This is a genomic window from Stenotrophomonas sp. TWI1151 (genome assembly GCF_039673135.1).
Taxonomy (GTDB): Bacteria; Pseudomonadota; Gammaproteobacteria; order Xanthomonadales; family Xanthomonadaceae; genus Stenotrophomonas.
This window is the reverse complement of the sequence record NZ_JBDJLA010000009.1, coordinates 1-113,417: the sequence shown is the minus strand read 5'-3', so window position 1 is coordinate 113,417 and position 113,417 is coordinate 1. Positions and strand designations below refer to the sequence as shown.

General features: G+C 66.2%; 102 protein-coding genes and 1 riboswitch (1 of these 103 running past the window's edge). Of the genes, 51 read left to right on the top strand and 51 right to left on the bottom strand.

The features are described 5' to 3' along the window. Positions 1-268: the end of a PilT/PilU family type 4a pilus ATPase gene (locus ABE422_RS12440; RefSeq protein WP_313212083.1), read on the top strand. The gene continues 866 nt to the left of window position 1, outside the view; the window shows 268 of its 1,134 coding nt (coding positions 867-1,134); its start codon lies off the left edge, out of view; its stop codon occupies positions 266-268. A 68-nt stretch (positions 269-336) separates the two neighbouring features. Here ABE422_RS12440 and maiA read toward each other — a convergent pair whose 3' ends face one another. Beyond that, complete coding sequence (gene maiA, locus ABE422_RS12435; RefSeq protein WP_346483080.1) at positions 337-990, bottom strand: maleylacetoacetate isomerase; 654 nt, start codon at positions 988-990, stop codon at positions 337-339. A gap of 20 nt (positions 991-1,010) precedes the next feature. After that, entirely contained in the window at positions 1,011-2,000 is a 990-nt protein-coding gene (locus ABE422_RS12430) for a fumarylacetoacetate hydrolase family protein (RefSeq protein WP_313212085.1), read from the bottom strand. A gap of 445 nt (positions 2,001-2,445) precedes the next feature. On the opposite strand from ABE422_RS12430, the gene ABE422_RS12425 reads away from it, so the two are divergent. Next, on the top strand, positions 2,446-3,846 hold the full coding sequence (locus ABE422_RS12425; protein ID WP_121042519.1) for a DEAD/DEAH box helicase: 1,401 nt from the start codon (positions 2,446-2,448) through the stop codon (positions 3,844-3,846). Between the two features lie 137 nt (positions 3,847-3,983). Here ABE422_RS12425 and ABE422_RS12420 read toward each other — a convergent pair whose 3' ends face one another. From ABE422_RS12420 to ABE422_RS12405, 4 genes are all read right to left on the bottom strand, one after another. Beyond that, complete coding sequence (locus ABE422_RS12420) at positions 3,984-6,287, bottom strand: TonB-dependent hemoglobin/transferrin/lactoferrin family receptor (RefSeq protein ID WP_346481395.1); 2,304 nt, start codon at positions 6,285-6,287, stop codon at positions 3,984-3,986. 178 nt (positions 6,288-6,465) lie between these two features. Then, a complete protein-coding gene (locus tag ABE422_RS12415; protein ID WP_346483079.1) occupies positions 6,466-7,317 on the bottom strand; it encodes an EF-hand domain-containing protein in 852 nt (283 codons plus the stop codon). Positions 7,318-7,580: 263 nt separating this feature from the next. After that, positions 7,581-10,145 carry a M14 family zinc carboxypeptidase gene (locus tag ABE422_RS12410; RefSeq protein ID WP_313212106.1) on the bottom strand — a complete coding sequence of 855 codons (2,565 nt, stop codon included), beginning with the start codon at positions 10,143-10,145 and terminating at the stop codon, positions 7,581-7,583. A 90-nt stretch (positions 10,146-10,235) separates the two neighbouring features. Beyond that, positions 10,236-12,881, bottom strand: coding sequence for a TonB-dependent receptor (locus tag ABE422_RS12405; RefSeq protein ID WP_346483094.1), 2,646 nt, complete (start codon positions 12,879-12,881; stop codon positions 10,236-10,238). A gap of 188 nt (positions 12,882-13,069) precedes the next feature. On the opposite strand from ABE422_RS12405, the gene queD reads away from it, so the two are divergent. Beyond that, on the top strand, positions 13,070-13,423 hold the full coding sequence (queD, locus tag ABE422_RS12400; RefSeq protein ID WP_019182605.1) for a 6-carboxytetrahydropterin synthase QueD: 354 nt from the start codon (positions 13,070-13,072) through the stop codon (positions 13,421-13,423). A gap of 188 nt (positions 13,424-13,611) precedes the next feature. Beyond that, positions 13,612-13,977: a phasin family protein gene (locus ABE422_RS12395; RefSeq protein WP_346483078.1), complete on the top strand. Its 366-nt coding sequence runs from the start codon at positions 13,612-13,614 to the stop codon at positions 13,975-13,977. 100 nt (positions 13,978-14,077) lie between these two features. Here ABE422_RS12395 and ABE422_RS12390 read toward each other — a convergent pair whose 3' ends face one another. Both ABE422_RS12390 and ABE422_RS12385 read right to left on the bottom strand, forming a co-directional pair. After that, the gene (locus ABE422_RS12390) at positions 14,078-15,919 is read right to left on the bottom strand and encodes an asparagine synthase-related protein (RefSeq protein WP_346483077.1); all 1,842 of its coding nucleotides are present in this window, start codon (positions 15,917-15,919) and stop codon (positions 14,078-14,080) included. Between the two features lie 150 nt (positions 15,920-16,069). Next, entirely contained in the window at positions 16,070-16,681 is a 612-nt protein-coding gene (locus tag ABE422_RS12385) for a porin family protein (RefSeq protein ID WP_313212090.1), read from the bottom strand. Positions 16,682-17,019: 338 nt separating this feature from the next. On the opposite strand from ABE422_RS12385, the gene ABE422_RS12380 reads away from it, so the two are divergent. Together ABE422_RS12380 and ABE422_RS12375 are read left to right on the top strand one after the other, a co-directional pair. Further along, the gene (locus ABE422_RS12380; RefSeq protein ID WP_313212091.1) at positions 17,020-17,709 is read left to right on the top strand and encodes a winged helix-turn-helix domain-containing protein; all 690 of its coding nucleotides are present in this window, start codon (positions 17,020-17,022) and stop codon (positions 17,707-17,709) included. Between the two features lie 77 nt (positions 17,710-17,786). Then, positions 17,787-19,046 carry an ATP-binding protein gene (locus ABE422_RS12375; RefSeq protein ID WP_313220048.1) on the top strand — a complete coding sequence of 420 codons (1,260 nt, stop codon included), beginning with the start codon at positions 17,787-17,789 and terminating at the stop codon, positions 19,044-19,046. Positions 19,047-19,062: 16 nt separating this feature from the next. Here ABE422_RS12375 and ABE422_RS12370 read toward each other — a convergent pair whose 3' ends face one another. Then, positions 19,063-20,529 (bottom strand): HAMP domain-containing sensor histidine kinase, encoded by a 1,467-nt coding sequence (locus ABE422_RS12370; protein WP_346483076.1) that lies wholly within the window; start codon positions 20,527-20,529, stop codon positions 19,063-19,065. Continuing rightward, positions 20,526-21,248: a response regulator transcription factor gene (locus ABE422_RS12365; protein ID WP_346481389.1), complete on the bottom strand. Its 723-nt coding sequence runs from the start codon at positions 21,246-21,248 to the stop codon at positions 20,526-20,528. Before ABE422_RS12365 ends, ABE422_RS12370 begins: the two co-directional genes overlap by 4 nt. A gap of 146 nt (positions 21,249-21,394) precedes the next feature. On the opposite strand from ABE422_RS12365, the gene msrB (ABE422_RS12360) reads away from it, so the two are divergent. The 4 genes from msrB (ABE422_RS12360) (at position 21,395) to ABE422_RS12345 (ending at position 26,037) form a co-directional block, all read left to right on the top strand. Beyond that, positions 21,395-21,901: a peptide-methionine (R)-S-oxide reductase MsrB gene (msrB, locus tag ABE422_RS12360; RefSeq protein WP_346483075.1), complete on the top strand. Its 507-nt coding sequence runs from the start codon at positions 21,395-21,397 to the stop codon at positions 21,899-21,901. Positions 21,902-21,937: 36 nt separating this feature from the next. Next, positions 21,938-23,695, top strand: a complete 1,758-nt coding sequence (locus ABE422_RS12355; protein ID WP_346483074.1) for a cytochrome c biogenesis protein DipZ — start codon at positions 21,938-21,940, stop codon at positions 23,693-23,695. 11 nt (positions 23,696-23,706) lie between these two features. Then, positions 23,707-24,450 carry a peptide-methionine (S)-S-oxide reductase MsrA gene (gene msrA / locus ABE422_RS12350; RefSeq protein ID WP_070471649.1) on the top strand — a complete coding sequence of 248 codons (744 nt, stop codon included), beginning with the start codon at positions 23,707-23,709 and terminating at the stop codon, positions 24,448-24,450. Between the two features lie 156 nt (positions 24,451-24,606). Beyond that, positions 24,607-26,037: a PLP-dependent aminotransferase family protein gene (locus ABE422_RS12345; RefSeq protein ID WP_313212097.1), complete on the top strand. Its 1,431-nt coding sequence runs from the start codon at positions 24,607-24,609 to the stop codon at positions 26,035-26,037. 3 nt (positions 26,038-26,040) lie between these two features. Here ABE422_RS12345 and bioD read toward each other — a convergent pair whose 3' ends face one another. Next, positions 26,041-26,724 (bottom strand): dethiobiotin synthase, encoded by a 684-nt coding sequence (gene bioD, locus ABE422_RS12340; protein WP_346483073.1) that lies wholly within the window; start codon positions 26,722-26,724, stop codon positions 26,041-26,043. Between the two features lie 119 nt (positions 26,725-26,843). Here bioD and ABE422_RS12335 point away from each other — a divergent pair, with 119 nt between their 5' ends. Beyond that, positions 26,844-27,326 (top strand): GAF domain-containing protein, encoded by a 483-nt coding sequence (locus ABE422_RS12335; RefSeq protein ID WP_088432024.1) that lies wholly within the window; start codon positions 26,844-26,846, stop codon positions 27,324-27,326. Beyond that, complete coding sequence (locus ABE422_RS12330; protein ID WP_313212100.1) at positions 27,323-27,694, top strand: TfoX/Sxy family protein; 372 nt, start codon at positions 27,323-27,325, stop codon at positions 27,692-27,694. Before ABE422_RS12335 ends, ABE422_RS12330 begins: the two co-directional genes overlap by 4 nt. 37 nt (positions 27,695-27,731) lie before the next feature. On the opposite strand, the gene ABE422_RS12325 is transcribed toward ABE422_RS12330, so the two are convergent. Beyond that, positions 27,732-28,310 (bottom strand): histidine phosphatase family protein, encoded by a 579-nt coding sequence (locus ABE422_RS12325; protein WP_313220055.1) that lies wholly within the window; start codon positions 28,308-28,310, stop codon positions 27,732-27,734. A 152-nt stretch (positions 28,311-28,462) separates the two neighbouring features. Beyond that, positions 28,463-28,694: riboswitch (cobalamin riboswitch) on the top strand. Positions 28,695-28,817: 123 nt separating this feature from the next. Between ABE422_RS12325 and btuB the strand changes: the two genes are divergently transcribed. Next, positions 28,818-30,659, top strand: a complete 1,842-nt coding sequence (gene btuB / locus ABE422_RS12320) for a TonB-dependent vitamin B12 receptor (RefSeq protein WP_346483072.1) — start codon at positions 28,818-28,820, stop codon at positions 30,657-30,659. Positions 30,660-30,812: 153 nt separating this feature from the next. On the opposite strand, the gene gph is transcribed toward btuB, so the two are convergent. Then, on the bottom strand, positions 30,813-31,463 hold the full coding sequence (gene gph, locus ABE422_RS12315) for a phosphoglycolate phosphatase (RefSeq protein WP_346483093.1): 651 nt from the start codon (positions 31,461-31,463) through the stop codon (positions 30,813-30,815). Between the two features lie 191 nt (positions 31,464-31,654). Next, a complete protein-coding gene (locus ABE422_RS12310; RefSeq protein WP_346483071.1) occupies positions 31,655-32,557 on the bottom strand; it encodes a LysR family transcriptional regulator in 903 nt (300 codons plus the stop codon). Positions 32,558-32,653: 96 nt separating this feature from the next. Here ABE422_RS12310 and ABE422_RS12305 point away from each other — a divergent pair, with 96 nt between their 5' ends. Together ABE422_RS12305 and ABE422_RS12300 are read left to right on the top strand one after the other, a co-directional pair. Continuing rightward, the gene (locus ABE422_RS12305; RefSeq protein WP_346483070.1) at positions 32,654-33,292 is read left to right on the top strand and encodes an NAD(P)H-binding protein; all 639 of its coding nucleotides are present in this window, start codon (positions 32,654-32,656) and stop codon (positions 33,290-33,292) included. 117 nt (positions 33,293-33,409) lie between these two features. After that, on the top strand, positions 33,410-34,324 hold the full coding sequence (locus ABE422_RS12300; RefSeq protein ID WP_346483069.1) for an MBL fold metallo-hydrolase: 915 nt from the start codon (positions 33,410-33,412) through the stop codon (positions 34,322-34,324). Positions 34,325-34,597: 273 nt separating this feature from the next. Here ABE422_RS12300 and dinB read toward each other — a convergent pair whose 3' ends face one another. Next, positions 34,598-35,680 carry a DNA polymerase IV gene (dinB, locus tag ABE422_RS12295; RefSeq protein WP_346481385.1) on the bottom strand — a complete coding sequence of 361 codons (1,083 nt, stop codon included), beginning with the start codon at positions 35,678-35,680 and terminating at the stop codon, positions 34,598-34,600. Positions 35,681-35,911: 231 nt separating this feature from the next. On the opposite strand from dinB, the gene fabA reads away from it, so the two are divergent. Together fabA and fabB are read left to right on the top strand one after the other, a co-directional pair. Beyond that, positions 35,912-36,427: a 3-hydroxyacyl-[acyl-carrier-protein] dehydratase FabA gene (gene fabA, locus ABE422_RS12290; protein ID WP_070471641.1), complete on the top strand. Its 516-nt coding sequence runs from the start codon at positions 35,912-35,914 to the stop codon at positions 36,425-36,427. Beyond that, positions 36,427-37,635, top strand: a complete 1,209-nt coding sequence (gene fabB, locus ABE422_RS12285; protein WP_282263386.1) for a beta-ketoacyl-ACP synthase I — start codon at positions 36,427-36,429, stop codon at positions 37,633-37,635. Before fabA ends, fabB begins: the two co-directional genes overlap by 1 nt. Positions 37,636-37,711: 76 nt before the next feature. Here the strand turns inward: fabB and ABE422_RS12280 are convergent, their stop codons facing one another. From ABE422_RS12280 to ABE422_RS12270, 3 genes are read right to left on the bottom strand one after another with little or no spacing between them, the layout of a single operon-like run. Beyond that, positions 37,712-38,404, bottom strand: coding sequence for an HAD family phosphatase (locus ABE422_RS12280; protein ID WP_346483068.1), 693 nt, complete (start codon positions 38,402-38,404; stop codon positions 37,712-37,714). Then, complete coding sequence (locus ABE422_RS12275) at positions 38,401-39,105, bottom strand: pseudouridine synthase (protein WP_123731283.1); 705 nt, start codon at positions 39,103-39,105, stop codon at positions 38,401-38,403. Before ABE422_RS12275 ends, ABE422_RS12280 begins: the two co-directional genes overlap by 4 nt. After that, a complete protein-coding gene (locus tag ABE422_RS12270) occupies positions 39,102-40,223 on the bottom strand; it encodes a class I SAM-dependent methyltransferase (RefSeq protein ID WP_152153033.1) in 1,122 nt (373 codons plus the stop codon). The genes ABE422_RS12275 and ABE422_RS12270 overlap by 4 nt, the downstream gene beginning before the upstream one ends. A 142-nt stretch (positions 40,224-40,365) precedes the next feature. On the opposite strand from ABE422_RS12270, the gene ABE422_RS12265 reads away from it, so the two are divergent. After that, the gene (locus tag ABE422_RS12265) at positions 40,366-40,629 is read left to right on the top strand and encodes a hypothetical protein (protein WP_313211772.1); all 264 of its coding nucleotides are present in this window, start codon (positions 40,366-40,368) and stop codon (positions 40,627-40,629) included. 30 nt (positions 40,630-40,659) lie between these two features. Here ABE422_RS12265 and ABE422_RS12260 read toward each other — a convergent pair whose 3' ends face one another. Then, positions 40,660-40,950: a DUF3247 family protein gene (locus tag ABE422_RS12260; protein WP_313211770.1), complete on the bottom strand. Its 291-nt coding sequence runs from the start codon at positions 40,948-40,950 to the stop codon at positions 40,660-40,662. A gap of 65 nt (positions 40,951-41,015) precedes the next feature. Further along, entirely contained in the window at positions 41,016-43,028 is a 2,013-nt protein-coding gene (locus ABE422_RS12255) for an ATP-binding protein (RefSeq protein WP_313220062.1), read from the bottom strand. A 208-nt stretch (positions 43,029-43,236) separates the two neighbouring features. Here ABE422_RS12255 and ABE422_RS12250 point away from each other — a divergent pair, with 208 nt between their 5' ends. Next, complete coding sequence (locus ABE422_RS12250; protein ID WP_313211768.1) at positions 43,237-43,803, top strand: DUF3016 domain-containing protein; 567 nt, start codon at positions 43,237-43,239, stop codon at positions 43,801-43,803. Positions 43,804-43,878: 75 nt separating this feature from the next. Here ABE422_RS12250 and alr read toward each other — a convergent pair whose 3' ends face one another. Together alr and ABE422_RS12240 are read right to left on the bottom strand one after the other, a co-directional pair. Beyond that, a complete protein-coding gene (gene alr, locus ABE422_RS12245; protein WP_346464024.1) occupies positions 43,879-44,952 on the bottom strand; it encodes an alanine racemase in 1,074 nt (357 codons plus the stop codon). Then, positions 44,931-46,241 (bottom strand): D-amino acid dehydrogenase, encoded by a 1,311-nt coding sequence (locus tag ABE422_RS12240; protein WP_313211766.1) that lies wholly within the window; start codon positions 46,239-46,241, stop codon positions 44,931-44,933. The genes alr and ABE422_RS12240 overlap by 22 nt, the downstream gene beginning before the upstream one ends. A gap of 149 nt (positions 46,242-46,390) precedes the next feature. On the opposite strand from ABE422_RS12240, the gene ABE422_RS12235 reads away from it, so the two are divergent. Continuing rightward, positions 46,391-46,870, top strand: coding sequence for an Lrp/AsnC ligand binding domain-containing protein (locus ABE422_RS12235; RefSeq protein ID WP_046272909.1), 480 nt, complete (start codon positions 46,391-46,393; stop codon positions 46,868-46,870). Positions 46,871-46,956: 86 nt separating this feature from the next. Here ABE422_RS12235 and ABE422_RS12230 read toward each other — a convergent pair whose 3' ends face one another. After that, complete coding sequence (locus tag ABE422_RS12230) at positions 46,957-47,127, bottom strand: lana protein (protein WP_121042445.1); 171 nt, start codon at positions 47,125-47,127, stop codon at positions 46,957-46,959. A 173-nt stretch (positions 47,128-47,300) separates the two neighbouring features. Then, a complete protein-coding gene (locus ABE422_RS12225) occupies positions 47,301-47,717 on the bottom strand; it encodes a classical arabinogalactan protein 4 (RefSeq protein WP_313211765.1) in 417 nt (138 codons plus the stop codon). Between the two features lie 127 nt (positions 47,718-47,844). Between ABE422_RS12225 and msrB (ABE422_RS12220) the strand changes: the two genes are divergently transcribed. The 5 genes from msrB (ABE422_RS12220) to ABE422_RS12200 all read left to right on the top strand — a co-directional run bounded on the left by msrB (ABE422_RS12220) (position 47,845) and on the right by ABE422_RS12200 (position 51,175). Next, positions 47,845-48,312 (top strand): peptide-methionine (R)-S-oxide reductase MsrB, encoded by a 468-nt coding sequence (msrB, locus tag ABE422_RS12220; RefSeq protein ID WP_346483067.1) that lies wholly within the window; start codon positions 47,845-47,847, stop codon positions 48,310-48,312. Positions 48,313-48,403: 91 nt separating this feature from the next. Then, positions 48,404-49,258 (top strand): flagellar motor stator protein MotA, encoded by an 855-nt coding sequence (gene motA, locus ABE422_RS12215; RefSeq protein WP_313211763.1) that lies wholly within the window; start codon positions 48,404-48,406, stop codon positions 49,256-49,258. Between the two features lie 9 nt (positions 49,259-49,267). Then, on the top strand, positions 49,268-50,215 hold the full coding sequence (gene motB / locus ABE422_RS12210) for a flagellar motor protein MotB (RefSeq protein WP_313211762.1): 948 nt from the start codon (positions 49,268-49,270) through the stop codon (positions 50,213-50,215). 148 nt (positions 50,216-50,363) lie between these two features. After that, on the top strand, positions 50,364-50,885 hold the full coding sequence (locus tag ABE422_RS12205) for a hypothetical protein (protein WP_313211761.1): 522 nt from the start codon (positions 50,364-50,366) through the stop codon (positions 50,883-50,885). Between the two features lie 14 nt (positions 50,886-50,899). Next, a complete protein-coding gene (locus ABE422_RS12200; RefSeq protein ID WP_346483066.1) occupies positions 50,900-51,175 on the top strand; it encodes a DUF4031 domain-containing protein in 276 nt (91 codons plus the stop codon). A 46-nt stretch (positions 51,176-51,221) separates the two neighbouring features. Here the strand turns inward: ABE422_RS12200 and ABE422_RS12195 are convergent, their stop codons facing one another. Next, complete coding sequence (locus tag ABE422_RS12195) at positions 51,222-51,764, bottom strand: hypothetical protein (RefSeq protein ID WP_313211759.1); 543 nt, start codon at positions 51,762-51,764, stop codon at positions 51,222-51,224. Positions 51,765-51,900: 136 nt separating this feature from the next. Between ABE422_RS12195 and ABE422_RS12190 the strand changes: the two genes are divergently transcribed. After that, positions 51,901-52,152, top strand: coding sequence for a DUF3297 family protein (locus ABE422_RS12190; protein WP_259261709.1), 252 nt, complete (start codon positions 51,901-51,903; stop codon positions 52,150-52,152). 167 nt (positions 52,153-52,319) lie between these two features. Here the strand turns inward: ABE422_RS12190 and ABE422_RS12185 are convergent, their stop codons facing one another. Further along, complete coding sequence (locus ABE422_RS12185; protein WP_121042433.1) at positions 52,320-53,963, bottom strand: Na+/H+ antiporter; 1,644 nt, start codon at positions 53,961-53,963, stop codon at positions 52,320-52,322. A 131-nt stretch (positions 53,964-54,094) separates the two neighbouring features. Continuing rightward, positions 54,095-54,904, bottom strand: coding sequence for a class III extradiol ring-cleavage dioxygenase (locus ABE422_RS12180; RefSeq protein WP_346483065.1), 810 nt, complete (start codon positions 54,902-54,904; stop codon positions 54,095-54,097). 99 nt (positions 54,905-55,003) lie between these two features. Here ABE422_RS12180 and ABE422_RS12175 point away from each other — a divergent pair, with 99 nt between their 5' ends. Next, positions 55,004-55,888: a LysR family transcriptional regulator gene (locus ABE422_RS12175; protein WP_313220066.1), complete on the top strand. Its 885-nt coding sequence runs from the start codon at positions 55,004-55,006 to the stop codon at positions 55,886-55,888. Between the two features lie 32 nt (positions 55,889-55,920). On the opposite strand, the gene ABE422_RS12170 is transcribed toward ABE422_RS12175, so the two are convergent. After that, positions 55,921-58,869 (bottom strand): EAL domain-containing protein, encoded by a 2,949-nt coding sequence (locus ABE422_RS12170; RefSeq protein WP_346483064.1) that lies wholly within the window; start codon positions 58,867-58,869, stop codon positions 55,921-55,923. 306 nt (positions 58,870-59,175) lie between these two features. Here ABE422_RS12170 and ABE422_RS12165 point away from each other — a divergent pair, with 306 nt between their 5' ends. Beyond that, a complete protein-coding gene (locus ABE422_RS12165) occupies positions 59,176-61,296 on the top strand; it encodes a M13 family metallopeptidase (protein ID WP_346483063.1) in 2,121 nt (706 codons plus the stop codon). A gap of 936 nt (positions 61,297-62,232) precedes the next feature. On the opposite strand, the gene ABE422_RS12160 is transcribed toward ABE422_RS12165, so the two are convergent. After that, positions 62,233-63,150, bottom strand: coding sequence for an oxygenase MpaB family protein (locus tag ABE422_RS12160; RefSeq protein ID WP_346483062.1), 918 nt, complete (start codon positions 63,148-63,150; stop codon positions 62,233-62,235). A gap of 318 nt (positions 63,151-63,468) precedes the next feature. On the opposite strand from ABE422_RS12160, the gene ABE422_RS12155 reads away from it, so the two are divergent. After that, positions 63,469-64,083 carry a hypothetical protein gene (locus ABE422_RS12155; RefSeq protein ID WP_026070179.1) on the top strand — a complete coding sequence of 205 codons (615 nt, stop codon included), beginning with the start codon at positions 63,469-63,471 and terminating at the stop codon, positions 64,081-64,083. Between the two features lie 39 nt (positions 64,084-64,122). Here the strand turns inward: ABE422_RS12155 and ABE422_RS12150 are convergent, their stop codons facing one another. The 7 genes from ABE422_RS12150 to ABE422_RS12120 all read right to left on the bottom strand — a co-directional run bounded on the left by ABE422_RS12150 (position 64,123) and on the right by ABE422_RS12120 (position 70,676). Continuing rightward, positions 64,123-64,467 carry a hypothetical protein gene (locus ABE422_RS12150; protein WP_346483061.1) on the bottom strand — a complete coding sequence of 115 codons (345 nt, stop codon included), beginning with the start codon at positions 64,465-64,467 and terminating at the stop codon, positions 64,123-64,125. Positions 64,468-64,496: 29 nt separating this feature from the next. Beyond that, on the bottom strand, positions 64,497-65,270 hold the full coding sequence (locus ABE422_RS12145; protein ID WP_313211749.1) for a LytTR family DNA-binding domain-containing protein: 774 nt from the start codon (positions 65,268-65,270) through the stop codon (positions 64,497-64,499). Further along, complete coding sequence (locus tag ABE422_RS12140) at positions 65,260-66,519, bottom strand: histidine kinase (RefSeq protein ID WP_313211748.1); 1,260 nt, start codon at positions 66,517-66,519, stop codon at positions 65,260-65,262. Before ABE422_RS12140 ends, ABE422_RS12145 begins: the two co-directional genes overlap by 11 nt. Before the next feature lie 244 nt (positions 66,520-66,763). After that, a complete protein-coding gene (locus ABE422_RS12135) occupies positions 66,764-68,413 on the bottom strand; it encodes a M28 family metallopeptidase (protein WP_346483060.1) in 1,650 nt (549 codons plus the stop codon). Between the two features lie 69 nt (positions 68,414-68,482). Next, positions 68,483-69,736 (bottom strand): sigma-70 family RNA polymerase sigma factor, encoded by a 1,254-nt coding sequence (locus tag ABE422_RS12130; RefSeq protein WP_346483059.1) that lies wholly within the window; start codon positions 69,734-69,736, stop codon positions 68,483-68,485. Between the two features lie 71 nt (positions 69,737-69,807). Next, positions 69,808-70,230: a VOC family protein gene (locus ABE422_RS12125; protein ID WP_346464035.1), complete on the bottom strand. Its 423-nt coding sequence runs from the start codon at positions 70,228-70,230 to the stop codon at positions 69,808-69,810. Positions 70,231-70,256: 26 nt separating this feature from the next. Further along, a complete protein-coding gene (locus ABE422_RS12120; protein ID WP_313211743.1) occupies positions 70,257-70,676 on the bottom strand; it encodes a YciI family protein in 420 nt (139 codons plus the stop codon). A gap of 189 nt (positions 70,677-70,865) precedes the next feature. Here ABE422_RS12120 and ABE422_RS12115 point away from each other — a divergent pair, with 189 nt between their 5' ends. After that, on the top strand, positions 70,866-71,240 hold the full coding sequence (locus tag ABE422_RS12115) for a YciI family protein (protein ID WP_346483058.1): 375 nt from the start codon (positions 70,866-70,868) through the stop codon (positions 71,238-71,240). Between the two features lie 6 nt (positions 71,241-71,246). Here ABE422_RS12115 and ABE422_RS12110 read toward each other — a convergent pair whose 3' ends face one another. Next, entirely contained in the window at positions 71,247-73,331 is a 2,085-nt protein-coding gene (locus tag ABE422_RS12110) for a gluconolaconase (protein WP_346483057.1), read from the bottom strand. 139 nt (positions 73,332-73,470) lie between these two features. On the opposite strand from ABE422_RS12110, the gene ABE422_RS12105 reads away from it, so the two are divergent. Further along, positions 73,471-74,997, top strand: coding sequence for a hypothetical protein (locus ABE422_RS12105; RefSeq protein ID WP_346483056.1), 1,527 nt, complete (start codon positions 73,471-73,473; stop codon positions 74,995-74,997). A 9-nt stretch (positions 74,998-75,006) separates the two neighbouring features. Here ABE422_RS12105 and ABE422_RS12100 read toward each other — a convergent pair whose 3' ends face one another. Then, positions 75,007-75,780 carry a lytic transglycosylase domain-containing protein gene (locus ABE422_RS12100; protein WP_313211738.1) on the bottom strand — a complete coding sequence of 258 codons (774 nt, stop codon included), beginning with the start codon at positions 75,778-75,780 and terminating at the stop codon, positions 75,007-75,009. A gap of 281 nt (positions 75,781-76,061) precedes the next feature. Here ABE422_RS12100 and ABE422_RS12095 point away from each other — a divergent pair, with 281 nt between their 5' ends. After that, positions 76,062-77,666 (top strand): EAL domain-containing protein, encoded by a 1,605-nt coding sequence (locus tag ABE422_RS12095; RefSeq protein WP_346483055.1) that lies wholly within the window; start codon positions 76,062-76,064, stop codon positions 77,664-77,666. A 9-nt stretch (positions 77,667-77,675) separates the two neighbouring features. Here ABE422_RS12095 and ABE422_RS12090 read toward each other — a convergent pair whose 3' ends face one another. Together ABE422_RS12090 and ABE422_RS12085 are read right to left on the bottom strand one after the other, a co-directional pair. Next, positions 77,676-78,623, bottom strand: coding sequence for a polysaccharide deacetylase family protein (locus ABE422_RS12090; RefSeq protein WP_346483092.1), 948 nt, complete (start codon positions 78,621-78,623; stop codon positions 77,676-77,678). 106 nt (positions 78,624-78,729) lie between these two features. Beyond that, positions 78,730-79,932 carry an MFS transporter gene (locus ABE422_RS12085; RefSeq protein WP_346483054.1) on the bottom strand — a complete coding sequence of 401 codons (1,203 nt, stop codon included), beginning with the start codon at positions 79,930-79,932 and terminating at the stop codon, positions 78,730-78,732. Between the two features lie 305 nt (positions 79,933-80,237). Here ABE422_RS12085 and ABE422_RS12080 point away from each other — a divergent pair, with 305 nt between their 5' ends. Together ABE422_RS12080 and ABE422_RS12075 are read left to right on the top strand one after the other, a co-directional pair. Then, positions 80,238-81,140, top strand: coding sequence for a LysR family transcriptional regulator (locus tag ABE422_RS12080; protein ID WP_265309750.1), 903 nt, complete (start codon positions 80,238-80,240; stop codon positions 81,138-81,140). A gap of 175 nt (positions 81,141-81,315) precedes the next feature. Next, a complete protein-coding gene (locus ABE422_RS12075) occupies positions 81,316-82,926 on the top strand; it encodes an ABC-F family ATP-binding cassette domain-containing protein (RefSeq protein WP_346483053.1) in 1,611 nt (536 codons plus the stop codon). A 9-nt stretch (positions 82,927-82,935) separates the two neighbouring features. Here the strand turns inward: ABE422_RS12075 and ABE422_RS12070 are convergent, their stop codons facing one another. Beyond that, a complete protein-coding gene (locus tag ABE422_RS12070) occupies positions 82,936-84,267 on the bottom strand; it encodes a GTP-binding protein (RefSeq protein ID WP_346483052.1) in 1,332 nt (443 codons plus the stop codon). Between the two features lie 70 nt (positions 84,268-84,337). On the opposite strand from ABE422_RS12070, the gene ABE422_RS12065 reads away from it, so the two are divergent. Next, on the top strand, positions 84,338-84,709 hold the full coding sequence (locus tag ABE422_RS12065; RefSeq protein WP_313220082.1) for a MerC domain-containing protein: 372 nt from the start codon (positions 84,338-84,340) through the stop codon (positions 84,707-84,709). A 14-nt stretch (positions 84,710-84,723) separates the two neighbouring features. Here the strand turns inward: ABE422_RS12065 and ABE422_RS12060 are convergent, their stop codons facing one another. Next, positions 84,724-85,056: a hypothetical protein gene (locus ABE422_RS12060; protein WP_346481370.1), complete on the bottom strand. Its 333-nt coding sequence runs from the start codon at positions 85,054-85,056 to the stop codon at positions 84,724-84,726. A 112-nt stretch (positions 85,057-85,168) separates the two neighbouring features. Between ABE422_RS12060 and ABE422_RS12055 the strand changes: the two genes are divergently transcribed. Further along, positions 85,169-85,588 carry a hypothetical protein gene (locus tag ABE422_RS12055; protein WP_346483051.1) on the top strand — a complete coding sequence of 140 codons (420 nt, stop codon included), beginning with the start codon at positions 85,169-85,171 and terminating at the stop codon, positions 85,586-85,588. Between the two features lie 146 nt (positions 85,589-85,734). Here the strand turns inward: ABE422_RS12055 and ABE422_RS12050 are convergent, their stop codons facing one another. Continuing rightward, positions 85,735-86,220 (bottom strand): transposase, encoded by a 486-nt coding sequence (locus tag ABE422_RS12050; RefSeq protein ID WP_346466490.1) that lies wholly within the window; start codon positions 86,218-86,220, stop codon positions 85,735-85,737. Positions 86,221-87,203: 983 nt separating this feature from the next. Here ABE422_RS12050 and ABE422_RS12045 point away from each other — a divergent pair. After that, positions 87,204-88,046 (top strand): MnmC family methyltransferase, encoded by an 843-nt coding sequence (locus ABE422_RS12045; RefSeq protein WP_346481368.1) that lies wholly within the window; start codon positions 87,204-87,206, stop codon positions 88,044-88,046. A 12-nt stretch (positions 88,047-88,058) separates the two neighbouring features. On the opposite strand, the gene ABE422_RS12040 is transcribed toward ABE422_RS12045, so the two are convergent. Then, entirely contained in the window at positions 88,059-88,235 is a 177-nt protein-coding gene (locus tag ABE422_RS12040) for a hypothetical protein (RefSeq protein WP_019185714.1), read from the bottom strand. A 114-nt stretch (positions 88,236-88,349) separates the two neighbouring features. After that, positions 88,350-89,162 (bottom strand): alpha/beta hydrolase, encoded by an 813-nt coding sequence (locus ABE422_RS12035; protein WP_346483050.1) that lies wholly within the window; start codon positions 89,160-89,162, stop codon positions 88,350-88,352. A 571-nt stretch (positions 89,163-89,733) separates the two neighbouring features. On the opposite strand from ABE422_RS12035, the gene ABE422_RS12030 reads away from it, so the two are divergent. The 4 genes from ABE422_RS12030 to ABE422_RS12015 all read left to right on the top strand — a co-directional run bounded on the left by ABE422_RS12030 (position 89,734) and on the right by ABE422_RS12015 (position 96,989). Next, positions 89,734-90,129: a BlaI/MecI/CopY family transcriptional regulator gene (locus tag ABE422_RS12030; RefSeq protein ID WP_259261678.1), complete on the top strand. Its 396-nt coding sequence runs from the start codon at positions 89,734-89,736 to the stop codon at positions 90,127-90,129. Next, complete coding sequence (locus ABE422_RS12025) at positions 90,126-91,682, top strand: M56 family metallopeptidase (RefSeq protein WP_346483049.1); 1,557 nt, start codon at positions 90,126-90,128, stop codon at positions 91,680-91,682. Before ABE422_RS12030 ends, ABE422_RS12025 begins: the two co-directional genes overlap by 4 nt. 158 nt (positions 91,683-91,840) lie before the next feature. Next, positions 91,841-93,412 carry a serine hydrolase domain-containing protein gene (locus ABE422_RS12020; RefSeq protein ID WP_346483048.1) on the top strand — a complete coding sequence of 524 codons (1,572 nt, stop codon included), beginning with the start codon at positions 91,841-91,843 and terminating at the stop codon, positions 93,410-93,412. A gap of 295 nt (positions 93,413-93,707) precedes the next feature. Then, positions 93,708-96,989: an SIR2 family protein gene (locus ABE422_RS12015; protein ID WP_346483047.1), complete on the top strand. Its 3,282-nt coding sequence runs from the start codon at positions 93,708-93,710 to the stop codon at positions 96,987-96,989. A gap of 174 nt (positions 96,990-97,163) precedes the next feature. Here the strand turns inward: ABE422_RS12015 and ABE422_RS12010 are convergent, their stop codons facing one another. Both ABE422_RS12010 and ABE422_RS12005 read right to left on the bottom strand, forming a co-directional pair. Beyond that, positions 97,164-98,303, bottom strand: a complete 1,140-nt coding sequence (locus ABE422_RS12010) for a YncE family protein (RefSeq protein ID WP_346483046.1) — start codon at positions 98,301-98,303, stop codon at positions 97,164-97,166. Between the two features lie 327 nt (positions 98,304-98,630). Then, positions 98,631-98,930 carry a SymE family type I addiction module toxin gene (locus ABE422_RS12005; RefSeq protein WP_346483045.1) on the bottom strand — a complete coding sequence of 100 codons (300 nt, stop codon included), beginning with the start codon at positions 98,928-98,930 and terminating at the stop codon, positions 98,631-98,633. 333 nt (positions 98,931-99,263) lie between these two features. Between ABE422_RS12005 and ABE422_RS12000 the strand changes: the two genes are divergently transcribed. Together ABE422_RS12000 and ABE422_RS11995 are read left to right on the top strand one after the other, a co-directional pair. Continuing rightward, on the top strand, positions 99,264-99,479 hold the full coding sequence (locus ABE422_RS12000) for a hypothetical protein (RefSeq protein WP_346483044.1): 216 nt from the start codon (positions 99,264-99,266) through the stop codon (positions 99,477-99,479). Between the two features lie 136 nt (positions 99,480-99,615). Continuing rightward, entirely contained in the window at positions 99,616-100,524 is a 909-nt protein-coding gene (locus ABE422_RS11995) for an HNH endonuclease signature motif containing protein (protein WP_346483043.1), read from the top strand. Between the two features lie 182 nt (positions 100,525-100,706). Here the strand turns inward: ABE422_RS11995 and ABE422_RS11990 are convergent, their stop codons facing one another. Then, on the bottom strand, positions 100,707-102,296 hold the full coding sequence (locus tag ABE422_RS11990) for an anti-phage dCTP deaminase (RefSeq protein ID WP_346483042.1): 1,590 nt from the start codon (positions 102,294-102,296) through the stop codon (positions 100,707-100,709). A 414-nt stretch (positions 102,297-102,710) separates the two neighbouring features. After that, positions 102,711-105,398, bottom strand: a complete 2,688-nt coding sequence (gene aceE, locus ABE422_RS11985) for a pyruvate dehydrogenase (acetyl-transferring), homodimeric type (RefSeq protein ID WP_346466475.1) — start codon at positions 105,396-105,398, stop codon at positions 102,711-102,713. Positions 105,399-105,867: 469 nt separating this feature from the next. Here aceE and ABE422_RS11980 point away from each other — a divergent pair, with 469 nt between their 5' ends. The 3 genes from ABE422_RS11980 (at position 105,868) to ABE422_RS11970 (ending at position 107,754) form a co-directional block, all read left to right on the top strand. Further along, positions 105,868-106,371: a PadR family transcriptional regulator gene (locus ABE422_RS11980; RefSeq protein WP_070471510.1), complete on the top strand. Its 504-nt coding sequence runs from the start codon at positions 105,868-105,870 to the stop codon at positions 106,369-106,371. Between the two features lie 90 nt (positions 106,372-106,461). Further along, the gene (locus tag ABE422_RS11975) at positions 106,462-107,259 is read left to right on the top strand and encodes a siderophore-interacting protein (RefSeq protein WP_346464068.1); all 798 of its coding nucleotides are present in this window, start codon (positions 106,462-106,464) and stop codon (positions 107,257-107,259) included. A 57-nt stretch (positions 107,260-107,316) separates the two neighbouring features. After that, on the top strand, positions 107,317-107,754 hold the full coding sequence (locus tag ABE422_RS11970; protein ID WP_346466474.1) for a hypothetical protein: 438 nt from the start codon (positions 107,317-107,319) through the stop codon (positions 107,752-107,754). A gap of 253 nt (positions 107,755-108,007) precedes the next feature. On the opposite strand, the gene ABE422_RS11965 is transcribed toward ABE422_RS11970, so the two are convergent. Together ABE422_RS11965 and ABE422_RS11960 are read right to left on the bottom strand one after the other, a co-directional pair. Further along, positions 108,008-108,709, bottom strand: coding sequence for a YceI family protein (locus ABE422_RS11965; protein WP_083298732.1), 702 nt, complete (start codon positions 108,707-108,709; stop codon positions 108,008-108,010). Between the two features lie 85 nt (positions 108,710-108,794). Beyond that, positions 108,795-109,385 carry a malonic semialdehyde reductase gene (locus ABE422_RS11960; protein ID WP_088434587.1) on the bottom strand — a complete coding sequence of 197 codons (591 nt, stop codon included), beginning with the start codon at positions 109,383-109,385 and terminating at the stop codon, positions 108,795-108,797. 129 nt (positions 109,386-109,514) lie between these two features. Here ABE422_RS11960 and ABE422_RS11955 point away from each other — a divergent pair, with 129 nt between their 5' ends. The 5 genes from ABE422_RS11955 (at position 109,515) to ABE422_RS11935 (ending at position 113,188) form a co-directional block, all read left to right on the top strand. After that, positions 109,515-110,486 (top strand): mitochondrial fission ELM1 family protein, encoded by a 972-nt coding sequence (locus ABE422_RS11955; protein WP_313211647.1) that lies wholly within the window; start codon positions 109,515-109,517, stop codon positions 110,484-110,486. Positions 110,487-110,543: 57 nt separating this feature from the next. After that, positions 110,544-111,407: a DUF2145 domain-containing protein gene (locus tag ABE422_RS11950; protein WP_313211648.1), complete on the top strand. Its 864-nt coding sequence runs from the start codon at positions 110,544-110,546 to the stop codon at positions 111,405-111,407. A gap of 67 nt (positions 111,408-111,474) precedes the next feature. Beyond that, on the top strand, positions 111,475-111,996 hold the full coding sequence (locus tag ABE422_RS11945; RefSeq protein WP_346483041.1) for a hypothetical protein: 522 nt from the start codon (positions 111,475-111,477) through the stop codon (positions 111,994-111,996). Positions 111,997-112,030: 34 nt separating this feature from the next. After that, positions 112,031-112,558 (top strand): hypothetical protein, encoded by a 528-nt coding sequence (locus ABE422_RS11940; protein WP_346483040.1) that lies wholly within the window; start codon positions 112,031-112,033, stop codon positions 112,556-112,558. 75 nt (positions 112,559-112,633) lie between these two features. Further along, entirely contained in the window at positions 112,634-113,188 is a 555-nt protein-coding gene (locus ABE422_RS11935) for a queuosine precursor transporter (RefSeq protein ID WP_259261656.1), read from the top strand. The last annotated feature ends 229 nt before the right edge of the window (positions 113,189-113,417 follow it).

Sequence of the window (113,417 nt, the reverse complement as noted above, 5' to 3'; positions counted from 1 at the left end):
CCGCGACCTGCTGCGCCGCGGCCAGGTGCACGAGATCAAGGCGGCGATGGAAGCCTCGCTGGAAGAAGGCATGGAGAGCTTCGACCAGTGCCTGTTCCGGATGGCCAAGAACGGCATCATCGAGCAGGAGGAAGCGCTGCGCGCGGCCGATTCGCGCGATGGCCTGGCGTTGAAGTTCCGGCTGTCCGAAGGCGGCAGTGGCGAGCACGATCCGTACGCGGATTTCTCGGCCAACAGCGCACCGGCGTCGATCACCCACGGGTTCTGACGGGAAAGCCCCCACCGTTGGCGGGGGCAATGGGCCAGGCGCATCGACCAACAGTCGATGCCTACCCGTCACCCTGCGTCGATCTGATGCTCGGGCCGCGCCGCGTCGAAGGCCGGCAGCGCCAGGCACGCCGCCTCGATCCGCTGCAGGGTCGGGTACGGCGCCAGCGCCAGGCCGAACCGGTGCGCGTTGTACAGCTGCGGCACCAGGCAGGCATCGGCCAGCCCGGGCTGGTCGCCATGGCAGAACGTACCCGTCGCCAGATGATCGGCCAGCAGCGTTTCCATCGCCGCCAAGCCCTCCGCCATCCAGTGCAGCGTCCACGCCGTGCGCGCCTCGGCGCTTGCCTGCAGCGTGCGCTCCAGATACTGCATCACCCGCAGGTTGTTGAGCGGGTGGAGGTCGCAGGCCACCAGTTGGGCCAGCGCACGCACGCGCGCCCTGCCCTCGGCGTCGCTGGGCAGCAACGGCGTGGCCGGGAACACCTCGTCGAGGTACTCCAGGATCGCCATCGACTGCTGCAGGACCCGGCCGCCATGGCGCAGGGTCGGCACCAGTTCCTGCGGGTTGAGCGCGGCATAGGCCACGCTGTGCTGCTCACCGCCCTCGCGGACCAGGTGCACCGGGGTGATCCGGTGCGGAAGGCCCTTGAGGTTCAGCCCGATACGCACGCGGTAGGCCGCGCTGGACCGCCAGTAACTGAAGAGTTCGATCGGTTCCATGACGGTCTCCGCCGCGGCGCTCAGGGCTTGGCCGCCTGCTCGATGCGCTGCTCGATCGCACCGAAGATGCTGTCGCCGGCCGCATCGAACATCTCGATCCGCACCACGTCGCCGAAGGACATGAAGGGCGTGCTCGGCTTGCCGTCGCGCAGGGTTTCCACGGTGCGCTGTTCGGCGAAGCAGGAGGCGCCCTTGCTGGTGTCTTCGTTGGCGATGGTGCCCGAGCCGACGATCGCACCGGCGCCCAGCGGGCGGGTCTTGGCCGCGTGCGCGACCAGCTGGGCGAAGTTGAACTGCATGTCCACACCCGCTTCCGGCGCGCCAAACCAGGTGCCATTGATGTGGGTGACCAGCGGCAGGTGGACCTTGCTGTCCTGCCACGCCTCGCCGAGTTCATCGGGGGTGACGAACACCGGCGACAACGCCGATCGCGGCTTGGACTGCAGGAAGCCGAAGCCCTTGGCCAGCTCGCCCGGGATCAGGTTGCGCAGCGAGACATCGTTGACCAGGCCGATCAGCTGGATATGGCCGGCGGCCTGCTCGGGCGTCACCGCCATCGGCACGTCGTCGGTGATCACCACCAGCTCGGCTTCCAGGTCGATCCCGTATTCCTCGCTGACCACCTTGACCGCATCGCGCGGGCCATAAAAGCCGGCACTGGTGGCCTGGTACATCAGTGGATCGGTGTAGAAGCTTTCCGGCACCTCGGCGCCACGGGCGCGGCGCACGCGGGCCACGTGCGGCAGGTAGGCGCTGCCGTCGACGAACTCGTAGGAACGCGGCAGCGGGGCGGCCAGCGCCTGCAGGTCGATATCGAACACGCCGTCGGCGTCGCCGTCGTTCAGCGATTCGTACAGGGCGTTCAGTCGCGGCGCCAGGTGGCTCCAGTCTTCCAGGGCCTGCTGCAGGGTCGCGGCGATGCCGGTGGCGCGCACGCCCTGGCGCAGATCGCGCGAGACCACGATCAGGGTGCCGTCGCGGCCGCCTTCCTTCAAAGAACCAAGCTTCATGGGTGGGTATCCGGGATCGCGAAAATAGGTTTCAAGTGTAATCAAATGGTTGACGGGCCTACCAGCTGCACCGCCGCATCGCCTTACCGTAATGCATTGCCTACGCGCAGGAGCAGCCACGCATGGCGTGGCTCTACCGTTCCGCCCCCCTCCTCCCAAGCTGAACAGGGGGGTTTGGTATGGGTCTCAAACATCCGTTAGACTATCCGGGTCTGCAGCGGCCGTCCGTTTCCCTTCGGGATCGCCGGCGATATGGATCAAACGATCCGTCGCCCGCCCCCACTCCGACGCCATTCGTCATGCATTCCAGTCTGCGCACCGCGTCGACTGCACCCAATTCTCGCAGCGCGGTTTACGGGAACGCTCCGAGTCAGCCGATCACATTGATCTGCCTCGCGTCCGGCCATTCGGCCTGGCGTTACTTTGTCTTTGGAGCTTCCACCCGATGTCTTTTGAATCCTTGGGCCTTGCCCCGTTCCTGCTGCGCGCGTTGGCCGAGCAGGGCTACGAAACCCCCACCCCGATCCAGGAGCAGGCCATCCCGCTCGCCCTGGAAGGCCGCGACCTGCTGGCCGGCGCACAGACCGGTACCGGCAAGACCGCCGCGTTCGGCCTGCCGCTGCTGCAGCACCTGGGCACCAACCCGCAGGCCGTCGATGGCCCGCGCCGCCCGCGTGCGCTGGTGCTGACCCCGACCCGCGAGCTGGCCACCCAGGTGCATGACAGCCTGCGCGGCTACAGCAAGTACCTGCGCATCCCGAGCGCCTGCATCTACGGCGGCGTCGGCATGGGCAACCAGTTCGACGTGCTGCGCCGTGGCGTGGACCTGCTGGTCGCCTGCCCGGGCCGCCTGATCGATCACATCGAGCGCCGCAGCGTCGACCTTTCCGGCATCGAAATCCTGGTGCTGGACGAAGCCGACCGCATGCTCGACATGGGCTTCCTGCCGTCGATCAAGAAGATCCTCGCCAAGCTGCCGCGCCAGAACCGCCAGACCCTGCTGTTCTCGGCGACCTTCGAAGAGAGCATCAAGCAGCTGGCGCTGGAGTTCATGCGCAACCCGGAGCAGATCCAGGTCACGCCGAAGAACACCGTTGCCGAGAACATCAGCCACCGCGTGCACCCGGTCGATGGCCCGCGCAAGCGCGAGCTGCTGCTGCACCTGCTGGCCCAGGACAGCCGTGAGCAGACCCTGGTGTTCGGCCGAACCAAGCACGGCTGCGACAAGCTGGCCATGTTCCTGGACAAGTCCGGCATCAAGACCGCGGCGATCCACGGCAACAAGAGCCAGGGCCAGCGCCTGCGTGCGCTGGGTGATTTCAAGGCCGGCCGCGTGACCGTGCTGGTGGCCACCGATATCGCCGCGCGCGGCATCGACATCAACGAGCTGCCGAAGGTCATCAACTATGACCTGCCGATGGTGGCCGAGGATTACGTGCACCGCATCGGCCGTACCGGTCGTAACGGCTCGACCGGCCAGGCGATCTCGCTGGTGGCGCAGGACGAAGCCAAGCTGCTGCGCCAGATCGTGCGCCTGCTCGACAAGGACATGGACATCCGCGACGTGCCGGGCTTCGAGCCGCAGACCCCGATCCGCTGGGGCAACAGCGCGCCGGGCAAGGCCGAACTGCCGGGTGGCGATCGCTCGCCGCGCAAGCATGCACGTCGCCCGCACGCCGAGGCCCCGCGCCACGCCCATGCCGGCCCGAAGAAGGCCGGTGGCGGTCAGCGTGATGGCGCCGGCCGCGGTGCACCGCGCGGTGGCCAGCCGCAGGGCCAGCGCCGTGGCGGTGGCAATGCCGGCGGTGGCCGCAGCCAGGGTGGCGGTGGCGGTCGCGCCAGCTGATTCCTTCGGGCATCGCTGAAACGTAGAAAGGGCGACGCATCTGCGTCGCCCTTTTTTTGTTTGTCTGGCGCCGGCCAGCGGCCGGCACTACCGGCCCGGCCGTTGGCGCCTGTACGGCTGTGGCTCGGCGCCCCGACTCAGAAGCTGTAGGCCACCGTGATCCGTGCATTGCGGCCCGGCTCGCTGTAGCGGCCGATGCCCTCATCGTTGACGTAGCCGTAGAGCGTGTTGCTGCCCTTGTTGACGTTGCGCACGCGCTGCCAGAGGTAGTACGTCTCGTTGGTCAGGTTGTAGAGGCCAGCGCTGAGCTTCCACTGCGGGGTGACGTTCCAGGTGCCATACAGATCCAGCACGGTGTAGCCATCGGCCTTGTCGACGAAGGCCGGCGTGGTGACCTTGCCGGTGGCGTCGGTGGTGTAGGCGTCCTTGGTCTTCTTGGCCACGGCATGGGTCACGCTGGCGGTGAGGTTCCACACCGGCGAGGGGGCATAGCGCACGCCGAGCACGGCGCTGGCCGGCACGATGCTCTCCAGCGGATCGCCATTGCGCTTCTCGCCTTTGGCGTAGGACGCGGCCAGTCGCGAGGACCACGCATCACTGATCTGCCAGCGGCCCTCGAGCTCCGCGCCCTTGACCGTCACTTCGCCCGCGTTGGTCGGCATCGTGTAGTTGCGCGAGTACAGCACCGGACCGGTCGCCGTCGTGCGGAAACCACCTGGTACCGACTGGACCAGGTTGGTGTACTCGATGAAGTTCTCGTAGCGGTCGCGGAACACCGACAGGCCCAGCTGCGCGCGGTCCGTGCTCCAGCGGTAGCCGAACTCGAGGTTCAGGCTCTTTTCCGCCTCCAGGTCCGGATTGGACACGGTGTCGTTGAGCAGCAGCGGCTGGCCGTTCTGCGCGTTGATCACCTGGGTGGCGCTGGTCGGCGAGTACATGTCCGCCACAGTGGGCGCACGGAAGCCACGACCCACCTGGGCCCACAGCGCGTGATCGGGCAGGAAGCGGTATTCCGCGCCCAGCTGCCAGCTCGGCGAGGCGAAGCTCACATCACGCACGGTGCCGGTGCGGTCCACGAAGGTGGCATCCACCTGCGGCGCGTAATCGTAACGGTCGTAGCGCGCTCCCGCGCTGAGGGTCAGGCGTTCGTCGAGCAGCTGCACGCTGTCGCGCAGGTACAGGTTCCAGGCGGTGACGTCGGTCTTGGGCACCTGGCGCGGATCGATCTCCACCGAGGCCACGGCACCAGCGGCATTCCAGCGCGTGTCGACGGCAGTGAAATCAATGTCGCGCTGCTGCCAGGCCAGGCCGTAGACCACGTCGTGGCGTGCGCCTGCGGTGGCAAACACCTTGCTGAAATCGGCCGCGGCACGGTCCAGGGTCTGCTTGGTGGAGCGGTTCTCGCTGCGCAGGCACGGCGTGGCGCCGCCCGGGCAGCCGCTGCCGGCCACGATGGTGGTGATGCCACGGCTGTCGGTGACCTGCCGGTCCACCTGCGCATCCAGGGTATCGAACAGCGCGTTGTCGGCCCGCCACTGGTAGTTCACCCCGTAGCGGTCACGGTCGTTGGTGTCATGGCCTTTGCGCGACAGGTAACCCGGTGCATAGACACGCGACAGGTTGTCCACGTCGTTGGTGGCGCGGCCACGCTCGTACAGGAAGCCCAGCGTATTGGCCTCGTCGAGCTGCAGGTCGAGCTTGCCGAGCAGGTTGTCGCGGGTGCTGTCGACCGGATCGGGGGTACGGCGACCGACCCCGATGCGATCGTTCGTGGTGTCGTACCACGACTCGGATTCATGGCCTTCGCGACGGGTGTAGACCAGCATCGATTCGACGAAGCCGGTGCGGTTGGCGACGGTCAGCGTGCCCATGGTTTCGTCGTTGGCGCCGGAGTACCCCGCCTTGAATCCAAGGTGGGTATCGTTGCCGCTCGCCTTGAGATAGTCGGCCGGGTCCTTGGTGGTGAACACCACCGCGCCGCCCAGTGCGCCGCTGCCGGCGCTGATCGAATCGGCGCCCTTGATCACGGCCAGGCTCTTGAGCGTATCGATGTCCACATCGCCGCGGCCACCGCGGAAGAACTCATAGGAACGCGCGGTTTCCACCGATTCGCCCAGGCTCAGGCCATCGACGGTGATCGCCACGCGGTCGCTTTCCAGACCACGGATGTTGAAGCCGTTATCGCCGAAACGGCCCATGTCCACGATGCTGACACCGGGGATGTAGCGGATCGCCTCTTCCATCGTATTGGCCATCTCGCTGTCGAGATCGGCCGAAGTGAGCACGGTGACGTTCTGGTTGGCCGAGCGCGTTTTCTTGGCGCGCTCAGCCTGCACACGCACGGTATCGAGCGTGCTGGCATCGTTGACGGTTTCAGCGTGCACGGTGACGGACAGGCCGGCGGCAACCGCCATGGCCAGCAGGGTGAGGGACGACTTCATGATCAAGCTCCGCAGGAGAGGTAGGGAATGGCGTGAACGCCGCGGTTGGCGGCGGGCCGTTCCTGGCTGCGGCGATCAGTGGATCGAGCGGGGCTGGGAGGCACAAGGACGCGCGGGGAATCGCGCGCCGGAATCATCGTTGGCTGATACGTGGGACGTGCACGGCACGTCCGGGCCGCTAGCGGTTGCCGTTGGCCGAGTGCGCGCCGGCGACCGGCTCCGGATCGCGCGCATCGACGACGCCATCACCGTTGCTGTCGGCACGGTCGAACATGCGCTTGCCCGAGAGCTGGTACTCGGCGAACGTCATGTGGCCATCGGCGTCCTTGTCCAGCGAGGCGAAGCGCACGCGGGCCTGGCGCTCGGCATCGGCACGGACACGCTGGCGCTGGTGGTCCAGGCGGCCGTCAAACTCGGCGGTGTACTCGGCTAGCGACAGCGTGCCGTCGCCGTCGGTATCGGTGGCGGCGAAGCTCGCTGCACGCACTGCATCGAACTCTGCGCGATCGACCGCGCCGTCCTTGTTGCGGTCGTACAGTTCCAGCATGCCGTTGGCGGTATGCGACGTCGGCATCTTCAACGGATCGCGCGAAGACGCCCCGGCCGTCTCCTGCGTGGCGTTCTGGGATGTTTCGTAGCTGGCCCAGGTACGTTCGCCGGCGGCATCGTTCTCGGCACGGCTGATCGCGCCGTTGTTGTCGCGGTCCAACGCTTTGAAGCGGGTGTCGGTCTGGCGCAGGTGGCCGGCGCGTGCGTCGGCCAGACGCACGTCGAAGCGCTGCAGGTACTCGTCGACGTATTCCTGTTCGTCGACATGACCGTCGTGGTTGCGGTCGGTCTGGGCGTAACGCTGTTTGCGGAAGGCCTCGAACTGGGCCCAGCTGACGCTGTCGGTGCCGTTGGTGGCGAACTGTGCGAGGAAGGCGGCGGCGGTCGGCGAGGCGGTGGCGGTCTTGCTGGCCGGCTGCGCGAGGACGGCCGGGGCCAGCACCAGGGCCATCAGGGCAGCGGTGAGCGGGACGATCTTCATGGTGGTTCCCTGGAGAAAGGACGGTGACGGTTCGAGGACGCGGATGCGCAACCCGGGAGGGGTTGGCGTGGATCGGCGCGACGGTACCGGTGACGCTCATGTCCAGCGTGAGCGGGCGCCATCCTATTCGTATTGCGAATGATTCGCAATACGGAATTTTCACAGGGGCTGTGATGGGGCGGAATGAACACAGCCGACGGGGAGTCGGCTGTGTGGGTGGGGGGTCGGGAGCCGGCCAGCGGCCGGCACTACCGGTGGGCGTGTCAGCCGCGCGGCTTGGTCGGGTTGAGCTGGTTGCCGAAGAAGATCGCGTTCAACAGCAGGCGCTCGGTGCCGTGCCAGTACTTGCGGTGCGCCGGATCATCGGCGAACAGCACCACATTGCCCTGCCCCTGCGGCGAGACCACCAGCCACGCGGCACCGGCGACGCGGCTGCGGTTTCGCTCGGAAAGGTACCCGTTGACCTTCGGCGCCTCGTCGATGCGCACCACGGTAGAGAACGGGTTGCGGCTGGGCTGGAAGCTCAGGCCGTTTTCCTTGTTCACCGCCAGCTGCCGACGCGGTACGCCGAAGCCCAGCGGATGGGTGTTGTCCACGTCCGCGCTGAGGATGTTGCCGCTCACCCGCTCGATCGCCGCGATGTCGCGCTGGTCACCGAACGCGCGCCGCGCTGCGTCCGGCGCCTTCTCCTCCGGCCCCAGCACTTCGTCGCTGAGCTTCTGCTCGATCGCCCAGCGCGCGGCCGTGCCGTAGGTGATCAGCGAGCCACCGGCATTGATCCAGCGCTTGAGCGCCGCCACGGCGGTGGCGTCCACGCCGGCATAGGTACCGCCGGCCAGGACAATGGTGGTGTAGCGGTCCAGGGTGATCTTGCCCAACTGGGCCGGGTCGATCTTGCTGGCCGGCAACTGCAGGTGCTGATCCAGCAGGAACCACGCCGAGCCGATCTCGGTGGCGCTGACGCCCTCGCCCATCACCAGCGCCACCGCCGGCTTGCGCAGTGCCTTGACGCTGTCACTGCCCAGATCGATGCCACCGCGGCTCTGCCCGCTGGACAGCGCCTGGATGTGCACGCCACTGCTGCGTGCGACCGCATCGACCGCGGCAAGCAGCTCGGCACCGGCCAGCGGCTGGCCCGCGACCGGCACCACCACGCTGCCATAGCCGAATGACTGCTCGCCCTGCACGGTGGCCGCGGTGAACGGCTGGAAGGCTGCGCGGGTCACCACGCCCTTGGCCTGCAGCGCATACAGCGCGCGGCTGGCGTTGTAATCGCGCCAATCGAATACGTAGGCGTAGCCCGCCTGGCCGCCAACCACGCCACCGTTGGCGGCCGGTACGCTGGCCACACGCTCGCCACCGGCAATCCGGCTGCGGCTTGCGGCGAAGGCGATACCGTAGGCCGGCGCGATCGCATAGGAGGTGCTGCCGTAGAACACATCGCCCTTGATCGGCGGGGTGTCGGCGAAGATCGAATGCACGAGGCGGAACTGCGGCTGCGCGGCCTGGACGACGTACGCGCTGCCCGGCTCGAAGCGCAGCCCATCCACGGTGATCGGGGCGCTCAACGCCTGCACCGTGATCTGGTGTTGCAGCAGCAGATCCAGCAGCCGCTGGGTCAGGCCCGGATCAGCCGCGTCGCCGAACACGAAGGACTTCACCGGCTGCTGGTTGGCCTGCTTCAGCGCGGACTGGAAGAAGTCCTTCTGCAGCTTCAGCAGCCCGTCGCGTTCGGTCACTGCGCCGCGCACCGTGCCCAGTCCGGTCGCCACCTGGTTGCGGATGGTGAAGCCGAAGGTCAGCAGGCCGTTGACCGATTCCTGCACGCGGCCGCGCGAGCTGGCCTGCTCCACGGTCACGCCGACCGCACCGTGGAAGTCCGGGTAGGTCGAGCCATACACCGGCGAGAAGTTGTCGAAGTTCTCCCCGGTGTAATACAGCGAGCCCAGTGCATCCAGCGATTGGGCGTGGTACTTGGCCAGGGTCTTGTTGAAGTCATACGACGCCGCCGGAATCAGCGGGCTGTGCATGCTCGCCGGTGACGGTTCGAAGTAATAGGTGCTGTCCTTGCCCATCTCGTGGAAATCGATCTGGACGTTGGGATACCACTGGTGGAAATAGGCGATCTTCGGCCGCGTGTCCTGCTGGGTCAGCGCCAGCCAGTCGCGGTTGAGATCGGTGAAGTAGTGATTGGTGCGGCCCTGCGGGAACGGTTCGACATGTTCCTTGTCGGCCGGATCGGCCGAGGCAGGCGAGGAGGCATAGGCGTTGTGCCAGCTTGCCGCGCGGTCGCGCCCATCCGGGTTCTGCGCCGGATCGAACAGCACCACCGCCTGCTGCAGCCACTGCGCCGTCTCCGCGCTGCGGTTGGCGACCAGGTAGTAGGCGGTCAGCATCGCCGCTTCACCGCTGGAGGTTTCATTGCCGTGCACGCTGTAACCCAGCCACACCACCACCGGGCTGTTGCCGGCGGCCGAGAGCGGCTGCGCCGGATCGGCCAAGGTGACGTGCTGGCGGCGCAGCGTATCCAGGTTCTGCAGGTTCTGCGCCGAGGTCACCGTGGCGATCAGCAGCGGGCGGCCCTCGTAGCTGCGGCCGATCTCTTCCACCTTGATCTTGTCCGAGTGCCTGGCCAGTTCGTTGAAGTAGGCCACCAGCTGATCGTGCCGCGTGTAACGGCTGCCGATCTCATAGCCGAGAAACTGCTGGGGCGTGGGCACGGCCGGATCAAAATCACCACTGCCCGGGAAGAAGTACGCGCTCTGCGCGGACGCAGGCGCAGCGAACACAGACAGCACCAGCGCCAACCAGGCGATGGGAGACAGCAGACGACGTTGCAAAGACACAGCGATTCCCCGAAAGACGGGCCGGTTCCTTCCGGCCCTGTGGATACGCACGCTCCGGTGCGCTGGATGAGGTCAGAAGCGGTAGTCGAAGCCGACCGTGAAGTAGCGACCGCGCAGGTCGTACTGACTGAAGTCGTACGGCGCGCGGATGCCCGGGAAAGAGGCGTCGTACGGCGGCTCCTCATCGGCCAGGTTCTGGATCTTCGCGTACAGGGTCAGCTTGTCGATACCGGTGTAGCCCAGGTACAGATCGAACTGGTTGTACCCATCCACCCGATCCTGCACGGCAGTGGCCGCGGCGCTGGCCTTCTGGTCGTAGCCACTGGTGTAGTACCAGGTCAGCGCGGTGCGGAAGTCGCCGTAGCTCCAATCGAAGGTGGTGGTGGCCTTGTTCTTGGGCAGGGTGGCGCCGAGGTTGCTGCCGGCGTAATCCACCAGCGGACCACCGACCACGGTCGGGCGGCTGTAGTCGCGCACGTGGGTGAAGGCGGTGCTCAGGCCGAAGTCGCCGGCACGCGCGGTCGGGAAGCGCTGACGCAGCTCGACATCGAAACCGGAGGTCTTCAGCTCGCTCAGGTTCTGGTAGCGGTTGAACACCGCCAGCAGCTTGCCGCGCTCATCGCGGCTGACCGCACCCGGCACGTTGTCGGTGACCAGGGTCTGGGTGTTGTTGGTGCCCACCAGGTTTTCCAGCTCGATGCGGTAGTAATCCACGCTCAGGCTGGTGTTGGACCACGGCGAGAGCACGATGCCGGCATTGAAGCTCTTGGTACGCTCCGGCTTGAGATCGTTGTTGCCGACGGTGAAGAAGGTCGGGTTCTGGCGCGAGCCCGGCACGTCCGGGTCGCGCGGATCGATCACGCTGCCGTAGGCGATGCTGGTGCTGTTGGAGTTCTCCGACAGCGACGGCGCGCGGAAGCCCTTGGAGGCGGCGGCGCGTACCAGCAGGATGTCCCACGGCTGCCAGCGCAGGCTCAGCTTGGGCGAGAACGCATCGCCGAAATCGCTGTAGTGATCGGCGCGCGCAGCCGCTTGCAGTTCCAGACGCTCGGCCAGCGGCACGTTCACTTCGGCATAGGCCGCGGTGACCTTGCGCTCACCATGCACCTCGGCAATCGCCGGGCGGATCTGCAGGCCCGCATCGATCTGCCACGGGTTGTTGGAGTCGAGCTTCTCGCGGCGCCATTCGGCACCGGCGGCGAACCCGATCTCACCGGCCCAGGTGTGGCCGATCGCCCCGGAGATCTTGGCATCCACGCCCTGCAGCACCGACTCGGCCGGGCGCAGCGTGCTGATGTTGATCGCGTTGAGCACGTCCTGCGAGGTCGCCGATGGATTGAGCAGGTTGTAGCTGCCGGAGGCCAGCGCATCGGCCAGTGCATACCGGTTGGCAAAGCCGCCGGAGACGGTCTCGCGCTCGCTGCTGCGTGCGCCGAACGCGCCCACTTCCCAATCCCAGTTCTGCAGGCTGCCGCGCAGCCCGACCAGGCCGCGGTAAGCCTGCGAGCGGTTGGTCTTGATGGTCGCGCCGAGGTTGAAGAACGTGTACTCGATCGGCACCGCGCGACCATACGGGTTGTACGGGCTGCTGGCGGGCAGATTGGACGACACCGGTTCGGCCAGGCCGGTATCGGCGTTGAGCGCGAAGCGGCCGCTTTCCAGGGTGAAGAACGGGCTGCTGCCGAACCAGGAGACACCCTTGATGTCGCTGTAGAGCACTTCGCCGAATGCTTCGACGTTGTCGTTCACCCGGAAGGTGCCGTTGACGTAGGCCTGGTAGCGCTTGGTCGAGGGGATCAGCGTGGTGTACGGCGCCTGGTTGAAGCCGCAGGTGTTGCCGGCCAGGCCGTCGATCGGTGCGCTGGCGACCAGCGTGGTGCCGTCCGGGCAGTTGCCGCTGGCATCGAGCATCGGCACCGAGGTGCCATTGACCAGATAGCGCGCGCCCTTGGCCGACCAGCCGTTCCAGCGGCCGCCGGGCTTGTCGGTGTAGATGCCGGACTTGGTCAGGTCGCGCTGGTCCTGGTCCAGGCGCTCGCGGTTGTAGCCTTCCAGGCTGACCAGGATGTTGTAGCCGTCCGTGTCCAGATCACCGATGCCGCCGATGAACTTCAGGTTCTGCTCGTCCAGCCCGCCCTGGTCGGCGGTGCCGAGGCTGCCACCGAGTTCGGCACCTTCGAAATTCTGCCGGGTGATGATGTTGACCACGCCAGCCACGGCATCCGAACCGTACACGGCCGAGGCGCCGTCCTTGAGCACTTCGATGCGTTCCACCGCAACCAGCGGCAGCGCGTTGAGATTGACGAAGGTGTCCGACAGGCCGCCGGCCGGGAAGCCATAGTTGGCCAGGCGCCGGCCGTTGAGCAGCACCAGCGTGTTCTTCTGCGACAGGCCGCGCAGGCCGATGCCCGCCGAACCGGAGGCCCAGCCGTTGTTGGTGGTTTCGTTGGCGGCGTTGCCGGTGTTGGCCGAGATCGAGCGCAGCAGGTCGGCGACGGTGGCCTTGCCGGTCTCCTCCAGCTGCTGGCGCTCGATCACCTGCACCGGGTTGGCCGACTCGGTATCGGTGCGCTTGATGTTGGACCCGGTGACCCGCACGGCGGCAAGGGTCTTGCTGTCGCCGGCGGCGGCGGCATCGGGGGCGGCGTCGGCAAACGCGGTCAAAGGCGTTGCCAGAGCGACGGACAGCGCCGCTACAAGAAGAGTGTGCTTGGGCATGAACTTCAGTGGGGTGGTGGACGACAAGTTCCGCAGTAGTCCATGCCTGGCTGAACCGCGGCCAATAACATCTCTTCATACGGATATAAGAGAAACTAACATCTCTTCATCCGGATGGAAATGTTTTCGTTAGCAACAATTAACGCCCGCCCCCTACTGGAGCCCCAGCCCACCGCTACAATGCGGCCATGGAAATCTTCAAAGTCTTTACCCTCGAGGCCGCTCACCACCTCCCCAACGTGCCGCCGGGCCACAAGTGCGCGCGCCTGCACGGCCACTCCTTCCGGGTGGAACTCAAAGTGGAAGGCGAGCCCGGCGAGCAGACCGGCTGGATCATGGATTTCGGCGACGTCAAAGCCGCTTTCCAGCCGATCTACGACCGTCTGGACCACCACTACCTCAACGACATCCCCGGCCTGGAGAACCCGACCAGCGAGCGCCTGGCGATGTGGATCTGGGACGAACTCAAGCCGGCCCTGCCCGAGCTGAGCGAAGTCACCGTGCACGAAACCTGCACCTCCGGCTGCCGCTACCGCGGCTGACCCGGCAGCGCGCGGTAGAGCCGACCGTTGGTCGGCTCCCACCCCATCATCATCGCCCGCAAGCCTTCGCAACCCATTGATTGGAAACCGGTTCAACTAAAACCGGGCCACCACTGGCGATGGAATGTTGCAATGCAATATTTTCGGCGTATGCTGCATTGCATCAACGTTCTCGAGCCGTCCTGACCATGGCGTCCGCGTTCACCGATTCCTTCAGCGACTACACCCGCCAGCTGGCCGCCACGGCCACGCGTGCCAACCGGCTCGCGCTGGAAAATGCCGAAAGCATGTTCGGGGTGCAGTTGAAGACGCTGGAGAAGAACATCACCGCCACCAGCGGGTTCTTCGGTGAAATCGTGCAGTCACAGGATGCCGGCACGCTGCAGTCGCTGCTGCCCAAAGGCGCGCAACTGGCACGTGACAACCTCGCCCGTTGGACCAGCGCCAGCCAGGAAGTGGCCGGCCTGGGGCTGAAGGCCTCCGAAGCCTTGGGCGAACTCGCCCGGCAGCCGTTCGCGGCCGCCACGCCCAGCGCAGGCAAGACGCGCGGCTGAGCCGGACAACATCGAATTTGCGTGGGTCCCTCCCCCCACGCAATCCCAGACCCGACAGAACCCTCCCTCTGTCGGGTCTTTTTTTGGGCGGCGATCAGGCCTAGGCAATGGCGCACCGATGGCGCTCCAGCCATGCCTGGAACATCAGGATCGGCCACAGGTGGGTGTGCCACTTGCGCCGGCCCTCACAGAACTCCGTCCATATCCGCCCGACCAGCGCTGCATCGAAGTAGCCCTCGCGGCACAGCCGTTGTTCGTCCAGCAGCGCATTGGCCCATGGGAAGAGCGGGCCGGCCAGCCAGGCGGCGACCGGCGGGCCGAACCCCATCTTGGGCCGGTACACCAGCCGTTCGGGCAGATGCCGCGACAGCAGCTGCTTGAGAATCCACTTGTGTTCGCCATCGGCGAACGTGAGGCCACCGGGCAACGACCAGGCAAAGCGCGCCACCGCCGGATCCAGTAGCGGCGATCGGGTTTCCAGCCCCTGGGCTGCCCCGGCCCGATCGATCTTGGTCAGGATGCCGTTGCCGAGATCCATCAGGAAGTCCAGATACTGCACCCGATCGGCCGGTTCGCCTGCGTCCAGCCAGCGCGCGCGATCGGTGAACACCGTCGCCGGCTCGGTTGTCTGCAGTACCACCCGCGCCGGATCGCGCCAACGCGATACCCGCAACAGGTAGTGCGCCTCCACGCTATCGGCGCTCAGTTCCGAACGCAGCGCGGGCCAGCCGCCCAATCGCGCCCGTTCGGGGTCGGCCGCAGGCCATCGCCGCAACAGGCACCGCAACGGCGCAGGCACACGTTCGTTCCACGCTGCATTGCGGATGGCACGTTGATAAGCGGTATGTCCATGGAACAACTCATCCCCGCCATCGCCTGTCATCACCACACGATGGCGGCCGGCGACCAGCATGCTGGCCAGCAGTGTCGGCACCTGCGATACATCGGCAAAGGGCTCGCACCAGATGTCCGGTAGCGCCGCCACGAGGGTTTCTGCCTCGCTACGCCGGAGGATGTGACGGGTGTGCCGGGTCCCGAGCCGGGCGGCGACCTGATCTGCCCAGTCGGCTTCGTCGTGGCGCGGATCGTCGAAGCCGACCGTGAAGGTGTCGACCGGCAGCATGGACTGCGACTGCAGGACGGCGGTGACCAACGAGGAATCGGTCCCCCCGGACAGGAATGCCGCCGCTGTGCCCTCCTGTGGCGACCGCCGCGATACCGCTTGGTGCAGCACCAGTTCCAGCCGCTCCACCGCATCGTCACGGGTGGACAACGGCAGGTGCGCACGCGCTTCAATCGCCGTGCGCATTTCCTCGCGGGCGTCCCAATAGCGGCGACCACCCGCGTGGTCCTTGTGTGCCAGCGCCCCCGCCTCGCGCACGGCCAAGGTAAGCCGGACCACGCACCCGGCGGCCACTTTGAAGATGCCCTGCTGGATGCTGTGCGGCGCGGGAATGTAGCCAAAACGCAGCAGCAGCGTCAGCGCATCGCGATTGATCGGCGCCTGAAAGCCGGGATAGCCGTGCAGCGAGGCCAGCCCCATGCCGAACAGCAGATCGCCGCGGCACCAGCCGTAGTACAGCGGCCGCGCACCGACCCGATCGCGTGCCAGCCACAGTACGTGCTCCTGGCGATCCCATACGGCCAGCGCGAAGTCCCCGTCGCACTCATTCAACGTGCGCTGCAGTCCACGGGCAGCAATCGAGAGCAGCAGCAGCGTCGCATCCTCCTCGGCGGCCCCTGCCGACGTCGCAAACTCGCGCTGCAGGGTCGTACGGGTATGCAGCGTACCGTCCAGACACAGCACATAGCGCCCACATGCGGACCGCTGCGGTGACCGTTGGGTCCCGCCCACGCTGTGCAATCGCGCCAGCGCCACGCCGTGGCGCTCGTCGTACCAGGTCGACGGAGCGCGGCCGCCGTGGCGCAACGTCGCACTCATGGCGTCCAAGCGTTGCGGCAAGCCAGCGGAACATTTTCCAGGGCGCACGACGACGCCACAGATACCACTCATGCAGAGGTTTCTCCTGTCAGGATCGCGGAAACGCCACCCCCGACCGCAGCGGCTCCGGGGTGGCGATGGCATTGCCGATCAGAAGGCGTAGGACATACCCACGTACCAATTATTGAGGCGCATCTTTTCCACGCCGGCCGCCTGTTGGACCTTCTTGTTGGCCGACATCGGGATCGTGTACTCGGCGCGCAACGCGAGCGCGTCGGTCAGATACACGTTGGCGCCGACGCTGGGCGTGGTGGCAAATTTGCGCTGCCGAGTCGTCTTGATCTCCGTGCCCTTGGGCGGCAGGAAACTCTGCTGGCGGCTGCCGACGGCCACCTTGCCGAACAGCTCCACGTGATCACCGATCGGTATCAGGGCCAAGCCCCCCAGGGTGAGCGAACGGCTGGAGAGATTCGCCGTGCCCGGATCCTTGCTGCGGCGGTTGCCGACAGTGTTGTCGAAGGAGCCTTCGGCCGCCAGGAACGGGTTGAACCGGTACCCGGCACCGACGCTGTAGCTCGTGCCGGAGCTGCGCTGCTTGCGCTTGGTACCCGGTGCGGCATCGGCAGCGGGGACCTTCCCGTTGGCGTGCGTCTTGCCGAGGCCACCGTACACGTAGAGACCTTCGCGATCCGCAGGAGAGGCGTGGGCCGTTGTGGTGACCAGGGCCAACGAGAGGGCAATCAGGGAACGTTTGATGTACATGGATGACTCCGTGGTTGGGAGTGCACACGGTGGGTTGTTGGCGGGGCCCTGTCAGTGCAGCGCACGTGTGACCCGCGCAACCGTTCTAGACCCTGTGTAACGGTTCGTGACAGCGGGTTGAACGCGACAATCACACACGTGTTTCGTGCCTTCGCGGGCACACTTTCAGACCGCCCGATGACGACATCGCCCGACGTGTTGCACCGCAGATTCGCCGCACCAGTCCCCACAAGTTGCCTCTGGATGAACAGTCTGACGGGCACGTTCAGCGCACACCTCGCTGCCCCGTCGTGCTGCCTTAGGATCGCGCCAGCTCAGGAAGACAAGGCAGGGTAGCGATGGTCGACATCGTGGTGGTGGAGGATGACGAGCGTCTCGGCGCTCTGGTCAGCGGCTATCTCTCGCGCCATGGCTACGACGTGGTGCACCAGCTCAGCGGCGAAAGCGCGGTGGAGCGCATTCCCGGGCTGGACCCGGCCGTGGTGCTGCTGGATGTCACCCTGCCCGGTATCGACGGCTTTGCTGTCTGTGCCGCGATCCGACCGCGCTTCAGCGGGGTGATCTGCATGTTGAGCGCGCGCACCGATGATATCGATCAGGTGCTCGGGCTGGAGCTGGGCGCGGATGATTACATCGGCAAGCCGATCGAGCCACGGGTCCTGCTGGCGCGCGTACGCGCGCACCTGCGTCGCGCCAGCAGCCAGCGACAGACACGCCCGACACTGTGCTTCGGGGGACTTCGCATCGAACGCGATACCCGCGAGGTGACGTTGCAGGGTGAGCGGATCGAATTGACCACGGCTGAGTTCGATCTGTTGCTGTGCCTGGCTGACAGCGCAGGCACGATCCTCAGCCGCGATGATCTGATGCGCGATCTGCGCGGGATCGGTTTCGATGGCCTGGACCGCTCGATCGATGCCCGTATCTCACGACTGCGTCGCAAGCTCGGTGACCTGGCGGAGGTACCCGGCCGGATCAAGACCATCCGCGGCAAGGGCTATCTGTTCAATCGAGCCGGATGGGGCTGAAGACGGTGCAGCCCCACCGCACGCCGGCACAGCACAGGGGTCACTTCCGCCTGTTCCTGCGCTATTGCCTGGGCTTCGTGCTGGCCTACCTGGTGCTGATCGCCTCGGGCCTGTATCTGTGGGCGTCACTCACCGAGCAGGGAGAAGAACAGCAGATCCGCACACAACTGCAAGGCACCCACCACCTTCTGCACGCACGCTATGCCGACACGCCGCAGACAGACTGGCCGCAGCTGACCCGGCACCTGCAAATGCAGTTCGCCTACCCGCTGAAGGTCATGTCGCTGGCCAAGGCGCCGCACGTACTGGATGTTCCGTCGCTGCAGCATCTGGACCAGGGTGGGCTGGTGCTGTCTCCAGACGGGCACTTCAGCTATCAGCGACTTCCTGGCTCGGCCGACGTGTTGGTACTGGGCGATTTCTCCGAACCCGAGCAGGCCGATCTTGCCTTGTACGACAGCGAGCACGTGGATGCCGCAGTGATGATCAGCATCTTCATCATCGCCATCGCGTTCCCGCTGTACTTCCTGGTGTATCGCCTGTGGCGCGATGTCTATGCGCTCGGGCACATGGCGCTGGCGATCCAGCAGGGTGAGCTGGCCGTCGCGGCCCCCGCCGTCAGCACCCATCTCGTGCGGCCGCTGCGTGAGGCGCTGTCCAGCATGGCCACGCAACTGCATGGCGCGATGGAAGGGCAACGGATTCTGTCCCAGGCGGTCGCCCACGAAACGCGTACGCCATTGGCGCGGATGCGCTTCGCGCTGGCCATGATGCAGATCGCCGATGACGACCCGGAAGGGGCAGCGCTGCTGAACGGCCTGAAGACCGATGTCGCGCGGCTGGAGCAGTTGGCCTCTGCCGGCGTGACTTACGCGCAGTTCGGTCGCAGCCGACATGTCACCACACACCGGCTGGATGTCTGGCGGCTTTTCGAGGCGCTCGAACAGCGCTTTCCTGCTGTCGGCGACAGCGCCGCGAGACTGAGCTTCCAGCCTTCTCATCGGTGCACGCTGATCGCCAACCGCGACGCATTGATGCTGGCGTTGGGCAACCTGATCGGCAACGCACGGCGTCACGCAGTCAGTCAGGTGGTCGTGAGCCTGCATGCCGCCGGATCGGGGGTGGTCATCGCCGTGGATGACGACGGACCTGGCGTGGCCCCAGCCGACCGTGAGCGTATCTTTCAGCCTTATGTGCAGCTGCAGCGACACCCCGACGGCTTCGGACTGGGACTGGCCTTGGTCCACATCATCGCCACCAAACATGGTGGAAGTGCAGATGTATGCGACTCGGTGCTCGGCGGCGCGCGCTTTCGGGTGCTCCTGCCACACGCCTGAGCCCCCGGCGCATTGCTCAGCGCGTGGCCGGCAGCGAGAACACGAACAGCGCCCCGTCGCGACTCTCCAGCAGGCGGATATCGCGCCCATGCAGCTGCAGGATGCGATGCACGATCAACAGGCCCAGCCCGCCGCTGTCCGGTCGTTGGCTGCCCAGTGCCGGCATCGCGGTGAACAGGGTGTCGCGCCGTTCGGGGGCGATGCCGGGGCCCGTGTCGGCCACGCTGATCTGCACCTCGCCCTCGGCCGCGCGCAGGGTCACGGTGATACGGCCACCTTCCGGCGTATGGCGGATGGCGTTGTCCAGCAGGTTGGTCAGCACCCGCTCGATCAACGCCAGATCCGCGACCACCGGCGGCACGCCGGGCGGGATGTCGGCCCCGAGCGTCTGCCGGCGTGACTCGGCTGCCAGCTCGAACTTCTGGAACACATCCTGGATCAGATCCGGCAGCGAGAAGGCCTGGCGGTCGAGCACCACCCCGCCGTGCTCCAGCCGGGCCAGCTCGAACAGCGCCTGGGCCAGGCGCCCGACCTTGTGACTCTGCGACAGGGCAATGGACAGGTAACGCTGGCGTTCGTCGGCACTGAGCGTGGCGTCTTTGAGTGCCAGCGTTTCCAGATACCCGTGCAGCGACGACAACGGTGTGCGCAGGTCGTGGGAGATGTTGGCGACCAGTTCGCGCCGCTGCAGATCCTGCTGGCGCAGCTGTTGCCACTGCTCGCCCAGGCGCTGGGCCATGTGGCCGAAGCTGTGCTGCAGGATGGCCAGCTCGTCGCGCTCGCCGGGGCGCAGCGGCGCCGGGGGCGGTGCGGCATCCGGGGTGGCACTATCCACATCGAAGGACTGGATGCGCCGGGTCAGCTGGCGCAGCGGGCGGGTCACCCAGCGGAACGCGACCAGGCCGGCCAGCAGGCCCACCACGGCGACGATCGCCAGCGACCACAACGTGGTACGCAGCGTACTGTTGGCCGCGATATTGGCGGCGAGCGCTTCGCGCTGCTCGCCGACCAGCACCACGTAGATGTAACCCGCCTGATGCCCCTGCACCCACAGCGGCGCCGCGTTGAAAACCTTGCGGCCGGTCGCACTGCGTGGGTCATCGCCGAGGATCGGCAACGGCTCGTCGCGCAGCAGCGCCTGCACAGGCGCCAGATCGACACGGCTGCGCTTGAGGTGACCGTCGGGCGCATCATGGCCAAGGATGCGGCCCTGGTCATCAAGCAGATACACCTCCACGCTCGGGTTGACCGCCATCAGCTTGCCGAACAGCGCGCGCACTTCCCCATTGCGCATGCCGCGGCCATCCATCAGCTCGCCGCTGCGCGCGATGTGCTCGGCCAGCCCGCGTGAGAGGCGCTGCACGGTTTCCTGCTCATGCACGGTGGTGCTGCGCATCTGGATCCAGACCAGTGCGCCACAGCACAGCAGCAACAGCGCGAAAAACACCGCGGACAGGCGCTGGGACAAGGTGAGGCGGATCACGTGTCTGTCCCCTCGTGGCCATCGACCAGTTTGTAGCCGCGCCCCCACACCGTCTGGATGCGTTGCGGGTTGGCCGCATCGCGCTCGATCTTGTTGCGCAGGCGGTTGATGTGGGTGTTGACGGTGTGCTCGTAGCCGTCGTGCTGGTAGCCCCACACCTGGTTGAGCAGGTCCATGCGCGAATACACCTGGCCGGGATGACGGGCGAAGAAGTACAGCAGGTCGAACTCGCGCGGAGTCAATTCCAGCGGTCGTCCCTCCACCAGCGCCGTGCGGGCGACCGGGTCGATGCGCAGCCCGGCCACCTCGATCTCACCGGCATCGATGCGTGCGTTCTGGGCCATCGCTTCCACCCGGCGCAGCAGCGCTTTCACGCGTGCCACCAGTTCCAGCATCGAGAAGGGCTTGGCCAGGTAATCGTCTGCGCCCAGTTCCAGGCCGAGAATGCGGTGCACTTCACTGGCGCGCGCACTGGTGATGATGATCGGCGTGTAGCGCGTCATCGCACGGGCGCGCTTGCAGATCTCCAGGCCGTCCACACCGGGCAGCATCAGGTCCAGCACCAGCGCGCTCCACGGCTGCGCCTCCAGCAGGGCCAGGCCCTCGTCGCCGGTGGCGGCATGGGTGACCTCATAGCCTTCATCGCGCAGGTGCATGCGCAGCAGGTTGGCGATGTGGACATCGTCTTCGACGATCAGGACGCGCTTGGCACTGCTCATCGGCTCAGGGGGCGGCAGGAGGGCATGGCGGCATTGTCGACGGATCGCGACCTGAATGTGTCACGGAAAATTTAACCCTGCGTGAGGATTCGTTGACCGGGCCGGGCGCAGCATGGCCGCATCGTCCCCGTGTCCGGAGATCGGCCATGCGTTACACACGTCGCAATGTGCTTGGAATGGGTGGCATGGCTGCCGCGGCCGGCCTGTTCGGACTGACCGCCTGCAGCGGGCCCGCCCCGGCAGCCCCCGCCGCGCCTGCGCGCCAGTTCGAGGTCATGCGCACCGATGCGCAGTGGCGCGAACAGCTCACGCCTGCCCAGTACAGCGTGTTGCGGCGGCAGAGCACCGAGCGGCCGTTCAGCAGCCCACTCAACAAGGAGCATCGGCGAGGCACCTTCAGCTGTGCCGGCTGCGCGCTGCCATTGTTCTCCTCCTCCACCAAGTTCGACAGCGGCACCGGCTGGCCCAGCTTCTGGGCGCCGCTGCACGATGCCGTCGGCGAAGACCGCGACACCACTCTGGGCATGGTCCGTGTCGAGGCGCATTGCCGGCGCTGCGGCGGTCATCTCGGCCACGTCTTCGATGACGGCCCGCGCCCCACCGGGCTGCGCTACTGCATGAACGGCGTGGCCATGACTTTCGTCGCGGCCTGAGCGCCGCACTCCCCTGCGTCATAGAAGGACCTCTCCATGCTTCTGCTCGTGCTGGCCTACCTCGGTGGCGTGCTCACCATCCTCAGCCCCTGCATCCTGCCGGTGCTGCCGTTCGTGTTCGCGCGTTCGGACCGCCCGTTCCTGCGCAGTGGCCTGCCGCTGCTGATCGGCATGGCGTTGATGTTCGCCGTGGTCGCCAGCCTGGCGGCGGTGAGCAGCCAATGGGTAGCGCAGGCCAACCAGATCGGGCGCTGGATCGCACTGGTGGTGATGGCGGTGTTCGCGCTGGCGCTGCTGTGGCCGGCGCTGGCCGACCGCCTGCTGTCGCCGTTCCAGCGGCTGGGGGCGCGGCTGAGCGCCTCGGCCGATGCGGCCAGTGACGCGGGCCGGGGGGGCGTGGGTACCTCGCTGCTGATCGGCATCGCCACCGGCCTGCTGTGGGCACCGTGCGCGGGGCCGATCCTCGGCCTGATCCTCACCGGCGCGGCGTTGCAGGGCGCCAGTGTCGGCACCAGCGGGCTGTTGCTCGCCTATGCACTGGGCGCGGCGACCTCGCTGGCGCTGGCGATCTGGATCGGCGGGCGCGTGTTCGCCGCGCTCAAGCGCCGTCTTGGCGTGGGGGAGTGGGTGCGCCGCGGGCTCGGCATCGCGGCGCTGCTGGCGGTGGTCGCCATCGCGATGGGGTGGGATACCGGCGTGCTGACCCGGCTGTCCACGGTCAGCACCGCCAAGCTGGAACAGGGCCTGCTCGATGTGCTGCCAGCACAGCAACCCGCCGCCGGTGCGGCGATGATGAGCACCGCCGGTGCCCCCGGGCAGCCGCTGCCGGTGGAAGGCACCCTGCCCTCGCTGGCCGGTGCGACCGGCTGGCTCAACAGCCCGCCGCTGGATGCGCAGGCGTTGCGCGGCAAGGTGGTACTGGTCGACTTCTGGACCTACTCCTGCATCAACTGCCTGCGCGCGATGCCCTACGTGCGTGAGTGGGCCGAGCGCTATCGCGATCACGGCCTGGTGGTGATCGGTGTGCATGCGCCGGAGTTCGCCTTCGAGCGCAATCTGGCCAATGTGCAGCGGGCGGTGAAGGACCTGAAGGTCACCTACCCGGTCGCGATCGACAACGACTTCGCCATCTGGCGCGGCTTCAACAACAAGTATTGGCCGGCGCACTACTTCATCGATGCGCAGGGCCGGATCCGCGCGCATCACTTCGGCGAGGGCAACTATGCGCAGTCCGAGCAGATCATCCGCCAGCTGCTGCGCGAGGCGGGCAACACCCTGCCCGGTGACGATGCTCCGGTAGCGATGACGCTGAACGGCGTGGCGCGCCAGGCCGACATGGACAACCTCAAATCGCCGGAGACCTACCTCGGCCATGCGCGTGCCGAGAACTTCGCCTCGCCCGGTGGCCAGCGCCAGGACCAGCCTGCCGACTACACGGTGCCTGCCACGCTTCAACACAACCAGTGGGCCTTGGCTGGACGCTGGACCGTGGGCAACGAAGACGCCCGGCTGGAGACGCGCGGCGGTCGTGTCGCGTTCCGCTTCCATGCACGTGACCTGCACCTGGTGCTGGCGCCGGGCGAGGACGGCAAGCCGGTCCGGTTCCGCGTGCGCATCGACGGTCAGGCGCCGGGCGCAGCAGCCGGTGGGGACATCTCCGCCGACGGCGACGGCCGCGTGGATGAAAACCGTCTGTATCAGCTGATCCGCCAGTCCGGCGCCGTGCAGGAGCGCACCTTCGAGATCGAGTTCCTCGATCCGGGCGTGCGCGCCTACGCCTTTACGTTTGGGTGAGGAGCCATCGCATGAAGATCGCAGTCGACAAACTCGTTGCAGGCGGCATCGCTGTCGCCATCGCGGCACTCACCGCCAGCGTGGTGCTGGGTCTGGATCGACCGGCGCTCGCCGCCGCAGCCACCACCGCCGTGGCGATGCCGCCACCCACCGGCAAGGCGGACCTGCGCCAACCCGGTGTGAAGCGGGCACAGGTGGTCTTCGCCGGTGGCTGCTTCTGGGGCGTGCAGGGCGTGTTCCAGCACATCAAGGGCGTGGACAATGCGCTCTCCGGCTACATCGGCGGCAGTGCGGCGAACGCCACCTACCCGCGCGTCGGCGGCGGTGGTACCGGCCATGCCGAGGCGGTACAGGTCACCTACGATCCGGCCCAGGTCAGCTATGGCCAGCTGATGCAGGTGTTCTTCTCGGTGGCGCATGATCCGACCCAGCTCAACCGGCAGGGCCCGGACCGCGGCACCCAGTACCGCTCGGCGGTCTATGCCGACGACGCCGCGCAGCGCGATGCCACCCGCGCCTACATCGCCCAGCTGCAGCAGGCCAGGACCTACGCCGCGCCGGTGGTGACCCAGGTCGAGGGTGGCAAGCCGTTCTTCGCCGCCGAGGGCTATCACCAGAACTACCTCACGCTGCATCCGGAATCGCTGTATATCCGGATCAACGACCTGCCCAAGGTGGCCGCGCTGAAGCAGCAGTATCCGGCGCTGTACCGCGAGCAGCCGCGCCTGGTGAGTACCTCCATTTCGGCGCGCTGATCACGCGGCGAACCAGAAGAAAAGACGCACGGCACACACCGCTCTGCCGTGCGCGAGGGAAGTCGTCACGCCCATGGTAGGCTGCGTCCCGAGGCGGATACAGATGCAGATGACTGGCATCCGCACGGTTACAGATACCCGTGGATGCAGATGCCGATGGCGACCAACCTCTACCAGTCCCTGGCCGATGAAATGGCCGACGCGATCCGCAGTGGGCGCTTGCCGGTCGGCACCCGGCTGCCGTCGCTGCGCGGCCTGGCGACACAGCGCAGCCTCAGCCTCAACACGGTGATCGCCGCGTATCGGCAGCTGGAGGATGCCGGGCTGGTGCTGCCGCGGCCCAAGGCCGGCTTCGTGGTCAGCCCGCGTCTGCCCGAACCGACGCAGTCGCTGCGGCAGGCGCCGTCTCCGCCCACCGCACCGGCACAGCAGGCGATGATGGCGCGCGTGCTGGCCGCACAGCAGCAACCGGGCATCGTCGACCTGGCCTTCGCCGGGCCGCGCGGCAAGCGCTTCTATCCCGGTGCGCAGCTGGCCCGCATCACCGCGCAGGTACTGCGCCGGGCTGCCACCACGGTGGAGACCTACGCACGTCCCAACGGTGCGGCACGGCTGTTGACGCAGATCGTGCAGCGAGGGCCACGGCTGGGGCTGCACACCACCACCGACCGGCTGGTGCTCACCCATGGCGCGATGGAAGCCCTGCAGCTGGCGCTGCGCGTGGTGACCCAACCCGGCGATGCGGTCGCGATCGAAGCGCCCTCGTATTTCAACATCTACCCGCTGCTGCGCAGCCTGGGCCTGCGCGCGATCGAGCTGCCCACCCATCCGAGGGACGGCCTCGATCTGGAGGCACTGGAAGCGCTGCTCGCCGCCGGCGGCATCGCCGCGATCATGGCCATGCCGACCGTGCACAATCCACTCGGCGGCAGCATGCCCGTGCCGAACAAGCAGCGCCTGGCCGAGCTGGTGAACCATTACCAGGTGCCGTTGATCGAAGACGCGGTCTACGCCGAACTGCAGTTCAAGGAGCCCCTGGAGCCGTTGGCCAAGAGCTTTGACCGCGATGGCTGGATCATGGTCTGCAGCGGCTTCTCCAAAACGCTCGCACCGGACTACCGCATCGGCTGGCTCGACGGTGGCCGCTTCGCTGCCGATATCCAGCTGCTGAAGTTTCATTCTTCCGGCGCCGAATCACGCCTGCTCGGGGACGCGGTTGCCGCGTTCCTGGAGGCCGGCAACTACGAGCATCATCTGCGGGGGTTGCGTCGGCTCTACAGCGACCAGGTCAGCCACGTGCGTGGCCTGATCGCGCAGCACTTCCCGCCCGGCACGTCGGCCACCCAGCCGACCGGTGGGTTCCTTCTGTGGGTGGAGCTGCCCCCCGCGATCGATGCCGGGGAGCTGTTCGAGCAGGCCTTGGCCGAGGGCGTGGTGTTCATGCCCGGCCAGGTGTACTCGCGCGGTGCCCGCTACCGGCATTGCCTGCGCCTGTCGTGCTGCCAGGAACTGGACGAGCGCTTCGCCGGCGCGATTGCCACGGTCGGCCGGCTCGCCAGCGCGCTGCAGGTGCGCGCAGGCAGCTGACGCTCAGAACACCAGCCGGTCCGCCAGGCGGGCCGGGTCCGCACCCGGCGCATACGGCAGGCGCCCCCAGCACGGCATCGGCAGCCGCGCGGTGAGCAGTGCGACGTTCTCGTCGCGGCGCGCCATGCCCGGGTCCACCTCATTGGCAATCCAGCCGATGCAGCGCGCGCCACGGGCGGCGATCGCCTCGGCGGTCAGCCGCGCATGGTTGAGGCAGCCCAGCCGCAGCCCGACCACCATCACCACCGGCAGCGCCAGCGCGTCCACCAGATCACTCTGGTCCAGCGTGGCCGACAGCGGCGCCAGCCAGCCACCGACGCCCTCGATCACCACCGTGTCCGCGCTGGCGCGCAGGCGCGCGAAGGCGGCCTCGATCGGCGCCAGCGACAGTTGCACGCCAGCCTCTGCCGCGGCGATCTCCGGGGCCAGTGGCTGCTCGAGCGCGAACGGGTTGAGGTCGTCATACGCGGGCATCGGCCTGCTGGCGGCCCGCAGGGCCGTGGCATCCTCGTTGCGCAGGCCCTCGGGCGTGCGCTCGCAGCCACTGGCGACCGGCTTCATGCCCACTGCGGTGCCGCCGTGGCGGCGCAGGGCATGCAGCAGTACACAGCTGCTGAAGGTCTTGCCGATGCCGGTGTCGGTACCGGTGACGAACAGGGCGGCAGGGCGCGGCGCAGGCAGGGACATGGAGACGACCGGGAGCGGAAACGCGCCATTATCCGCCGTCCCGGCAGCGCTGCGGCGCGGTCCGCTGCGTTCCGCCGGCCCCGGGGGCAACCAACCGCCGCGCTTGGTAGACTGCGGCCATGTTCGATACCTCCACGCTCACCGGCAGCAAGCCGGAACAGTACGGCCAGCTGCTGGCCCAGGCCCGCGCCCTGGTGCACGGCGAGCGCGACCGCATCGCCAATGCGGCCAACCTGTCGGCGCTGGTCTACCACGCCCTGCCGCACCTGAACTGGGTCGGCTTCTACTTCTTCGATGGCAAGGAGCTGGTCGTCGGCCCGTTCCAGGGCCTGCCCGCCTGCGTGCGCATTCCACTCGACAAGGGTGTATGTGGCGCCGCGGCTTCGCAGCGCGTGACCCAGCGCATCGAAGACGTCGATGCGTTCCCGGGTCACATCGCGTGCGACTCTGCCTCGCGCTCTGAACTGGTCGTGCCGCTGGTCCACAACGGTGACCTGGTCGGCGTGTTCGATCTGGACAGCCCGTCGCTGGCACGCTTCGATGCCGAGGACCAGGCCGGGCTGGAAGCCATCGCCGCGGTGTTCGTCGAGGCACTGGGATGAGTGCCGCCAAGCTGCGCAACATCGGCCCGAAGAGCGCAGCATGGCTGCGCCAGGTCGGTCTGCGTACGCCGGAAGACCTGGTGGCGGTCGGTGCGGTCGGTGCCTTCGTCAAGGTGCGCCGCGCCGGCTTCAAACCCAGCTTGAACCTGCTCTACTCACTGGAAGGTGCGCTGCAGGATTGCCACTGGCAGGAACTGCCGGAAGCGCGCCGCACCGTGCTGGTGGCCGAGTACGAAGCGATCATCGCCGACCAGCCGCTGAAGAAGGCGCCGCCTGCCTCCGGTCCGGTCTACGACCGCACCGTGGAGCATCGCGACGATGACGGCGACGAAGCGCCGCCGTTCGAGATCGACGACGACAACCGCTGATCCACGGCTACCCACGCACCGTCGGTAGCCGCGCGCCTCATACCTGCTGCAGCTCCAGCAGTTCGCCCCACAGCCGGTCGTCCTCGCGCTCCACGCGCAGGCGCAGTCGCGTGCCGTGATCGATGCGCAGCGCCCAGCACATCGCCATCGGCAGGCCGCACACCTGCGACAGCACCATCCGCAGCGGTCCGCCATGGCTGACGATCAGGGTCGGGACCGGCTCGGGCTCATCCAGCAACCGATGCAGGCCGCGCGCGATGCGGCGTTCGAAGTGGCCCCAGCTTTCGCCATGCGGCGGTGGATTGGCATGCGGGTCCAGATGGAAGGCGGACAGCGCATCCATCGGCAGCGCCTCCAGCGCGAGTCCGTCCCAGTCGCCGAAATCCAGTTCTTCCCATTCCTCATCGACCTCCACGTCCACCGCGTGGGGCAAGGCCAATGCCTCGGCGCTCAACAGCGCCCGCTGCCGCGGCGAGGACAGCACACGCTGCCAGGGCAGCCCGGCGTAACGCGCGCACAGGGCGTCGGTCGCGCCCTCGTGCAGCGCTGGATCAGTGCGGCCATCAAGATGATCGTCGCGGCCGGTACTGGCGTGGCGGATCAGATCGAGGATCATGCCCGGCCCCGTCTGCTGCCCGCTGCGGCCGGCCAGTGCGGGTCACGGGCGTCGGTGCCGGGGTGCTGCAACCACGTTGGGGTCATGGAGATCACATCGAAAAAGCGAGGCGCATTCTAACCGGTGCGCTCCATGGGCCCGGCCGATGGCTTAGACTGCGCCCACTTTCAGGTGACCCGGGGCTGCAATGCCGCCAGGTTGAAACGGGAAGCCGGTGACGCGTCAGGCCCTGTGCCACGCCGCCACTCCGGCGCTGCCCCCGCAACGGTAAGCGTGGAAACACCAGGCAACACGCCACTGTGCTCCGGCATGGGAAGGCGCCTGGCACGATGGCACCCCATCGGCCCGCGAGCCCGGAGACCGGCCTGGAAGACGACTGGTTGCGATGCGGCGGGCATGGCGGCGGCAAGCAGGCGCCTGCGCGCGCCCGCCCACCGTCGAACCTCCCTGCAGCGCGATCATCCCCACCCCTTGCCGCGCGGGCGTGCGCGGTGCATGGAGTCATCGATGAAGCTGCAAACCCGCGTTCTTTCCCTGGCCGTGCTGTCGACCCTGCCCCTGGTGGCCGCCGCACAGGACGAGGCCACCGCGCTGGACCAGGTGCTGGTCACCGCCACGCGTACCCCGATCGCCCTGCAGGACAGCATCTCCCCGGCGCAGGTGATCGACCGCGCCGAGATCGAGCGCAGCCAGGCGCCGTCGCTGCAGGACCTGCTGCGCGGCCGTGCCGGCATCAACCTCAACAACAGCGGCGGCCTGGGCAAGCAGAGCTCGCTGTTCCTGCGCGGCACCAACTCGGCCCACACCCTGATGCTGGTCGATGGCGTGCGCATCAACACCGGCGACCTCGGCCTGGCCATGATCCAGGACCTGCCGCTGGCGCAGATCGAGCGCATCGAAATCGTGCGTGGCCCGCAGTCCAGCCTGTACGGCGCCGATGCGATCGGTGGCGTGATCCAGATCTTCACCCGCCGCAACGCCGGCCAGTTCGCGCCGCACCTGCAGCTCGGCGGTGGCAGCAACGGCCTGCGCGAGGCCAGCGGTGGCTTCGGCGGCAGCGGTGAGCGTGGCTGGTTCGGCACCGACATCGCCTACCAGCACACCGATGGCATCAACGCCTGCCGTGGCTCGGTGTCGCCCTTCGCTGGCTGCGGCGCCGACGAGCCCGACCGCGATGGCTACCGCAACCTGTCCATGAGCCTGCGCGGCGGCTATGCGTTGACGGACACGTTGAGCCTGGAAGGCACCGCACTGCGCGCCGAAGGCGAGAACCATTACGACGGCTACTACAACTACTCCGAAACGCTGCAGCAGGTACTCGGCGGCAAGCTGCGCTACACGCCGGGCGAGCGCTTCAACCTGACGGTCAACGTCGGCCGCGCCGACAACGAATCGGACAACTTCAACGGGGATACCTGGCTGGGCAATGCACAGACCCACCGCGACAGTGCCTCGGTGCAGGCCGACATCGGCATCGCTGACGGCCAGCTGCTGAGCGCCGGTGTGGACTGGAGCCAGGACAACCTGGACGGCAGCAGCGCCGGCTACCTGGTCGACAGCCGCGACAACACCGGCGTGTTCGTGCAGTACCAGGGCCGTTTCGGCGCGCACCACCTGCAGGCCAGCGTGCGCAACGACGATAACGAACAGTTTGGCAACCACACCACCGGCAGCCTCGGCTGGGGCCTGGAGCTGGGCCGCGGGTTCCGCCTCAACGCCAGCTACGGCACCGCGTTCAAGGCCCCGACCTTCAGCGACCTTTACGACCCGTGGAGCGGCGTGCCGACCCTGGATCCGGAGAAATCCAAGAGCGCCAACATCGGCATCGCCCAGCAGGGTGATGGCTGGCGCTGGGGCCTGGACGTATACGAAACGCGCATCGATGACCTGATCACTTACGACGCGACCACCTTCATGATGTCGCAGGTCGAGAAAGCCCGCATCCGCGGCGCCGAGTTGACCGGTGCGATCACCGTCGCCGGGTTCGATCTCAACGCACAGCTCAGCCACACCGACCCGCGCAACCGCACCGACGGCAGCGCACAGTTCGACAACTGGCTGGCCCGCCGCGCACAGAACACCGCACGCCTGGACGTCGATCGCCGCGTGGGTGATGTCCGCGCCGGCCTCACCGTCAACGGCGCCGGCAAGCGTTACGACGATGCAGCGAACACGGTGCGCCTGGGGGGCTACGGCACCGTGGACCTGCGCCTGGAATACGCCCTGACCCGCGATTGGTCCGTACTGGGCCGGGTCAGCAACGTCTTCGACCGCGAGTACGAAACCGTCGCCTGGTACAACCAGCCTGGCCGCGAGTATCGACTGAGCGTGCGTTACCAGCCGAAATAAGCGCGCGGGGCGGCGGCACCGCCGCCGTCCCGGCCTCGGCACGTGCCGACCGTGGGTCGACATGCTCCATCATCCTCGGCAGGTGCCGACCGTTGGCCGGCACTCATTGAACCTGGTAGGTGCCGACCGTTGGTCGGCACAGGCCCGAAGGCCTTACAACGCCAACAATTCCCGCAGATCATCCACCACGGCAACCGCCTCGACGGTGTCCAGATCCAGCCCACGCGGATACCCATAGCGCACCAGCGCCACCGGCATCCCGGCATCCACGGCAGCGCGGTAATCGGTGATCGAATCACCCACCATCAAGGCGGCCTCGACGGCCACCTCGAACTGCGCGGCGATATGCCGCAACGGCGCACCACTGGGCTTGCGCTCCGGCAAGGAATCCCCACCCAGCACCAGTGCGAACACGTCCTGCAGACCGAAGTGCTGCAGCAGCGGCGCCACCAGTGCGGACGGCTTGTTGGTGCAGATCGCCAGCGTCACCGAACGGTTGCGCAAGGTAGCCAACGTTTCGGCCACGCCATCAAACAGGCGCGGGCTGCGTAACAGGCACGCCTCGTAGTGGCGCATGAAACCGGGCATTACCTCGTCCAGATCGATATCGCTGCCGGCCGCGGTAAACGCCTGCTCAACGAGCCGCCGCACGCCATCACCGATCCACGTCAACACCGTCGCCTCCGGCACGCGCGGCAACTGCCAGTCCTGCAGCGTGCGGTTGAGCGCTTCGGCGATATCGGCCGCGCTGTCCACCAGCGTGCCATCCAGATCGAACACCACCAACGGATACGGATACGACAAGACAATGCTCACTTCCACAGCAGGGAAGCGCCATTGTACGGAGGTGCGTGTGTGATGCCGATGCACGCCCGGGTAGAGCCGACCGTTGGTCGGCTGCACGCGCCCGCTGCGGTTGCGGGTGCACGGCGTGCTGATGCGCGGTTGCCGGATCAAGTGCAGCCGACCAACGGTCGGCTCTACCGGGGCCGCGTTTACAGCTGCGCCAGGAACGCCGGGCTGGCAAAGCGTTCCACCAGGAAATCCAGGAAGCTGCGCATGATCGTCGGCAGCTGCCGGCGTGAGGCGTACACCGCGTACAGGCCCAGCAGTTCGACTTCATGGTCCGGCAGTACGGCGACCAGTTCCCCCGCGTGCAGCAGCGGTGCGATCTGATACATCGGCAGCATCGCGATGCCCGCACCGGCACGCACCGCTTCCAGCAGCAACGACGCTTCGTTTGCACTGATGTTGCCCCCCACCGCCACCGCGATCTTCCGTCCGTCGCGTTGCAGATGCCACACGCTCTTGCCAACGTAGTGGTGCGTCAGGCAGTTGTGCGCGGCCAGTGCGTCGGCCGTGGTCGGCGTACCGCGCTCTGCGAGGTACGACGGCGCCGCGCACAGCACCGAGCGGCACTGCCCCAGCGGACGCGCGATCAGGCTCGGGTCGATCGCGCGCGAGATGCGCACGGCGATGTCCACGCGCTCCTCCACCAGGTTGACCACCCGATCCACCAGCAGCAGTTCAACGCGTGTGAGCGGATGCCGTTTGACGAACTCGGCCACCGCCGCCGCCAGATGGTTCTGCCCGAAGGACACGCTCGCGGTGACCCGCAGCAGGCCATGCGGCTCGGGATTGTCCGTGGCCAGCTCCCCGCGCAGCTCATCGCCGATCGCCAGCATCTGCCGGAAGCGCAGCAGCGCCGCTTCTCCCGGCCCCGTCAGGCTGATCCGGCGCGTGGTCCGGTGCAGCAGACGCGCCCCCAGCCAGCGCTCCACCTCGGCCAGATAGCGCGTCACCATCGCCCGCGACATCTCCAGCGCCTCGGCCGCAGCGGTCAGGCTGCCACGCTCGGCCACCTCGACGAACACGTTCATGGCAGTCATCCGGTCCATTTGATCGATCCGTGCAACAAATTAGGCCGTTATACGCGGTTTTTCGCTCGATTCCAGAGGCATACGCTGGCCTTCCTTCCTCAACGGACGTCCCCCATGAAAATCGCTCTCGTTGGTGCCACCGGCAACATCGGCCGTGAAATCACCCGCCAGGCCCTCGCCCGCGGCCACCAGGTCACCGCCATCGTCCGCCGTGAGACTGACCTCCCGGCGGAACTGGACGGCGCGCAGCTGGCCGTGGCCGCGCTGGACGACATCGATGCCCTGGCCGCTGTGATCGCCGGCCATGACGTCCTGGCCAGCGCCTTCGGCCCGCGCCCGGGCGATGCCCCCACCACGGTGACCACCACCAGTGCCGCCCTGGTCGCCGCGGCGCGCCAGGCCGGCGTTCCCCGCTTCGTCATGGTCGGTGGCGCCGGCAGCCTGGAAGTCGCCCCCGGTGTGCAGCTGGTGGACACCGAGGGCTTCCCGGACGCCTATAAGCCGGTCGCCCTGGCCGCCCGCGAGACGCTCAAGCAGCTCCGCGCCGTCGACGACCTCGACTGGACGTTCTACTCCCCCGCCGCCGAAATCGGCCCGGGCCCGCAGCGCGGCGGCTTCCGCACCCAGGCGAAGAACTTCCTGGTCGGCGATGACGGCCACAGCCGGATCAGCTACGCCGACTACGCCGACGCCTTCGTCAGCGAAATCGAAACCCCGCAATACGTGCGGCAGATCGCCACGGTTGCGTACTGACCAGGCCGCCGATCTGGACGCAGCCGACCAACGGTCGGCTCTACCGGCCCCGGTGTCATGTCGGGGCCGTCCCGCCCCGGTGTGATGCCGGGGCCGCGCTGCACAGGACTTCTTGAAATGCAGAACGTTTCCCGCACGACCCTGGCCCTGGCGTTGACGCTCGGTACCGCGCTCGCCATGAGCCCACCGGCCATCAGCCACGCCGCTGCGGCCACCGCCGAAGCCCACGCGCTGCAGGTGCAGCCCTACCACCCCGGTGACAAGGCGCTGTTTTCGGTCGCGTCCACCCTGATCACCGGCCGCCACGACGCCATCCTGGTCGACGCCCAGTTCGCCGCCACCGATGCCGCGCAACTCGTCCAGCGCATCCGCGATTCCGGCAAACGGCTGACCACGATCTACATCAGCCACGGCGACCCCGACTACTACTTCGGCCTGGCCACGCTGCAGGACGCCTTCCCCGACGCCCGCATCCTCGCCACCCCCTCCACCGTCGCCCACATCAATGCCACCCAGGCCGCCAAACTCGCCTACTGGGGCCCGCAGATGGGCGCAGCCAAGCCCAGCCGCATCGTCATCCCCACCCCCCTGGACGGCGACACCCTCACCCTCGAAGGCCAACCGATCAAGATCATCGGCCTCACCGGCCCCACCCCGGACCGCACCGTCCTGTGGATTCCCACCCTCCACACCGTCCTAGGCGGCATCCCCATCGTCGCCGGCGAACACGTCTGGATGGCCGACACCCAAAGCGCCCAATCGCACGCCCACTGGCTGCAGAGACTGGCCACGATCAAAACCCTGAACCCCGCCCGCGTCATCCCCGGCCACTACGCAGCCGATGCCGCCTTGGACATCAGCGCAGTGGATTTCACCGCCGACTACATCCGCGCCTTCGACGAAGAAACCGCACGCAGCAAAGACGCCAACGCACTGATTGCCGCGATGAAGAAACGCTATCCGAATCTGGCGGGCGAGAGTTCACTGGAACTGAGCGCGAAGGTCGCCAAGGGTGAAATGCGGTGGCCGTAACGACGCATCCGTAGAAACCAGACGTCATTCGCGAATCTCGAAACGCACGACGCGTTTCCCCTCTGCGCACCGACCCAGTGTCGGGGGGACGACGCGGGTGGGGTATCGGGACCGTGTGTTGCCATGGATGGCAACACACGAGCTTACAGGGACGTACTTGCAGCGGGTCCCGATACCCCACCCGCGTCGTCCCAAACCCTAATAACCCGGACCCCAGCGCCTCAGCCTTTGCCGTTGCCGTTGCCGTTGCCGTCACCGCAAACAGAAAAACCGTCAGCCATCACCCAGGTGATCAAACAACCCCGGCTGGCGCACCACCTCCCGCTCCCGGAAGCCCCCCAACCCCACCCCCACCAACCGATACCGCGTCTCCAACGGCAACTCCACCCGCGCCCGCAGCCCCAACGCAATATCGCGCAGTTCCTCCAACGAATCCGGCGGCGACTCCGGCGTAAAACTCCGCGTAATGATCCGGAACTGCGACGTCTTCAACTTCAACACCACCGTATGTCCCACCCGGTCCGTCTTGCGCGTCGCCAGCCAGGTCTTCTCCGCCAACTGCACGATCGCCGGCGCCAGATCCTCCAACAACAGATCCTCGGCGAACGTATCCTCCGACGAAATCGACTGCACCGGCTGATCCGGTTCCACCGGGCGCTCATCCACGCCGCGCGCCCGATTGAACAACCGTCCCCCGAACGTCCCGAACCGCGCCTCCAGTTCCTCCAGCGGCAGCGCACGCAGATCACCCACCGTCGCCACCCCCAGCTCGGCCAGCTTCGCCGCCATCACCTTGCCCACGCCCGGCACACGACTCACCGGCAGCGGCGTCAGAAACTGCTCGATACGATGCGGCGGCACCACGAACTGCCCATCCGGCTTGCGCCAATCCGAGGCGATCTTCGCCAGGAACTTGTTCGGCGCGATCCCCGCCGAGGCGGTCAGCTGCGTCTCTTCGCGGATCTGCGCGCGGATGATCTGCGCGATCTCCGTCGCCACCGTCATCCCGCCTTTGTGCTCGGTCACATCCAGATACGCCTCATCCAGCGACAACGGCTCCACCAGATCCGTATGCCGCAGGAAAATCTCGCGTACCTGGCGTGACACCGCCTTGTAGCGGGCGAAATCCGGCGGCACGAACACCGCCTCCGGACACAGCCGCTCCGCGCGCAGCGCAGGCATCGCCGAACGCACGCCAAACACACGCGCCTCGTACGAGGCTGCGCACACCACCGAACGCATGCCCCGCCACGCCACCACCACCGGTTTGCCCCGCAACGAAGGGTCGTCACGCTGCTCCACGGACGCGTAAAACGCATCCATGTCGACGTGAATGATCTTGCGGGGGCGGGACACGGGCGTTGGCACTCGGATTCAGATGAACAAGATTACAGCCACACGCCGCAGTATGGTTGTTGGATAACAACAACATGCGTTTTTGAACCTGAAAACACTACGGCGGCGTACGGTTAAAACGTTTGATTGAATCACTTTTTCTCATGCACTCTTGAGCACTTGCTTCATGCAAGAGCAGTCGACCTGTGGTCGGCTCACCCCGATGACAACTTCCTCAGGATTGCGTTTTCCATGACTCGTCTCAACGCGTTCTCGCGCGACCAGCTGCTGGCCAGCGCCCGCGGTGAACTGTTCGGCCCGGGCAGCGGCCGCCTGCCCAATGATCCGATGCTGATGTTCGATCGCATCACCGATATCCGCGAGGACGGCGGTCCCCATGGCAAAGGCATGGTACGCGCGGAACTGGATATCCGCCCTGACCTGTGGTTCTTCGACTGCCACTTCCTCGGCGACCCGGTCATGCCCGGTTGCCTTGGCCTGGATGCCATGTGGCAGCTGACCGGCTTCTTCCTGACCTGGATCGGTGCGCCCGGCCGTGGCCGTGCCCTGGGCTGCGGCGAAGTCAAGTTCACCGGCCAGGTACTGCCGAGCGCCAAGCGCGTCACCTACGAAATCGATATCTCGCGCGTCATCAACCGCAAGCTGGTGATGGCACAGTCCGACGCCCGCATGCTGGTGGACGGTCGCGAAATCTACTCTGCCAAAGACCTGCGTGTAGGTCTGTTCACTTCCACTGAGAACTTCTGATGCGTCGCGTCGTCATTACCGGAATGGGCATCACTTCGTGCCTGGGCAACGATCTGGACACCGTGTCCTCCGCACTGCGTGAAGGCCGCGCCGGCATCCGCCACCTGCCCGATCATGCCGAAGCCGGCCTGCGCAGCCATGTCGGCGGCAACATCGAGCTCGACCTGGATGCGCAGATCGACCGCAAGGTGAAGCGCTTCATGAGCGATGCCTCGGCGTATGCATACATCGCCATGCGCGACGCGATCGCCGATGCCGGCCTGGACGAGGCGCAGGTCGCCAACCCGCGGACCGGCCTGATCGCCGGCTCCGGCGGCGGCTCCAGCCAGTGGCAGGTCGAATCGGCCGACATCCTGCGCGCCCGTGGCGTGCGCAAGGTCGGCCCGTACATGGTGCCGCGCACGATGTGCTCCACCGTGTCGGCCTGCCTGGCCACCGCGTTCCAGATCAAGGGCCTGAGCTACTCGCTGTCAGCCGCCTGCGCCACCTCCGCGCATTGCATCGGCGCCGCTGCGGATCTGATCCGTCATGGCGCGCAGGACGTGATGTTCGCCGGTGGCGGTGAAGACCTGCACTGGTCGATGAGCGTAATGTTCGATGCGATGGGCGCCCTGTCGACCCGCTTCAACGACACGCCGGCCTCGGCCTCGCGCCCGTACGACAAGGACCGCGACGGCTTCGTCATCGCCGGCGGCGGCGGCATGCTGGTACTGGAAGACTACGACCACGCCGTGGCCCGTGGCGCACGCATCTATGCCGAGCTGGTCGGTTACGGCGTCACCTCCGACGGTGCCGACATGGTCGCCCCGTCCGGTGAAGGCGCGGTGCGCTGCATGAACATGGCGATGGAGCACATCACCGCCCCGATCGACTACCTCAACACGCATGGCACCTCGACCCCGCTGGGCGACGTCACCGAGTTGAAGGCCGTGCGCGAAGTGTTCGGCGAGAGCATCCCGCCGCTGTCCTCGACCAAGGCGCTGTCGGGCCACTCGCTGGGTGCGGCAAGCGTGCATGAAGCGATCTACTGCCTGCTGATGATGCGCGATGGCTTCATCGCCGGTTCGGCCAACATCGGCGAGCTGGACCCGCTGGTGGAAGGCTTCCCGATCGTGCGCGAGACGCAGCCGGCACAGCTGAACACCGTGATGTCCAACAGCTTCGGCTTTGGCGGCACGAATGCGGCGCTGGTGTTCAGCCGCCTCTGACGGCAGCCTGTGTCCGCATGAAAAAGCCCGGCCATGTGCCGGGCTTTTTCGTGGTCCAGACGGGCAACGCCGTTGGTTACCGGGCGCCGGTCACCGGCAGCAGCGGCACCAACAACTGCCGTGCATCCAGCAGCGAATCCACGATGCGATGCCCCAGCGCACGCAGTTCCTCATCCGGATGCACCAGGTCCGGCACCTGGATCGCCGTCATGCCCGCCCCCACTGCCGCGCGGATACCGGCCGGGGAGTCTTCCAGCGCCAGGCAGCGCGCCGGGTCCTTGCCCAGCTTCTGCGCGGCCAGCAGGTAGATGTCCGGGGCAGGCTTGGGATGCGACACATCGCTGCTGGTCACCACCACCTCGAAGAACGGCAGCAGCCCGGCCGCCGCCAGCTTGCGCGAGGCACGCGGCTGGCGGGTGGAGGTCGCCACCGCACGCGGAACGCCGTGATCGTGCAGCAGCTGCAGGATATCCAGGATGCCGGGGCGCAGCGGCAGCCCCTGCTGCGTGCGCGCTTCGTACAGGTCGTGGCAGCGCGCGAACAGCGCGGCGACCTGCTCGGCATTCACCGTCTGCAGCAGCAGGCGTTCGCAATCGCGGTCGCCCAGGCCCACCATGCGCAGCCAGAACCCCTCCGGGAAGGGCAGTGCCAGTTCCTGCGCGGCCTGCGACCAGCACGCGATGGAGACGCGCTCGCTGTCGATCATCAGGCCGTCCATGTCGAAGATGACGGCGTCGGGCAGGAACGGCAGCGCGGCGAAGGCCGTCATGGGACGTTGAACAGCGTCTCGAGATCGGCCGCATCCAGCATGCGCCACTCACCTTCAGGCAGCTCGCCCAGCGAGAGCCCACCGATGCGGCTGCGGTGCAGCGCCTCGACATGGTTGCCAACGGCCGCGAACATCCGGCGGGCCTGGTGGTAACGGCCCTCGTGCAGGACCAGCTGCGCCTGGCGCGGACCGTTCACGTGCAGCTCGGCCGGCAGCAGCGGCTTGTCGTCCGATTCCAACAGCAGGCCGCCGCTGGCGAAACGCGCGGTTTCATCGCCGCGCAGATCTTCGGCCAGGGTGACCTCGTAGGCCTTGTCCAGGCGCGACTTCGGCGACACGATCCGGTGCAGCAGCGCGCCGTCGTCGGTCATCAGCAGCATGCCGCTGGTGTCGCGGTCCAGGCGGCCCACCGAGGACAGCACAGGCGCGCGGTCGCGGTAACGCGGCGGCAGCAGGTCGTAGATCAGCCGGCCCTTGTCCTTGGTCGAACAGGTGTAGCCGCGCGGCTTGTGCAGCAGCAGGGTCAGCCCCTGCGGCGGGTCCAGCGGCTCGCCCTCGACCCGGATCGCCTCATGCGCGACCGCGTCATCGGCGTACAGCACCTCGCCCTCGGCATCGGTGATCAGGCCGGCGCGGAACATCCCCTGCACCTGCTTGCGGCTGCCATAGCCCAGGTTGGCCAACAGCTTGACCAGCTTCATGCGCGGCCTCCGCGGCCCCACTTCGGCTCGGTGCTGCGCGGCGTGCGGACCGGCGTGGCGCTCTTGCTGGCCTTGGTCGCTTCGATCAGCTTGAAGCCATCGCGCTCGGCAGCCACGCGGACCTGGCCGAAGCTCTCATTGAGGATCTGCTCGTACGGCAGGTGGCGGTTGGCCACCAGCCACATCCGGCCGCCCGGGCGCAGCGCCTGCGCGGCCACGGCGATGAAGCGCTGGCCGATGTCGGGGCGATCCGCGCGCGACGGGGTGTGGAACGGCGGGTTGGTCACGATGAAGTCGTACTCGCCCTCGATCCCGGCGGTGACGTCCTGCCAGTGATAGGCCAGCGCCGCCGGCTTGCCGAGCGCGGCGAGGTTCTCGCGGGCCAGCGCCAGCGCGCGGCCTTCGGCCTCGTACAGGTCCAGCGCGGTCACGTTCGGGCAGCGCGCCAGCACTTCGGCCGAGAGATAGCCGAAGCCGGCGCCCAGATCGGCGCCACGCCCAGCCAGATCGGCCGGCAGCTGCTCGACCAGCAGCGCGGAAGCCGGGTCGATGCGGTCCCAGGCGAAGATGCCCGGGCGGCTCTGGAAGCGGCCGCCAAGGATCGCGCGCGGCGCGTCCAGGGTGGCCCAGCGCTGCGCGAGCGCAGCGTCGTGCTGGCCGTTGAGCGGCGCCGTCCAGTAGGCACGGCAGTGGTTCTTGGTCAGCTTGCCGCCGAGGCCGGCCAACTGCTGCAGGTCGCCTTCGCCGGAGCGCGCGCCTTCGTTGTTGTGCTGGCAGGCCACCACGATGCCACCCGGGGCGGTCAGGGCCAGCGCACGGGCGAACAGGGCCTTGGCTTCCTCGCGCTGGCGCGGCGGCAGCACCAGCACCACGGCGTAGCGGGTGGCATCGCCGGCCAGCTGCTGCTCGTCACGCACGGTCCAGCCACTGGCTTCCAGGGCGTCGGCGAACGGGCGGAAGCTCTGCTCGCAGACCAGCTGCGCCGGCTGGGCATGCTCCCGCAGCGGTGCGCCATCGCGGGCGCGCAGGAACAGCACGGGGCCGGCCGGCCAGGACAGTGCGCCACTGGCGAAGGGCAGGAACAGGGTTTCCAGGGGAGCGTCGTGCTGGGCAGCCATGCGGGGGCACATCTTGAAAAGAGGCCGCCATTCTACCGGTTCGCCCCGCCCCACCCGGATTTGCGTTTATTCAACGTCCTGTTGATGCCCTGACAACATCCAAACCGGCAGGGTGGAGCCTCACTTCCCGTGGAGATGGCTCATGCGTGCATTGTTCGTCGGTGGCGTAGTCGACAACAGCGAGATGGACATGGAGGGCAGCCAGCCACCGGTGCATTACCCCGAAGACACCGGCGGCGGCCATTCCCGCTACCGCCTGCACCAGGTCGGCAAGACCGCCGATGGCAGCGTGGCCTACGCGGTCTATGGCGCCCCGGACCTGGCCGATGACGAGGTGGCCCGGATCGCCGATGAACGGGCCTACGCGCGCCGCTTCGAGGCCGAGCCCAGCGAATTCACCCACTGAGCCCCGCCCACCCGCGCCTGCCCGCCGCGATCACTCGCGGTAGGGCAGCTGCCGGATGGCCTTGATCTGGTCCAGCCACACCACGTGCTGCTGGACCGGGGTATCCAGATCGTCCAACCGCAGCTGGCCATTGCTGCCTTCGTTCTCTTCGGCGTCGCGGTATTGCTGCAGCGTCGGCTGCACCGCGACGGTGCCCAGCAGGCGGCTGCCATCCTCAAGCGTGAGTTCGACCTGGGTCTGGCCGTGCAGCTGTGGCAGCAGGGCCTCCAGCGCCGCGATGGCGGCCGGATCGGTATGGATGCGGGGGGCGTAGCGGGACATGGCAACTCCTGTGGCGTACGCCCCAGTGTGCCCGCGGCGGCGTCAACACGCCGCCAACGCAGGACTCAGCGCGTACCGCCCAGGACACCGCGTACAGCGGCTACCAGCTGCGCCACCGAATACGGCTTGGCCACATGCTCCTGGAAGCCCGACGCCAACGCACGCTTGCGGTCGTCCGCACGTGCCAGCGCCGTCACCGCGACCGCAGGCAGTGCCTCCGGCTCGACGCCCATGTTGTCGCGCAGGGTGCGCACCAGCCCGTAACCGTCCATCCCGGGCATGCCGATATCGGTCAGCAGCGCATCGATGTCGTCATGGCCTTTCTCGTTGAGCAGTGCCAGCGCTTCGCCGGCCGAGGACGCCGTGGTGACCGAGGCGCCCTGCTCTTCCAGCAGCCGCCGGAGATACTCCAGTACTTCGGGCTGATCTTCCACAGCCAACAGGTGCAGGCCTTTGAGTGGGTACGGCTCGATGATCTGCTCGGTGATCGGGCCGCTGAACACTTCGCGCAGCGGACGACCGTCGGCCTGCGGCTGATAGCGCGGCAGGCGCACGTTGAAGGTGGCCCCGTGGCCATGGCCGTCGCTGCTGGCTGCCACCGCACCGCCATGCAGCTCCACCAGCTGCTGCACGATCGCCAGGCCCAGGCCCAGGCCGCCATGCCGGCGCGTGGTCGTCCCGTCCGCCTGGCGGAACCGGCTGAACAGATGACGCAGGAACTCCGGCGCGATGCCGTCGCCGGAATCGGTGACGCTGATCGACCAGTGCCCGCCGTCCGCGGCCAGGGTCAGCACCACGCGCCCCTCGGCCGGGGTGAATTTGATCGCGTTGGAAAGCAGGTTCCACAGCACCTGCTGCAGGCGGGTGGCATCGCCGAGCACCAGACAGGGCTCGTCGGGCATCACCAGCTCCATCGACAACGCTTTGCCTTCGGCGACCAGCTCCTGCGCGCGCATCGCCTCTTCCAGCTGCGCACGCAGATCCAGCATTTCCACTTCCAGCTGCACTTTGCCCAGCAGCATGCTGCTGAGGTCCAGCATGTCCGAGATCAACCGCTTCTGCGCCATCGCACTGTTGGCGATCACGCCCAGGCCCTTGTACATCGGGCTGGTGTTGTCGATTCGCTGCAGCAGCAGTTCGCTCCAGCCCAGGATGGTGGTCAGCGGGGTACGCAGCTCGTGCGAGAGCGTGGCCAGGAATTCATCCTTCAGCCGCGCCATGTTCTCGGCCGCGCTGCGCGCCGCACGTTCGGACTGCAGCAGTTCCTCGCGCGCCATTTCGATCTCGCGGCGCTCGGTCACATCCGGACTGCTGCCCGCCAGACCGATGAAACGGCCCATGCGCGAGAAGCGCGGCCGGGCGTTCATTTCCAGCCAGCGCCATTGGCCATCAGCGCGACGGCCGCGCACCAGTGCATGCATGGAGCGCTGCGATTTCAGCGCCTCCTGCAGTTCGTAATCGAACACCGAAGCATCATCGGGATGCACCAGGCCACGCCAGACATCATCCGGCACGCGCTGCTCATCGCCTCCAAAAAACTCGCTGAAGGCACTGTTGACGAAGCGCGAATGGCCGCGCTCATCCAGCACCCAGACCGGCATCGGCAGGCCATCGGCCAGCGCGCTGAAGCGCGCCTCGCTTTCGGCCAGCTCCACCTCGATGTGCTTGCGGTTGGTGATGTCGAAGAACACCACGGCCACCAGAGGCTCGTCCGGCTCGCCCACGCTGACCGCTTCCACCGAGTACCACCGGTTCAGCGCGCGCGCTTCCATCTCGAACTGCCGTGCCTGCCCGCTACGCGCCACCTCGCCATAGGTGCGGTACCAGTCGGATTCATGGCCGGGTTGCAGGCTGCTCATCCGCTGTCCGCAGACGTTGCTCAGCCCGGTATTGCGTGAAAACGCCTCGTTGACCTCGACAAACCGGTAGTCCACACCCACCCCGGCATCGTCGAAGATCACTTCGATGATGCAGAACCCCGCATTCAGGCGTTCAAGTACCGTGCGATACAGGGCCGGATCCGGCGATGAAGCCAGGAAGGAGGCGCGTTCCAACGTCGAGGTGGGCAGGCTGGGCAAGGGCGTCAATGAGGCAACTGGCGAAACAGAGGAGGACAGGATCGGCCAACGCGCGTATTCGCAGCGTCAAGCGCCGGGGGTCGGGGGCGGCCTGGGTGAATTGGCGCCAACCGCAGTGCCGGAGCATACACGCGTGGATTGTCCCTCACCCGGATCAGGATCACACTGGGTGCCTGATCCCCCTTGTGATCGCGCCCCAGGAGTTGTCATGAACCGCACATCCCTGATCGCCGGCGCCCTGGCCGGCCTGCTGCTCATCGGCAGTGCCTCCGCCGCCCCACGCACCGTGACCGACCCGCAGGCCCCGCGCGCGCTCAAGGCGGAGGGTCCGGTCCAGGTGATGTGGACCGACCCGGCCCAGTTCACCGAGATCCGGCTGAGCAACAACCGCTTTGAAGCCGAACGCGGTGACTGGGTACAGCAGCTGGCCAAATACGTGCAGACCACCGCCAGCAAGGCACTGCAGCCCGGCCAGACGCTGGAGGTGACCTTCACCGACATCAAGCGCGCCGGCGATTACGAGCCGTGGCACGGCCCGCGCGCCAACGACATCCGGGTGATGCGCGATATCTACCCCCCGCGCGTGACCCTGACCTACACCCTGAAGGATGCCCAGGGACAGGTGATCGGCGAAGGTGAGCGCAAGCTGCAGGACACCGGCTACCTGCACAACATCGGACGGCAGAGCGACACCGACCCGCTGCGCTACGAGAAGCGCCTGCTGGATGATTGGATCCGGCGCGATCTGCGCAATGAGGCCACGGCCAATACCTGATCCGTTGGCTCTGACAGGACGAAGGCGGCGCATCAGCGCCGCCTTTTTCATGCACCCGGCGTCGCCGGTGGCGGCTCAGCCGTCAGCGTACTCGCGCACCACCCGCTTCACGCCACACGGCAGCTGGTAGGCACTGACCCCGCACAGCGGCGCCAGGGCCTCGATGCGCGGCGCATCGCCCCACAGCGTCACCGTGCTGCCGATGCCGGCCTGCGGCAGGTGGGTCAGATCCACGGTGAGCATGTCCATCGAGACCCGACCGATCACGATGCCGGGCTGTCCATCGATGCGCACCGGGGTGCCGTTCGGCGCGAACTGCGGGTAGCCATCGGCATAGCCGAGGGCCACGACGCCCACCCGGGTCGGCCGCTGCGCGACGAAGCGCGCGCCATAGCCGACCGGCTCGCCGACCGCGATATCGCGCACGGCAAAGATTTTCGACCGCATGGTCATCACCGGGCGCAGGCGCTCGGTCAGGGCCGTGTGCGCCGGCATCGGGTTGATCCCGTACAGCATCAGGCCTGGGCGCACCCAGTCACTGCGCACCTCCGGCCAGCCCAGCAGCGCCGGCGAGTTGCACAGGCTGGTCTGCCCGGTCAGGCCTTCGATGGCGGCCGCGAAGACGTCGGCCTGCTCACGGGTGCGCGGGCTGTCCAGCTCGTCGGCACGCGCCATGTGGGTCATCAGCACCATCGGCCCGACGTGCGCCAGCGCACTGAGCGTGGCGTGCGCGGCGCGGAACTCGTCCGGCCACAGGCCCAGGCGATGCATGCCACTGTCCAGCTTCAACCACACGGTGAGCGTGGCGGTGGTCGGAAACGCGGCCACCGCCTCCACCTGCCACGGTGCGCCAACCGCGAACCACAGGTCGTGCTCGACGATCAGCGGCAGTTCGTCGGCATCGAAGAAGCCTTCCAGCAGCAGGATCGGGCCGGTGATACCGGCCGCCCGCAGTTCCAGCGCTTCCTCGATGCAGGCCACGCCGAACGCATCGGCCTCGGTCTGCAGCGCGCGGGCGCAGCGCACCGCACCGTGCCCGTAGGCATCGGCCTTGATCACCGCAACGGCCTTGCCGCCCCCCAGTTCGCGTGCCAGCCGGTAATTGCTGCGCAGCGCGTCCAGGTCAATCAACGCACGGGCTGGGCGCATGAACTCGACTCACGGTGACGGACGGACGCGGCATGGTGGGTGTAGCGGAAAATATCCAGGCCTTCGGTGCTGATCTGCGGCTGGCGGGCATCCATCAGGTCGGCCAGGTAGCGGCCGGAGCCGCAGGCCATGGTCCAGCCCAGGGTGCCGTGGCCGGTATTGAGGAACAGGTTGCGGTACGGCGTGGCGCCGACCACCGGGGTGCCGTCCGGCGTGGCCGGGCGCAGGCCGGTCCAGAATTCGGCGCGCGACAGGTCGCCGCCCTCCGGGTACAGATCGCGAACCACCTTCTCCAGCGTGGCACGGCGGCGCGGCGAGAGGGACAGGTCGAACCCGCCCACTTCGGCCATGCCACCCACGCGGATGCGGTCGTCAAAGCGGGTCACGGCCACCTTGTAGCTTTCATCCAGGATGGTCGAGGTCGGGGCCATCGCCGGGTCGGTGATCGGCAGCGTCAGCGAGTAGCCCTTGAGCGGGTACACCGGCAGCTGCATGCCCAGCGGTGCGACCAGCGACGGCGAATAGCTGCCCAGCGCGACCACGTAGTGATCGGCGGTTTCCAGCTTGCCATCGATGCGTACACCGGTGATGCGGTCGCCCTCGCTCTGCAGGCCGGCGATGTCCTGGTCGAAGCGGAACTCCACCCCGGCATCGACGCACATCTGCGCCAGGCGACGGGTGAACAACTGGCAATCGCCGGTCTGGTCGCGCGGCAGGCGCAGCGCGCCGACCAGCTTGTCGGCCACGCCGGCCAGCGCCGGTTCGTGGGCGATGATGCCGTCGCGATCAAGCACCTCGTAGGGCACGCCGTATTGGGCCAGCACCTCGATGTCCTGCGCCGAGGCGTCCAGCTGCTGCTGGGTGCGGAACAACTGGGTGGTGCCCAGGTCGCGGCCTTCGAACTCGATGCCGGTCTCGCGGCGCAGCTCGTTGAGGCAGTCGCGGCTGTACTCGGACATGCGCACCATGCGCGCCTTGTTGATCGCATAGCGCTCATGCGTGCAGTTGCGCAGCATCTGCGCCAGCCAGCGGTACTGGTGCCAGTCCAGGCCCGGGCGGATGGCCAGCGGCGCATGCTCGGCGAACAGCCACTTGACGGCCTTGAGCGGCACGCCGGGCGCTGCCCACGGCGAGGTATAGCCGAACGACAGCTGGCCTGCGTTGGCGAAACTGGTTTCCAGCGCCGGACCGGGCTGGCGGTCGACGACCGTGACTTCAAACCCGGCCTGCCGCAGGTACCAGGCACTGGTCGTGCCGATCACACCGCTGCCAAGGACTAGAACGCGCATGACACCTCTCCAACCCGATCATTCCCTGCGCAGGAGCACGCCGGGACCATAATTGAGGAAGTATAGTCAGCCGCAACCAAGCAATTCGCCTGTTTTTCCAGCATCAGGCAGGGTATTGTCTCGCGAACATCCTTGAGAGGCTGACGCCGATGGCCACGCGTGCCCGTGAACTGGACAAGATCGACCGCAAGATCCTGCGCATCCTGCAGGCCGAGGGTCGGATCTCCTTCACCGAACTGGGCGAGCGGGTCGGGCTGTCGACCACGCCGTGCACCGAGCGCGTCCGCCGGCTGGAGCGCGACGGGGCCATCACCGGCTACTACGCCAAGCTTGATCCGCATTACCTCAAGGCCAGCCTGCTGGTGTTCGTGGAGATCAGCCTGGCCTACAAATCCGGCGACATCTTTGAAGAGTTCCGGCGCGCGGCGTTGAAGCTGCCCAATGTGCTGGAATGCCATCTGGTCTCGGGCGATTTCGACTACCTGCTCAAGGCCCGCATCAGCGAGATGGCCTCGTACCGCAAGCTGCTGGGCAGCACCTTGTTGACCTTGCCGCACGTGCGCGAATCCAAGAGCTACATCGTGATGGAAGAGGTCAAGGAGACCTTGACCCTGCCGATTCCAGATTGATCCGGTCGCGTGACTGAGTGGCGTGGCTGAAACGCAAAAAGGCGGCGCGCATGTGCGCACCGCCCTTGTTCATTGCGCCAAGCGCATCAGCGCTGCTGTTTCTGGTCCTGATGCTTCTGGTCCTGCTGCTTGCCGCCCTTCTGATTCTGCTGGTCCCACTGCTGCTGGTTCTGCTGGCCGGGCTTCTGGTTCTGTTGCTGACTGCCCTGCTGCTCCTGCGGCGTCTTGCCGGGACTGCGGTTCTGCTGGTTAGCCATGATTGCACTCTTCTCGAAAAACCTCGGGGGATGCGCTGTGTTGCGGCGCGGGTACAGGGTCGCGCCGATCCGGTTAATCACAGGCGAAAAAACAGTGAGGCCTTGCGTTGACGGGGATGACTGCGCGGGCGGCGATGTAAACCATTCATGTTGCCCGCCTGCCACCCCGGGAGTCAGGGCTTGATCTGTTGGCCGTCAGCGCTGGGGACGGCGTCGTAATAGCGGCCGGTGCGGGTATCGAGCACGCGGTTCGGGCCTACCTGCTTGACCCCCGGAATGATCCGGCCGTGGCGGTCGTAGACCTTGCTCTGCACGGCCGGGCCCTGCAGCGGTGCGGGCTGCGCGGGGCCTTTGCTTTGGATCGGGTGCGTGCGCAGCTGCTGCTGGGTCTGCGAGGACGACTTCACCGGGGCCATCCTGTCGGACAGGCTGTCGACCGGCACCGGTTGCACGGCCGGGGGCTGTGGCGCGCGCTGCGGCGTGACCACCGGCCGCGTCGCGGTGGGCGTGGGCGGCGGGCCGATCTGCGCGGCCGCGGTCAACGGCAGCAGCACCAGCAAGGCAGCGGCGAGGCGACGTGGGCGGTACATGGCGATCTCCCGGCGGCGGTTCAGGTCTTCACCATGCGCCGCCATGGGTATCAGCACGATGAATGCCCCGGCTTGAACCTCTACAGGCAACAGCCCAATCTACGTACCACATCAATAGGGAATGTTTATGACAGCTTTCGACCTTTCCCCGCCCACCGACTCCCAGCGCCAGGCCTTGGTGGCCGGCCTCAGCGCCGATGAGCAGCGCGTGCTGCTGCATCACGGCACCGAGGCGCCGTTCTGCGGGGTCTTCCTGGACAACAAGCAGGACGGGGTCTACGGCTGCCGGTTGTGCGGCCTGCCGCTGTTCCGCTCCAGCACCAAGTTCGACTCCGGCACCGGCTGGCCGAGCTTCTTCGCGCCCTTCGACCCGGCGCATGTCCGCGAGATCCGCGACGCCAGCCATGGCATGGTCCGCACCGAGATCGTCTGTGCGCGGTGTGACAGCCATCTCGGCCATGTTTTCCCGGATGGCCCGCCGCCGACCCATGAGCGCCACTGCCTGAACTCGGTCTCGCTGTCGTTCACGCCCAACGGGCAGGCCTATCCGGATCCGTTGCAGCGCGGGGGTGCGGAAGCCGAGCCGGCCGCCTGAATCCGCAAAAGTGTGACATCGAGCGAACCCCCCCCTTCAGAAAGGGTGTGAAGGGGCCGACATGGAGGTATCCCCTTCCCGCGTCGGCCCCATGCTCATCATCGTTGGACTTCTCGTCGTCATCCTCAGCGTGCTCGGCGGTTACGTGGGGGCGCACGGCAAACTCGGCGCGCTGTGGCAGCCCTATGAACTGGTGATCATCGGCGGTGCGGCGCTGGGTGCGTTCCTGGTCGGCACCCCGGTCAAAACCGTGAAGCAGACCCTGAAGGCCACCGTGGGCGTGTTCAAGGGGCCGCGCTACAAGCAGCAGGACTACATCGACGTCCTGAGCCTGCTCTACGAACTGCTCAACAAGGCGCGCCGCGAAGGCTTCATGGCGCTGGAAGACCACGTCGAGCGCCCGGCCGAGAGCAGCATCTTCGCCAATTACCCCAAGGTGCAGGCCGACCATCACCTGGTCGACTTCATCACCGATTGTCTGCGCCTGATGATCGGCAGCAACATCGAGCCGCACGAGCTGGAACCGCTGCTGGAGATGGAGCTGGAGAAGCACCACGGCGAGGCGATGCAGCCGGCCGCGGTGCTCAACAAGGTCGCCGACGGCCTGCCCGGCTTCGGCATCGTCGCCGCGGTGCTGGGCATCGTGATCACCATGGGCTCGATCGGCGGGGAAATCACGGAAGTCGGCGCGCACGTCGCCGGCGCGCTGGTCGGCACCTTCCTGGGCATCCTGCTGGCCTATGGCTTCGTCGGCCCGCTGGCCTCGGCCGTGGAAGCGCGCGCCGAACAGGACGCACGCATCTACGAATCGGTGAAGACCGCCCTGCTGGCCTGCCTGCGCGGCTACAACCCGAAGATCGCGCTGGAATTCGCCCGCAAGACCCTGCCGTCCAACGTGCGCCCGGGCTTCAGCGAGTTCGAACAGCACCTCAAGACGGTCAAGTAAGGCAGCGCCATGGCCGAGACCAAACCCACCGTCATCGTCCGCCGGGTCAAGAAGGCCGGGCATGCCGCGCACCATGGCGGCGCCTGGAAAGTGGCCTATGCCGACTTCGTGACCGCGATGATGGCCTTCTTCCTGGTGCTGTGGCTGATGGCCGCCACCAGCAAGCCGGAGCGCGCGGCAATCTCCGAGTACTTCCGCAACCCCAGCCCGCTGGCCGGCAGCAGTTCCACCCCGGCCCCGGGAATGGCCGGCCCGGGCGGCGCCAGCACCTCGATGATCAAGCTGGGCGGCGCGACCGACATCTCGCGCGGCAACAGCAACGATCCCTTCCAGAACCAGCAGGCCTCCAGGCCGGTGCCGCAGCAGGACGAGCGCGAGCGCGAAAAACGCCAGCTCGAAGCGCTCAAGCAGGAGCTGGAAGAAGCGATCAGCAAGAGCCAGGCGCTGGAGCCGTTCAAGGACCAGCTGCTGCTCGACCTCACCCCCGAAGGCCTGCGCATCCAGATCGTGGACAAGCAGAACCGCCCGATGTTCGACATGGGCAGCGCCTCGCTCAAGCCGTATACGCGCGAGATCCTGCGCGAGCTGTCGCAGTTCATCAACCACGTGCCGAACCGGATCAGCATCACCGGCCATACCGACATCACTGCCTACAACGCGGCCCATGGCTACAGCAACTGGGAGCTCAGCGCCGACCGCGCCAACGCCGCCCGGCGGGCCCTGCTGGATGGCGGCATGACCGAAGACAAGGTGACCCGTGTGGTCGGCCTGTCCTCCTCGGTGCTGTTCGACCGCACCCAGCCGGACAACCCGATCAACCGCCGGATCAGCATCGTGGTGATGACCAAGGCGGCCGAAGCGGCGGCCCTGGCCGGTGCCGGGCAGGAAGTGGCGCTGTCGCCCACCGCTGCCGACGCCGATATCCAGGCGACGCTTGCGCCGGCTGTCGCGCCTTAAGGGGCGCGGCGGCGGCGGCTGCAGAGGGAATTCACGGAATGCGTGGAGCCTGCCAGCGGCCGGGGATATGCGCCCTTCACGGAATGCGTGGAGCCGGCCAGCGGCCGGCACTACAATGGGTCTTCCCTTTTGTAGATAGACCGCACCCATGTCCAAGCAGTCCAAGGCCAAGCGCGACAAGCGCAAGAAGCAGCAGCCCAAGCGTCCGATCAACCGCCTCAACGCCCAGCAGCCGGTGCAGAACCATGCCGTGCTGACCAACGAAGAAGGCCAGGTCGTCGCTGCGATCGGCCTGCAGGGCACCGAATGGCTGCTGGCCATTGGCGGCCAGACCATGGGCAACGCCGACAACCCGGTCCCGATGCTGGCGATGCTCAAGCACCTGTCCAACGTCCAGGAAAAGGAAGGCCGCAAGGTCAACCTGGAATACTCGAGCCAGCTGCAGCAGCTGATCGACGACCTGGCCGCCGACGAAGGCAAGACCGCCGACGAGTACCTGACCCAGCTGGTCTCCGAGTTTGAAGGCGTGGAAGGCGAAGAAGGCGAAGACGCCGAAACCGCTGAAACCGCTGCCGACGCCAGCGAAGACGCCCCGGTGGCAGACGAGGCCGGCACCGATGCCGCCGCCGACGCCACCCCGGCCGCCAGCGACGACAAGCCGCAGGCCTGAGCCACGGCGATCCGGTGACGGTCTATATCGACGATGCGGTACATCCCTGGCGCGGCGAGCGCTGGGCGCATCTGATGGCCGACACCCTGCCCGAGCTGCACGCCATGGCGGCGCAGCTCGGGATTCCGCGGCGGGCGTTCCAGAACCGCCGCAGCGGCGCGCACTACGACGTGCCCGCCCCGTTGCGCCTGCAGGCGATCGCCTTGGGCGCACAGGCCATCTCACGGCATACGGACCGTGCGCTGGTCAAAGCCGTGATCTCGAACGCGCGTGAGCAGTACCTGCCATAGGTAGGTGCCGACCGTTGGTCGGCACACGCAGCCCGCAATCGCGCCCTCAGAACGGATCGCTGCCCGGCCGCACTTCCACGCCCAGCAGCGAGCACAGCGCCAGCATCGCATCGTCATCGCGGTTCAGCGCCACCCACCCGGCCAGCGTGTCATTGCCGGTATCCACGCTCCACAGCGCGTAGTTGTGCTCGCGCAGGCGGTCATGGGCGGTGGCCATCAGCATCGGGGCATCCACCTCGGCGGCGAAATCCTCATCGTCCAGGTCGCCGCCCCAGTCGATCTGCAGATTCCAGCGCGCGGACAGCTCGTTCACCGCCGACATCAATGCATCGGCATCGCTGCGCTCCACCTCGAACCCGGACTGCCAGGCGATCGCCGCCATCATCGGCGGCAGCCAGTCGGCATCCTCATCGATGCCTTCGCCGCTTTCCAGCAGCGCCTCGCGCCAGCGGTTGAACTGCTGCAGGGCCAGTTCTTCATCGCCCGGGTTGATCAGCACGAACAGATTCCAGATCCGCGCCTCGAAATCGTCCTCGTCGAAATCGCGTTCCTCTTCTTCGAAGTCGAAATAATCGCTGTTGTCGGGCATGGCCGGTATTCCTGGAGACAGGGGCGCATTCTGCCGTGCAAGGGCGTTGGCAGGAAGCGAAATTCGGCGCGGGGCCCGCCGCGGTTTATCCTGTACGCCAGAAGGCGGCCTTGGTGGTCGTCAGCATCCTGTGACCATGAGCGATACCCCTCCCGATCACCTGGCGATCAACCCGACCAGCCCCTTCCACGATGCAGCTGCGCTGGAGCGCGGCGTGGGCATCCGTTTCAACGATGTCGAGCGCGACAACGTTGAAGAGTATTCGGTCAGCGAAGGCTGGATCCGCGTGCAGGCCGGCAAGGCCCGCGACCGCCGCGGCAACCCGATGACGATCAAGATCAAGGGCACCGTGGTGGCCTATTTCCTGGATCAGAAGCCGGACGCCTGATCCACGTGCGCCGGCGACGCCTGATCCACGTCTGCCGGCGGCGCCTGATCCACGTGTGCCGGGGTAGAGCCACCCCATGGGTGGCTGCCCTTCGTCCCCGACGCGTGGGTTTCAATGGGTCCGCGCAGCCACCCATGGGGTGGCTCTACCCGTGACACGGTGCGACCTCAATCTCGTTGCCGCGTCTCCAGCAGATCCAGATTGCGGATCAGCCGGCGCGAGATCTCGTCGGAGATCTTGCCACGCCGGGTCAGGCGGAACAGTTCTTCGCGCTCGGCGGTGAGCCCGGCGGTGCGCAGTTGGCGGTAGCCCTGCTCCATCCGCTTCACCTTGTCCGGATCGGCATCCGGCCCGGCGTCCTTCTCCAGGTTGCGCTGGTACAGCAGGCTCACCCGTGAGGCGGCGTCGTTGTAGAGCTGCACGTTCTCGGTGGTCTGGTTCTGCACCAGCTGCTGGCGCGTGCGCTCCACGCCGGCCAGCGCGGCCTTGGCGGCCAGCTTGCGGGCAAGATCCTCTTCCTTGCGTTCGCCCGAATCGGCCGGCAGTTCCAGCCCTTTGAGCAGGCGGGGCAGCGCGATGCTGGCACCGACCAGCGAGATCAGGATCACCGCCGCGGCCAGGAAGATCACCAGATCGCGCGCCGGGAAGGCGCTGCCATCGGGCAGGAACAGCGGCAGCGTCAGCACGCCGGCCAGGGTGATCGCCCCGCGCACGCCAGCCACCGAGGTCGCCACCACGATCCGCCAGGACGTGCCCTGCCGGGCCTCGCCACGATGGCGCGCGCGCAGCAGGCTCCAGCGCAGCGACAGCCATACCCAGGCCAGGCGCAGCAGCACCAGCGCCAGATTGATCACCACCACATAGACCAGCAGCCACCACGCGCTGTGGTGCCCGCTCTCGCTGACCGTCTTGATCGCGCGCTCCACGATGCCGGGCAGCTGCTCGCCGAGCAGCACGAACATGATGCCGTTGAAGCTGAACTGCAGCATGTTCCACACGGCAGTGCGCTGCACGCGCATGCTGCCCGACACGCGGCCACTCAGTTCCACATAGCTCATCGTGATGCCCGCGGCGACCGCCGAGAGGATGCCCGAGGCGTTGAACTCTTCGGCCAGCAGGTAGGCCGCGAAGGGAATCAACAGGTTGACCAGCAGCGCCGCGCCCGGCTCCTCGCCGAAGCGCCGCCACAGCCAGCGCTGGAAGGTGGACACGCCCAGCGTCACCGCGACACCGATCGCCAGCCCGGCCACCGCCACCCACAGGAACGTCAGCGAGGCCGTCGCCAGCGAGAACGAACCGGTCATCACCGCCGCCACCGCAAAGCGGAAGCAGACCAGGCCGGAGGCATCGTTGAGCAGCGACTCGCCTTCCAGGATGTGCATCAGCCGCTTGGGGATCGGCGCGCGCGAGGCGATCGAACTGACCGCCACCGGGTCGGTCGGCGAGATGATCGCGGCCAGGGCGAACGCCACCGCCAGCGGCATCACCGGGATCATCCAGTGGATCAGGAACCCGGCCCCGATGACGGTGAACACCACCAGCCCGAAGGCCAGTTCCAGGATCACGCCTTTATCGCGGAACAGGCCCTGCTTGGGGATGCGCCAGCCATCCAGGAACAGCAGCGGCGGCAGGAACAGCAGGAAGAACATCTCCGGCTCCAGCGCGTGGCCGCGGTTGAACACCCCCGCAATGACCGCGCCCAGCCCGATCTGTACCAGCGGCAGCGGCAGCGACAACGGCAATACGCGGACCAGGTAGCCGCTGGCGACCACCGCCACCAGCATCGCCAGGACGACTTCAATGGTATGCATGCATTTTCCAGTAAGCAGCGCGGGGGAGGCTGCAGGCAGCCGGCGCCGGAAACAGGAAAAAACGTACCACACGTGCGCCGCCGCGCGAATGCGCGGGGCGCGCCAGGCTCAGTTCGCGGACAGCACGGCGCTCATGCGGCGCGCTGCTGTACGTCGGCACCGTCGAAGCGATAGATGTCCATCGCCAGGAAGCCGGCATCGATCCCGGCATCGATGCGCTGCGCACCGAGCGCCTCGCCACCGGCCGCGCCCATCGCGACGTGCAGCGGCTGCAGATGCTCGTCGCTGGGGTGCGCCTGCACGGCGTACGGGGCCTGCCGGCGGTAGTCCAGCAAGGCGGCACTGTCATCGGCCTGCAGGCGCTGCTCCACCCACTCGATGAAGGGCCGCACATACGGCGCTTCCTTGCCGTCCTGGTAGCTGCGCCAATCGTGCAGGTTGTGGGTGATGCTGCCCGAGCCGATCACCAGCACGCCCTGCTCGCGCAGCGGCGCCAGCGCGCGACCCAGCGCGAACTGATGGGCCGGCCCAAGCAACGGCTGGATCGCCAGCGGCACGACCGGGATCTCCGCCTGCGGGTACAGAAAGCGCAGCGGCACCCAGGCACCGTGGTCGAGACCGCGCTGCGGGTCGATCGCGGTCGGCAGGCCGGCCGCGGTCAGCCGCTGCGCGATCTCCTGCGCCAGCGCGGGGTCGCCCGGTGCCGGGTACTGCAGATCGAACAGCGCCTGCGGAAAACCGCCGAAATCATGGATGGTCGGTGGCTGGCCATGCCCGCCGACCACGGGTTGATGGGTCAGCCAGTGCGCCGAGGCCATGACGATCGCGCGCGGTCGCGGCAGGCGCGCGGCCAGGGCCGCCAGGCGCTCACCGACCAGACCGGGGTTGAGCGCGGTCATCGGCGAGCCATGGGAGATGTACAGGGAGGGCAATCGGGACATCACGGACTCCAGTAGCGCTACGACGGCCCTGAGCTTATTGCGCGCCGCCTTGCCAATAAATACGATGCATCGACGCTGTTTATTTCTGAAAGAGAAACAATGGACACTCTGGATGCCATGCGTGTGTTTGTCGCCGTGGTCGAGCGCAACGGCTTCAGTGCCGCCGCTCAGGCCCTGGACCTGTCCACCGCCGGGGTGACCCGGCAGATCGCGGCGCTGGAAAAGCGCCTCTCGACCCGGCTGCTCAACCGTACGACCCGCCGCGTGAGCCCGACCAGCACGGGCGCGGCCTATTACGCCGAGTGCGTGCGGCTGCTGGCCGAGTTCGATGCGCTGGAGGCCGGCATCAGCGCGCAGGCCCTGGAGCCCTCCGGGCGGCTGCGCATCAACGCGCCGGTCAGCTATGGCATCGCCCGGCTGGGCCCACTGCTGGCCGGCTATCGCGCGCGCTACCCGCAGGTGGAACTGGACCTGTCGCTGTCCGACCGCCTGGTGGACATGGTCGAAGAAGGCTACGACGTGGCGATCCGCATCACCCGCCAGCCCGGCCCGGCACTGATCGCGCGCAAGCTGGCGGACGCGCAGATCAGCCTGTGCGCGGCGCCGGCGTATCTGGATGCGCATGGCCGGCCGCAGCAACCCGAAGATCTCTCCGCGCACGAATGCCTGCAGTACAGCTACTGGGGCGGCGGGGATGCGTGGCAGCTGCAGGGGCCACGCGGGGAGGTCTCCGTGCCGGTACGTGGCGGTGTGCGTGCCAACAATGGCGACGTGCTGCGCGAAGCGGCCATCGCCGGCATGGGCATCATCGTGCAGCCGGACTTCCTGGTGGCCGAGGCGATCGCCGAGGGTCGACTGGAACGGGTACTGCCCGCGTGGGCGGTGCCGGGCATCGGCATCCATGCGGTGTACACCAGCCGCAGCCATCTGGCGCCGAAGGTGCGCAGCTTCATCGACTACCTGGTGGAAGCGCTGGGCGGATGACGCGTGGCGGCGGCCGGGCAGCGCCCGGCGAACTACGCCTCCACCGCATCCAACTGCGCGATCACCCTGGCCAGCGGCATCGGCCGGCCCAGCAGATAGCCCTGCACCTGGTCACAGCCGTGCGCGGCCAACCACTGGTGCTGCCCGGGGGTCTCCACGCCTTCGGCGATGATGGTCAGGCCCATGCTGTGCCCCAGTGACAGCAGTGCACGGCAGATGGAGGCATTGCGTGGATTGGTTTCCACGTCCGCCACGAAGCTGCGGTCGATCTTGAGGATGTCCAGCGGCAGATGCTGCAGGTAGGACATGTTCGAATAGCCGGTACCGAAGTCGTCCAGCGAGATGCAGATGCCCTGCTCATGCAGGCGCTGCATGGTCTGCTTGGCCTGGCCGGGCTTGCGCATCAGGCTGCTCTCGGTCAGCTCGACCTGCAGCGCACCGCGGGCCAGCCCGAACTCCTGGCTGGCACGGGTGAACTCGGCCACCAGGTCGCTGTTGAAGAATTGCACCGCCGAGACATTCACCGCGATCGGCAGGTCCCAGCCGGCATCGACCAGCTGCCGCTGTGCCTGCGCGGCGGCGCGGATCACCCAGCGGCCCAGCGCCAGGATCAGGCCGGTGTCTTCGCACAGCTGGATGAACTCACCCGGTGGAATGAAACTGCCGTCGGCCTGCGGCCAGCGCAGCAGGGCTTCCAGCGCGGCCGGGCTGCTGTCGCCTGCGTGGCAGATCGGCTGGTAGTACAGCTCGAACTCGGTATCGATCGCGCTGTGGATGCGCCCAGCCAGGCGCAGGCGTTCGGACAAGCGCGAACTCACGGTGGTGTCATACCAGGCGATCACGTTGCCTTCGTCGCGCGCCGCATGCGCGGCCTGCGCGGCCATGCCGATCACCTGCTCGGCGGTGCTGGTGTCGGCGTCGGCCTTGACCGCCACGCCAATGCGCGGCTCGAACTGGTGCAGCCAATCCTGCCCGCGCACCGGCTCGGAGACGGTCTGCACCAGGGTGTCCAGCGCGGTCTGGCGCTGATGGTCGTCGCGGATGGCGAAAATGAAATCCTCGGCCGGCTGGAAGGCCAGCAGCCCATAGCGCACGCCGAGCCCGCCCAGGCGCTTGGCCATCGCCTGCAGCACCACGTCGCCGACCTCCCGGCCGAGCGTATCGGCGACCAGCTGCAGGCCACGGAACTGCACGTAGGCAATGGTGTACGCCCCGCCCTCCTCGTCCAGCTGCGCGGCCAGCGCACGCGTATTGAGCAGGCCGGTCGCCGGGTTGTGGGTGGCGTGATACGCCAGGTCGCGCTCGTAGGCCAGGCGCTCGCTGACATCCTCGGCCAGCACCAGGCAGGCCTGGCGCCCATCGAAATCCAGCCGGGCCAGATGCGCACGGACCTCGAACACGGTGCCGTCCTTGCGCTGGTGCAGGCGCACCTGCGCATCCTGCACGTCGCCGATGCGGGCCTGGGCGATCGCCCCGCGGATCTCCTCCCAGCCTTCGCGCGGGCGGATATCCAGGATGCTCATCGCCAGAAATTCATCGCGGCTGTAGCCGTACTGGCGCACCGCCGCTTCGTTGACTTCCAGGAAGCGCAGCGTGTCCGGATCGAACACCCAGAACGGCGCCGGGTTGCGGTCGAACAGCAGCCGGAACTGTCGTTCGGCCTGCTGCACCCGGGCCAGCGCATCCACCCGCTCGCTGACATCGGTCAGTGCCCCGATCATGCGGCGCTCGCGGTCCACCACCGCCACCCGCTGGCCACGCGCGGACACCCAGCGGATCGCGCCCCCGGGCAACACCAGGCGGAACATTTCATCGAGCACGCCGCTGCCGGCAAATGCGGCGTCGAAGGCCTGCTGCATGCGTACGGTGTCTTCGTGGTGCACGCGTGCGAAGAAGTCGGCGACCGGCAGGCTCTCGATGTCGATGCCGAAAATCTCACGCGCCAGCGGTGACCAGCGCAACAGGCAGGCATCCTCATCCACGTACCAGGTGCAGACCTTGCCAACCTGGTGCGCCATGCGCAGTTCGGCATGGCCGGTGCGCAGCTCCTCGCTCAGCGTGTCCTGATCGCGGGTGGCACGGCGCAGGCTCACATACACCGCGCCGAACAGCGCCCAGTACAGCAGATAGACGCCGATCGAGGCCTGCACATACGGCCACCACGCTGCCAGCACATCGCGCCGGCCCAGCCCGGCGTAGACCGCCAGCGGGTACTGCGCCAGCGTGCTGAGGCTGGAAATCCGTTCTATGCCATCGACCGCGCTGATCTCGGTCCCCAGCGGCGTCAACGCGTCTCGGCGCAGCAGCTCGCGCTTGGCCAGGCCGAAACGACGCCCCACCACCCCGGCCGGGTCCGGACTGCGCGCCAACACATAGCCATGCGGGTCAGTGATGGAGATCACCCCGGCATCGCCGGTGTCCATGCCGCCGATGATCGACTGCAGTTCGGCCGTGCGCAGCCGTGCCAGCAGCCAGCGGTCGCCGCCCATGGGCAGCGCCAGCGGCAGGATCCACTGCGCGGCATCCAGCGCTTGGGGTGGGCCAAGGAACACCTGGCTGCCCTGCCCGCGGTTGTCATCCACCGCCCACAGCGGCAGCTGCAGGTCGCCGCTGCCACTGGTCAGGGCGCGCCCGTACTGGTCGACCACCACGATGCTGTGCAGTTCGGCATGCCGCTGCAGCGCGCCGGTGATGCTGGCGTCGAGCAGATCAGGGGCTTGCGCCGGCACGCGCTGGAACAGCAGCGCACCATCCCGGGAAATGCCCTGCATCACCCGCTCCAGATTGCGCAGCTCCAGCCGCAGCAGGCGCTGGGCACCGGTCGCCAGCGCCGAGCTCTGGCGCTGCGCGGCTTCCTGTCGGCGCTGGCCATCATTGACCAGCGTGGCCACCAGCCCGGCAGCCAGCAGCGCACCCAGGCAAACCCCCAGCCATACGAAGGTCCGCAGTGGCCGCGCCAGGGCACGGTTCAACGCGGGCATCGCAACCCTTTTCCCGAACGACAGGCTGACTTCATCTGTAAACGCTTCCTGGTTTCCCCAAACCTGAGCGGCCGCTGCCCGGGATTCTTGACGCCTTGATCGTCACGCGGGCGCCGACGGGGCGCGCGCGGAATCCGTGCCGCGCCAGCATGCACGAGCACGCGCAGGACGGGAAGCACCGCAGCGGGCCGTTCACCTCGGTGAATCCGGGGACGGGCAGATCCGGTACCCGATGCCGCCGAAGCCGGCATAACCGTGCGCCCGGGACAGGATTAGACTTGGATGTTTCCGTTGCAGAGAAGCTCAATGTCCAAGCTGCGCCGCCCCACCCTGATGCTCGCCATTGCCGCCAGCCTGTCGCTGAGCCTGGCCGCCTGTGACCGCCAGGCGACTGCGCCGGCCGCGGCCGCGCCCGAAGCCGCTCCGGCCGAACCGGCCGCGCCCAAGCCGCAGCTTGGCAGTTTCGGCTTCGACGCCGCCGGCATGGACCGCAGCATCGCCGCCGGCGATGACTTCTTCGGCTTCGCCAACGGCACCTGGGTCAAGAACACCGAGATCCCGGCCGACCGTTCCAGCTACGGCAGCTTCAACGTCATTTCCGAAAAGACCCTGGCCGACACCCGCGCGATCCTCGAAGGCGCCGCGGCCGATACCAAGGCCGAGGGCGAGACCAGGTTGATCGGCGATTACTACGCCGCCTTCATGGACGAGACCGGCATCGAGTCACGCGGTGCCGCCCCGGTCAAACCAGCGCTGGACGCCATCGCCGGGATCAGCGACAAGGCCGCGCTGGCCACCGCGCTGGGCGGCACCCTGCGCGCCGATGTGGACCTGCTCAACGCCACCAACTTCTACACCGACCGCCTGTTCGGTGTGTGGGTCTCGGTGGATCTGCTGCAGCCGGACCGCACCGCGCCGTACCTGGTGCAGGGCGGCCTGGGCCTGCCGGACCGCGACTTCTACCTGCAGGGCGGCCGCATGGCCGAGATCCGCAAGCAGTACCAGGCGTATATCGCCCAGGTGCTGCAGCTGGCAGGCGTCGCCGATCCGGCGGCCAAGGCCCAGCGCATCCTCGCGCTGGAGACCAAGATCGCCCAGGCCCACGCCACCCAGGAAGACACCAACGACGTCGCCAAGGGCGCCAATGCCTGGAAGCAGGCCGACCTGAGCGCCAAGGCGCCGGGCATGGACTGGAGCGCTTTCCTGGCCTCGGCCGGCCTGGACGCCCAGCAGAACTTCATCGTGTGGCAGCCCAAGGCCGTGGCCGGCATTTCGCGCCTGGTCGCGACCGAGCCGCTGGAGGTCTGGAAGGACTACCTGGCCTTCCATGCACTGGACCGCGCCGCCCCGTACCTGCCCAAGTCGTTCGCCGATGCGCGCTTCGCCTTCCACGGCACCACGCTCAACGGCACCCCGCAGCAGAGCGAGCGCTGGAAGCGTGCGGTGGATGACAGCAACCATGCGGTCGGCGAAGCGATCGGCAAGCTGTACGTCGAGCGTCATTTCGACCCGGCCACCAAGGCCCGTGCGGACGAGATGGCCAAGAACATCATTGCCGCGTTCGCCAAGCGCATCGATGCGCTGGAATGGATGTCGCCGCAGACCAAGGCGCGTGCCAAAGCCAAGGTCGATGGCCTGACCGTGGGTATGGGCTACCCGGACACATGGCGCGATTACACGGGCCTGGAGATCAAGCGCGATGACGCGCTGGGCAATGCCGAGCGTGCCGAGCTGTTCGAGTACCGCCGCAACATCGCCAAGCTGGGCAAGCCGGTGGACCACAGCGAGTGGGCGATGCTGCCGCAGACCATCAATGCGATGAACGTGCCGCTAGAAAACCGTCTGGTGTTCCCGGCTGCGATCCTGCAGCCGCCGTTCTTCGATGGTGCGGCCGATGATGCGGTGAACTACGGTGCGATCGGTGCGGTGATCGGCCATGAGATCAGCCACGGCTTCGACAACGCCGGTGCGCTGTTCGATGAGACGGGCAAGCTGCAGAACTGGTGGACGGCGGAAGATCTGAAGAAGTTCAACGCGGCCGGTGATGCGCTGGCGGCGCAGTTCAGCAGCTACAGTCCGTTCCCGGGGGTGTCGGTGAATGGTCGTTTGACGCTGGGCGAGAACATTGCGGACGTGGCGGGTCTGTCGACGGCCTACGATGCGTATCAGTTGTCGTTGCAGGGCAAGCCGGGCCAGACGCTGGAGGGCTTCACGTCGGATCAGCGGTTCTTCCTGGGCTTTGCGCAGGCGTGGCGCAGCAAGGCGCGTGAGCAGGCACTGCGCAATTCGCTGTTGACGAACGTGCATGCGCCGGGCCAGTTCCGTGCGTTGACGGTGCGCAATCTGGATGCGTGGTATCCGGCCTTCGAGGTGAAGGAAGGCCAGAAGCTGTATCTGGCGCCGGAGAAGCGGGTCAAGGTGTGGTGAGGTTTTTCATCACGTTTTGCTGAGATGAAAGAACGGGCGCTTCGGCGCCCGTTTTTTTTGTCGTAGAGCTTCAGAGCTTCAGAGCTGCAGAGCTGAAGAGCTGAAGAGCTGAAGAGCTGAAGAGCTGGAGCAGAGCAACGGCTGGGGTTTGCGGCTGCTCTGGCTTGGGCGGGCCTGGGCGGGGTGTCGGGACCCGCTGCAAGTACGTCCATGTAAGCTCGTATGCCGCCATCCATGGCGGCATACGGTCCCGCCACCCCACCCATGCCCACCCTTTGACAATGGGCTGGTGCGCAAGGGAAAAGCGGTCCCCGGCTCCGCGGCTGTGGCAGTGATTGGGTTTGTTTCGCTGGCCCGCTTCGATCTGTAGCTTTGCTACTCGGCTTCGTGGAGCAACACGGTGACGCTCTGCTGCTTTGCTCTGCTGCTTTGCTCTGCTGCTTTGCTCTGCTGCTTTGCTCTGCTGCTTTGCTCTGCTGCTTTGCTCTGCTGCTTTGCTCTGCTGCTTTGCTCTGCTGCTGCGCTGTGCTCTGCTGCTGCGCTGTGCTCTGCCGCTCAGCTTTGCTGCTCCCGCTCTGCTGCTCGCGCTTTGTTGCACCGCACTTCTGCAGTTCTGTGCCGCTTTGCCGTTCAGCTGTTCAGCTGTTCAGCTGTTTAGCTGTTTAGTATCGCCACTCTGATCCACTGGTTGGCACTGCTACTGAGTCTGCCTCTTAGCGCTGCTGCTCCGCGATGCCGCTCAGCTCCGCTTACTGGCCTTTGATCTCAGCATGGCCACCGGCCAATTGTCAGGGGGCGGGCACGTGTAGGCTGGAGGGACCGTATGCCGCCATGGATGGCGGCATTCGAGCTTACAGGGACGTACTTGCAGCGGGTCCCGGAAGCCTATGCGTGCCCGACCCAACCATCGGACACAGGCACTCGCGATTCACCGCTTCAAGGCCAATCAGCAAGCACGCCGGCAGGAACGCCCATCCGCGTGCACGCCCGCGTCGCCAGGCCATCCTGCAGTGCACGCCGGAACAGTGGCGCCATACCCTTCAGCATCACCGCAGAGGCACGCGACTGCGCACGTTGCATGGGCGTGCGCGCCAGCATCGTCGTCGCCCATTCCGGCAACAGCGCCGCGCCGGCACCCAGGAACAGCTCGCGCGACAGTCCCGCCATCGGCACCGGCAAGCGGATGCCGGACAACACCGCCAGCACCTCGCGCGAGCGCGCATCGAACACCAGCGCCGATTGCTGTTGTGCGAAGTACGCGTCGACCTCCGCTTCCGACGCCGGCACATCGGTGGCGCCGAGTGCTTCGGCCACGCGCTTGTACTCGCGGTAATACTGATCGGCGATGGCGCCCGGGACGTCGCGGCAATAGCGCCGGCAGCCCTGCAGGAAACCATAGGCCTCGGTCACGTGTACCCAGGTCAGCAAGGCGGGATCGTCCGCGGAATACGCGCGGCCGTCGGCCGTGTGCCCGCGCACCTGCGCGTGGATGCGGGTCACCTTGGCGATCAACGCCTCGACTTCCGCGGCCGGTGCGTACGTGGTGCCGGCGACAAACGCGGTGGTGCGGCGCAGGCGGCCGACCAGGTCATCGCGGAAATTGGAGTGGTCGTACACGCCGGCCAGCGCCAGCGGATGCAGGGTCTGCAGCATCAGCGCGCACAGGCCGCCGGCAAGCATCCCGGGAAATTCCGAGTGCACGCGCCAGGTGATGCTGTCCGGGCCGAACCAGCCGGGGTCGCCCAGGGGATGGTCGTAATCGATCCCACTCTGGCCGCGGGGGAAAGCACCCAGTACCCAGCGGCGGATCGGGGCAGTGGCGGGGCGGGCAAGCGAACGCAGCAGGGAAGACATCAACAGTACCGAGGGCGGAGCGGGCCGGCGTTTCGCGCGGATGCGTCAATTCTGCGTGATACCGCCGGGGCTGGCGAGGGCACCGTCGCGCTGGGCCCGCGCATTGTGCAACTGCAGCATGGGAACCGGCGTCCGCAGGCTATTTACCCGGTGATTTACGTGCCGCAGTGCGCAAATCCGCTGCGAGTTTGCCCATTCAGGCAGGAATGACGCCGGATCTTTGCGCTTTGCCCATTGCCAAGCGCCGTGAAAGTGCTAGAACTGGACGTGCCACAACGTCGTCCAATGCGCTGCCGCACGTTCCAGAAGGAGCTCGTCATGATCGCTTTGTTCAAAGGTTTGGGTTTGCTGTTGCAGGACAACGAGCTGTACAGCAGCCCGTTCGAAAAACAGGTCGCGCATTGGCGTAACAAGAGTGAACAGCAGATCCGCGAGGAAGTCGCGGTGCTCGCCAAGGCCAAGGGCCAATGGCTGATGGCCTCGATCGTCGGGTGGCAGGCATCCTCGCTGCTGATCCTCGGCCTGATCAGCAACTACCTGTGGAAGGATGACTTCCATATCACCTTCACCCGCGTGGTGATCGTGTTCGGCTCCTGGGTGTCGATCCTGTTCGTGATCTGGTTCATGGCCAACATGTTCGATCACACCGCCGGCTTCGAGCGCTGGATGAAGGCCTTCAACAGCCGCGCCCGGATCACCTCCGATGCCGATACGGTGGAGTGCGTGGCCGAAGCGCTGGATATGGCCCAGCATTATCCGGAAGTGCTGGACTACAAGCAAGCCGTGAGCGCCAAGCGCGAACTGCGCCATGAGGATATCCGCATCATGCGCGAGATCGGCCGGATGAAGCAGCACACCGAACTGGTCGGCCAGCTCAACCACGTGGGCGAGCAGCCCAACGGTACCAACCTGCATCTGCAACCGGCGTTCTGACCCTACTGAAACGCGGGGGGAGCCACGATGCCACCGTGATCACTCACGGTGGCATTGTTCTTTCTGGACCGCGCTGGCGCAGTGCTGGAAGCCAGCCGGCAACCCCGCCATCTGCTCGGTCTTGCCGACTGCCACCGACAGCCGGTGCAGGGGCGGATAGGCGCAGTCCTTGTCCTTCCCGCAGCGCGCATCCAGCACCAGGTAGTGGCAGTGGCCACTGCTGCTGGCGATGCAGTCGAAGCTGGCCACCCCGTTGTCGACCGTGGTCTTGCTGTACAGCGCATCCACGCCATTGGCGCGGATGCGGGTGACGGAGGTGTTGCTCGATTGCTGGCAGGCAGCCAGCACGAGCACGCAGAGACTGGCGACAACGGCGATACGCATGGCAGGCTCCCGACGAAAGAAAAGGCGCGTTACATCCCGCGGAACAGACTCATGAAGGGCTGGCTGACGTTGAGCACTTCGGCTCGGTGCTTCAAGCGCAGCTGGCCGCGGCCGGTGTCGTCGCGGGTGACCGCGGCGACCGCTTTCATGTTGACGATGGTGGAACGGTGGATCTGGCGGAACCGTTGCGGATCGAGCGCGTCGAGCAGTTCGCGCAGCGAGGTGCGCAGCAGGCTTTCACCCTGCTCCGTGACCACGGTGGTGTATTTGCTGTCGGCACGGAAGTAGATCACGTCTTCGAGCATGATCAGCTGGGTGTCGCGCCCGTTGCTGGCCGTGATCCAGGCCAACGGCGGCGCGCTTGAGGCGGCGGCGGGCTGCTGGCCCAGGCGCTGCAGCAGTTGTTCGAGCATGCCGCTGTCCGGCCGGCCCAGCTGCATGCGCGCCAGAATGCGCTCACGCGTGGCGAGCAGACGCTCATCGCTGACCGGCTTGAGCAGGTAGTCGATCGCGCCCTGTTCGAAGGCATCGATGGCGTACTGGTCGTAGGCGGTGACGAACACCACCTGGGTGCGCGGGCTGATCTCGGGCAGCGCGCGGGCTACCTCGATGCCGGTGATGCCCGGCATGCGGATGTCGAGCAGGGCCAGATCCGGCTTCAGCTCGGCCAGGCGCTCCAGCGCGCTGGCGCCATCCTCGCATTCGGCCACCAGCCGCAGCTCCGGCCATAGCCGCTGCAGCTGGGCGACCAATGACTGCCGCAGCAGGTCTTCGTCTTCGGCAATGAGTGCATCAAGCTGCATGGATCGCCTCCCGGGCATCGCGCGGCAGGGTGATCGTCGCCGCCACGCCGCTGGGGAAATTGGACACGATGGCCACCCCGGCGCGCTCACCGCAGGTCAGGCGCAGGCGCTCGCGCAGGTTCTTCAGGCCGATCCCGGTACCGCTGGTGCCCTGCCCGAAACCGAGGCCATCGTCGGCCACGGTGAGGGTGACATGGTCCTCGAAAGCGCGCGCGATGATCCATACCGTGCCACCGCCCGGCTTGGGTTCCAGCCCGTGTTTGATCGCATTCTCGACCAGGGTCTGCAGGGCCATCGAGGGCAGCGGCACGCTGGTCAGCGCCGGCGGCACATCCACCTGCAGGGCCAGGCGTGCGCCCATGCGGATCTTGAGGATTTCCAGGTAGGCCTGGGTGCGCTCCAGCTCCACCCCCAGGGTGGACATCGATTCATCCACGCTGGGCAGCGAGCTGCGCAGGTACTGGATCAGGTGCCCCAGCATCTGGTCCGCGCGCGGCGGATCAGTGCGGGTCAGCACCTGCGCGTTGGCCAGGGTGTTGTAGAGGAAGTGCGGCTCGACCTGGGCATGCAGCAGGTTGAGTCTGGCCACCGAGAGTTCCTTCTCGGTCGCGGTCTGTTCGGCGGCGGCCTGTTCGTCGCGGCGCTGCTCGGCCACCCGGCGGGTGATCGCACGGCTTACCGCTTCGGCGTTCTCATGGTTGCTGCCTTCGTCCACCGCCAGCAGGTCCGCCCAGACGCCGGCATCGGGCTCGAACAGCAGCGTCACGCTGCTGGTGCCCTGCCCCGGCGTGACCGTGGCGAGCACGCTGTTGCGCTTGATCGCCAGCCGCGCAGGCAGGTTCCAGCGCGACGGTGGGCGGCCGTTGTAGGTGTCCACGCGGCGTACGTAGGCACGGACCTGCAGGCTGCCCGGAGCGCTTTCGATATCTTCCACCCGCGGCAGCTCGGCGATGGCCGCTTCGACCAAGGCGAAGGCGGGGCCCGCATCCATGGGGACCTCGATCTGGCGCCGCTGGCGGCTGGACAGGGTGGCCGCGTCCAGGCGCCCGGCCGCGTGCTGGACCCGGCGGATATGGGCAATGCAGCTGCCCAGGGCGGTCACCATCACGAACAGGGCCAGCAAGCCGAACACCCAGCCGGGACCTTCGTCCATGCCGTGGAAGAAGCCACTCCAGACGAACCCCGCCACCACGATGGCGGCGGCCCAGGCCAACAGAATGCGGAGAATCAGGGAGAGGCTGGCGAACACGGCGGCGTCATCACATAGGGAGTGAGGCGAGCATAGCCCTGCCGCCAGCGGGAACAAGCGGCATGCGACGAAGGCGGGGAATGGGGGGACGAAGCGGTGTAGAGCCACCCCATGGGTGGCTGGCTTTCTTCCGGGACCGCGAAGCCACGCATGGCGTGGCTCTACGTCTGGGTTCGGGACCGCGAAGCCACGCATGGCGTGGCTCTACAGCGGGGTCCGGCCGGCGTGCCGGCCGGACGCGGTCTTATTTTCGCTCGGCGGCGCTGGCATCACGCGGGGCGCGGAACTGGGAATCTTCACTCCAGTTCGGCCAGGCGCGCGAATTGGCCAGCTGGTTGCCCAGCGTGTACAGCACTTCCAGATCGCGCGAGGCACCGGCGAAGGTCCAGTCCGGCTGCCATTCGTCCCCCTGCTGGTGATAGCGCTTGGCGGTGTAGTCATCCGACGCCGCCTTGCCAGCGGCGACGCCGCCTTCCACCCAATCCTGGCCCGCCGAGTACGACACCGCCGGCACGCCACGCTTGGCGAACGGGAAGTGATCGGAGCGGAAGAACAGGCCGGCTTCCGGCTTGGGATCCGGCGTATAGCGGATGTCCCAGCCCTTGGCGACGTCCTTGAGCTGGTCCAGCAGTTCCAGCTTGGCCGAGCCGTAGATGCCGAAGTCACGCGAGGGACTGAAGGGCGCCATGCCATCCATGTTGATCAGCGCCACGGTCTTGCCCAGCGGATACAGCGGGTGGGTGGCGTAGTACTCCGAGCCGAGCAGGCCCTTTTCCTCGGCGGTGACGGCCAGGAACAGCACCGAACGCTCCGGGCGCTTGGCCTTGGCGAAGCCGCGGGCCAGTTCGACCAGCGAGGCGGTGCCGCTGGCGTTGTCCAGCGCACCGTTGAAGATGGTGTCACCGTTCGCGTCCGGCTTGCCCACCCCGATGTGATCCCAGTGCGCGCTGTAGATCACGGTCTCATCCGGATGCGTGCTGCCTTCCAGGCGCGCGGCCACGTTGTGCGAGGTGATCACCTCGGTCTTGACCGCGTACTTGGCCGAGAAGGTCTCGCCCTTCAGCTCGACCGGCTTGAAATCACGGGTTTGCGCCTGCTTCTTGAGCGCCTCGAAATCCAGGCCGGAGCGCTTGAACAGTTCCACCGCCAGATCGCGCTGGATCCAGCCTTCCAGCAGCGGATGCGCGTCGGCCGGATTGTCGCGGACCACGTCGAACATGGTGTTGGTGTTGGAACCGGCCACGGTGGCCCAGCCATACGAGGCCGGTGCGGTCTCGTGCACGATCAGCACGCCGAGGGCGCCCTGGCGCGCGCCTTCTTCGTACTTGTAGGTCCAACGGCCGTAGTAGGTCATGCCCTTGCCGTCGAAATCGCCCTGGCCGGTTTCGAAGTCCGGATCGTTGATCAGCACGACCGCGATCTTGCCCTTCAGGTCCACGACCTTGAAATCGTCCCAGTTGCGCTCGCCGGCCTTGACGCCGTAGCCGAGGAAGACCAGCGGCGCGTTCTTGATGTCCACTTCGCTGGCACCGTTCATGGCGGCACGCACGGCGATTTCCTTGCCCTGGCTCAGCGTCTGCGGCGTGCCTTTGCTGCTCAGCGAGAGGCTCGGGGTGCCGACGATATCGCCCTTGAGCAGCGGCACGGCCTGGGTCCACAGGCGCTTGCCATCCTTGAGGTCGCCGCCCGGCTGCAGGCCCGCCGCTGCGAACTGCTTGCTCAGGAACGCAATGGTCTTCTCTTCACCGGCCGTGGCCGGCGAGCGGCCTTCATAGGCATCCGACGCCAGTTCCTTGACGTCGGCGGAGATCCGCGCGCCATCGAATTTGGGGGTGGCGGCCATCAAGGCCGACGACACCGACAACGCCAACAGGCTGATTACCACACGCTTCACGCTGCACCTCATGACTGACCGACAATCGCCCGAGTGTAGGCCAGAGCTGCCGTGCGGTGCAGTGCCGGTCTACACAGCGGCCGCGCGAGCCAGCAGCAGCGCCTTCTCACGTGCGTTGGCGGTCAGTGCGGCTGCACGCGCGAAGGCCGCGCGCGCTTCGTCGTGCCGGCCCAGCTGGGCCAACAGATCACCCTGCACCGCGGCCAGCGGCGCGTAGTCGCGCAACCGCGCATCGTCCCCGAGCGCATCGACCAGGGGCCATGCGGCGGCCGCACCCTGTGCCCGCGACAAGGCGACCGCGTGGTTCAGCGCGATCACCGGCGAGGGCTGGCGCTGGGCCAGCCGCGCGTACAACACGGTCATCCGCGCCCAGTCGGTGTCTTCGGCGCGGCGTGCGCGCGCATGGCACTCGGCGATGGCCGCCTGCAGTGCATAGGCGTCATCGCCACCGCCCAGCGCAATCGCTTGCTGCAGGGCCGCCTGGCCACGGGCGATCTGCAGCCAGTCCCAGCGCGTGCGGTCCTGGTCGGGCAGCAGGATCGGTGTGCCGGTCGCATCCGTACGCGCGGCGGTGCGCGATGCCTGCAGTTCCATCAACGCGAGCAGACCCTGCACCTGCGGCCAGATCGGCAGCCGGCCGGCCAGCACGCGGCCCAGCCGCAGCGCTTCATCGCACAACGCCGGGCGCATCCAGTCATCGCCGGCACTGGCGGCATAGCCTTCGTTGAAGATCAGGTAGACCACCTCCAGCACCGAGGCCAACCGCTCGGGCAGCGCCGCCTGGCGTGGCACTTCGAACGGCACCTGCTTCTGCGCCAGCGTGCGTTTGGCGCGCACGATGCGCTGGGCGATGGTCGGCTCCGGGGCGAGGAAGGCGCGCGCGATCTCCTCGGTGGTCAGCCCGCCAAGCAGCCGCAGCGTCAATGCCACGCGCGCATCGGCCGCCAGCACTGGGTGGCAGGCGACGAACATCAACCGCAGCAGGTCATCGCCGATGTCGTCTTCCAACGCACCGCTGTCGTCGGGCGCCGGCAACGGCAGCGGCTCCAGCTCACTGCCGTACTGCGCATGCTGGCCGGCGACGCGGCGGTGCTGGCGCAGCACATCGATGGCGCGGTTGCGCGCGGTGGTCATCAGCCACGCTCCGGGATTGTCCGGTACCCCCTGGCGGGGCCAGCGCTCCAGCGCGGCCAGCCAGGTGTCCTGGACCAGCTCTTCGGCACGGCCGACATCGCCGCCAAGCAGGCGGGTCAGGCGGGCGGTCAACACTGGCGACTCCATGCGCCAGATCGTCTCCAGTCGTTGCGTCAGTGCCGTGTCCATGCGGCCGATCAGAGCACCAGCGCGGCCGGGGCACAAGCCGCACCGCGGCGTGCCATCGCGCCGGTCCGGGCTCAGGGCTGCTTCATGCAGTTGACCATCCACGGCTTGCCGTAGCGGTCGATCAGAAAGCCCCAGCGATGGGCCCAGAAGGTCTCGGTGATCGGCATCTTGATCTCACCCCCGTCGGCCAGCGCCTTGAACACACGCTCGGCTTCATCGACCGAGTCGACCTCGATGTTGATCGTGGTGCTGCCCTGCCCGTCCGACGACGGGCCATCGGCGGCCATCAGGACCGCCGAGCCAACCTCCAGCTGGCTGTGGGCAACGTGGTCCAGTGTCTCCGGTGGCATCTCGCCACAGCCCTCCTGGCTTTCCATGGGAGGCATGTCGCGGTACTTCATTTCAGAGGTGACCTTACCGCCGAGCACCTGCGCGTAGAAGGCCATGGCGTCATGGGTCTTGCCGTTGAAGCCGAGGAACGGAATCAGTTTCATGGGAATGCTCCAGGGATGCGGGGGGATCAATCGGCGGTGCCGATCTGGTCGCGCAGACGCTGTTCCTGCGCCTGTAATTCAGGAGTGAAGGCCGCGCCGAAATCCTCGGCACTGAGGATCGGCCGCAGCTCGACCACATCCCCGGCAGCGAACGGGGCGCGCTTGAGCCATTCGGTGGCCTCGTCCAGCGAGCGCACCTGCCAGAGCCAGAACCCGCAGACCAGCTCGCGGGTTTCAGCGAAGGGCCCATCGATGACACGCGGCGGTTCACTGCCGAACGCCACCCGGCGGGCGCGCGCGGTCGGGTGCAGGCCCTCGCCGGCCAGCATGATCCCGGCCTGGACCAGCTGTTCGTTGTAAGCGCCCATGGCGCGTATTTCCTGCTCGGTGGGCAGTTGACCGGCCTCGGTGGCCGCCGTTGCCTTGACCAGTACCATGACTTTCACGGGATGCTCCTGTGTGCCAGCCCGTCACCCGGGCCGTTCACTGGATACAACGTGCCCGCAGGGCGGAAATCGACACGCCGCACGGGTTTATTTTTCCGCCCCTGAACGGGGCACCGCTGCGGCGCTGCAACACGTCACGGGCGCGGGCTGGGGCATCATGCGGTTTCCCCCGCTCACCCCGGTCCGACCATGCAATTCCTGTTGCTGATCTACATCGACGAAGGCCTGTTGCAGGCCCTGCCCGGCGATGAGTACGACCGCCTGATGCACGACTGCCTGCAGCATGCCGACCGCCTGCAGGCCGAGGGCACGCTGGTGCTCGCGCAGAAGCTGGAACCGGTCGACAGCGCGCGTACGCTGCGCGTGCGCCAGGGCCAGACCCGCATCACCGATGGCCCGTTCGCCGAAACCCACGAATTGTTGGCCGGCTTCAATCTGATCAACGCGCCGGACCACGCCGAGGCGATGCGCATCGCCGAGCAGTTCCCGTGGTCACGTTTCGGCAGCATCGAGGTGCGCCCGCTGGCCGACATGGACGCCGAACGCGTGCGCGTCGGCGCCTGACATGGCTCAGGGCAACAGCGTGATCTTCAGATCGCGCGGGCCGATGGCCTCATTGCCGCTGTAGTCACGCGCACTGCCACGCAGGATGTAGTCGCCGGCGGGCAACGCGTCGGGCTGCCAGCGCCCGGTCTCGACCAGCCCATCGCGCACGGTGTTGGTGACCAGGTGGCGGAACCGGGTGACCGCGCTGCCATGCACGGTGATGCCACTGTCCGGCGCGTAGGCCACGCGGGTGGCGCTGTCTTCGCGCGGCATCCGGTTGAAGACGATGTTGAAGCGCGGCTGCTCGTAGCCGGCCAACGGCTGGCCCTGCGCATCCAGCACCTGGTAGCCGACCTGGTACAGCCCCAGCCGCCGCCGCGGCAGGTTGCGGTCCACCTGGTCCCACGCCTCCACCACGATCTGCACGCCCGGGCCTTGCCTCGGAATTGCAATGCGGCCATCGGCGCCGGCCTGGATCGGCTGATCCAGATCGTCCAGCACCGCCACCTCGGTGATGCGCGGCGCGAAGGTGTCGGCATAATCGATGAAGCCCAGCGCCACCGCATTGCGCTCGAAGCCGCTGGCACCCACGCTCAGGTGTACATGCGCCATGCGGTTGATGCTGCCCAGCGCCTCACCCGCAGCGAAGCGCGTGCCACGGCGCACGCGGATGCGCGCCAACGTGCCGTCCTCACCGAACAGTGGCTGCCAGCGCGCATCGAACGGACGATCGCGCGGGTCGCGGCCGACCTTCATGTGGATGTACTTGAGCCTGCCCAGTGACAGGCCCTCGGCCTGGCCACCCACTGACCACGCCGCGAACGGCGTATCCACCTTGCCGTCGGCAATCGCCAGCACCGGCTGGCCGACATCGCCGCGGATGTCGAAGCCACCGTGCAGGTGGTGGCGACTTTCGCCCTTGAAGTCGCCGCGCACTTCACCCAGCGTGCCGACCACTTCATGCCACCCGTCCTGCGGGGCCAGCGGCCACCGGCCGGCGGTCTGCGGCAGCGGCGCGTCCGGCGCCGGGCCGATCAGCGCCGGCGGGGCACTCTCTCCCGCCGCCAGCGCACGCAGCCGGTGCACACGGTAGGACGCGGCATCGGCCAGATACAGACCGCCCTCGTCATCGAGCGCGAGCGCGGTGGGACGGGCGAAGCGCGGTTGCGGCGGCACCCCCGCCAAGGCCAGCTGATGCCCCTGCGCCGAGATCTGCACCACCTTGCCGTTGATGTCGCTGGCATAGATCACCCCGTCGTGGGTCACCGCCAACGACAGCGGACCACTGAGCAGGCCCCCATCGGCGACGCGGGTGCTCAGCGTGCCATCCGGTGCAAGCTGGCGGATCGCGTTGTTGAACAGGTCGGCGATCAGCAGATTGCCGTGCGGATCGAGTGCCAGCGCCACCGGCGTATCCAGGCGGGTGACCGTCCCCAAGCCATCGAGCATGCCCGGGCGTTCGCCGCCCGCGACGGTATGCACCCGTCCATCGGGTTCGATGATGCGGATGCGGTCGTTGTAGGTATCGGCCACGTACACGCGGCCGCCGGCGTCCACCGCCACGCCCATCGGCCCATCGAAACGCGCCTGCGCGGCCGGCCCATCGACGAAGCCCCGCTGGCCATCACCGGCCAGCGTGCTCACGGTGCCGTCCACCGCGATGCGGCGGATCACGTGATTGCCGGTATCGGCGACGAAGACGTTGCCGCTGGCATCCAGCGCGATCCCGGAGGGCGTGTTGAACTGCGCCTGCAAGGCAGCGCCATCGCGCCAGCCCTCGCCCTGCCCGGCCAGGGTGTCCACGCGGCCGTCGGGATGGACGCGGCGGATGCGGTTGTTGTCGCCGGCATCGGCGATGTAGACGATACCGTGTGCATCCACGGCCACGCCGTACGGATCGGCAAAGCGCGCCTGGGCGGCGGGGCCTTCCGTGCTGCCGCCGACGCCGTCGCCGGCCAGCACGCTGATCTGCGGCGTCCAACCCAGGACCGTCGCCACCGGGCCCGGTGGCGGTGCCGGCGCTGCCGGTTCGCGCAGGAAGGTCCAGACCAGCGCTGCCGCCATCAGGGTGGCGATCAGCACCACCATCGTCCATCGTCCGCGCGTCATCGCCATCCTTGCCTGCTGCTGTTCGGGACACGACCTTAGCCGCTCGCAGCGCGCCTGCAAACCCTGCACGACGAACGCGACTTGTGCGGACGCCACGTTCCGGTTTCAATCGGGGTTCATTCCATGGAAGGACACCGTCATGCGGCGCCTGCAACGTCATCGTAGTGCCCTGGTGCTTGCGCTGGCGATCGCAGGCAGCAGTCCCGTCCACGCCCGTGTCGACACCGGCGATGGCACGACGGCGCCACAGGCGCAGGTCCTGCGCGACGCCGTCGCCGATGCGGCCGGTCAAGCCGCACAGGGCGACACGTTGGGTGCACTGATTGCCTTTGAACGCCTGCTGGCGAGCCCTGCCCTGCTCACGCTGTCGCAGGCCGACCGTCTCGAGGCCTACAGCCAGGCGGCGTGGACCGCGCTGCAGACCGGTCAGACGGGGCTCGCACGAACATACCTGCAGAGCGCACGCCAGCTGTCGCCGGATGAACCGCGTGTGCTGTATCTGCTCGGGGCACTGGATACCCAGGAGGGCAATCCGCTTGACGGCATCCGGAACATCACCCGTGCAGTTCAGCTGGCGCCTTCGTTCGCGGGCGATGTCAGCATCAACATGGCCGCGCAGTTCATCCAGCGGTTGCAGGGCGAGGAGGATGTGTTGCGCGCGTTCCTCGAGGTGCTGTTCGAGCGCCAGTGGAAGCCCGATGGCGTGGAGCCGACTGATTTCTGGCGTACGCTCGCGCTGCTTCAGATCAATGCCGAGCAGTCCGAACGGGTCGCGGCCACCCTTGCGCGCATTGATACCCCGATGGAAGTCATCGCCCTGCGCGCGGACAAGCGCTTTGATCGCTTCATCGATCGCGACAGCCCTCGTTTCGATCCACAACAGTCTGCCCAGCGCCATCTGGACACGCTGCGGCTGGACACGCTGCTGGCGCCGGAGAACGTGACCGCGCTCTCTGCGATGAGCGAGGCGATGCTGCTGATGGGAAAGAACGAGGACGTCCTCGCGATGACGGACCGGGCGGCCAAGGTGGCTGCCGGCCCGGGCATTCCGGACACCTTCGAGGGGTCCGGCGACCTCGCGTGGCTGCTCAACAGTCGCGCCATCGCCCAGCGACGGCTGGGCGACATCGAGACGGCGATGGCCACCATGACGCTCGCGGGCCGCTTCTCGGAGGGTGGCGGAAGCAATGTCAGCCAGCGCCTGAACCTGGCCGTGTGGCAGACCGGCATCCTGCAACCCCGCCAGGCACTGGAGACCGCCAACGGCATCGGCGACAACCTCAGCCCGTACGGTGAAGCGGTGCAGCAGTGGGTGCGCTTTGCGGCCTACCGCCAGCTTGGCGATCTGGCCCGTGCCGAACAGGCAAAGGCATGGCTCCAGGCGCATGACGATGTTGCCGCAGGCTATTTCATGGAGGCCCTGCTGGAGGACAACGCCTTGGACGCCGCGGCCGCGCATCTGATCGGCAGACTGCTATCCACCCAGCACCGCAGCGATACCCTGCTGTCGGTCCAGCGCTTTGTCACGGTGCCCTCGCTGCCCGGCGATGCGGAGCGCGATCGCCGCTGGTGGCAGGTGGTGGCGCGCCGCGATGTCCAAGCGGCGTTGAACGCCGTCGGCCGCAGTGACGCGTACGCGATCGTCGCACGCGGCTCCTCGCGCTGAGCCCGGCCCCTACTTCGCCGGCGTCTCCACCTTGAACCCCATCGCTTCGCGGTAGCGCACGTACAACGCGCTGACCTTCTCCACATAGGCCAGCGTCTCGGCATACGGCGGCACCCCCTTGTAGCGCGTCACCGCACCGATCCCGGCGTTGTACGCTGCCGCAGCCAGTACGCGGTCGCCTTTGTAACGCCGCAGCAACGCCTTCATGTAACGCGCGCCACCGCTGATCGACTGCTCGGCCGAGAGGGGATCGGCCACGCCGTATTCGGTGGCCGTATCGGGCATCAGCTGCATCACGCCCTGCGCGCCCTTGGGTGAGATCGCGCCGGCATCGAAGCCACTCTCTGCATGCGCGATCGCGCGCAGCCAGGCATCGTCCACGCCGGTGGCCTTGGCTGCCGCCTTGAACTGCTTGGCATGCCGGTTCAACTGCGGCGTACCGACCTTGCCCAGCCCTTCGTGCGCCGGCTCGCCCGGGGGCGTGGCCACGGTGAACTTCAGGAACACGCGTGAGCCGGGCAGGTTGCGGGTGGAGTAGACCAGCGCACCGTCCTGCTCACGCTCATACAGGGTGCCGCTGAAGACGCCCATGTTGCCCCACAGGTTGGGGGTCTGCACGGCGTTGTCGTCGATCTGCTGCGCGGTGCATCTGGAGCCCGGCTCCGGCGCGGTGGCCAGGCTGACCGTGTTGCTCTGCACGCAGCGATAGACCGTGCGCGCCGATGCCAGGCCAGGCAGCAGCAACGACAACAGGGCCAACGCGGCAGGCAGGGTCGGATTCATCGGGCTCGGATCGGGGCACGGAAGGGTGCGGCGCGATGATCCGGCCGGGGGCGCGAACCGAAGGTGAATACCGGGCTGCCGCTGGGCACGCGCTGGCGCCCTGCCCAAGGCTGACGGATTCAACCCCTCATGGAGCGTCCCGCCTCCACTCCCGCCCGTCCCGGCGCGCGGCAGTGTTTCAATCCCCGCGGACTGATGGTCATATAGCGGCTCGGGGCAGTGAGTGCCCTGGCCCGTCGGGCTGCCATGGAACCCCTTTTCGACTAGGCATCGAGGTCTGTTTGAACCGCGCCAGGATCATCGCCGTCACTGTAGTGCTCGCCCTGCTGGGCGCCCTGGTGCCGATCGCCACGGTGTTCTATTTCACCTGGAGCCGCGCCAGCGAGTCCGAGCAGGTGCGGCTGCAGACCACGGCCGAGCGCACCCTGCAGCGCGCGCATCGTGCCTACGAGATGGCACTGACCACCCTGCACGAGCTCAACCAGAGCACACTGGTGCCCTGCTCACCCGAGCACCTGCAGCTGATGCGCAGCCTGGCCATGCGTACCCATTCGGCCGAGCAGGTGGGCTACTTCGAACAGGGCCGGCTGGTCTGCAATTCGTGGGGGCCGGTGACGGCCGAGATCCCGCAGCCCACGCCCGGGTACGTGACCGCCGAAGGCGCCGGCATCACCCTCGGCGTCCGGCCGCTGGCCGGCAATCTGGAGCAGCCGTTGATGGCGCTCAGCTACGGGCAGTACGACATCCTGATGGACCCGGCGCGGCTGGTCGATGTGATCGCCGACCCCAACGTGCGGCTGGCGGTAGCCAGCCCGGACGGGCGCCTGATCGCGCAGCAGGACATCCGGGACCAGGAACTGCTGCAGCGGTTGCTGCGCGAGCCGGCCAGCGGCATGGAAGGCCAGACGCTCTACGCCACCGCGCAGGACCAGGAGTGGTTGGCCGTTGCGACCGCCCCGCGCACCGATCTGGTCGCCGCGTTCCGCCACCAGATCGGGCAGTTCATTCCGCTGGGCGTGCTCGGCGCGCTGGCGGCGATCGGGGGTGTGGTGTGGCTGTCGCGGCGGCGGCTGTCGCTGCGGGGCGAACTGGCCACGGCGGTGCGCAGGCGCGAGTTCTTCATGCACTACCAGCCGATCATCGAGCTGGACACCGGCATCTGCGTGGGCGCCGAATCGCTGGTGCGCTGGCGTCGGCCCGATGGCACGCTGGTGCGGCCGGATCTGTTCATTCCGCTGGCCGAGGAAGCCGGGCTGATCGAGGCGCTGACCGATCAGGTCATCGACCATGTGATCGCCGACATGCGCACGCTGCTGATACAGGACCGCACCGCGCACATCGCGATCAACCTGGCCGCCGAGGATGTCAGCAGTGGCCGGGCGTTGAAGGTGCTGTCGAGCAAGCTGCACGGCACCGGCATCCACCCCCAGCAGATCTGGCTGGAGGCGACCGAGCGCGGCTTCATCGATTTCCGCCGCGCGCGCACCAGCCTGGCCAATGCGCGGCGCATGGGTCACTGCGTGGCGATCGATGACTTCGGTGTCGGCTATTCCAGCCTGCAGTACCTGCAGCAGCTGCCGCTGGATGCACTGAAGATCGACAAGTCGTTCATCGATGCGATCGGCACCGACAGCGCCACCAGCCCGGTGACCTCGCACATCATCGACATGGCCAAGACGCTCGGGCTGTTCACCGTGGCGGAGGGCGTGGAAACCCCGGCCCAGCTCGCCTATCTCCAGGCGCGCCAGGTGGAGTTCGGGCAGGGGTGGCTGTTCTCGAAGGCACTGCCGCCGGCCGAATTCATGGCGTTCCACCAGCAGCGCCAGCAGCAGTACGGACAGGCACCGGAGGACATGCAGAACCCCAACGGCGACACGCCGGCCTGAGCCGTTGCGTCATTCCGCCTCGAGGCCGGCCAGCGTCATCACCCACGCCGGGAACTGCGGCTCGCCAGCATAGAACGCCTTCGGTCTGCCCTCGGCCATCGCCCAGCGCTGGATCCAGCTGATGCCCCCGGCGCCGTTGTAGCCATCGGCATGCTGGTAGGCCGGATCCTGCAGTGCCGCCTCCAGCGAGATGAAGCGATAGCCGCGCCGGCGCGTGGCGGCGACCAGTTCTTCCACACAGTCCGCGCTGAGCGCATTGGCGTGGATCAACCACACCTGTGCAGGCAACCGGCCCAGCAGCTGCTGCCCCCGCTGCTCGTAGTAGTCCAGCTTGTTGAGCATGTAGGGCACATAGCCGCGACGCAACTGGCGCAGGCGGGCCTCCCGCGCGACCGGATCGGGCTCGGTATCGCGCACGTGATCGTAGGCGAAGGCCCAGATCCATTCGCTGTTGTCGACCGTGACCGGCGCGACCTGATAACCATGTTGCTGCAGGAACGCGCCGAGCGCAGCGCGTTCCTGCGGTGACTGCCCGGCACGCAGATACGGATGCCGGAACCAGCGCGGTGCCTGCCCGGTTTCGGCCAGCAGTGGGCGCAAGATGGCTTCACCGCGCAGGATGTCCTGCTCATACGCGGCCAGGCCGATCGCGTGCAGATCGACATGGCCGTAGGTGTGGTTGCCGAGTTCGACACCGGCATCGCGCCAGTCGCGCAGCATCTGTACCCGCGTCGGCTGCACCTGTCCGTCCAGCGCCAGCTTGACCTCGTTGACGAACCCCACCACCGGCACGTCGGCCCGCTTCAGGGCTGCGATCAACTGTGCATGACGGGCGGCAAGCTCGGGCTCGGCGCGTTCGTCCAGGCGCTGCCAGGGCAGATCATCGATCGTCAGCGCGATGCGCCGATCCGGCTCAGCCGCCTGTGCGACCCCGGCCAGGCACAGCAGCGCCAGCAGGCCAGTTCGAAGGACTCCGTTACGCACCTGCCACTCCCATCGCGATACCCGGCCCCAGCATAGCGCCGGGTATCGCGGCTCACCTTGCCGTGTGCGGCGGCTCGGCTCAGTGCGCGATCGGGGCCCACGCACGCGGCTGGCGCAGCACCACCACCAACGTGGCCAACAGCAGCACCAGCAGGACCGCCGGCAGCCAGCGCTCGCCCACGGTTTCCAGCATCACCCCGCCGACGATGCCGGCCAGCGCGATCGCCAGGTTCCAGCCGGTCACCACGAACGACTGCGCGATGTCACCGGCCTCATCGGCGCGACGTGCCACCGCGGTCTGGAACTGGGTGGCAACGCCCCCGAACGACACCCCCCACACCACCGTGCCGATCAGCAGCACCCACGGCGCGCCGGGCCACAGCCCGAACGCCACGGCCGAGAGTGCGAAGGCCACGGTGCTGGCGACCACCAGTTCGCGCAGCCAGCGGTCCACCAGCAGCCCGGTGATCCAGATGCCGACCAGCGCGGCCACGCCGAACACCAGCAGCAGGCGATCCAGCCAGGCCGCCGCGCCAGACAGCGCCGCGAACGGTTCGATATAGGTGTAGAGCACGTTGTGCGCCAGCACGTACAGGAACATCGTCAGCAACGCAGTGCGCATGCCGCGCAGCCGCAGTACGTTGCCCAGCGGCTGCTGGGCCGCCGCGCCCGGGGCCGGCAAGGGCGGCAGCACCAGCCGCGCCCACACCAGCAGGCCGACGCTGAGCAGCGACATCAATCCGAACGCCCAGCGCCATCCAATGGTCTGGCCGAGCAGGGTGCCGGCCGGAATGCCGAGCGACAGTGCCAGCGGCGTGCCGACCATCGCCACCGCGATCGCGCGGCCCTGCAGCTGCGGCACCACCATGCGGCTGGCATAGCCGGCCACCAGCGACCACAGCAGGCCCGCGCTGATGCCCGCGCAGAAGCGCGCGACCAGCATCAGGCCGTAGTGGTGCGTCATCGCGGTGATGGTGTTGACCACCACGAAGCCGGCGATCGCAGTGAGCAGCAGCGGGCGCCGCGGCCAGCGCCGGGTCAGCGCGGTCATCGGCAATGCGGCGACGAGCGAGCCCAGGGCGTAGATCGTGACCAGCTGCCCGACCAGCGCGCGGCTGACGCCGAGATCGGCGCTCATCGGGGAGAGCAGGCCGGCCGGAAGCGCCTCGGTGAGGATGGTGATGAAGCCCGCGCAGGCCAGCGCCAGCAGCCCGCCGAACGGCAACCGGCTGGCGGCGTTGGGCAGGGGGAGGGCGGTGGAATCGACCGCGTGCCCGCTCATGGGCGCGCCTGGGTGGGTGCCGCATCGAAGGACGTGGGCTCGCGAAGGTGCGGGAGGGAAGACATGGGGGGCACCAGCAGAAGGGGGAGCGCCACGGTAGGCGGTGAGCCGCCAGGGAAACAGCCGGGTGGCGCTCCGCACATTCCGGACCGGCGAGGCCGCAATCGGCGAAGCGCCCTCCCCGCAAGGTCTTCGGCCGGCACCAGGCACCCGCGCACCACAGTGTTGCGGGCCAATGACGCCGGTGCCCGACCCGCAGGCCCTGCCGGCCGTTACAGTGCCTCTTTCACCCCGTGCAACCGCCCATGTCAGCCTTGGACAACCTCGGCAACCTGCAGACCTTCGTGCAGGTCGCCGATACCCGCAGCTTCGTCGAGACCGGCCGCATGCTCGGCATCTCCGCCTCGGCGGCCGGCAAGACGGTATCGCGGCTGGAGCAGGCACTCGGCGTGCGGCTGTTCCATCGCAGCACCCGCAGCGTCACTCTCACCGCCGAGGGCGAGCGCTTTCTGGTCCGGTGCCGGCGCATCCTCGATGAGCGTGACGCCGCCCGCGATGAGCTGGTCCAGCAGACCGAGGCGCCCACGGGGGTGCTGCGGGTCAGCCTGCCGCTGGTCGGCGACATCTCGCTGCCGCTGCTCACCGAGTTCATGGCCGCTTATCCCGGCATCCGCCTGGAGCTGGATTTCGATGACCGCCTGGTGGATGTGATCGAGGAAGGCTTCGACGCCGTGCTGCGGGTCAGCGCGCCGACCGACTCGCGCCTGAGCGCGCGACAGCTCGGCGTGTTCCCGCGCTATCTGGTCGCCTCCCCTGATTACCTGGCGCGGCGCGGCACGCCACGTGTGCCCGAGGACCTGCTGCACCACGACTGCCTGCACTACCGCTTCCCCAGCAGCGGCAAGCTGGAACCGTGGCCGCTGCCGCAGACGCCGGGCGCCGCGCCGCTGGCACTGCCGGTCTCGATGGTCAGCAATACGATCGAAGCGCGGCTGGCCTTCGCGCTGGCCGGGCGCGGCATCGCCTATATCCCCGAGCACTCCGTGCGCGAGGCCCTGGCCGACGGCCGCCTGCAACGGGTCATGGCTGACCGCATCCATGCCTGCGGCACCTTCTACCTGCTGTGGCCCTCCGGCCGCCATGTGCTGCCCAAGCTGCGGGTCTTCATCGATTTCATCAGCGCCCGGCTGACCGGGGTCAGCTGCTGAGCAGGCGGCGTTCATCGCCCTGCCGCCGGGCGGTTTTATACTGGCCACGCGGCAGCCAGCCGCCTTTGTTGCCGAGGTAGGCCTACATGCGCCATTGATGCCGCCGTCGTCTGACGGCCCGTCTCCACCCACCTGTTCCGCAGGAGGGGAGTCCTTGGCATCCAATGGAGGTCGCATGACCGCATTCGCTCTCACGCTCGACCGCGTGACGCATACCCTGCCCGACGGCCGGGTCCTGTTTTCCGAACTGTCCGCCGCGTTCGACGGCACCCCGACCGGCCTGGTCGGGCGCAACGGCGTGGGCAAAAGCCTGCTCGCGCACCTGCTCAGCGGCGATCTGACGCCCACCGCCGGCCGCATCCTGCGCAGCGGGCCGGTGCACCTGCTTACGCAGCACAGCGGCGTGCCTGAAGGCCGCATCGCCGATCTGGCCGGCGTCGGCGCGGTGCTCGACGCCCTGCACCGTATCGAAGCCGGCAGCGTGGATCCGGACGACTTCACCCGCGTGGGTGAGCGCTGGGACCTCCGCGAGCAGCAGCAGGCGCAGTGGCAGCTGCTCGGGCTGCCCGCGCTGGATCCCCTACGCCCGGCGGCCACGCTCAGTGGTGGCCAGGCGATGCAGGTCGCGCTGGCCGGTGCGTTCCTGTCCGGTGCCGAGGGGCTGATCCTGGATGAACCCAGCAACCACCTCGACGCCGCCCATCGTGCGCGCCTGATCGAGGCGCTGCAGCGCTGGCACGGCGGCCTGATCGTGATCAGCCACGACCGCATGCTGCTGCGGCACATGGCGCGCATCGTCGAACTGTCACCCGGCGGGCTGCGCCAGTACGGCGGCAACTACGATCTCTACGCCGAACAGAAGCAGGACGAGCGTCGCAGCGCGGATGCCCAGCTGGCCCTGCGCAAGCGCGAGCGCCGCCAGCAGCAGACCGAGCTGCGCGATCAGCGCGAGAAGATGGCGCATCGGCAAGCGCGCGCTACACGCGAGGCGCGCACCGCCAACCAGGCGCCGATCCTGCTCGGTGGCATGAAGAACCGCAGCGAGCACAGTGCCGGCCGCTGGCAAACACAGCAGAGCGAGCGCCGTACCGAACTGGACGCGCGCGTGCGCGAGGCCGCCGGCGAGGTGGAGCAGGACATCGAGATCGCCCTGCTTGCCCCGGTGATCAGCCAGCCGGGCCCCCAGCGCGTGGCCGAGCTCGTCGCCGCCGAACTGCCGTGGGTGCAGGCGCCCTGGAAGACGCTGGATCTCACGGTTCAGCGCGGCCAGCGGATCGGCGTGCAGGGCCGCAACGGCAGCGGCAAATCCACGCTGCTGCGGTTGCTGGCCGGCACGTTGGCGCCGGTGTCGGGGCACGTCGAGGTGGCGGCCAGTGTCGCCCTGCTCGATCAGTCGCTGACGATGCTGCCGGGCGATGCCTCGGCGCTGTCACTGCTGCAGCGCGCGCATCCGCTGGCCAGCGAAGGCACGCTGCGCACGCAGTTGGCGCTGCTCGGGCTCGATGCCGAGCGCAGCCTGCGGCCGTTGGCCACGCTCAGCGGTGGCGAACGCTTGAAGGCGGCGTTGGCGTCCATGCTTTACGCACAGACGCCGCCGCAGCTGCTGCTGCTCGACGAACCCGGCAATCACCTCGACCTGCCCTCGCTGACCGCGCTGGAGCAGATGCTCAGCCAGTACAGCGGCACGCTGGTGATCGTCTCGCACGATGACGCGCTGCTGGAGGCGGTCGGCTTGAGCCATACCCTGCGCGCATCTGATCAGGGCTGGCAGCTGACGCCGGTGTAGCGCCGGCGGCTACGCGCGCGCCCACGCCGGGAAAGCGTCCGGCAGCAACTGCCACAACAGCGGGCCGGCGCGCAGTTCTTCATCGTTGAGCAGGCAGGCATCCAGCTCGGCACGCACCGCGTGCTCGTCCATCGCCACCCCGATCACCGCCAGTTCCTGGCGGCGGTCGCCCCACCACGGATGCCACAGCCTGCGCATCGCCTGGTACTCACCGGCATCGCCAACCTGCTCCACGCTGGGCAGCGGCGCGGTCCAGCACGCCGTCTGTTGGCGGGCCCAGCCGATATCCGTGTAGGGCACGCGCGTGGGTGACAGCTCGGGCACGGTGTTCTCCAAGCCCGCCTCCATGCGCTCGCGCGAGGCGTACCAGACCCCCGCGACCGAGGTCTGCGTGGCCGCACCGACACTGGAGAGCTCGCCCACCGAGTCCATGCGGTTGGCCAGCCAGAAGAAGCCCTTGCTCCGGATCACGCTGCCCAGCCCGGTTTCCAGCAAGCGTGCAAAGCGCTGCGGATGGAACGGTCGGCGCGAGCGGTAGACGAAACTGGTGATGCCGTATTCCTCGGTCTCCGGCGTGTGCTGGCCGCGCAGCGCCTGCATCCAGCCCGGTGCCAACTGCGCTTTGACGAAATCGTAGCGGCCGGTATCAAGCACCTCGTGCAGCGGCACGTTGCCGTGCTCGGACAGCACCAGCCGCGCGTCCCGGTTCATTGCACGCAGCACAGCCAGCGTGGACTGCAGCGTGTCGTCATCGATCAGATCGCACTTGCTCACCACGATCACGTTGGCGAACTCGATCTGCTCGGCAAGCAGGTTCACCACGCCACGGTCGTCCTCCTCACCCGCCTGCTGGCCACGATCGATCAAGCGATCGCTGGAGCCGAAGTCGTGTAGGAACTGCGCGCCATCGACCACCGTCACCAGCGTATCCAGCCGCGCGATGTCGCTGAGGCTGAAGCCGGCCTCATCGCGCACCGAGAAGGTCGCCGCGACCGGCATCGGCTCGGCGATCCCGGTCGATTCGATCAACAGATAGTCATAGCGTCCCTCCGCCGCAAGCCGCCGCACCTCGAGCAGCAGGTCATCGCGCAGCGTGCAGCAGATGCAGCCGTTGCTGAACTCCACCAGCGTCTCCTCGGTGCGGCTGAGTGCGGCGCCACCCTCGCGGACCAGCTGCGCATCGACGTTGATCTCGCTCATGTCATTGACGATCACCGCCACCCGGCGGCCCTCGCGATTGCGCAGCAGCTGATTGAGCACGGTGGTCTTGCCGGCACCGAGGAAGCCGGACAGCACCGTCACCGGCAGACGGGAATCACGAAGGGCAGCAGAGGCAGTCATGGCGGAGCAGGTCAGAAGTGGAATTGAAATGTTACTATATAACATTCACAGACCAAGACCCCCACGCCCCATGAAGCGATCCTCTGCCCTGTTGGATGCCGGCGCCATCGCGCTGTCCGGCCTATGCCTGCTGCACTGCCTGGCCCTGCCGCTGCTCGCGGCGATGCTCCCGCTGCTGGGCGTGTGGGCCGAGGCCGAGTGGGTGCATGCCCTGTTCGTGGCCATCGCCGCGCCGGTGACCGGCTTCGCGCTATGGCGCGCGCACCGCCAGCACCGCCTGCCCGTGCTGGCGATGGCCGCCGCGTTGGTCGGGCTGCTGTTGCTGCTGGCCGGCGCCATGGGCTGGCCGAGCCATGAGGCCGAGACCCCGATGACGGTGGTCGGCAGCCTCCTGTTGGCCAGCACGCATGTGTGGAACGCCTGGCGGCGGCACCGGCACTGAGCGGCCTGCTCGGTTCAGTGCTTGAACATCATCCCGACCAGGAACAGCACCAGCGGCGCGGCGCTGAGTACCGCGCCGATGATGCCCAGCCACGGCCAGCGTTCCTGACGCACGCGAGAGCCCACGGTGGCAATCAGGCCCACGGCCGCTGACGCGAGGACGCCGATGGAGACGCCTGTGGTGCTGGCGCCGGCGGTGACACCGTGGTTGGCGGCGGTGGCGATGTGGGCGGCGGCAGCCCCGACGGGGAGGCCCAGGAAGCTGACCAGGCCGAGCAGCGGCAGTCGCTGAGCCGAGATCGGCGTCGTCGACGGTGAGCGCGGCGCTTGCGGAGAATCGGGCGGCACGGGGTGTCTCCTGAGAATCCCATCACCGTACACCATCGCCCGCGACGCACACAGACGGCATCTTTTCATGCGGTGTTGGACAATGCTGAAACACCCGTCGCCAGGATCCGCCATGCGCGTACTGACCAGCCTGCTCCTCCTCTCCCCGCTCCTGCTGACCGGCTGCGGCAAGGACAACAGCGCCGGCGTGTTTTCGTCCGATCCGATGCTGGGCTGCTTCTCCACCCACGCGCGCAAGCCGGCGGAATTCCGCATCGAGCAGCAGCAGGGGCAGTACTACGTGTCCTTCAACCGCGATGAGCAATGGCAACGCGACGCCACGCCGCTGCAGGAATCCAGCCGCGCCGAGATCGCCCAGTTCTTCCGCGACGATGCGGATCAGATCAACAAGGCCTTGGTGCGCCCCGGTGGCGGCTTCGGCATCTTCAAGTTCAACCCGGGGGCCACGCTCAAGGGCAAAGCCAAGGACAGCGACTACATGGCGCTGGTCCTGATCGGCGCCGGGCCGGTGTTCGCGGTGAAGTGCCCCTGATCGCCAACGTGCGTCGCGCCCGCCTACCGGGCCACTGATGTTGGCTGCGGCCCACCGCATGCCCGCACCAGTAGCCCGGTCCGCCACCCTCATCCCCCGATATCGCCTGCCGCACACTTCCGCGGGCAAACCCCCACTCCCATCCGTCAGCCGCCCTCTTCCGGCTCGCGGCGGCCACGATGGATCGAGCTGTATGGCCATTGCGTCGCATCACGCACATGCCCGTGCTTGACCGGGTTGTGGTGCACATACGCCACATGCCGCTGCAGGTCTTCGGCGTCGACGATCCGATGCTCGCGAAAGCCGTTGTGCCAGAGCGGCCGCAGGCTGCGATCACGCCGGAGCTGCAGCCGCGGCTCGGCCATCGGCAACTGGCGGTCAAAGATCGCCTGGATCTGCGCCCAGCGCCGATGGCCTTCCTCATCGCCCTCCGGCAGCGTCCACACCCCGTGCAGATGGTCCGGCAGCACCACGATCGCGTTGATCCGGAACGGCCGCGCCTGCTGCGCCACCCGGAACGCCAATCTCAGGGTCTGCGCCTGTTCCACCAGCAGGCTGCTGCTGCGATCGCGCAGGTGCGCGCTGAAGAAGTAGGCGGTGCCGGTCGGCCAGAGGATGTGGTCGTAGGACATGGCCCAAGTGTGGCTGGCGCCTGCATCGGGTGGCGATCAGCTCTCTACACAGGCTATGGTCCTCCACAAACGGGGAAGTGGGTCAGAATTGCACCCACTGTCCAGTCGTCCAAGTTCCGAAACTAGCCTCCACGTGCCTCGGGAACAGGGCACCTGTCTTCCTCGGGAAGAGCGTTTGCGCAGTTCTGGATGGGAATGCGACAGTGGCGTGATGGATGGCAGCTGACACCTCAAGGTCACGACGGAAGGAAGATAGACAGATGGCAAGGACGAGATCTGGAAACGGGCTAGGACTTGTAGTTGTTGCGATGTTTGCAGTCCTGGTCGGTCTATGCGGCCGAAAGAGTGACGACGTGCCGAGAGGCGTTTCCGCACCACAGCAGGCGGTTGCAACTTCTCAATCGCCACACGCTGCCCCACCCGATTTGGAGGAGCGCTACGTTAATGCTGACGCTCTCAACGTTCGTTCATCACCGAACGGAAAAGTGGTGGGAAAACTCAAGCGCTCGGACAGCGTCACGGTGTATGGTCAAGATGCATCTTGGGTACGCATATCGGCAGACGGGCAGCCGACGAGATGGGTCTCATCTGAACGCCTATGCGGCACCCCCAGTTGCGCTTCCAACACGACCGCGCGTGCGGCTCGCAGCGCAAGGTCCGCAGTTCCAGCACCCAGTGGTGCCGCGAGGTCGTCATTCTCTTCCAGCAGCAGCTGCCCTTGCTCCTCTTCTAGCAACTGCTATGGACCCAGAGGAGGTCGATACTGCATAACTTCAGGCGGAAACAAACGCTATCGATAGCTGGCCCGTGCGCTTGTCGGGGGCACCTCTTAGTCTGGCAGTCTTCGCAGCCTACTGAGAGCTGACGTAAGGTGCCGGGACGCACTGCGGAGGCCCAGTCAGGCGACGTCTCTGCCTTCTCAGGTACGATGCCCCCCCCTGACTGCCATACCGTCTGGCGCTCGCGCCGCGGCCTGAGATCCCGTGCCCCATTACACCGGCCCCCTGCTGACCCGCCCGCTCGCCGAGAGCCTGACCCGCGCCCGCGATGCCGGCACCGGGGAATGGACCGGCTCGCTCGACCTCGGCCGCTCCACCGGCACCGCCACGCTGGCGGCCGACCACTGGCAGTGGAAGGGTCAGACCTACGCCTATCCCGGCAAGACCAAGGACCGCACCCTGTACTACTGGGACGGCGAGGAGTTCCTGGCGATCTCGCGCTTCGGCTCGGCGCTGATCAAGCTGGTGCCGACCGACTGGGACGCGCCGACCTTCGAGATCGACGGCATCAAGATGCTGCCCAGCGCACAGGTCTCCCCGTTCGAGGATGCCCGCCGCAAGGTCGCGCTGATCGCGCCGGCTGGCAAGACGGTGCTGGATACCTGCGGCGGCCTGGGCTACTTCGCGGCGTGCTGCCTGGAAGGTGGGGTCACCCGCATCCGCTCGTTCGAGAAGAATCCGGATGTGCTGTGGCTGCGCACGCTCAATCCGTGGTCGCCCGATCCGGACGCGGACAGCAGCGGCGGTCGTCTGGCGCTGAGCCAGGGTGATGTGTCGCAGGAGATCGAAGCGCTGGAGACCGCCTCGGTCGACGCGATCCTGCACGATCCGCCGCGCTTCGGCATCGCCGGCGAACTGTATTCACAGGTGTTCTATGACCAGCTCGCGCGCGTCATCCGCAAGGGCGGCCGGATGTTCCACTACACCGGTGCGCCGAACAAACTGACCAGCGGCCGCGATGTGCCGCGCGAGGTCGCCAAGCGTCTGGAAAAGGCAGGTTTCAAGGCCGAGCTGGCGATGGATGGGGTGCTCGCGGTCAAGCGCTGAGCAGAGGGCTGGTCAACTGCCACGTGGCAGTTTGGCCGCCCACATGTTGTCGACCAGATTGGGGTAGCGCCGCCCGTTTTCCTCGGCGCGCTGACGTGCCGCATCCTTCTGCGCCTCGGAGAGCGGCTGCGACTTCTTCTTCCCGTTGGGACTGGGCTTCTTCCAGGGCGGTGTCTGGGACTGGCGCATGGGTGGTCTCGTGTGGCGTAGCGCTGCACTTTCGCTTGGTCTGTGGAGCGTACAAGAACGCCCGACACGTGATCGAAACGTGCCGGGCGCGAGCTGCGAAGAACGTCCTGCGAGTTACTTCTTCAGGAAGTCCAACAGTGCCTTGTTGAACGCGTCGGCATGGCTGGCATTGCATCCGTGCGGCGCGTCCTTCAGCACCACCACCTCACTGCCCGCGATGGCCGCATGGGTGCGCTTGCCCGAGCCCTCGAACGGGACCGTGCCATCGCTGTCACCATGCAGCACCAGGGTCGGCACCGTGACCTTCTTAAGGTCGCCGCGGAAATCGGTCGTGCCGAAGGCCTTCATGCAGCCCAGCGCCGCGGTCTGATCGGACTGCTGGCACAGCTTGATGGCCGCCTGGCGCTCTTCCTCGCTGACCTTGAGCTCGCCGTTGGCGCTGAAGAAATCCTTGGTGAAGCCATCGAAGAACGTGTCGCGGTCCTTCTCCAGGCCTTCGCGCATTTCATCGGCCTTTTCCTGCGTCAGCGGGCCCTCGGGGTTGTCGCTGGTCTTGAGCATGTACGGCGGCACCGCCGAAGCGAACACCACGCTGTGCAGGCGCGATTCGCCATGCTTGGCGACATAGCGCGCCACTTCACCACCGCCCATCGAGAAGCCAACCAAGGTGGCGTCCTCCAGATCCAGATCCTCGATCACACCGGCCAGATCATCGCCGAGCGTATCGTACTCGTAGCCATCGGCCGGCTTGTCCGAGCGCCCGAAACCACGGCGGTCGTAGGCCACCACGCGGTAGCCCGCCTCGCGCAGCGCGGGGACCTGCGCCTTCCACGATTCGGCCGACAGCGGCCAGCCATGGATCAGCACCACCGGGCGGCCGGTACCACCGGAATCTTCAACGTGCAGGCGAACGCGGGAAGCAGCCATGGGAACTCCTTGGAGCGATGGGGAAGGAAGTTCGATCGTAGGGAGCGGGGGTTGGGTGAGCCGTGAAAGAAAGCGCGATGTCGCTGACGTGACGTGCACAGGTCTGACTGATACCGGCCGGGGCATTCAGGGGTGAGATGCTGGCATCACTCAGCCACGATCTCAGCATCTGAGACGGCAGCGGACGATAGTTGCCATGGGGCATCGTCGAGGGTGGGAGCCGGTACATGGATTGTCATGAGATCACGCCGGAGGCTGCGCATCGTGTGGAACCCAGCGCGTCCGGAAACGCATGCTGTGGGCTGGCACTTACGTTGTTGTTGCATGGCCTTGGTGCGCATCCTGCAGCCCATGCGGCATTGCGCGCTGCTCTGCGGCAGAGGCCGGAGAGCGAGTGCTGTGCCAGCTGCGCGCTGTTGCGTGGCCATGACACCCCATAGATGCGTGCCGGCGACGTGGCCGGCGGAGCCATGGTTCGCCGCGCAGGCCGGCCATTACTAATTACATAGTTGACATGCCCGATCCGTCGGGCGCACGATGCGGGCACCAACTAACGAACCAGTAGATAGCCATGGCCCGCCCCGTATCGCCTGCCCTCACCGACGCCGAACGCCGCATTCTGGAGGTGCTCTGGAAGAAGAAGGAGGCGTCCGTGCGTGAGGTCACCGATGAGCTGTCCAGGAAGAAGCCGGTCGCGTATACGACCGTGCTGACCATGTTCAAGGTGCTGGACAAGAAGGGACTGGTCCACCATCGCAGCGAGGGTCGCGCCTTCATCTACAGCGCCGCGATCACCCGCAGCGACGCGCGCAAGCAGGCGCTGGAGAATCTGCTCAAGTCCTTCTTCAACGATTCGCCCAGCGTGCTGGCCCAGCACCTGATCGATGAGCACGACATGGACGCTGACGAGCTCAAAGCGCTGCAGCAGCGCGTGGACGACGCATCTCCTTCGAGGACGCCCAAATGACCGTGCATTGGATCCAAGCCGTGACGACGATGGCCGTGCAACACCTCTGGCAGAGCGCCTTGTTGTTCGCGCTGGCTGCCCTTGTAGTGGGGCGCAGCCGGATCAATGCAGAAGCTCGCTCCTGGGCACTCTGCGTGGCCTTTGTGCTGGCTGCGGCATCACCGCTGTTGGTCCTGCTGCCTCGCGCCGCGCCCACGACTGTTGAGGTCGCGCAGCAGGCCGTACTGCCCTTAGCGACTGAGGCTCCAGTGCCGGTTGTCGCGCAGGAAGTGGACGGCATCACCAACATGATCCCCGCCTCCACCACGCCGACCCTGGTGCACGGGGCCGTACTGATCTGGTTGCTCGGCACGCTCTGGGGCCTGACCCGCTTGGGCCAAGGCGCATGGCAAGCGCGTCGCCTGCATCGCAGCGCGCGGCATTCGCCCCAGCACGAAGCGCTGCTGGGTGGAGAGCTGCCTGCGGGTGCCAGCGTTGCACTATCCGATATCGCCCCGGGCCCGATGGTGGTTGGCCTGTGGTCGCCGCGCATTCTGGTGCCGACCACCATGGCATCCACCCTGTCCCCGGCCGCGCTGCGTGATCTGCTGCTGCATGAAGCCGCGCATATCCGTCGGCATGATCTGTGGATCACCGCTGCCCAGCGTGCACTGCTCGCCGTGTACTGGTGGAGCCCGTTCCTGCACCTGCTGGGCCGTCGGCTGGATCTCGCCCGCGAGATGGCTTGCGATGAGCAGGCGGCCCTGCGCACCGGCAGTGGCCGCGGCTATGCCGATTCCCTGCTGGCCGGTATCGCCGGACTGATGACTCAGCGCGGGCACAGCGCGCCACTGGCCGTCGGCATGTCCGCCACCCGCAGTGGCTTGAGCCAGCGCATCGATGGGCTGCTGCGCCTGGACACGCGCTCAACCCGCTGGACAACGCGCTTCGGCTGGGGCGCACTGTGTGCGGTTGCGCTGGTCGCGCATGTTGGTGTCACCGTGGCCGCTACGCCGCGGTTGGGCAACGCGATCATCGTTGCAGAGAACGAAACCGCCACTACGTCGCGTACCGTCTCGCCGCACGCCGAGCAGCTGCTCAGCGCGGCCAGCAACGGCGACATCTCCCGCGTGCAGCAGCTGGTCAAGACGGGGGTTGCCGTGGACACGCAGGTCAATGGCGACGGCACCGCGCTGATCATCGCCGCCAAGCAAGGCGAACTGGCGATGGTCGACGCCCTGCTCGTGCTCGGCGCGCAGCCCGACCTGGCCTCGCGCGGCGATGGCAATCCGCTGATCGCGGCGGCACGTCGCGGTCATCTGCCGGTAGTCGAGCGTCTGGTCGGCGCCGGGGCCGACGTCAACCGCATCGTCGCCTACGACGAAACCCCGCTGATCAATGCCGCCCGCTCCGGTGACGTCGACACCGTGGCCTATCTGGTCGAGCACGGTGCCGACGTCAACCTCGGCGTGGTGGCCGATTTCGGGCAGTGGCGCTCGCCGCTGAACCAGGCACGCAACGATCGCGTCCGTGACTACCTCACCCAGCGTGGTGCGGTCGCCGGCCGACGCTGACCGGCCGCCCTACCCACGGGTGGCGCTGATGCGTGCGATGGCCCCCGAGGCCATCGCCCACCCTGCAATGCCTTCCTTCGCTGCACCGTATCGCCCCCTCACTGCGGCGTGCACGCGCACGCCTGTCTTTCGCGCATCGCCCCCTCATGAGGTATCGCATGGCTTACGCATCCACTCCGCAGGCACCCCTACATTCGCGAACCCGCAGCGTTCAGATCGGCCTGCTGCGCGCGTCGCTGTGTGCCGCGCTGGTACTGCTGCTTGTCGGCCCCGCGGCGGCGGCGGACCGCGAAGACGCGACGATCCGCGCGGCACTCGCCTCCGGCCTGCGCCCCACCGTGGTGCCGGCCAACGCAGCGCTGCCGCACTGGTCGCTGCAGGAACGCATGGCCCAGCACCATGTTCCTGGTGTTTCGATTGCTGTCCTGCGCGGCGGCAAGCTCGTGCACAGCGCCGGCTACGGCACACGCGAGGCGGGCACCCAGGCTGCCGTGAATGCCGACACACTGTTCTCGGTCGGTTCGGTCAGCAAGGTGGTTACGGCCGCCACATCGCTGCGACTTGTCGCCGATGGCACCCTCGCACTGGACCAGGACATCGCGACGTATCTGCGCAGCTGGAAAGTGCCTGCCACCCCAGCGGTTCCGGAGCCGCGGCTGACCCTGCGCATGCTGATGTCGCACACCGCCGGGCTGGGCGTGCACGGCTTCGCCGACTTCCTGCCCGGCGAACCGCTGCCCACCCTGCTGCAGACACTGGATGGCATCGCCCCGGCCAGAAACAAACCCGTGCGCCTGATCCATCCGCCCGGCGAGCGGGGCGATTACTCCGGTGGCGGCGTGATGGTCGAACAGCGCGTGCTCGAAGATGTGACCGGCCAGCCGCTGGACACGCTCGCACGCAGGCAGGTCTTCGAACCACTGCACATGCAGCGCAGTCGTTTCACCGATCCACCCACCAACACCGACAACGTCGCCAAAGCGCATGACGGCGACGGCAAGCTCACCGCCCTGCCGCGCGGCTGGCAGTCGTTCCCCGAACAGGGCGCCTCCGGCCTGTGGTCCAGCGCCAACGACCTGGCTGCTTTCGTGGCTGCTCTTACGGCCAGCTACCGTGGCCAGGGCGACTTCCTGCCGCGCCCCATCGCCACCGACATGATGACCGAGGTGTCGCCGAGCTGGCATGGCCTTGGCCCGCGCCTGGACCGTGCCGGGCAGACCCGGATCTTCCACCATGGCGGCTCCAACGACAGTTACCGGGCGTGGATCGAGGGGTATCTGGAGACGGGCGACGGCTTGGTGATTCTTACCAATGGCGAGAATGGCGCCGCGCTGGCGACGGAGATCCGCAATGCGCTGTCCGATGCGATCGGGCGTGGGGTGAATCCCGCCGTACGCACGGTTGCGCTGGACCTGCGCGAGCCGCGGTATGCGGACTATGCCGGGGTGTTTGAGCAGGACGAGAGCGTGCCGATGGCGCAGCGCCGCGCGTTGGCGGACATCTTCGATGTGCCCGCGCTGCAGGTGAAGGTGGCTGATGGGGAGGTACGGGTGGGTGTGGCGGGCACGAACCGCGATGGACGTGTGCTGCCGGTGTCGCCGAATCGGTTCGTGTCACCGGATATCGATGGGCTGGAGATTGAGTTCCATCGGGATGCGTTCGGCAAGGTGGAGGCGTTGAGTGTGGTGTTTGGGGAGGGGCGTGGGTATTACGTGCGGCGGGAGTGGTGAGAGACAATTCCTTCAAGCTCGTCTGCCTTACGAACTGATTCCGCTTCAGGATGCCCCCCAGGACGCTCCATTCGTCATGGCAATATGACGCCTTTCAGGACCACTGCCAGCGCTACTACCTCACTTGCGTAAGCTCCGAGCCAAGTTCCGTTGTAGCGAAATGGCAGCAACAAGAATTGGTGCAGAGCTCTTGACACCCTCACATAGCTGAACATAATTCGGTCTTTGCAGATCTTTGGGGACTTGTGTGAGTGCGAATAATCAAGAGCGGGCGGTCAACGAGTTGCGCGCGTCCATGGAAGCTAAAGAACTCGTCGTAATAACCGGAACCGGAGTCAGCAGAGCACTCGCAGGCTCTGCTCACGATGAGCTCTCATGGCGGGGGCTAATTAGATCAGGACTAAATGAAGCTCTGGAGAGAGGTGCACTTGATGGGATTCAACTCGCGCGATGGAATTCTCAGCTAGAATCTAGCGATATTGATGAGCTTCTAAGTGCGGCGGAATTCATGGGCCGCAAGCTCGGCGCACCCCACGGCGCGACGTATCAGAGGTGGCTCAAGAACTGTTTCAGCTCCGTCTCACACGTTTCCGGCGCCATGTCCAGCGCCTTGATCAAGCTATCTGGGATTAACCCATTATTTGCAACACTGAATTACGACACATTACTTGAGACCGTTCTGGAAAAACCATCAGTTGATCTATCTGACCTCGACGGCACCATCCAATGGGCCCGAAATGAGAGAAGTGGAATTTTGCACCTTCACGGCTTATGGAATAAGCCAGAAACTTGTGTTTTGGGTATACGCGACTACGAGAAAACACTGCTGAGTGAGACGCGGAACCTTACTCAAAGATTCATCTCATCTTTCAAGCGAATACTGTTCATCGGGTGCGGCGATACGTTCGAAGATCCGAACTTTACAAATTTAATAAAATGGCTTCGCAGCGAGATGGGGAGTTCACAACCTCAGCACTATGCCCTGGTTACTACTACCGAGGCAGCGGCGCGAATGCAAGATCCCGCTTGGCGAGACTTCGTCGACCCCGTCTCGTTCGGGAAAGATCACTCAGACCTCCCTGCTTTCATTAGCGACTTGGTTGCGGGAATAGTGTCCGAGGTACCTGTAAAATACTCAACTATCAAGCTGGATCATGAGCGCACGCTAGCCGCCTATCGTAGTTTTCTGCTTCGAGATTGCGGCCAAATGACCATTGAAGGCATTAAAGCAGATATTGACACCGCCCAGAGAAAGTTTGACATCGAACGCCTGTTTGTCCCCTTATCTGTTGTCCCCTGCCCCCCCAACTTTCCGACTAATGATCCAGAACGAGAGACCAAAATCGAAGAATGGGCAACTACCAATCCAGTAACCAAATTTGGCGATGAACTCTCCCAAAGCAAGCGAATCGCCATCCTGGCGCTCCCTGGAGGTGGAAAGTCCCTACTCCTGAAGAGACTGGCGGTCGCCTACGCTGATCCATCTCGGCGATACCATAGCCAGGACTGCCTTCCAGATATAGACGTGACACCAATCCTGATCCGCTGCAGAGAGTGGCGAGATTATATCCGACTACCAATAACCACGCTACTCTCGAAAATGCGAGACGTCTCCGGAGACGAGAAACTCTCAACATTTCATGAAGCAATATTTCCTCTATTATCCGAGGGGAAAGTGCTACTCCTAGTGGACGGCCTTGATGAAATACATGACAACGCTGATCGCCAAACATTTAGCAGCCATCTCGAAGAGTTTATAGAATCTTTTCCGGATATACGAGTAGTCGTGACCAGCCGAGAGGCAGGCTTCGATCTTGTCGCACCATCCATTGCCCGGTTCTGCAAACGCATTAGAATTTGCCCTCTTTCGCCTGAGGCAATTAAGCTTTTAACCAGGCATTGGCACCTTCTTATGACTGGGGACACACCGGAATCAAATTCCGAGGCCGGAATCGTGGCAAATTCCCTCTTAAAGTCCCCGTCTCTGCAAAGACTATCGGAAAATCCACTACTACTGACCATGCTACTCGTCGTGAAGCACGGAGCCGGGCGACTTCCCCCGGATCGAGTCAGCCTTTACGAGCGAGCGGTAGAGGTTTTGCTGGACACATGGAACATTAGAGGACACGAACCATTAAATACCAAAGAGGCTATGCCGCAGCTGAGTTGCATTGCATTCGAAATGATGAGACGCGGGGTTCAGACAGCAACAGAGAAAGAGCTGCTAGGCATCCTTGACCTTGCGCGAGAGAAAGTTCCCTATATCAAAAGATATGCCAAAGGGACACCTCACGAGTTCCTCAAGCGCGTGGAACTCCGGTCTAGCTTATTGGTAGAAGCCGGGCACCAGCTTGATGGAATTCGGATAGTTCCAATTTATCAGTTCCGGCACCTTACGTTCCAAGAGTACCTCGCAGCAGTCGCCGCGTCCGAAGGTCACTATCTCGGATACGAGGAGGGCTTGACAGTTCTGGACGCATTGAAGGAAAAAATGTTCGAAAAGGAATGGAGGGAAATCGTTCCAATGGCTGCAGTTCTGGCAAGGAAGCAAGCAGAGCCGTTGCTCAAGGAAATTGTCATCCGGGCACGTCGAGACAAAGAGAACAGGAACCGCAAAGGCCGCAAAGATCGTGAAGTCTCAAATCGTGGCGGCGCGAATCCATCAAATGCGGCCTCACTACTCATCCAATGCCTAGTCGAGGAGACTGAAGTTTTCCCTAAGACTTTGCGCTCCATCCTAGATTTGATTGCGTACTTTGGCGGGGGATGCACCTCAGAGGATGAATGGGCAACGTTAGCAAAAGGACCATTTGGGGAGGAATTGATTGAGCGAGCTATCCACTTGTACAGGAACTCGAGTTGGAGACTAAGCGGATGGGTTCGAAATACTGTTGGCTCACTTCTTTCTTTTCAGCGTGGCTTCGTTGATTGTTGTTCACCAAGCGGAGTTGAGGCCACAATCGACTTACTCAACTCACCATCAGATGATCTAATCACCCGTGGTCTATTGATAAACCTAGGTGCCCTTTGGCAGCGAGATGGAACCCGAGTCGATGAAGAGTCTGCAGAGACTCTGATAATTGCGATTGAGCAACATGTATTTTCCTCTTCAAATTTCATCCTGCTTTCCTCCATTGCTAGCTGGGCATTTATGCGCCGCGCGCACCCCGCGCTAACTCAGCCTTCAGCAACCGTCCTTGATCGGATCGTTAGCTTGGCATTGAATTCAGAAGACATCGGCGTCAAGGATACTGCTGCGTTTGCTGTGACGGTGATTAGAGTAGAAAGGAAAGACTGGACTCCGGCCCTCAATGACCGCGACCGTATCGAGATCACTAAAGGGGCAAGTATGTCCGCGAACTCTGCAGGCGACGATGCTTACACGAGGGCAGCTGCACTATTTCTCTGTTATTACAGCAGGTCACTTCGTGACGAAGCTATTGCTAAGCTTCTAGGACGAGAACGCCAGTCACCCGTTAGTTTACGCTGGCTTCAGGAAGAGATTGGGCTTAAGAAAAAACCAACTCGCCAGCCCCCCAAGACCACCGGGCAGAATTCGACAATCCTGGACAGTTGATCTGTCAATTGCGAAATTACTATACGGTCAAGCTTGCATTTGCGATATCCGGCGGCTCTTAAGAGGCCGCCGGATAACTACTCGCTTGCGTCTGATTGGCCGAATCTTTTCGATACTTTGTGGGGTTCACGGAAAACACGCGAGTGAGACTTACCAGACGCCAGCCAACGTAACTTACAGCGCAATCCGAGCAACAGACTCTTCACTGCCCTTCGGCTCGCTGTCACCGTTCTTGACGGTCACGTACAGCACGTTCTTCCTGGCATCCAGCGCCAGGCTGTTCGGGTGCGTCGGCACCGCGTACGTCGCCACCTGCTTGTAGGTGTCGCTGTTGTACGCGGTCACCGTGCCGCCATCGCGGTTGGTCACGTACAGGCGCTTGCGCGGTGCATCGAGCAGGATGCCCAGCGGGCCGGCGTCGGTCGGGATGCTGGCCAGTTCCTTGCCGGTGGTACGGTCCAACACCAGCACACGCTGGCCAGGGTGCTTGGATTCAAAGCCCGAGCTGCTGGCCTGGTATTTGCGGATCATCTCCGAGCCCTGGTCGGTGACAAACAGGCGCTTGCCGGCCGGATCCAGCGCGATGTTCATCGGCTGCTCCGCACTGACCTTGAAGCGCTGCTCGACCTTACCGCTGTCGGTGCCGACGGTGACGACCTCGGCCAGCAGGTTGGAGGTGTACACGCGCTTGGCCTTGGCATCCAGTGCCAGGCCCGGTGCCTTGGCGTTGCCCAGGCCCGGAATGGTGTTGATGACCTTCAGCGACTGCGTATCCACCACGAACAGCACGCTGCCCTCACCCGAATGACCGGTGACGTACAGGCGGTTGTTGGCGCCATCGACGACCAGCTCGCGCAGATCGTGGGTGTAGGCGGCCTTGCCGTCCTTGCCGACCTTCTTTTCCATCAGCTGCACGATGCCGACCGATTTGTTGGTAGCGGTGTCGACCACGGTGACCGAGGTGTCGACGGTGTTACCGACGTATAGGCGGTTGTTGGCGTCATCCAGCACTACACCGAACGCCTTGCGCTCAAGGGGGATGGCGGTTTCGACCGCCAGGGTTTCCGAATTCAAGCGCAGAACCTGGGACGGACCGGCGGCATCACCGAAGCCGCCCGAGGAGGCAACGAACACGGCGTTCTGCTTGGGGCTGAAGGCCAGCTCATAAATGCCCTGGGCGACCGCTTTACGCTGGACGGCGGTGGTGCTGGCGGATGCGGTGGTCTGGTCAGCGGCGAACGCCGACGGGGCGCCAAGGCTCAGGGAGATGGCGAGGGCCAGGGCGGCCGAACGGATTACGGAATTGCGGTACATGCGAGCTTCCTTGAAGGGGCACGGGAGGGTGTCCTGGCTCGCTGGGCCGTACATGTGACGGCCGGCCCCGCATCTGTCTGCGCTGGGTGGGCTGGCTGGGTTTGCGGGGGAATGGTAGCAGGATGGGCTGCGGGTATGGCGTGCACGGTTACCAGCAACACCTCCCGGCGCAAGGCACGTGTCTACCAACCCTCTGGCACCACCAGTTTCCCCTGTTCCAGATCAAACGGCAGCACCCACAACCTCAGCCGAGCATCAAACGCGAACACCGGCGGGCCCTGGTCGAACCCGGTATGCAACACGGGTACACATGGGTGGGCACGGCGCTCAGCCGGTGCGGCGCTGCAACTTGCGGGGGATCCTCTTGACCACCGGCACGGGCCGCTCCACCACCGTAAGGGTGATGATGCCGTGCGTGGCCTCCACCTTCAGGCGGGCGCCTACGTCGAAGCCGAGCTTGTCCAGCCAGCGGCCGCGCAGCTTGAGGTAGGGAACAATCTCGGTGGGACCGCACTCTTCGCGGTCCGGGTACGTCAGCGCGCCTACGCGGTAGCTGCGTGCGGGGCGGGCGTAGGGTTTGCGCTTGGGGCGCGCGTCATCGGGTTCGTCTTCCCACGGCGTCAACATGTTGGACCTCCTGCAGGGCTTGCCCTTGCCGGGATGGCAAGGGTGTCGGGAGGTTAGAAACCGTCTAGCTGCAACCGGCGGGCGTATTTCCACGAGGGTGTTGTATTAGCCACCCTCCCGACAAAGGGACGTCCAACATTTTGCAACTAGAAGAGCTTCTACGCTCCGATGAACACCATGCGCGTTGGTGCGGAGGATGGGAAATCGCTTGTTCCTGTTGATCTGGCGGGGGTTGGTTGGCGGCGTCCACGGTGCGACGCAACTGGCCCGGTTCAGTCGCAGGCCTTGGGACGGGGTGGCGGCATCCTCTCTAGCCTATCGGGAGGACCACAGATGACCAGGATTGACGGGGATTGGCTTGAGGCGTTCGACGAGGCCATGTTGGGCTTCTTCGCTATCGACCATGCGGATGCGGGCATGGATCAGTACCTGTTGGAGTGCTACTCGGACTTGCCGGCCAGGGAGGCTGCGCTGGCGTTTGGGGAGGACTATGAGCTTTGTCGGGTAGACAGGTTTTGGCCGCCGCCGAGACTAGTGCTGAGCAGTTAATAGCAAGCCAACCTCGTTGGGTCGCTGGGATCTGCTCAGTAATCCGAGCAACTGGGGCAAATGGTGCGCCTATCACGAAGCCATGATTGATTGAGGTAGCATATTTCGCATCCCTCTATCGATATGCGAGCCCTGAGTGAAATTGCCTTTCCAAGTTGGCGCACTCTATAACCGCCAGGCACAGATCCACGCCCTGCTCGGTGGTCAGCAGCAGGGCGGGATCTCTACGCCTAGAGACAACCCAGTCATCATTGCATTCACAGGCGAGGCTGGAATCTCACACGGCTACCGCGACTTCTGGGATGACAATGAGATCTTTCACTACTACGGTGAGGGACAAATCGGCGACATGCGCTACACGGGCGGGAATCGCGCGATCGATCAGCATGTGAGCGACGGCAAGAAGCTGATCCTTTTCCAGATGATGGGCAAGGGGCGCCCCTATCGTTATCTGGGCGAGTTCGTGAGTCTTACTTCCTACATCCAACCCAATACGCCCGATACCAATGGTGAATTGCGGGATGCAATCGTCTTCCGGATGCGGCGCGTAGCGACCAACGACGGATTCGGCATGTTCGAGGAAGGAATTGCCATCGCTAAGGCGGAGGCAGACACGGGTATGCCGGAAACTGTTAAGGCGAAGCTTGTAGAAGTTCGGACCAAGCAGAGACTGTTCCGAGAGCGCTTGATCGGCTTCGAGAAGGGCTGTCGTCTTACCGGAATTGAAGACCTTCGCTTCCTACGCGCTAGCCACATCAAGCCATGGGCAAATAGCCAACCGGATGAGCGAGTGGACGGACAGAACGGTCTATTGCTAGCTCCACATGCGGATCTGCTTTTTGACCAAGGCTGGATAAGTTTTGAAAGTAATGGAAAGTTACTCGTGGCGAGCAACCTGCCGTCCGAGGTGGAGAAATCCCTCTCTTTAGATCTGAAGCGTGGCCGCAAGTATGGGATGTTTGAACAGCGGCAACAGGATTACTTGAAATTCCATCGAGATTTCATCTTCGAGGCAAATCTACGGAACAAAGACGCCTCCGACTGAGAATCTTGCGGCACGCATATGCCAAGCACGCTTAAAAATTAGAATTTGCACGACTAACTAGCCAAGTTAGCCGTGCGACCGCAGAGAGAGACACCAGGTCATTGCTTCTGCGGGACTCATCGTTGATATGGCCGGCACTATACGGCTAGAGACTAAATCCACCTCACCAACTCAACTTATCACTATGCAGCGCCGGGTGGTTCGCGAACAATACCCGCGGCTTCAATTTTCTTCTCAAGGCGCTGACTAATTTTCGCTTCAAGTTGGCGATAGTTATCAAGTAGTTCGGGCGCTCTCTTATCAGCGGTTGTTGAAACTCCCGCCTTCAAACGTCCACCCGCGTCCTTCCTGGAATCTAGAGAGAAGAATAGTGCCGAAAATCGAGCAGGTGCAACGCCTTCGAAATGCAGGAATGCAACTTTCCCATCCCTACCCCCTGCCCCCACATGTGAGTCAGCGGCGTGATCTATTGCGTCACTATGCAACTCACTAGCCAGACTCTTACCATAGGGCTCAACAAAATATACCGCCTTAATTCCGGCCGCAACAATATGCCTGGCACAGTTATGACATGGGTAGGTGGTAGTAAATAGTATGCAGTCTTGTACCGGCCCACCGCCTCGGCGCGCAGCCGATATAAGAGCATCCATTTCCGCATGAACAGCTCTCGAAAACTCTATGAGGTCTTTGAGGCGCGTCGTCCCTCTAATTTTCTGGGCCAGACTAGATGCAAGGGCTGGCACTACGCCGCCATCTTTAAGCAACTTCTCTATTTCATCTCTGAGACGGTCTTTGTGTTTGTCATTAAAGCAAACTCCGCCCTCTCGAAAAACACACCTTTGATCTTGACTACCATCCTCTTCGTAGAGACCTCCACCGCTTCGGGGGACGTCGTTACAGCCAGTTGAAACAAGAACTCCATTTGAATCAAGGATGGCGGCGCCGACTTGTCGAGAAAGACATGCAGACCTCAGTGAAGCACTGTAGGCAGCGTGCATTCCCCGCTCCAACATAGTGGGAGTGGTTTTAGGATCTCCATGAATGAGACCCACGAAGCGAGCTACGGGATTGGAAAGCTCCCTCGTGTTATCACTCGAGTTCCGAACGAAGTAGTCCGCCAACTTGAGCGTTTTCTCCAACTGCTGACCGGAAGCATCCGATTCGGCGCGATCCCTCTCAATCAGCTCTTCGGCTTTCGGCCCACCCATCAATACAGATAGGTTGGCTTTTCTGCGCTCGTAACCAGTAAGAACACCCATCAGGTAGAACAGATTCCCGTATATCTCGCGAAGCAGGATAACCTCACTTGGGTTCTTGAGCTGATCGACTATGTAGGCAATTCGCCCCGGACGAATATCTTCTACTGGCACACCAGGATGCCGGGATGCTCGGTCTGTCGCTATTTCACGAAGCGCAATTTGTGCTGCGAGATCTCCACCCACGAGGTCTCGCAAACTATTCCCCAAAGTCTGCAGATCGGATATTCGGGAGTATTCATCCCCCTCTGAATCGGGACCAATCTCTATTCCGAATTTCTCGCTCATTTCAGCGAAATGAGCAGAGATTTTCACGTCAACAACAATGTAGCCGTGAGCCACCAGTTGCTCAGACAATTCTCGCTTGACGTGGGATAGTCCGCATCCAACTGGGCCACTTAGTGCAATCACCAGTTCTTGGGAGTGCCGAGAGCGAATCTCGTCTCCCGCATCTTTTGATTTCGCATTACTTGCGTCTGGAGCGCTTTTTCCAACAACAGAAATTGCGACGTTCATCCTAAACCCCCCTTTTTCGGGGAGTCTACCTCAGACGATTACCAATCAGGCAAGGTTTCAGCGAACTGAAGCAATCGCCTGGAAGCGTCCTCATGGAGGTCACGCGAGCGCACGCGAAAAATGGGGAACTGAATCACGACCGCGGATTCTCGGGGCTCAACAGCGAAGTCTAGTTCAAGTTGCATCGCATCCATGCAGGACGTACCCGAATCGCCACCTATGCGGCTGTCGGAGTTAGACGTCTTCATCACATTGCTCCAGTGGCCCATGACAACGAGTCTAGGCAACTTAGGGGGGAAAATCGAGTGAAACTTCTATGCCAAAACATCGGCCAGCTATAGGGCTGACCGATGTTTTTTGGCGAAAACTTCACGAAACGCGCAAAACGCCCAGCATTCTCACTCGCAAGTGAGATCAAACCCCAACCGGATTAGCCTTCTCAGGATCAATCTTGTACTGCTTGATCGCCCGGGCCACGTCCTTCCCGGTCATCTTCCCTTCCTTCGCCAGCGCCGCAATCGCGGCATGCGCGATGTAGTACCGGTCAACTTCGAAGAAGCGACGCAGGTTGGCACGCGTATCCGAACGACCAAAGCCATCCGTACCCAGCACCGTGTACGACATCGGCACGAACGAGCGGATCTGGTCCGCGTACGCACGCACGTAGTCGGTGGCGGCAATCGCCGGGCCCTGGCGGCCTTCCAGCAGCTCGGTCACGAACGCCTTGCGCTGCTCGCCTTCCGGGTGGAAGCGGTTGTAGCGCTCCACGTCGAAGCCGTCGCGGCGCAGTTCGTTGAAGCTCGGGCAGCTCCAGATATCGGCGGTCACGCCGAAGTCCTTGTCCAGCAGCTCGGCCGCGGCAATGGCTTCGCGCAGGATGGTGCCCGAACCCAGCAGCTGCACGCGCAGCTCGCCCTTCTTCGGCTTGCCGGCGTCGGTCAGCAGGTACATGCCCTTGACGATGCCGTCGGCCGCGCCTTCCGGCATTTCCGGGTGGGTGTAGTTTTCGTTCATCAGGGTGATGTAGTAGTACTCATCAATCTGATCTTCCATCATGGCCTTGGTGCCGTGCTGCAGGATCACCGTCACTTCGAAGCCGAAGGTCGGGTCATAGCTGCGCACGTTCGGGATGCCACCGGCGACGATATGGCTGAAGCCATCTTCGTGCTGCAGGCCTTCACCGTTCAGCGTGGTGCGGCCGGCGGTGCCGCCCAGCAGGAAGCCACGGGTACGCATGTCGGCAGCCTGCCAGGCAAGGTCGCCCACGCGCTGGAAGCCGAACATGCTGTAGTAGATGTAGAACGGCAGCATCGGCACGTTGCTGACCGAGTAGCTGGTACCGGCGGCCATCCACGAGGCGATGGCGCCCGGCTCGCTGATGCCCTGCTGCAGCACCTGGCCGCTCTGGTCTTCGCGGTAGAACATGAGCTGGTCAGCATCGACCGGCTTGTACTTCTGGCCGAACGGCGCGTAGATGCCGATCTGGCGGAATAGACCTTCCATACCGAACGTACGGGCTTCGTCGGCCACGATCGGCACGATGTGCGGGCCCAGTTCCTTGTCGCGCAGGGTGATGTTCAGGCTCTGCACGAAGGCCATGGTGGTGGAGTAGCTGCGCTCGCCGCTGGACTTCAGCAGGCGCTCGTAGCTTTCCAGCTTCGGTGCGTTGAAGCTCTTTTCGGCCTTGCGGCGGCGCTGCGGCAGGTAACCCCCCAGGGCGGCGCGGCGTTCCTGCAGGTACTTCACTTCCGGCGAATCCGGGCCCGGGTGGTAGAACGGCACCTGGCCGTCGGCCAGCTGGGCGTCGGTCACCGGGATGTTGAAGCGGTCGCGGAAGTGGCGGACGGCGTCGTCGTCCAGCTTCTTGGTCTGGTGGGTCGGGTTCAGTGCTTCACCCGCGCTGCCCATGCCGTAGCCCTTGACCGTCTTGGCCAGGATCACGGTCGGCATGCCCTTGGTGTTCACGGCCTGGTGGTAGGCGGCGTAGACCTTGTGCGGATCGTGGCCGCCACGGTTGAGGCGCCAGATATCGTCGTCGGACAGGCCGGCGACCATCGCAGCGGTTTCCGGGTACTTGCCGAAGAAATGCTCGCGCGTATACGCGCCACCGAAGGCCTTGCAGTTCTGGTATTCGCCGTCGACGGTTTCCATCATCAGCTTGCGCAGGACGCCGTTGGTGTCCTTGGCCAGCAGGGCATCCCAGTAACCGCCCCACAGCAGCTTGATGACGTTCCAGCCGCCGCCACGGAAGACGCCTTCCAGTTCCTGGATGATCTTGCCGTTGCCACGCACCGGGCCGTCGAGGCGCTGCAGGTTGCAGTTGACCACGAAGATCAGGTTGTCCAGGCCTTCGCGGCCAGCCAGCGCGATCGCGCCGAGGGTTTCCGGCTCATCGCTCTCGCCGTCGCCGATGAAGCACCACACCTTGCGGTCGGACTTCTCGATCAGGCCACGGTTTTCCAGGTAACGCAGGAACTGCGCCTGGTAGATGGCGGCGAGCGGGCCCAGGCCCATCGACACGGTCGGGGTCTGCCAGTAATCGGGCATCAACCACGGGTGCGGGTAGCTGGAGAGGCCACCGCCGTCGACTTCCATGCGGAACTTGTCCAGCTGGGCTTCGTCGATGCGGCCTTCCAGGAAGGAGCGCGCATAGATGCCCGGGGCGCTGTGGCCCTGGATGAAGAGCAGGTCGCCCGGGTGGTCTTCGCTCGGGGCGCGCCAGAAGTGGTTGAAGCCCACGTCATACAGCGTGGCGCCGGAGGCGAAGGAGGCGATGTGGCCGCCCAGGTCGCCCGGCTTGCGATTGGCGCGCACGACGGTCGCCATCGCGTTCCAGCGGATGATGGAACGAATGCGCCATTCCAGTTCGGCGTTGCCCGGGCTCTTGGCCTCAAGGGTCGGCGCGATGGTGTTCACGTACTCGGTGGTGGGAGAGAACGGCAGGTAAGCACCCGAACGACGGGTCAGTTCCACCATGCCTTCCAACAGCTGATGCGCGCGCTCGGGGCCCTCGACATCAATAACGGCCTTCAGCGACTCGATCCATTCCTGGGTTTCCACAGGATTCGGGTCGTTGTTCAGCACCTCGTTCAACCAGTTCATTTGCGCTCCCATGACCGCACGCACGCGCGCGACTGTTTTAGATTTCTAGCCGCAAAGTGTAGCGCACCAAGGGGTTTGCTTACTTCGCTACGGTTGCGTATGGAACCATCCCGGCGTGTCCGGAAGGACAGCAGGCGACAGCGCGAGGGCCGCGCCGGAAGGTTCCACGCTGCATTTCAGCCTGCCCGGCGGCGATGACACCGGCGCGTCAGCAGGACACCGATGGACAGCGCAGGCGCTGCGGCGCAGGCGATTGGCGTGGATCGTGCGCGGGGACGGGGCGTTTGAACGCGCATCGGCGTGGATCATCGGACGCGTTGGAGGCCGAAGACCACGCGCAGTGTTCCACCACAAGCACGCACCGTCACAGCAGGAATTGACCTGAACGCATCCCTGCCATGCGTGCGCCAGTGCTGGCCGAACCGGAGTTTTCGATATATCGTTCCGCCACTGCATTCGATATATCGAAATGACCTCTCCGCGCGACCTCGACCGCCCTGCCCGCCCGCTGACCGCCCGGCCGCTCAGCCGCGGCGACCTGCGCCTGCTGGTGCTGTCCCTGCTCGCCGACCAGCCCCGCCACGGCTATGAGCTGATCCAGCTGATCAGTGACATGTTCGTGCGGGTCTACACACCCAGCGCGGGCTCGATCTACCCGGTGCTGGCGCAGTTCGAGGCCGCCGGCTGGGTTGGCGCGGTCGAGGACGGTGGGCGCAAGCGGTATGCGCTCAGCGCACTGGGCCTGGCCGAACTGGAGGCACAGCGCGACGAGGTCGATGCCGCGGTGCACCGGGTACGCGACAGCGCGCGCACGATCACCAAGGCCAACCTGCCGCCGTCCGTGCGCGATGCACTGCGCGAGCTCAAGCACGCGCTGGGGCTGTGCCACGGCCGCTGGCAGGACGACAACGCCGCGGCCGTCGCCGAGGCGCTGCGCGAGGCCGCCGCGCACATCCGTGCGCAGGGCCGCTGACCTCCCATCTTCGTTTCAGACCCAGCCAGCCACCGCCCGCCAGGTCCTTTTCTCTCAACGCCGCGCTGCGGCACTGATCCAGGTATTCCCATGGCTCTGCATGAAAACCGACTGCTCCGTCATACCGTGAAGTTCCGCCCGCTGCAGGTACTGCGCACCGAAGAGATCAGCCCGTGCATGCGCCGGGTGATCGTCGGTGGCGAGGCGCTGGAAGGCTTCGATTCGCCCTCGCCGGATGACCACGTCAAGCTGTTCTTCCCCAACGCCGAGGGCCAGTTCGTGGTCCCGACGATGACCCCGGAAGGCCCGCGCTATCCGGACGGCCAGACGCCCTCCCCCTCGCGCGACTACACCCCGCGCTGGTGGGACCTGGAGACCAACGAGCTGGCGCTGGATTTCGTCATGCACGGCGACGGCCTGGCCTCGACCTGGGCCGCCAACGCGCAGCCGGGCGATGCGATCGCCGTGGGCGGCCCGCGTGGCTCGCACATGACCGCCGATGACTTCGACACCTACGTGCTGATCGGCGATGAAACCGCGCTGCCGGCGATCGGCCGCTGGCTGGAGACGCTGCCGGACGGCGCCAATGCCGATGTCTACATCGAGATCCCCGAATCCGGCGACCGCCAGGAGTTGCCGGAGGACGACCGCATCCGCATCTCGTGGCTGGAGCGCAACGGCTTCGACGCGGCCAGCAGCACCCTGCTGGAAGACGTGCTGACCGATTTCGAGGAACCGGACGGCGACACCTTCTACTGGATCGCCGCCGAATCGCGCCGGGCCCGGATGATGCGCAAGTACATCGAGGGCCACCTGGGCGTGCCGAAGGACTGGATCCGCTCGACCGGCTACTGGAAGGCGCACGGCAGCGAGCACCACGACGACTGAGCCCGCGACGGGCACCGGCCGCGAATGCGACAATCGCGTTTTGTGCCGGTGCCTTTCATGCAAGCCTCTCCTCTTTCGGCACTGACCGATCTGATCGACCGCGCCGAGCGTGCCGATCCCGCGCTGGATGCCGCCCTGGCGGCGTTGGCGCCTTCCGTGGGCGAGCACATCGCCCAGCTGCGCACCGCCCTGGTGCCATTGGCCCGTGCGCAGGCCGCGCTGGTACAGGCGAACATCGATATCGACCTGGTCGCCGATGAGCTGCGCCGCTACCAGAAGTACGCGATGCCCGGTAAGCCGAGCCTGCAGATCGTGCAGCTGCGCAAGCAGCAGGCCTCGGTGAAGCAGGCCGCGCTGCTGGCCCGCCAGGCGTTTGCGCAGGCGACCCATGCGTTCCTGCGTGAGAGCGGCTTGACCGCGCCGGCGCGGCGCACGCCAACCGATTTCACCACGCTGTGGCTGGGCAAGGTGAGCGCGCAGGTGGCGGCGGCTTGATCGCGCTGATATCCACGCATGGCGTGGATCTACCCCGGCCGCGTCAACGGTAGAGCCACGCCCTGCGTGGCTGCGCTGTGGATCTACCCCGGCCGCGTCAACGGTAGAGCCACGCCATGCGTGGCTGCGCTGCGGCGGGATTCCTGGTTGCCGGCCAGCGGCCGGCACTACCGGGTATCGACCGGTAGCCGCATAAAAAGAAAGCCCGCCAATTGGCGGGCTTTCTGCCTTCTCACGACGAGTGAGGAGAAACTCAGGCAGCCGGCTTTTCGCCAGTGGCCTCGGTGGTGATGCGGATGTTCACTTCATCGCTGACGTTCGGGGCGTACGCGCCGACGCCGAAATCGCTGCGCTTGATGGTGGTGGTGGCATCGAAGCCTGCCGCCGGCACCTTGGCCATCGGGTGCTCGCCGCCGCCGTTGATGGTGACATCCAGGGTCACCGGCTTGGTGATGTCCTTGATGGTCAGGTCGCCGGTGACGGTCAGCTTGTTGGTGCCGTTGGCTTCCACCTTGGTGCTCTTGAAGGTGGCGGCCGGGAACTTGGCGGCGTCGAAGAAATCGGCGCTCTTCAGATGCTCGTCGAACTTGGCGGTGAAGCTGTTCAGGCCGGTCAGCGGCAGCTTCACTTCCACGGTGGACTTGGTCACGTCAGCGGCGTCATACACCAGGGTGCCTTCGGCGCTGCCGAAGTGGGCGGTCGGGTGCGAGAAGCCGAAGTGGCTCCACTGGACCAGCACGTCGGTGTGGGTCGGGTCGAGCTTGTAGGTGCCCGAGGCGATCTGGATCGCATCGGCGGCCGGGGCGGCAGCCGCAGCGTCTGCCGCCGGGGCGGCGGTTTCGGTGGCGGCCGGCGCGTCAGCGGCCGGAGCAGCGGCTTCGTCGGCCGGCTTGGAGCAGGCGGCGATGGCCAGGGTCAGGGCGAGCGGCAGCAGCAGTTTGCGGGTCACGGTCATGTCAGGTCTCTCTCGTAATCGAAGGGAAAAGAAAAAAATTCATGCAGCCCATCCGCACGGACGGGCCACGATCCGGCGGTAACGCTTATGCGATGCGGGCGGCTTCGTCGAAGGACAGGCGAGGCAGCCGCGGGAACAGGCCCGAGGCGTCACCGTACCCCAGGTTGACGAGGAAATTCGACTTGATCGCGGTGCCCTTGAAGAAGGCTTCGTCGACCTTGGCGTTGTCGAAGCCGGACATCGGGCCGGCATCCAGACCCAGCGCGCGCGCGGCCAGGATCAGGTAGGCGCCCTGCAGGCTGCCATTGCGGAACGCGCCTTCGGTGCGGCCTTCACGCGGGCCGTCGAACCACGCCTTGGCATCGGTGTGCGGGAACAGGAACGGCAGCTTCTCGTGGAAGTCTTCGTCGAAGGCGACGATCACCGTGACCGGGGCGGCCAGGGTCTTGTCGTGGTTGCCTTCGGACAGGGCCGGGGCTAGCTTGGCCTTGGCTTCCGGGGATTTCACGAACACGAAGCGTGCCGGGCTGCCGTTGGCGGCGGTCGGGCCCCACTTCAGCAGCTCGTACAGCGCCTTCAGCTGGCTGTCGTCGACCGGCTTATCAAGGAAGGCGTTCTGGGTGCGGGCGGTACGGAACAACTGATCGAGCGCAGCATCGTCAAGGACGTGGGACATGAAGCCTCCGGAAACAAGGGGAATCGTTCGCGCATCGGCTACCGTGGCAGGGCGACCGCGCGATCGGCGAAGGCTGGCAGTGTAGAGTGTCGCGACAGTTGCAACACCCAGCCTGACTGAAACGAATTAATGCCATACGTGAAACGATGGAGTCCGCCCTGGACGATCACTGACGGCCGTGCCGGCAATGTGCGGCAGGCGGTGGCCCTGGCCACGGCATTGAAGCTGGGGGCGCATCGTCCGCTGGTGCTCACCCCGCGCGCGCCCTGGCGCTGGCTGGCCCCGCGCTGGTTGCCGGGTGCCGCCAACGGCTACGGCGAGGCCTTCGCCACGCTTGCAACCGAGGTACCCGAACTGGCCATTGGGTGTGGCCGCCAGGCCGCCGGCGCGCTGCGCGAACTGCGCCGCCGTGGCACCAGGGTCGTCCAGATCCTCGACCCTCGCCTCAGCCCGCGCCATTGGGACCTGCTGGTCGTGCCCGAACACGACCGCCTGCGCGGCAGCAACGTGCTCACCCTGCTCGGCAGCCTCAATCCGGTCAACGATGACTGGCTGGCCTGCGGCCGTGCGGCATTCGCCGCGTTCAGCGCCCTGCCCGGCCCGCGCACCGCGCTGCTGGTCGGTGGGCCGACCCCGCATGCGCCCTGGCACGAGCCGGACATGGTGCAGGTGTTCCAGCAGCTCGCGTCCCAGCTGCGCGAGGAAGGCGGCAGCCTGCTGGCCACGACCTCGCGACGTACCCCACCGGCCCTGGTCGGGGCGCTGCGCAGTGCGTTTGCCGAGGTACCGAATGTGATCTGGGGCGATGGCGGCGACGGCGTGAACCCGTATGCCGGGCTGCTGGGCTGGGCCAACCGCGTGGTGGTCTCGCCGGATTCGGTGAACCTGCTTTCTGAAGCGTGCGCCACGCGCATGCCGGTCGCCGTGGCCCTGGCCGACCAGGCGCAAGGGCGACTCGCACACTTCCAGCACGCGCTGCGCGAACGTGGCCGGTTGCAGACGCGCTGGCTGGACTGGCAGACGCAGGGCCGCATCGAGCCGCTGCGCGAGACCACGCGCGTTGCCGATGAAGTACGTGCGCGGTTGGGGATTCAGGCCTGACGGCATCGCGCAGCGTTATGATGCGGCCGCGGCCGGTGCCGCCGGAGACCGTGTGACATGGACGTACCCTGCGCTGCGCTGATCAAGCGCCTGCATCCCGCCCTGCTGTGTGCTGTATTGCTGGGCGCTACGCTGACCGCACACGCCGAACCGCAGTGCACCGAACGCTATCCCACGCCGGCCGCGTTGGCCTCCATGTTCGATGTGGCCTTGGCCACCACCGACGCGCTGGATGCACTCGAGGGCGTGGATGTGGTGCTGATCGCCCGCGGTGGCCAGGACCTGAGCAAGTACGGCCTGCGCCACAGCCATCTGGCCTTCCTGCTGCGCGAAGACGACGGCCAGTGGCGCGCGGTGCACCTGCTCAATCCGTGCAAGACCGCCGAGTCGCACCTGTTCCGCGAAGGGGTCGCCACCTTCATCGGCGAAACCTCCAGCCATACCGACCTGCGCATCGGCGTGCCGACGCCTGCGCTGCGCGATGCACTCAAGGCGATGCTCACCCAGCCGGCGATCCAGGCCAAGGCGCTGCACGAGGCGCGCTACAGCGTGGTGGCCTATCCGTTCCGCACCGAGTACCAGAATTCCAACCAATGGGTGCTGGAAGTGCTGGGCGCGGCGATGGCGCAGGTGGAAGAGCGCACCCTGATCGTCAACCGTACCCAGGCCCAGCAATGGCTGCAGCGGCACATGTATACCCCCAGCACCCTGCACATCGGCGTGGCCAAGCGGCTGGGCGCGCGCTTCTTCGTGCCCAATGCCGCCGTCACCGACCACCCGGCCAGCGAGCGCATTTCCGGCAATTACTCGGTGGTGACGGTGGAATCGATCTTTGATTTCCTGCAACTGCGCAGCAGCCTGCAGCAGGAGCTGGCCGTGCCGCATGTGCCGGTGAAGGGCATTACCGCCCCCAAACCGTGAGTCAGCGGCGGGCAGCACGCCAGCGGGCATACTGCGGACCCATGTTGAGACATCAGAAGGATCTTCGATGACACGTGTTTCGCGCGCAGTCGTTGCACCGCTGCTGGCCATTGCCGTAGGCGCGGCCAGCCTGCCCGCGCCCGCGCAGGTGGTGGGCATCAATCACCCGGTGACCAGCAGCGTCATCGTCACCTCGGTGGTGAGCGTGGTGGTGGTGACCGCACCGGTGTGGCTGGTCTCGGCCGGCCTGAGCAAGGCCAGCGATGCTTCGGCCCGACGCAGCCGCGCGGCCAAGGACGCCCGTGGCAGAGCCGGTCCGCTGCCGCCGCTCACCGTGGAGAAGGTGGAACGCACGCCCGACGGCGGCCTCGAAATGGCCCTGCAGAACCCGCAGGCACCGGACGAGCCGGCCGTGATTGCCTGGCCTGCGCGCGAGGACAACCCGGCAGCCGCGGTGGCGGTGGGCGACGTACTGGCGCTGACACCCACCCAGGGCGGCGCCGGCTGGACGGTGACCACGGCCGAGGGCACGGCCTTGGCCTTCCTGCCCATCGATGCGGCGGCCGCGCAGCCGAGTGCACGTTGGTGACCCCTCGCTGTCCGCTGTCTCGTGGAGCTGGTGAATGAACCGGATATTCCGTCCTGCCGTTGCGCCACTGCTGGCGCTGACCTTGCTCGCGACCAGCCTGCCGGTCAGCGCCCAGAACCTCAGCAATGCCTCGCCGGTCACCAGCAGCGTCCTCACCACCTCGGTGGTGAGCCTGGCGGTGATCACCGCCCCGGTCTGGCTCAGCGCGTTGGGCGTGAGCGAACTGCATGACGCCGCCATGCCGCACAACCGCGCCGCCCGGGCCGCAAAGCGACAGAAGGCCGCGCCGATGCCGCCACTTACCGTGGAGCGCGTGGCGCAGCAACCGGACGGCAGCTACGAGGTGGCGCTGAAGAACCCGCAGGCCCCCGAGGCACCGGCCGTGGTGGCATGGCCGGCGCGTGCCGACAACCCGGCGGCAGGCGTGAAAGTGGGGGATGTGCTGGCGTTCACCCCGACGCCGGCCGGTGCGGGCTGGATGGTGGCCAATGCCGAAGGCGCTGCGCTGGCGTTCCTGCCGACCCAGGACGCGGCGGCCACCAGCATGAGCGAACGCTTCTGACTGAACCGGCCCGGGCTGGCCCTCGGTCGGCCAAGCCCGGATAATCCGCCGTTCCCCTGACTCTTCCGGCTCGCCATGTCCGCGCGTCCTGCCATTGCCTTTGCCCCATTGACCCCGCGCTCGCTGTTGCTGGCGGTGCTGGCCATGGGCGCGGTGGTGCTGGGCTCGAACGTGCTGGTGCAGTACCCGATCAACGACTGGCTCACCTGGGGCGCTTTCAGCTACCCGGTGGCGTTCCTGGTCAGCAATCTGATCAACCGCCGCTTTGGGCCGGAGGCGGCACGGCGGGTGGCCTGGGCCGGGTTTGCATTGGCGGTGCTGCTGTCGATCTGGATCGCCACGCCGCGGATCGCGGTGGCCTCGTGCCTGGCCTTCATCGCTGCGCAGCTGCTGGACATCACCGTGTTCGACCGGCTGCGCCGTGGGCACTGGTGGCGCGCGCCGATGGTGGCGACCACCTGCAGCGCGACGCTGGATACGACGATTTTCTGGAGCATCGCGTTCGCCGGCTCCAGCCTGCCGTGGGTGAGCTGGGCGCTGGGCGATCTGGCGGTGAAGCTGACCATCGGCGTGTTCCTGCTGGCGCCGTTCCGCGCGTTGCTGTGGAAGATGGCGCCGCGCGCGGTGTGACATCGGGCGCCGATCGCCCGGTGTAGCGCTGGCGGTCGGGCATCACCCTGGGTCGGGCATCACCCTGGGTCGGGCATCGCTATCGGCCGGGCATCGCTATCGGCCGGGTATCGCTATCGGCCGGGTATCGCTATCGGTCGGGCATCACGATGGGTAGTGCCGGGGCCAGGGCCGGGAAGACGAGGATCGGGGGGGCCCGGCACCCCGCGCCCCACACGGGGCACCACAC

Excerpts from the sequence above, each read along its gene's own strand:
- maiA (WP_346483080.1), bottom strand. The coding sequence starts at position 990 with ATGGAACCGATCGAACTCTTCAGTTACTGGCGGTCCAGCGCGGCCTAC.
- ABE422_RS12430 (WP_313212085.1), bottom strand. The coding sequence starts at position 2,000 with ATGAAGCTTGGTTCTTTGAAGGAAGGCGGCCGCGACGGCACCCTGATC.
- ABE422_RS12425 (WP_121042519.1), top strand. The coding sequence starts at position 2,446 with ATGTCTTTTGAATCCTTGGGCCTTGCCCCGTTCCTGCTGCGCGCGTTG.
- ABE422_RS12420 (WP_346481395.1), bottom strand. The coding sequence starts at position 6,287 with ATGAAGTCGTCCCTCACCCTGCTGGCCATGGCGGTTGCCGCCGGCCTG.
- ABE422_RS12415 (WP_346483079.1), bottom strand. The coding sequence starts at position 7,317 with ATGAAGATCGTCCCGCTCACCGCTGCCCTGATGGCCCTGGTGCTGGCC.
- ABE422_RS12405 (WP_346483094.1), bottom strand. The coding sequence starts at position 12,881 with ATGCCCAAGCACACTCTTCTTGTAGCGGCGCTGTCCGTCGCTCTGGCA.
- queD (WP_019182605.1), top strand. The coding sequence starts at position 13,070 with ATGGAAATCTTCAAAGTCTTTACCCTCGAGGCCGCTCACCACCTCCCC.
- ABE422_RS12395 (WP_346483078.1), top strand. The coding sequence starts at position 13,612 with ATGGCGTCCGCGTTCACCGATTCCTTCAGCGACTACACCCGCCAGCTG.
- ABE422_RS12390 (WP_346483077.1), bottom strand. The coding sequence starts at position 15,919 with ATGAGTGCGACGTTGCGCCACGGCGGCCGCGCTCCGTCGACCTGGTAC.
- ABE422_RS12385 (WP_313212090.1), bottom strand. The coding sequence starts at position 16,681 with ATGTACATCAAACGTTCCCTGATTGCCCTCTCGTTGGCCCTGGTCACC.
- ABE422_RS12380 (WP_313212091.1), top strand. The coding sequence starts at position 17,020 with ATGGTCGACATCGTGGTGGTGGAGGATGACGAGCGTCTCGGCGCTCTG.
- ABE422_RS12365 (WP_346481389.1), bottom strand. The coding sequence starts at position 21,248 with ATGAGCAGTGCCAAGCGCGTCCTGATCGTCGAAGACGATGTCCACATC.
- msrB (WP_346483075.1), top strand. The coding sequence starts at position 21,395 with ATGCGTTACACACGTCGCAATGTGCTTGGAATGGGTGGCATGGCTGCC.
- ABE422_RS12355 (WP_346483074.1), top strand. The coding sequence starts at position 21,938 with ATGCTTCTGCTCGTGCTGGCCTACCTCGGTGGCGTGCTCACCATCCTC.
- msrA (WP_070471649.1), top strand. The coding sequence starts at position 23,707 with ATGAAGATCGCAGTCGACAAACTCGTTGCAGGCGGCATCGCTGTCGCC.
- ABE422_RS12345 (WP_313212097.1), top strand. The coding sequence starts at position 24,607 with ATGGCGACCAACCTCTACCAGTCCCTGGCCGATGAAATGGCCGACGCG.
- bioD (WP_346483073.1), bottom strand. The coding sequence starts at position 26,724 with ATGTCCCTGCCTGCGCCGCGCCCTGCCGCCCTGTTCGTCACCGGTACC.
- ABE422_RS12335 (WP_088432024.1), top strand. The coding sequence starts at position 26,844 with ATGTTCGATACCTCCACGCTCACCGGCAGCAAGCCGGAACAGTACGGC.
- ABE422_RS12330 (WP_313212100.1), top strand. The coding sequence starts at position 27,323 with ATGAGTGCCGCCAAGCTGCGCAACATCGGCCCGAAGAGCGCAGCATGG.
- ABE422_RS12325 (WP_313220055.1), bottom strand. The coding sequence starts at position 28,310 with ATGATCCTCGATCTGATCCGCCACGCCAGTACCGGCCGCGACGATCAT.
- btuB (WP_346483072.1), top strand. The coding sequence starts at position 28,818 with ATGAAGCTGCAAACCCGCGTTCTTTCCCTGGCCGTGCTGTCGACCCTG.
- ABE422_RS12310 (WP_346483071.1), bottom strand. The coding sequence starts at position 32,557 with ATGGACCGGATGACTGCCATGAACGTGTTCGTCGAGGTGGCCGAGCGT.
- ABE422_RS12305 (WP_346483070.1), top strand. The coding sequence starts at position 32,654 with ATGAAAATCGCTCTCGTTGGTGCCACCGGCAACATCGGCCGTGAAATC.
- ABE422_RS12300 (WP_346483069.1), top strand. The coding sequence starts at position 33,410 with ATGCAGAACGTTTCCCGCACGACCCTGGCCCTGGCGTTGACGCTCGGT.
- fabA (WP_070471641.1), top strand. The coding sequence starts at position 35,912 with ATGACTCGTCTCAACGCGTTCTCGCGCGACCAGCTGCTGGCCAGCGCC.
- fabB (WP_282263386.1), top strand. The coding sequence starts at position 36,427 with ATGCGTCGCGTCGTCATTACCGGAATGGGCATCACTTCGTGCCTGGGC.
- ABE422_RS12280 (WP_346483068.1), bottom strand. The coding sequence starts at position 38,404 with ATGACGGCCTTCGCCGCGCTGCCGTTCCTGCCCGACGCCGTCATCTTC.
- ABE422_RS12275 (WP_123731283.1), bottom strand. The coding sequence starts at position 39,105 with ATGAAGCTGGTCAAGCTGTTGGCCAACCTGGGCTATGGCAGCCGCAAG.
- ABE422_RS12270 (WP_152153033.1), bottom strand. The coding sequence starts at position 40,223 with ATGGCTGCCCAGCACGACGCTCCCCTGGAAACCCTGTTCCTGCCCTTC.
- ABE422_RS12265 (WP_313211772.1), top strand. The coding sequence starts at position 40,366 with ATGCGTGCATTGTTCGTCGGTGGCGTAGTCGACAACAGCGAGATGGAC.
- ABE422_RS12260 (WP_313211770.1), bottom strand. The coding sequence starts at position 40,950 with ATGTCCCGCTACGCCCCCCGCATCCATACCGATCCGGCCGCCATCGCG.
- ABE422_RS12250 (WP_313211768.1), top strand. The coding sequence starts at position 43,237 with ATGAACCGCACATCCCTGATCGCCGGCGCCCTGGCCGGCCTGCTGCTC.
- alr (WP_346464024.1), bottom strand. The coding sequence starts at position 44,952 with ATGCGCCCAGCCCGTGCGTTGATTGACCTGGACGCGCTGCGCAGCAAT.
- ABE422_RS12240 (WP_313211766.1), bottom strand. The coding sequence starts at position 46,241 with ATGCGCGTTCTAGTCCTTGGCAGCGGTGTGATCGGCACGACCAGTGCC.
- ABE422_RS12235 (WP_046272909.1), top strand. The coding sequence starts at position 46,391 with ATGGCCACGCGTGCCCGTGAACTGGACAAGATCGACCGCAAGATCCTG.
- ABE422_RS12230 (WP_121042445.1), bottom strand. The coding sequence starts at position 47,127 with ATGGCTAACCAGCAGAACCGCAGTCCCGGCAAGACGCCGCAGGAGCAG.
- ABE422_RS12225 (WP_313211765.1), bottom strand. The coding sequence starts at position 47,717 with ATGTACCGCCCACGTCGCCTCGCCGCTGCCTTGCTGGTGCTGCTGCCG.
- msrB (WP_346483067.1), top strand. The coding sequence starts at position 47,845 with ATGACAGCTTTCGACCTTTCCCCGCCCACCGACTCCCAGCGCCAGGCC.
- motA (WP_313211763.1), top strand. The coding sequence starts at position 48,404 with ATGCTCATCATCGTTGGACTTCTCGTCGTCATCCTCAGCGTGCTCGGC.
- motB (WP_313211762.1), top strand. The coding sequence starts at position 49,268 with ATGGCCGAGACCAAACCCACCGTCATCGTCCGCCGGGTCAAGAAGGCC.
- ABE422_RS12205 (WP_313211761.1), top strand. The coding sequence starts at position 50,364 with ATGTCCAAGCAGTCCAAGGCCAAGCGCGACAAGCGCAAGAAGCAGCAG.
- ABE422_RS12195 (WP_313211759.1), bottom strand. The coding sequence starts at position 51,764 with ATGCCCGACAACAGCGATTATTTCGACTTCGAAGAAGAGGAACGCGAT.
- ABE422_RS12190 (WP_259261709.1), top strand. The coding sequence starts at position 51,901 with ATGAGCGATACCCCTCCCGATCACCTGGCGATCAACCCGACCAGCCCC.
- ABE422_RS12185 (WP_121042433.1), bottom strand. The coding sequence starts at position 53,963 with ATGCATACCATTGAAGTCGTCCTGGCGATGCTGGTGGCGGTGGTCGCC.
- ABE422_RS12180 (WP_346483065.1), bottom strand. The coding sequence starts at position 54,904 with ATGTCCCGATTGCCCTCCCTGTACATCTCCCATGGCTCGCCGATGACC.
- ABE422_RS12175 (WP_313220066.1), top strand. The coding sequence starts at position 55,004 with ATGGACACTCTGGATGCCATGCGTGTGTTTGTCGCCGTGGTCGAGCGC.
- ABE422_RS12170 (WP_346483064.1), bottom strand. The coding sequence starts at position 58,869 with ATGCCCGCGTTGAACCGTGCCCTGGCGCGGCCACTGCGGACCTTCGTA.
- ABE422_RS12165 (WP_346483063.1), top strand. The coding sequence starts at position 59,176 with ATGTCCAAGCTGCGCCGCCCCACCCTGATGCTCGCCATTGCCGCCAGC.
- ABE422_RS12160 (WP_346483062.1), bottom strand. The coding sequence starts at position 63,150 with ATGTCTTCCCTGCTGCGTTCGCTTGCCCGCCCCGCCACTGCCCCGATC.
- ABE422_RS12155 (WP_026070179.1), top strand. The coding sequence starts at position 63,469 with ATGATCGCTTTGTTCAAAGGTTTGGGTTTGCTGTTGCAGGACAACGAG.
- ABE422_RS12150 (WP_346483061.1), bottom strand. The coding sequence starts at position 64,467 with ATGCGTATCGCCGTTGTCGCCAGTCTCTGCGTGCTCGTGCTGGCTGCC.
- ABE422_RS12145 (WP_313211749.1), bottom strand. The coding sequence starts at position 65,270 with ATGCAGCTTGATGCACTCATTGCCGAAGACGAAGACCTGCTGCGGCAG.
- ABE422_RS12130 (WP_346483059.1), bottom strand. The coding sequence starts at position 69,736 with ATGGACACGGCACTGACGCAACGACTGGAGACGATCTGGCGCATGGAG.
- ABE422_RS12125 (WP_346464035.1), bottom strand. The coding sequence starts at position 70,230 with ATGAAACTGATTCCGTTCCTCGGCTTCAACGGCAAGACCCATGACGCC.
- ABE422_RS12115 (WP_346483058.1), top strand. The coding sequence starts at position 70,866 with ATGCAATTCCTGTTGCTGATCTACATCGACGAAGGCCTGTTGCAGGCC.
- ABE422_RS12110 (WP_346483057.1), bottom strand. The coding sequence starts at position 73,331 with ATGACGCGCGGACGATGGACGATGGTGGTGCTGATCGCCACCCTGATG.
- ABE422_RS12105 (WP_346483056.1), top strand. The coding sequence starts at position 73,471 with ATGCGGCGCCTGCAACGTCATCGTAGTGCCCTGGTGCTTGCGCTGGCG.
- ABE422_RS12100 (WP_313211738.1), bottom strand. The coding sequence starts at position 75,780 with ATGAATCCGACCCTGCCTGCCGCGTTGGCCCTGTTGTCGTTGCTGCTG.
- ABE422_RS12085 (WP_346483054.1), bottom strand. The coding sequence starts at position 79,932 with ATGAGCGGGCACGCGGTCGATTCCACCGCCCTCCCCCTGCCCAACGCC.
- ABE422_RS12080 (WP_265309750.1), top strand. The coding sequence starts at position 80,238 with ATGTCAGCCTTGGACAACCTCGGCAACCTGCAGACCTTCGTGCAGGTC.
- ABE422_RS12075 (WP_346483053.1), top strand. The coding sequence starts at position 81,316 with ATGACCGCATTCGCTCTCACGCTCGACCGCGTGACGCATACCCTGCCC.
- ABE422_RS12070 (WP_346483052.1), bottom strand. The coding sequence starts at position 84,267 with ATGACTGCCTCTGCTGCCCTTCGTGATTCCCGTCTGCCGGTGACGGTG.
- ABE422_RS12065 (WP_313220082.1), top strand. The coding sequence starts at position 84,338 with ATGAAGCGATCCTCTGCCCTGTTGGATGCCGGCGCCATCGCGCTGTCC.
- ABE422_RS12055 (WP_346483051.1), top strand. The coding sequence starts at position 85,169 with ATGCGCGTACTGACCAGCCTGCTCCTCCTCTCCCCGCTCCTGCTGACC.
- ABE422_RS12050 (WP_346466490.1), bottom strand. The coding sequence starts at position 86,220 with ATGTCCTACGACCACATCCTCTGGCCGACCGGCACCGCCTACTTCTTC.
- ABE422_RS12040 (WP_019185714.1), bottom strand. The coding sequence starts at position 88,235 with ATGCGCCAGTCCCAGACACCGCCCTGGAAGAAGCCCAGTCCCAACGGG.
- ABE422_RS12035 (WP_346483050.1), bottom strand. The coding sequence starts at position 89,162 with ATGGCTGCTTCCCGCGTTCGCCTGCACGTTGAAGATTCCGGTGGTACC.
- ABE422_RS12030 (WP_259261678.1), top strand. The coding sequence starts at position 89,734 with ATGGCCCGCCCCGTATCGCCTGCCCTCACCGACGCCGAACGCCGCATT.
- ABE422_RS12025 (WP_346483049.1), top strand. The coding sequence starts at position 90,126 with ATGACCGTGCATTGGATCCAAGCCGTGACGACGATGGCCGTGCAACAC.
- ABE422_RS12020 (WP_346483048.1), top strand. The coding sequence starts at position 91,841 with ATGGCTTACGCATCCACTCCGCAGGCACCCCTACATTCGCGAACCCGC.
- ABE422_RS12015 (WP_346483047.1), top strand. The coding sequence starts at position 93,708 with ATGGAAGCTAAAGAACTCGTCGTAATAACCGGAACCGGAGTCAGCAGA.
- ABE422_RS12010 (WP_346483046.1), bottom strand. The coding sequence starts at position 98,303 with ATGTACCGCAATTCCGTAATCCGTTCGGCCGCCCTGGCCCTCGCCATC.
- ABE422_RS12005 (WP_346483045.1), bottom strand. The coding sequence starts at position 98,930 with ATGTTGACGCCGTGGGAAGACGAACCCGATGACGCGCGCCCCAAGCGC.
- ABE422_RS12000 (WP_346483044.1), top strand. The coding sequence starts at position 99,264 with ATGACCAGGATTGACGGGGATTGGCTTGAGGCGTTCGACGAGGCCATG.
- ABE422_RS11990 (WP_346483042.1), bottom strand. The coding sequence starts at position 102,296 with ATGAACGTCGCAATTTCTGTTGTTGGAAAAAGCGCTCCAGACGCAAGT.
- aceE (WP_346466475.1), bottom strand. The coding sequence starts at position 105,398 with ATGAACTGGTTGAACGAGGTGCTGAACAACGACCCGAATCCTGTGGAA.
- ABE422_RS11980 (WP_070471510.1), top strand. The coding sequence starts at position 105,868 with ATGACCTCTCCGCGCGACCTCGACCGCCCTGCCCGCCCGCTGACCGCC.
- ABE422_RS11975 (WP_346464068.1), top strand. The coding sequence starts at position 106,462 with ATGGCTCTGCATGAAAACCGACTGCTCCGTCATACCGTGAAGTTCCGC.
- ABE422_RS11970 (WP_346466474.1), top strand. The coding sequence starts at position 107,317 with ATGCAAGCCTCTCCTCTTTCGGCACTGACCGATCTGATCGACCGCGCC.
- ABE422_RS11965 (WP_083298732.1), bottom strand. The coding sequence starts at position 108,709 with ATGACCGTGACCCGCAAACTGCTGCTGCCGCTCGCCCTGACCCTGGCC.
- ABE422_RS11960 (WP_088434587.1), bottom strand. The coding sequence starts at position 109,385 with ATGTCCCACGTCCTTGACGATGCTGCGCTCGATCAGTTGTTCCGTACC.
- ABE422_RS11955 (WP_313211647.1), top strand. The coding sequence starts at position 109,515 with ATGCCATACGTGAAACGATGGAGTCCGCCCTGGACGATCACTGACGGC.
- ABE422_RS11950 (WP_313211648.1), top strand. The coding sequence starts at position 110,544 with ATGGACGTACCCTGCGCTGCGCTGATCAAGCGCCTGCATCCCGCCCTG.
- ABE422_RS11945 (WP_346483041.1), top strand. The coding sequence starts at position 111,475 with ATGACACGTGTTTCGCGCGCAGTCGTTGCACCGCTGCTGGCCATTGCC.
- ABE422_RS11940 (WP_346483040.1), top strand. The coding sequence starts at position 112,031 with ATGAACCGGATATTCCGTCCTGCCGTTGCGCCACTGCTGGCGCTGACC.
- ABE422_RS11935 (WP_259261656.1), top strand. The coding sequence starts at position 112,634 with ATGTCCGCGCGTCCTGCCATTGCCTTTGCCCCATTGACCCCGCGCTCG.